This is a genomic window from Bifidobacterium sp. WK041_4_12, from assembly GCF_041080795.1.
GTDB classification, from domain to species: domain Bacteria; phylum Actinomycetota; class Actinomycetes; order Actinomycetales; family Bifidobacteriaceae; genus Bombiscardovia; species Bombiscardovia aquikefiricola.
In genome coordinates, this window is record NZ_CP129674.1 from 1,038,088 (window position 1) to 1,153,430 (window position 115,343).

General features: G+C 53.6%; 95 protein-coding genes, 4 tRNA genes and 5 pseudogenes (1 of these 104 running past the window's edge). 78 read left to right on the forward strand and 26 right to left on the reverse strand.

Annotated elements, in window-relative coordinates:
• The first annotated feature begins 30 nt into the window (after positions 1–30).
• The 22 genes and pseudogenes from QN215_RS04460 to purH all read left to right on the forward strand — a co-directional run bounded on the left by QN215_RS04460 (position 31) and on the right by purH (position 25,027).
• A complete protein-coding gene (locus QN215_RS04460) occupies positions 31–996 on the forward strand; it encodes a sugar ABC transporter substrate-binding protein (RefSeq protein WP_369344892.1) in 966 nt (321 codons plus the stop codon).
• Positions 997–1,049: 53 nt separating this feature from the next.
• Positions 1,050–2,582: an ATP-binding cassette domain-containing protein gene (locus QN215_RS04465; RefSeq protein ID WP_369344893.1), complete on the forward strand. Its 1,533-nt coding sequence runs from the start codon at positions 1,050–1,052 to the stop codon at positions 2,580–2,582.
• Complete coding sequence (locus QN215_RS04470; protein ID WP_369344894.1) at positions 2,579–3,709, forward strand: ABC transporter permease; 1,131 nt, start codon at positions 2,579–2,581, stop codon at positions 3,707–3,709. Before QN215_RS04465 ends, QN215_RS04470 begins: the two co-directional genes overlap by 4 nt.
• 131 nt (positions 3,710–3,840) lie before the next feature.
• On the forward strand, positions 3,841–5,445 hold the full coding sequence (locus tag QN215_RS04475; RefSeq protein ID WP_369344895.1) for an amidohydrolase: 1,605 nt from the start codon (positions 3,841–3,843) through the stop codon (positions 5,443–5,445).
• A 95-nt stretch (positions 5,446–5,540) separates the two neighbouring features.
• On the forward strand, positions 5,541–6,596 hold the full coding sequence (locus tag QN215_RS04480; protein WP_369344896.1) for an NAD(P)-dependent alcohol dehydrogenase: 1,056 nt from the start codon (positions 5,541–5,543) through the stop codon (positions 6,594–6,596).
• A gap of 98 nt (positions 6,597–6,694) precedes the next feature.
• The gene (locus tag QN215_RS04485; protein ID WP_369344897.1) at positions 6,695–8,020 is read left to right on the forward strand and encodes an aspartate aminotransferase family protein; all 1,326 of its coding nucleotides are present in this window, start codon (positions 6,695–6,697) and stop codon (positions 8,018–8,020) included.
• A 218-nt stretch (positions 8,021–8,238) separates the two neighbouring features.
• Positions 8,239–9,156: a phosphotransferase enzyme family protein gene (locus QN215_RS04490; RefSeq protein ID WP_369344898.1), complete on the forward strand. Its 918-nt coding sequence runs from the start codon at positions 8,239–8,241 to the stop codon at positions 9,154–9,156.
• Positions 9,157–9,443: 287 nt separating this feature from the next.
• Positions 9,444–11,462, forward strand: a pseudogene (gene thrS, locus QN215_RS04495) (threonine--tRNA ligase); the annotation flags it as partial.
• A 122-nt stretch (positions 11,463–11,584) separates the two neighbouring features.
• Positions 11,585–12,187, forward strand: a pseudogene (locus tag QN215_RS04500) (HIT family protein); the annotation flags it as partial.
• A 166-nt stretch (positions 12,188–12,353) separates the two neighbouring features.
• Positions 12,354–13,046: a phosphatidylinositol phosphate synthase gene (pgsA, locus tag QN215_RS04505; RefSeq protein ID WP_369344899.1), complete on the forward strand. Its 693-nt coding sequence runs from the start codon at positions 12,354–12,356 to the stop codon at positions 13,044–13,046.
• A gap of 10 nt (positions 13,047–13,056) precedes the next feature.
• Positions 13,057–14,046 (forward strand): phosphatidylinositol mannoside acyltransferase, encoded by a 990-nt coding sequence (locus QN215_RS04510; RefSeq protein ID WP_369344900.1) that lies wholly within the window; start codon positions 13,057–13,059, stop codon positions 14,044–14,046.
• 107 nt (positions 14,047–14,153) lie between these two features.
• Complete coding sequence (locus tag QN215_RS04515) at positions 14,154–15,356, forward strand: glycosyltransferase family 4 protein (RefSeq protein ID WP_369344901.1); 1,203 nt, start codon at positions 14,154–14,156, stop codon at positions 15,354–15,356.
• A gap of 101 nt (positions 15,357–15,457) precedes the next feature.
• A complete protein-coding gene (locus QN215_RS04520; RefSeq protein WP_369344902.1) occupies positions 15,458–16,213 on the forward strand; it encodes a YebC/PmpR family DNA-binding transcriptional regulator in 756 nt (251 codons plus the stop codon).
• Between the two features lie 6 nt (positions 16,214–16,219).
• A complete protein-coding gene (gene ruvC / locus QN215_RS04525; RefSeq protein ID WP_369344903.1) occupies positions 16,220–16,801 on the forward strand; it encodes a crossover junction endodeoxyribonuclease RuvC in 582 nt (193 codons plus the stop codon).
• 128 nt (positions 16,802–16,929) lie between these two features.
• Positions 16,930–17,541: a Holliday junction branch migration protein RuvA gene (gene ruvA, locus QN215_RS04530; RefSeq protein ID WP_369344904.1), complete on the forward strand. Its 612-nt coding sequence runs from the start codon at positions 16,930–16,932 to the stop codon at positions 17,539–17,541.
• A 1-nt stretch (position 17,542) separates the two neighbouring features.
• Positions 17,543–18,652 carry a Holliday junction branch migration DNA helicase RuvB gene (gene ruvB / locus QN215_RS04535; RefSeq protein ID WP_369344905.1) on the forward strand — a complete coding sequence of 370 codons (1,110 nt, stop codon included), beginning with the start codon at positions 17,543–17,545 and terminating at the stop codon, positions 18,650–18,652.
• Between the two features lie 71 nt (positions 18,653–18,723).
• Positions 18,724–19,191: a preprotein translocase subunit YajC gene (yajC, locus tag QN215_RS04540; protein ID WP_369344906.1), complete on the forward strand. Its 468-nt coding sequence runs from the start codon at positions 18,724–18,726 to the stop codon at positions 19,189–19,191.
• 33 nt (positions 19,192–19,224) lie between these two features.
• Entirely contained in the window at positions 19,225–19,806 is a 582-nt protein-coding gene (locus tag QN215_RS04545) for an adenine phosphoribosyltransferase (RefSeq protein WP_369344907.1), read from the forward strand.
• A gap of 22 nt (positions 19,807–19,828) precedes the next feature.
• Positions 19,829–21,046 (forward strand): ADP-forming succinate--CoA ligase subunit beta, encoded by a 1,218-nt coding sequence (gene sucC, locus QN215_RS04550; RefSeq protein WP_369344908.1) that lies wholly within the window; start codon positions 19,829–19,831, stop codon positions 21,044–21,046.
• Entirely contained in the window at positions 21,046–21,975 is a 930-nt protein-coding gene (sucD, locus tag QN215_RS04555; RefSeq protein WP_369344909.1) for a succinate--CoA ligase subunit alpha, read from the forward strand. The genes sucC and sucD overlap by 1 nt, the downstream gene beginning before the upstream one ends.
• Positions 21,976–22,046: 71 nt before the next feature.
• Positions 22,047–23,408 (forward strand): DUF6350 family protein, encoded by a 1,362-nt coding sequence (locus QN215_RS04560; protein WP_369344911.1) that lies wholly within the window; start codon positions 22,047–22,049, stop codon positions 23,406–23,408.
• A gap of 2 nt (positions 23,409–23,410) precedes the next feature.
• Entirely contained in the window at positions 23,411–25,027 is a 1,617-nt protein-coding gene (purH, locus tag QN215_RS04565) for a bifunctional phosphoribosylaminoimidazolecarboxamide formyltransferase/IMP cyclohydrolase (RefSeq protein WP_369344912.1), read from the forward strand.
• Positions 25,028–25,389: 362 nt separating this feature from the next.
• On the opposite strand, the gene QN215_RS04570 is transcribed toward purH, so the two are convergent.
• On the reverse strand, positions 25,390–26,508 hold the full coding sequence (locus QN215_RS04570) for an MIP/aquaporin family protein (RefSeq protein WP_369344913.1): 1,119 nt from the start codon (positions 26,506–26,508) through the stop codon (positions 25,390–25,392).
• A 140-nt stretch (positions 26,509–26,648) separates the two neighbouring features.
• Here QN215_RS04570 and QN215_RS04575 point away from each other — a divergent pair, with 140 nt between their 5' ends.
• From QN215_RS04575 to QN215_RS04620, 10 genes are all read left to right on the forward strand, one after another.
• Positions 26,649–27,422, forward strand: a complete 774-nt coding sequence (locus tag QN215_RS04575; RefSeq protein WP_369344914.1) for a pseudouridine synthase — start codon at positions 26,649–26,651, stop codon at positions 27,420–27,422.
• Complete coding sequence (gene der, locus QN215_RS04580) at positions 27,419–29,545, forward strand: bifunctional cytidylate kinase/GTPase Der (protein WP_369344915.1); 2,127 nt, start codon at positions 27,419–27,421, stop codon at positions 29,543–29,545. Before QN215_RS04575 ends, der begins: the two co-directional genes overlap by 4 nt.
• Before the next feature lie 575 nt (positions 29,546–30,120).
• Positions 30,121–31,287 carry an iron-containing alcohol dehydrogenase gene (locus QN215_RS04585; RefSeq protein ID WP_369344916.1) on the forward strand — a complete coding sequence of 389 codons (1,167 nt, stop codon included), beginning with the start codon at positions 30,121–30,123 and terminating at the stop codon, positions 31,285–31,287.
• A gap of 26 nt (positions 31,288–31,313) precedes the next feature.
• Complete coding sequence (locus QN215_RS04590) at positions 31,314–32,369, forward strand: methionine ABC transporter ATP-binding protein (protein ID WP_369344917.1); 1,056 nt, start codon at positions 31,314–31,316, stop codon at positions 32,367–32,369.
• Positions 32,353–33,033, forward strand: coding sequence for a methionine ABC transporter permease (locus QN215_RS04595; protein WP_369344918.1), 681 nt, complete (start codon positions 32,353–32,355; stop codon positions 33,031–33,033). Before QN215_RS04590 ends, QN215_RS04595 begins: the two co-directional genes overlap by 17 nt.
• Before the next feature lie 129 nt (positions 33,034–33,162).
• A complete protein-coding gene (locus tag QN215_RS04600; protein ID WP_369344919.1) occupies positions 33,163–34,032 on the forward strand; it encodes a MetQ/NlpA family ABC transporter substrate-binding protein in 870 nt (289 codons plus the stop codon).
• 60 nt (positions 34,033–34,092) lie between these two features.
• Positions 34,093–34,950, forward strand: a complete 858-nt coding sequence (locus tag QN215_RS04605; RefSeq protein ID WP_369344920.1) for a DUF1684 domain-containing protein — start codon at positions 34,093–34,095, stop codon at positions 34,948–34,950.
• A gap of 41 nt (positions 34,951–34,991) precedes the next feature.
• On the forward strand, positions 34,992–36,311 hold the full coding sequence (locus QN215_RS04610) for an aminotransferase class I/II-fold pyridoxal phosphate-dependent enzyme (protein ID WP_369344921.1): 1,320 nt from the start codon (positions 34,992–34,994) through the stop codon (positions 36,309–36,311).
• 6 nt (positions 36,312–36,317) lie between these two features.
• Complete coding sequence (locus tag QN215_RS04615; RefSeq protein WP_369344922.1) at positions 36,318–37,394, forward strand: iron-containing alcohol dehydrogenase family protein; 1,077 nt, start codon at positions 36,318–36,320, stop codon at positions 37,392–37,394.
• A 125-nt stretch (positions 37,395–37,519) separates the two neighbouring features.
• Entirely contained in the window at positions 37,520–37,873 is a 354-nt protein-coding gene (locus QN215_RS04620; RefSeq protein WP_369344923.1) for a hypothetical protein, read from the forward strand.
• 148 nt (positions 37,874–38,021) lie between these two features.
• Here the strand turns inward: QN215_RS04620 and QN215_RS04625 are convergent, their stop codons facing one another.
• The 3 genes and pseudogenes from QN215_RS04625 to QN215_RS04635 all read right to left on the reverse strand — a co-directional run bounded on the left by QN215_RS04625 (position 38,022) and on the right by QN215_RS04635 (position 39,730).
• The gene (locus QN215_RS04625; protein ID WP_369344924.1) at positions 38,022–38,219 is read right to left on the reverse strand and encodes a DNA-binding protein; all 198 of its coding nucleotides are present in this window, start codon (positions 38,217–38,219) and stop codon (positions 38,022–38,024) included.
• A gap of 116 nt (positions 38,220–38,335) precedes the next feature.
• Positions 38,336–38,605, reverse strand: a complete 270-nt coding sequence (locus QN215_RS04630; protein ID WP_369344925.1) for a hypothetical protein — start codon at positions 38,603–38,605, stop codon at positions 38,336–38,338.
• A gap of 163 nt (positions 38,606–38,768) precedes the next feature.
• Positions 38,769–39,730 (reverse strand): annotated as a pseudogene (locus QN215_RS04635) (IS30 family transposase).
• A 221-nt stretch (positions 39,731–39,951) separates the two neighbouring features.
• Between QN215_RS04635 and QN215_RS04640 the strand changes: the two are divergent.
• The gene (locus QN215_RS04640; protein WP_369344926.1) at positions 39,952–40,389 is read left to right on the forward strand and encodes a hypothetical protein; all 438 of its coding nucleotides are present in this window, start codon (positions 39,952–39,954) and stop codon (positions 40,387–40,389) included.
• Between the two features lie 368 nt (positions 40,390–40,757).
• Here the strand turns inward: QN215_RS04640 and QN215_RS04645 are convergent, their stop codons facing one another.
• Positions 40,758–44,213 (reverse strand): MMPL family transporter, encoded by a 3,456-nt coding sequence (locus tag QN215_RS04645; RefSeq protein WP_369344927.1) that lies wholly within the window; start codon positions 44,211–44,213, stop codon positions 40,758–40,760.
• Between the two features lie 222 nt (positions 44,214–44,435).
• On the opposite strand from QN215_RS04645, the gene QN215_RS04650 reads away from it, so the two are divergent.
• Positions 44,436–45,044, forward strand: coding sequence for a TetR/AcrR family transcriptional regulator (locus QN215_RS04650; RefSeq protein ID WP_369344928.1), 609 nt, complete (start codon positions 44,436–44,438; stop codon positions 45,042–45,044).
• 127 nt (positions 45,045–45,171) lie between these two features.
• On the opposite strand, the gene QN215_RS04655 is transcribed toward QN215_RS04650, so the two are convergent.
• Positions 45,172–45,543 (reverse strand): LPXTG cell wall anchor domain-containing protein, encoded by a 372-nt coding sequence (locus tag QN215_RS04655; RefSeq protein WP_369344929.1) that lies wholly within the window; start codon positions 45,541–45,543, stop codon positions 45,172–45,174.
• A gap of 252 nt (positions 45,544–45,795) precedes the next feature.
• Here QN215_RS04655 and QN215_RS04660 point away from each other — a divergent pair.
• Together QN215_RS04660 and QN215_RS04665 are read left to right on the forward strand one after the other, a co-directional pair.
• Positions 45,796–46,019: pseudogene (locus QN215_RS04660) on the forward strand (transposase); the annotation flags it as partial.
• Positions 46,020–46,084: 65 nt separating this feature from the next.
• A complete protein-coding gene (locus tag QN215_RS04665; RefSeq protein WP_369345065.1) occupies positions 46,085–46,456 on the forward strand; it encodes a tyrosine-type recombinase/integrase in 372 nt (123 codons plus the stop codon).
• A 26-nt stretch (positions 46,457–46,482) separates the two neighbouring features.
• Here the strand turns inward: QN215_RS04665 and QN215_RS04670 are convergent.
• Positions 46,483–46,556 (reverse strand) — tRNA-Pro (locus tag QN215_RS04670).
• Positions 46,557–46,665: 109 nt separating this feature from the next.
• Here QN215_RS04670 and QN215_RS04675 point away from each other — a divergent pair.
• The 3 genes from QN215_RS04675 (at position 46,666) to hisN (ending at position 50,588) form a co-directional block, all read left to right on the forward strand.
• Positions 46,666–47,844, forward strand: a complete 1,179-nt coding sequence (locus tag QN215_RS04675) for an ABC transporter permease (protein ID WP_369344930.1) — start codon at positions 46,666–46,668, stop codon at positions 47,842–47,844.
• A gap of 357 nt (positions 47,845–48,201) precedes the next feature.
• Positions 48,202–49,665 (forward strand): 3-phosphoshikimate 1-carboxyvinyltransferase, encoded by a 1,464-nt coding sequence (gene aroA, locus QN215_RS04680; protein ID WP_369344931.1) that lies wholly within the window; start codon positions 48,202–48,204, stop codon positions 49,663–49,665.
• Positions 49,666–49,718: 53 nt separating this feature from the next.
• On the forward strand, positions 49,719–50,588 hold the full coding sequence (gene hisN, locus QN215_RS04685) for a histidinol-phosphatase (protein WP_369344932.1): 870 nt from the start codon (positions 49,719–49,721) through the stop codon (positions 50,586–50,588).
• 11 nt (positions 50,589–50,599) lie between these two features.
• Here the strand turns inward: hisN and QN215_RS04690 are convergent, their stop codons facing one another.
• A complete protein-coding gene (locus tag QN215_RS04690; protein ID WP_369344933.1) occupies positions 50,600–51,574 on the reverse strand; it encodes a LysR family transcriptional regulator in 975 nt (324 codons plus the stop codon).
• Between the two features lie 168 nt (positions 51,575–51,742).
• Between QN215_RS04690 and QN215_RS04695 the strand changes: the two genes are divergently transcribed.
• On the forward strand, positions 51,743–52,807 hold the full coding sequence (locus QN215_RS04695; protein ID WP_369344934.1) for a TDT family transporter: 1,065 nt from the start codon (positions 51,743–51,745) through the stop codon (positions 52,805–52,807).
• Positions 52,808–52,907: 100 nt separating this feature from the next.
• Here QN215_RS04695 and QN215_RS04700 read toward each other — a convergent pair whose 3' ends face one another.
• A complete protein-coding gene (locus QN215_RS04700; RefSeq protein ID WP_369345066.1) occupies positions 52,908–54,329 on the reverse strand; it encodes an aspartate ammonia-lyase in 1,422 nt (473 codons plus the stop codon).
• Positions 54,330–54,573: 244 nt separating this feature from the next.
• Between QN215_RS04700 and QN215_RS04705 the strand changes: the two genes are divergently transcribed.
• Complete coding sequence (locus QN215_RS04705) at positions 54,574–55,530, forward strand: LysR family transcriptional regulator (RefSeq protein ID WP_369344936.1); 957 nt, start codon at positions 54,574–54,576, stop codon at positions 55,528–55,530.
• Between the two features lie 150 nt (positions 55,531–55,680).
• On the opposite strand, the gene QN215_RS04710 is transcribed toward QN215_RS04705, so the two are convergent.
• From QN215_RS04710 to QN215_RS04720, 3 genes are all read right to left on the reverse strand, one after another.
• The gene (locus tag QN215_RS04710) at positions 55,681–56,907 is read right to left on the reverse strand and encodes an acetate/propionate family kinase (RefSeq protein ID WP_369344937.1); all 1,227 of its coding nucleotides are present in this window, start codon (positions 56,905–56,907) and stop codon (positions 55,681–55,683) included.
• A 165-nt stretch (positions 56,908–57,072) separates the two neighbouring features.
• Positions 57,073–58,749, reverse strand: a complete 1,677-nt coding sequence (gene pta, locus QN215_RS04715; RefSeq protein ID WP_369344938.1) for a phosphate acetyltransferase — start codon at positions 58,747–58,749, stop codon at positions 57,073–57,075.
• 284 nt (positions 58,750–59,033) lie between these two features.
• Complete coding sequence (locus QN215_RS04720) at positions 59,034–61,511, reverse strand: phosphoketolase (RefSeq protein ID WP_369344939.1); 2,478 nt, start codon at positions 61,509–61,511, stop codon at positions 59,034–59,036.
• 556 nt (positions 61,512–62,067) lie between these two features.
• On the opposite strand from QN215_RS04720, the gene guaA reads away from it, so the two are divergent.
• The 3 genes from guaA to rpsD all read left to right on the forward strand — a co-directional run bounded on the left by guaA (position 62,068) and on the right by rpsD (position 67,337).
• The gene (gene guaA, locus QN215_RS04725; RefSeq protein WP_369344940.1) at positions 62,068–63,630 is read left to right on the forward strand and encodes a glutamine-hydrolyzing GMP synthase; all 1,563 of its coding nucleotides are present in this window, start codon (positions 62,068–62,070) and stop codon (positions 63,628–63,630) included.
• 41 nt (positions 63,631–63,671) lie between these two features.
• Positions 63,672–66,344 (forward strand): ATP-dependent helicase, encoded by a 2,673-nt coding sequence (locus tag QN215_RS04730; protein ID WP_369345067.1) that lies wholly within the window; start codon positions 63,672–63,674, stop codon positions 66,342–66,344.
• Positions 66,345–66,710: 366 nt separating this feature from the next.
• Positions 66,711–67,337 (forward strand): 30S ribosomal protein S4, encoded by a 627-nt coding sequence (gene rpsD / locus QN215_RS04735; RefSeq protein WP_369344941.1) that lies wholly within the window; start codon positions 66,711–66,713, stop codon positions 67,335–67,337.
• Positions 67,338–67,634: 297 nt separating this feature from the next.
• Here the strand turns inward: rpsD and QN215_RS04740 are convergent, their stop codons facing one another.
• Entirely contained in the window at positions 67,635–68,000 is a 366-nt protein-coding gene (locus QN215_RS04740; RefSeq protein ID WP_369344942.1) for a phage holin family protein, read from the reverse strand.
• Between the two features lie 92 nt (positions 68,001–68,092).
• Between QN215_RS04740 and QN215_RS04745 the strand changes: the two genes are divergently transcribed.
• The 6 genes from QN215_RS04745 (at position 68,093) to mltG (ending at position 74,226) form a co-directional block, all read left to right on the forward strand.
• Positions 68,093–68,764, forward strand: a complete 672-nt coding sequence (locus QN215_RS04745; RefSeq protein WP_369344943.1) for a histidine phosphatase family protein — start codon at positions 68,093–68,095, stop codon at positions 68,762–68,764.
• Between the two features lie 150 nt (positions 68,765–68,914).
• Positions 68,915–69,364 carry a DUF948 domain-containing protein gene (locus QN215_RS04750; protein WP_369344944.1) on the forward strand — a complete coding sequence of 150 codons (450 nt, stop codon included), beginning with the start codon at positions 68,915–68,917 and terminating at the stop codon, positions 69,362–69,364.
• A gap of 3 nt (positions 69,365–69,367) precedes the next feature.
• Entirely contained in the window at positions 69,368–69,607 is a 240-nt protein-coding gene (locus tag QN215_RS04755; RefSeq protein ID WP_369344945.1) for a hypothetical protein, read from the forward strand.
• An 88-nt stretch (positions 69,608–69,695) separates the two neighbouring features.
• Positions 69,696–72,386, forward strand: a complete 2,691-nt coding sequence (alaS, locus tag QN215_RS04760) for an alanine--tRNA ligase (RefSeq protein WP_369344946.1) — start codon at positions 69,696–69,698, stop codon at positions 72,384–72,386.
• Positions 72,387–72,389: 3 nt separating this feature from the next.
• Positions 72,390–72,890, forward strand: coding sequence for a Holliday junction resolvase RuvX (ruvX, locus tag QN215_RS04765; RefSeq protein ID WP_369344947.1), 501 nt, complete (start codon positions 72,390–72,392; stop codon positions 72,888–72,890).
• Positions 72,874–74,226 carry an endolytic transglycosylase MltG gene (gene mltG / locus QN215_RS04770; RefSeq protein WP_369344948.1) on the forward strand — a complete coding sequence of 451 codons (1,353 nt, stop codon included), beginning with the start codon at positions 72,874–72,876 and terminating at the stop codon, positions 74,224–74,226. Before ruvX ends, mltG begins: the two co-directional genes overlap by 17 nt.
• Before the next feature lie 36 nt (positions 74,227–74,262).
• On the opposite strand, the gene QN215_RS04775 is transcribed toward mltG, so the two are convergent.
• Positions 74,263–74,613, reverse strand: a complete 351-nt coding sequence (locus tag QN215_RS04775; RefSeq protein ID WP_369344949.1) for a peptidase A24 — start codon at positions 74,611–74,613, stop codon at positions 74,263–74,265.
• A gap of 139 nt (positions 74,614–74,752) precedes the next feature.
• Here QN215_RS04775 and aroC point away from each other — a divergent pair, with 139 nt between their 5' ends.
• From aroC to QN215_RS04825, 10 genes are all read left to right on the forward strand, one after another.
• The gene (gene aroC / locus QN215_RS04780; protein ID WP_369344950.1) at positions 74,753–75,943 is read left to right on the forward strand and encodes a chorismate synthase; all 1,191 of its coding nucleotides are present in this window, start codon (positions 74,753–74,755) and stop codon (positions 75,941–75,943) included.
• Positions 75,944–75,994: 51 nt separating this feature from the next.
• Positions 75,995–77,659 (forward strand): bifunctional shikimate kinase/3-dehydroquinate synthase, encoded by a 1,665-nt coding sequence (locus QN215_RS04785; protein WP_369344951.1) that lies wholly within the window; start codon positions 75,995–75,997, stop codon positions 77,657–77,659.
• 124 nt (positions 77,660–77,783) lie between these two features.
• A complete protein-coding gene (aroQ, locus tag QN215_RS04790) occupies positions 77,784–78,233 on the forward strand; it encodes a type II 3-dehydroquinate dehydratase (RefSeq protein ID WP_369344952.1) in 450 nt (149 codons plus the stop codon).
• Positions 78,234–78,289: 56 nt separating this feature from the next.
• The gene (locus QN215_RS04795) at positions 78,290–79,948 is read left to right on the forward strand and encodes a CTP synthase (RefSeq protein ID WP_369344953.1); all 1,659 of its coding nucleotides are present in this window, start codon (positions 78,290–78,292) and stop codon (positions 79,946–79,948) included.
• Between the two features lie 390 nt (positions 79,949–80,338).
• The gene (gene sufB, locus QN215_RS04800) at positions 80,339–81,793 is read left to right on the forward strand and encodes a Fe-S cluster assembly protein SufB (RefSeq protein ID WP_369345068.1); all 1,455 of its coding nucleotides are present in this window, start codon (positions 80,339–80,341) and stop codon (positions 81,791–81,793) included.
• Positions 81,793–83,073, forward strand: coding sequence for a Fe-S cluster assembly protein SufD (gene sufD, locus QN215_RS04805; RefSeq protein WP_369344954.1), 1,281 nt, complete (start codon positions 81,793–81,795; stop codon positions 83,071–83,073). Before sufB ends, sufD begins: the two co-directional genes overlap by 1 nt.
• Position 83,074: 1 nt before the next feature.
• Entirely contained in the window at positions 83,075–83,854 is a 780-nt protein-coding gene (gene sufC, locus QN215_RS04810; RefSeq protein ID WP_369344955.1) for a Fe-S cluster assembly ATPase SufC, read from the forward strand.
• A gap of 63 nt (positions 83,855–83,917) precedes the next feature.
• Positions 83,918–85,192: a SufS family cysteine desulfurase gene (locus QN215_RS04815; RefSeq protein WP_369344956.1), complete on the forward strand. Its 1,275-nt coding sequence runs from the start codon at positions 83,918–83,920 to the stop codon at positions 85,190–85,192.
• A gap of 109 nt (positions 85,193–85,301) precedes the next feature.
• Entirely contained in the window at positions 85,302–85,970 is a 669-nt protein-coding gene (gene sufU, locus QN215_RS04820; protein ID WP_369344957.1) for a Fe-S cluster assembly sulfur transfer protein SufU, read from the forward strand.
• 1 nt (position 85,971) lies between these two features.
• Positions 85,972–86,523: a metal-sulfur cluster assembly factor gene (locus QN215_RS04825; RefSeq protein WP_369344958.1), complete on the forward strand. Its 552-nt coding sequence runs from the start codon at positions 85,972–85,974 to the stop codon at positions 86,521–86,523.
• Positions 86,524–86,668: 145 nt separating this feature from the next.
• Here the strand turns inward: QN215_RS04825 and glgC are convergent, their stop codons facing one another.
• A complete protein-coding gene (gene glgC / locus QN215_RS04830) occupies positions 86,669–87,913 on the reverse strand; it encodes a glucose-1-phosphate adenylyltransferase (protein ID WP_369344959.1) in 1,245 nt (414 codons plus the stop codon).
• Positions 87,914–88,202: 289 nt separating this feature from the next.
• On the opposite strand from glgC, the gene QN215_RS04835 reads away from it, so the two are divergent.
• The gene (locus QN215_RS04835) at positions 88,203–89,477 is read left to right on the forward strand and encodes a uracil-xanthine permease family protein (RefSeq protein WP_369344960.1); all 1,275 of its coding nucleotides are present in this window, start codon (positions 88,203–88,205) and stop codon (positions 89,475–89,477) included.
• A 220-nt stretch (positions 89,478–89,697) separates the two neighbouring features.
• Here QN215_RS04835 and QN215_RS04840 read toward each other — a convergent pair whose 3' ends face one another.
• Positions 89,698–90,579, reverse strand: a complete 882-nt coding sequence (locus QN215_RS04840) for a TrmH family RNA methyltransferase (protein WP_369344961.1) — start codon at positions 90,577–90,579, stop codon at positions 89,698–89,700.
• A 163-nt stretch (positions 90,580–90,742) separates the two neighbouring features.
• Positions 90,743–90,830 (reverse strand) — tRNA-Leu (locus QN215_RS04845).
• A gap of 159 nt (positions 90,831–90,989) precedes the next feature.
• On the opposite strand from QN215_RS04845, the gene QN215_RS04850 reads away from it, so the two are divergent.
• The 6 genes and pseudogenes from QN215_RS04850 (at position 90,990) to era (ending at position 96,639) form a co-directional block, all read left to right on the forward strand.
• Positions 90,990–91,787 (forward strand): 16S rRNA (uracil(1498)-N(3))-methyltransferase, encoded by a 798-nt coding sequence (locus QN215_RS04850; RefSeq protein WP_369345069.1) that lies wholly within the window; start codon positions 90,990–90,992, stop codon positions 91,785–91,787.
• Between the two features lie 183 nt (positions 91,788–91,970).
• Positions 91,971–92,309, forward strand: a complete 339-nt coding sequence (locus tag QN215_RS04855; protein WP_369344962.1) for a histidine triad nucleotide-binding protein — start codon at positions 91,971–91,973, stop codon at positions 92,307–92,309.
• A gap of 36 nt (positions 92,310–92,345) precedes the next feature.
• Entirely contained in the window at positions 92,346–93,551 is a 1,206-nt protein-coding gene (locus QN215_RS04860; protein ID WP_369344963.1) for a PhoH family protein, read from the forward strand.
• Positions 93,541–94,020: pseudogene (gene ybeY / locus QN215_RS04865) on the forward strand (rRNA maturation RNase YbeY); the annotation flags it as partial. The gene QN215_RS04860 and the pseudogene ybeY, both read left to right, overlap by 11 nt.
• An 89-nt stretch (positions 94,021–94,109) precedes the next feature.
• Positions 94,110–95,612, forward strand: coding sequence for a hemolysin family protein (locus tag QN215_RS04870; RefSeq protein WP_369344965.1), 1,503 nt, complete (start codon positions 94,110–94,112; stop codon positions 95,610–95,612).
• A complete protein-coding gene (gene era, locus QN215_RS04875) occupies positions 95,590–96,639 on the forward strand; it encodes a GTPase Era (protein ID WP_369344966.1) in 1,050 nt (349 codons plus the stop codon). Before QN215_RS04870 ends, era begins: the two co-directional genes overlap by 23 nt.
• Before the next feature lie 125 nt (positions 96,640–96,764).
• On the opposite strand, the gene QN215_RS04880 is transcribed toward era, so the two are convergent.
• Positions 96,765–98,813, reverse strand: coding sequence for a long-chain fatty acid--CoA ligase (locus QN215_RS04880; RefSeq protein ID WP_369344967.1), 2,049 nt, complete (start codon positions 98,811–98,813; stop codon positions 96,765–96,767).
• Between the two features lie 147 nt (positions 98,814–98,960).
• Here QN215_RS04880 and QN215_RS04885 point away from each other — a divergent pair, with 147 nt between their 5' ends.
• The 8 genes from QN215_RS04885 to QN215_RS04920 all read left to right on the forward strand — a co-directional run bounded on the left by QN215_RS04885 (position 98,961) and on the right by QN215_RS04920 (position 105,498).
• Positions 98,961–100,103: an NAD(P) transhydrogenase subunit alpha gene (locus QN215_RS04885; RefSeq protein WP_369344969.1), complete on the forward strand. Its 1,143-nt coding sequence runs from the start codon at positions 98,961–98,963 to the stop codon at positions 100,101–100,103.
• Positions 100,096–100,458: an NAD(P) transhydrogenase subunit alpha gene (locus QN215_RS04890; protein WP_369344970.1), complete on the forward strand. Its 363-nt coding sequence runs from the start codon at positions 100,096–100,098 to the stop codon at positions 100,456–100,458. The genes QN215_RS04885 and QN215_RS04890 overlap by 8 nt, the downstream gene beginning before the upstream one ends.
• Positions 100,458–101,864 (forward strand): NAD(P)(+) transhydrogenase (Re/Si-specific) subunit beta, encoded by a 1,407-nt coding sequence (locus QN215_RS04895; protein ID WP_369344971.1) that lies wholly within the window; start codon positions 100,458–100,460, stop codon positions 101,862–101,864. The genes QN215_RS04890 and QN215_RS04895 overlap by 1 nt, the downstream gene beginning before the upstream one ends.
• 324 nt (positions 101,865–102,188) lie before the next feature.
• A complete protein-coding gene (locus QN215_RS04900) occupies positions 102,189–102,833 on the forward strand; it encodes a 50S ribosomal protein L25/general stress protein Ctc (RefSeq protein ID WP_369344972.1) in 645 nt (214 codons plus the stop codon).
• Between the two features lie 228 nt (positions 102,834–103,061).
• Positions 103,062–104,189: a branched-chain amino acid aminotransferase gene (locus QN215_RS04905; RefSeq protein WP_369344973.1), complete on the forward strand. Its 1,128-nt coding sequence runs from the start codon at positions 103,062–103,064 to the stop codon at positions 104,187–104,189.
• A gap of 169 nt (positions 104,190–104,358) precedes the next feature.
• Positions 104,359–104,431, forward strand: a tRNA-Ala gene (locus QN215_RS04910).
• Between the two features lie 585 nt (positions 104,432–105,016).
• Positions 105,017–105,235, forward strand: coding sequence for a type II toxin-antitoxin system RelB family antitoxin (gene relB, locus QN215_RS04915; RefSeq protein WP_369344974.1), 219 nt, complete (start codon positions 105,017–105,019; stop codon positions 105,233–105,235).
• Positions 105,232–105,498, forward strand: a complete 267-nt coding sequence (locus tag QN215_RS04920) for a type II toxin-antitoxin system RelE/ParE family toxin (RefSeq protein ID WP_369344975.1) — start codon at positions 105,232–105,234, stop codon at positions 105,496–105,498. The genes relB and QN215_RS04920 overlap by 4 nt, the downstream gene beginning before the upstream one ends.
• Before the next feature lie 110 nt (positions 105,499–105,608).
• Here QN215_RS04920 and QN215_RS04925 read toward each other — a convergent pair whose 3' ends face one another.
• The 6 genes from QN215_RS04925 to QN215_RS04950 all read right to left on the reverse strand — a co-directional run bounded on the left by QN215_RS04925 (position 105,609) and on the right by QN215_RS04950 (position 111,147).
• Complete coding sequence (locus tag QN215_RS04925; protein WP_369344976.1) at positions 105,609–106,634, reverse strand: Fic family protein; 1,026 nt, start codon at positions 106,632–106,634, stop codon at positions 105,609–105,611.
• Between the two features lie 98 nt (positions 106,635–106,732).
• Positions 106,733–107,281, reverse strand: coding sequence for an NADPH-dependent FMN reductase (locus QN215_RS04930; protein ID WP_369344977.1), 549 nt, complete (start codon positions 107,279–107,281; stop codon positions 106,733–106,735).
• Positions 107,282–107,556: 275 nt separating this feature from the next.
• Positions 107,557–107,916, reverse strand: coding sequence for a hypothetical protein (locus QN215_RS04935; RefSeq protein WP_369344978.1), 360 nt, complete (start codon positions 107,914–107,916; stop codon positions 107,557–107,559).
• Positions 107,913–109,976, reverse strand: coding sequence for a ferrous iron transport protein B (gene feoB, locus QN215_RS04940; protein ID WP_369345070.1), 2,064 nt, complete (start codon positions 109,974–109,976; stop codon positions 107,913–107,915). Before feoB ends, QN215_RS04935 begins: the two co-directional genes overlap by 4 nt.
• Positions 109,977–110,277: 301 nt before the next feature.
• Positions 110,278–110,505, reverse strand: a complete 228-nt coding sequence (locus QN215_RS04945; RefSeq protein ID WP_369344979.1) for a ferrous iron transport protein A — start codon at positions 110,503–110,505, stop codon at positions 110,278–110,280.
• Positions 110,506–111,073: 568 nt separating this feature from the next.
• A tRNA-Arg gene (locus QN215_RS04950) sits at positions 111,074–111,147 on the reverse strand.
• A 214-nt stretch (positions 111,148–111,361) separates the two neighbouring features.
• Here QN215_RS04950 and QN215_RS04955 point away from each other — a divergent pair.
• Positions 111,362–112,540: a MalY/PatB family protein gene (locus QN215_RS04955; protein WP_369344980.1), complete on the forward strand. Its 1,179-nt coding sequence runs from the start codon at positions 111,362–111,364 to the stop codon at positions 112,538–112,540.
• A 204-nt stretch (positions 112,541–112,744) separates the two neighbouring features.
• Entirely contained in the window at positions 112,745–113,575 is an 831-nt protein-coding gene (locus tag QN215_RS04960; RefSeq protein ID WP_369344981.1) for a TIGR00730 family Rossman fold protein, read from the forward strand.
• 51 nt (positions 113,576–113,626) lie between these two features.
• Here the strand turns inward: QN215_RS04960 and QN215_RS04965 are convergent, their stop codons facing one another.
• Complete coding sequence (locus tag QN215_RS04965; protein WP_369344982.1) at positions 113,627–114,304, reverse strand: O-methyltransferase; 678 nt, start codon at positions 114,302–114,304, stop codon at positions 113,627–113,629.
• Positions 114,305–114,405: 101 nt separating this feature from the next.
• Here QN215_RS04965 and QN215_RS04970 point away from each other — a divergent pair, with 101 nt between their 5' ends.
• Positions 114,406–114,756, forward strand: coding sequence for an MGMT family protein (locus QN215_RS04970; protein ID WP_369344983.1), 351 nt, complete (start codon positions 114,406–114,408; stop codon positions 114,754–114,756).
• Between the two features lie 52 nt (positions 114,757–114,808).
• Here the strand turns inward: QN215_RS04970 and QN215_RS04975 are convergent, their stop codons facing one another.
• Positions 114,809–115,343, reverse strand: the end of a protein-coding gene (locus QN215_RS04975; protein WP_369344984.1) for a DNA-processing protein DprA. Its footprint extends 1,025 nt past the window's final position; only the last 535 of its 1,560 coding nucleotides appear in the window; the start codon falls outside the window, past its right edge; its stop codon occupies positions 114,809–114,811.

The window sequence follows — 115,343 nt, forward strand, 5'->3', positions numbered from 1 at the left end:
AAGTCAGACAACACAAAAGAGAGGAAAATTATGAAGATCTCAACAATGCGCAAGGCGCTATCCATAGTGGCTGCAACGATGCTACTGATTCCCCTGGCTGCCTGTTCCAACGGCGAATCCTCCTCGGGAGGGTCAAGCTCCTCCAAGGGAGCTGTGGCTGTGAGCTTCCCCAGTCGGGAAGTCACCATATGGAATGACACGACTGATGTCATCAAAAAGAATGTGACCGCTCAAGGCTACGAATTCCTATCAGATAATCCCGAATGGGATATACAGACGCAGGTCGCCGACTGGCAGTCATGGATATCACGCGGTGATGTCAAGGCTATATTCGGTTTCCCGGCACAGGTGGATTCCTTCGTCTCTGTAACTGCGCAAGCCAAGGCAGCTGGAATACCCGTGCTTGGCTATTCAGTACCGTGGGAAGGCACTACACAATATTTGGCACTTGATCTCAAAGGCGCTGGAAAACAAGCCGGAGACGGCACTGTGGCTTGGATCAAGGAGACGTATCCAGATAAGAAAATCGGTGTCGGCGTTCTCGCTGATACGACCGAAGATCTTGGCAAACTACAGCAGGAAGGCATCATCGACTCGCTTAAAGCGTCGGGACTGGATATCGACGTGTATGAGCTTGAAGCCCAAAGCCGTGAGGATGCCTACAATAACGCCCAAAGCGCCCTCGTCGCACACCCTGAAATTCGGGCTTGGGTCAGCATCTCCGGTGATATGGCACTCGGCGCAAGACAAGCCACCTTGGATGCAGGGTTGCAGGAAAGTGAATTCTCAGACATTGCCACCGATGCAACCCAAGAGGGGTATCAGCTCATCAAAACCGGTACCAGCATGATTCGTGAAGCATACTGCTTTACCCCCGACACCATCGGTGATGCCATGTCCACCATGCTCATAGATGCTGCTGAGGGCAAGAAAGTCAGTAAAGCCGAGGTAAGTGTCACGAAGGTTGATGCCAGCAACGTGGATAAATATCTGTAGAGTTCGACGAGATTCTTCCGCTGGAACGCAGGAAAGAGCAAGGAGGCGGCATCATGCCACAGAGGTCTGGACGCATGATAGGACGATTTCAACTTGAGAATGTAGTTGTTGATTTTGGCATCAACAGGGCAATCGATCATGTCAGCATGGACATCCAGCCTGGACAGATTGTCGGCTTGCTTGGTCACAACGGCGCAGGCAAGTCCACAATCCTCAATCTTGCCAGCGGAGCCATAACCTGGACTTCAGGGCATTTCCGGATTGATAGCGAGGACATACCACCCGGTTCCACCCCAAAAAATCTCGCGGAACTGGGTGTCGCGGTTATTCACCAGGAACCCTCCCTGATCCCTTCCCTCAGCATATTTGCCAACATGTGTCTTGGCCGGCGCTTTTCGCTCGGTACACGAAGCTCTCGCAAACGCCAGCTGGCGGCCAAGGCTTTGCATGATTTGGGCGTAGAGGTGGATATAGATTCACCGGTCAGCACGCTGACGCTTGGTCAACGTCAGATGGTTGATCTTGCGCGCAGCACGATGTCCGCGGATATTCGAGTTCTGCTCCTCGACGAGCCAACAGCCGCATTGGGACCTTCGCAAACTGAGGAATTGCATGGTCTGATACGCAAGTTCGCCGCTCGGGGAACAAGCGTGCTGTACGTGTCACATAGGCTGCCCGACATTCTCGATATCTGCGAGCGGATAATCGTTCTCAATGCAGGGAGATTGATAATGGATGCGCCTTCGGAAGGGCTGTCATTGGCGGATCTTTCAAATGCGCTCGCACCAGGGTTGAAGAAAGAGACCAAAACAGCGAGCGCGTCATCGGGCAAAGCCATGCTTGATGTGCAATTAAGCCAAAGCAGCGTAAAGGCTTCGGAAGCTGAGGTTGTCGGGTTATACGGCATGGCTTCGGGAAGTCAGTTTGACATCGCTGCTGAATTGTTCGGACTGTCTGCCGATGCTCGGGATGTGATATCTCGAATAACTCTGGCAGGCAGTAACTACCGTGTTTCAGATCCACGCAAGGCGATGAAACGTGGCGTGTTTTATGTCCCGATGGACAGGGATGTCGAAGGATTGATAGGCGACGTTGCTGCAAGCACCAATATTCTGTTGCCTTGGTATCACCATATTGGAGGTCGGTGGCATATTGGCCCAAACTTTGGCAACGACCTGTACGAGCGTTGCCGCAAGGAACTGTCCGTGATAGGCCCTGATGGCAATACACCCATCTCTCAATTCAGCGGCGGCAATCGTCAGAAACACTTGCTGGCGCGGTGGATGTTCCCTGCGCAATCACGATTGCTCGTGCTTTCGCAGCCAACCCAGGGCGTTGACATTGGAGCCAAGCAGGACATCGTTCGTGCTGTCAGGAACAAAGCCAAACAGGGCACGTGCATTATCGTTGCCAGCTCTGAGGCAGACGAAATAGTCAGCATGTGCGATAGGGCATATGTGGTGGTTGGCGGTTCAGCATTGCAATATTCCGATAGTGATCTTAACGAAGAGCACCTTCTTCAGGGGCTTCTCACCTTATCGCAATCCGCATCCGTGCAGCGCAGTGAAGAAATGGAGCACCAATGAAGCACAGCAATATGGGGAAAGTGAAAATACTCCTCGCACAAAACGGCATTTTTTTGGCGATGATTGTCGTGGCACTTATTTTTGGTGCCATCAATCCCAGATTTCTGTCCGTCGGAAACCTTATGACCATTCTGCAACAGATTGCAGAACTCGGAGTAATCTCATTCCCCATTGCCTTCGTGGTGATGATGGGATGCGCCGACATGTCAGTTGGTTCGGTCGCCTCGTTGGCTGCCGTTCTGGGCGGCACGGTTATGGTCAGAACATCAAGCATCGGCCTCGGCATTCTTGCGGCCCTGGCATTCGGTCTTGTCGCCGGCCTGATCAATGGTTTTCTGGTCGCATACATGCGTTTGAACACTTTTGTTGTCACACTCGGTTTTCTGAGTGTCTGGGGTGGTTTGGCGATGTTCTTCACCAACGGCAAAACAGTGACGCAGCTTCCCACGCCATTTCTTCTGTTCGGATCGAGAAAAGTGCTTGGTGTTCCCGTTCAAATTCTTATACTTGCGGCCATGATTGTGGGTTCCTGGTACTTGCTGAATCGCATGGCTAAGGGTAAGGAAATTCTTGCCATAGGCGGTAATCGTAGAGCGTCCTACCTGATGGGCATTAGTGTTCGCCGCACACAAATGCTGGTTTTGGCATGCGCAGGCATGTTCGCTGGGCTTACTGGCATTCTCCTCACCGCAAAGTTGGGCGCTGCCGCTCCGAGCGTGGGTTCAGGGCTTGAACTATCTGCGCTTACCGTCGTGCTGCTTGGAGGTGTCGCCTTCGAAGGTGGTACCGGACGAATCAGCGGCGTGCTCGCAGGACTGCTGTTTGTGGGAGTCCTGCAGAATGGTCTGATAATTCTGGGGGTTTCCGCCTACCTGAAAACCGTTTTCACCGGCGCGGTCCTTGTTGTTGCGGTGATGCTTGACAAATCAATCCATCGCATCGTGACCTCAGCGTGGAAGGACATGACATCCGCAAAGAATGTCCCTTCACCATCGGATTCGCATGATCCTGCAACAGTTCCCGACACTTCGCAAAGCATAGTGGCACCGACACAGAATGCACTCCAGCAGACCCAGGGCAGGTCCTATCCCTTGCACACGGACCGCCCACAGGCAACGGAAGTGTAAGAGAGACATACGTCAACCAGATATCAACCAAGCTGGCATCGCTCGGCCGAACAGGAGATGAAAGAATGAACAACGCTGCACAATTGATCGTCAGAATGTCTTCCGAAGATGAATCTGCGTCGATTCACACCATGGATGAACAACAGCCGCATATTCGCGCATTTGCAGTCATCGATGGCATAATCACAGCAACGAGTCATGATGCAGACGGCTTGACCTCGCTGGAAGACATCAATACAAGGGTGCTCACGATTCCGTCAGGGCAGACGGTTCTGCCTGGATTTGGTGACGTGCATCTGCATCTGCTGCTTGCTGGACATCGGATAACGCATGAACTGGAAATTCAACTCGACTGGAACACGCAGCAGATTCTTGCCGCGGTGGAACAGTATGCAGCAACGGCTGATCCGCAACGTTGGATAGAGGGCGGGTGGTGGAGCATGCTGGAGATGGATGTGTTGAACAATCCTGACATGCTCGCACAATTTGATAAAGCCAGCAGGGGAATCCCCATGCTGCTGCGAGACGAGTCCGCACATAACCGGTATGTGAATACCAGCGCTCTGCGATTGATGGGCATCAATCCTGATAATGCATCCGAATATTCACCTGAGGTGATTGTGGATGCGCAGGGTCGTGCAACAGGCATGCTTGTTGAATCCGCCTCAAGATGGGCAGAGGAAACCATGGAGCGCACAACCAAGCGATACCCCGACGAGGTTGCCACTTCGTTGGAGGCAGCCATAGCCAGCATGAACGAGCGAGGCTTCACACTAGTTCAGGACTGTGGCACTGGTGAGAACATGATGGAGGCACTCCATGCCCTTGACGCTGAGCATAGGCTCAATTCGTGGGTAGTGACATCGGCGTCAATCAATGACAAAATTTTCGGTTTCACTCCCATCGGAGAAGAACTGATTCATCGTTCCAAAAATTATCAGGGCACAAGACTGTATACCACCTTCTCCAAAATTTTTGAGGATGGCATACCAACATCGCACACCGCATTTGTTCATGAAGCCTATCTGCCTGACGAAAACTTTGGTGAGGCTTGGCACGGCAGCGCTAATTTCTCTGCCGATGAACTGGTCTCATGGATGGCATTACTGAGCCAAGAGCACATGGGCGTGACCATTCACTGCACCGGCGATGCTTCGGTGACTCGTGTTCTTGATGCCGTGGAGCTTGCCGAGCAGCAGGGCATTCGAGTGCCGGTCCATATTGCCCACGGTGAATTCATTCAACAATCTGATTATCAACGTATGCGTGACCATGCAGTGACTTTGGACATCAGCCCGCAATTATGGTATCCCAGCTCATTCCAGGAAGGTGCCTTTGGGAACATGCGGGAAGATATCAGGAACAGTGCCTGCCTGTTTCGAGATCAGATTGATGCTGGCATTCTTCTGGCAGGAGGTTCGGACTGGCCATGCTCTCCCGACCCGAGCGCATGGTTTGGCATTCATGGTTTGGTCACGCGAAGCAATCCTCATGGAAATTATCCCGGGGCAGTGTATCGAGCGGATCAGGCGATCACCTTGGATGAAGCCATTGCTGCGTTCACCATCAATGTTGCCCGAGCCACGGGCCTTGAGCAACGCACCGGTTCCATCAGCGTCGGCAAATCGGCGGACTTCCAAATTGCTCCCAATCCTTATACCTGCCCAACTGACGAGATCAGAAACATTACAACAACTGCCACATATATCGCAGGTGAAGCTGTCTACCAGCGGTAGGCGAGTTTTTCCCAACAACTCATAACAACTCATAACAACTCATAACAACTCATTCCCAGCAACTTTTTCCCAACATACGGTGAGTAGGAGCAAGCATGCCATATGCATCGAAATCTTTGATCGTTCAGGCACCCGGAGAGCAATTCAAGCAGGGAAGCATCGATAGGCGTGATGTTGGCAGTGACGATGTGAGGATACGGATAGCATGCTGCGGCATATGTCATTCGGATCTCCATCAAGCCCACGGTGATTGGCCTGACACGATATTCCCTATGGTTCCCGGGCATGAAATAGTGGGCGTCATAGAAGAAATGGGCGCAGACGTTCCTGATGACTTCTTCTTAGGCCAGCGTGTGGGTGTCGGTTGCTTCGTGGACAGCTGTGGAGCATGTCGAGCCTGTCAACAAGGGTATGAGCAGTTCTGTCGCAAAGGTCAGGTTTCAACGTATAACGCTCGCGATTACGACGGTGAAATCACCTACGGTGGCTATAGTGCTTCGATGACCGTTAAGGCACGGTACGTGATAGCGATTCCTGATGCCCTCGACTCATTCGATGCTGCCCCACTCCTATGTGCAGGCGTAACGCTGTTTTCGCCGCTTGAACGTTGGCAGATAGGGCAAGGTTCAAACGTGGCCCTGATAGGAATGGGTGGTATCGGACATATTGGCGTTCAGCTGGCTCATAGCCTCGGCGCTCGGGTGACGGTCATCGGTAGAAATGCAGCTAAACGCGAGGATGCACTCAGATTCGGTGCCGACCGCTATCTGAGTATCGAGGAGATGCATGCAGATGACTCTCTGCTCGCTTCGTTTGGCATGATTCTGAACACTACCGCTGGCGTGAACGATCTTGAATGGTATTTGTCACTTCTTGATGTCAACGGGGTGTATGTGCCTCTGGGACTTGGGGATGCGAATCTGTCATTCTCGCCTCCATCACTGTTCTGGAACAACCGCACAGTTGCTGGATCGCTTATCGGCGGCATCGCAGCGAACCAGCGTTCCATCGATTATTGTGCAGCGAACGATGTCCGACCCGAAATAGAAGTCGTGAAGGCAACGCCTGAGGGATTGAATGCCGCATACGAACGGCTCGCCAAGTCTGATGTGCGCTACCGCTTTGTGCTTGACATGACACCTTTGCAGTAATGCAGAGCGCATCATCGCAGCGCATGTCATCATATGTAGTCTTCATCGCACAGTAAAGAAAGAGATGTCATTGCCGATGCATAGTCACAACGAAAACCATGAACCAACGGATATACCTTCAGCTGGAGTTCCGCACAAGGCTCAGGGGGAGTTCTTCAATCATCAGAAGAAGAATTGCAACGTTGGGGGCATATTCGCCACTGTTCTATCGTGAGCCACTGGAAATAGTCAGCGCTGAAGGCGTATGGATGCATGATGCCAAGGGAGATCGTTATCTCGACGCGTACAACAATGTACCTCATGTGGGGCACAGCAACGAACGTGTACGCCTTGCAGTGTCACAGGCACTGTCCTCGGTAAATGTGAATAGCAGATATATTACGAGAATGCCAATCGACTATGCAGAGCGCCTGCTGGCATTGTTTCCCAAACAGCTTGATCGCATGTTCTTCGTGAATTCAGGGTCGGAAGCCAATGAGCTCGCCCTACGAATCGCACGTCAGAAAACGGGAAACCGAGGAATCATAGTATCCGACTTCTCATACCATGGCAACACCACAGCACTGGCTGAAATGACCACCGGTCTCACCGTGCATGAGACCCTCGGCAGCCATGTTCGAGCAATCACCATTCCCGATCTCGGCACATGTGTCGAAGCGAAGGATCAGCGTGATCTCACGGCACACGCATTGGAATCAGTCGATCAAGCCATAGCATCCTTGCAAAGTGAGGGATATGGTGTTGCAGCGGTTATCATCGATCCCATATTTTCCACAGAAGGCATGCCAACTCCGGGACAGGAGTTCATCAGCGGACTTGTGGACAGAGTGCATAAGGCTGGCGGCATGTATATTGCCGATGAGGTGCAGTCAGGTTTTGGAAGAACAGGATTGCACATGTGGGGTTTCCAACATTTCCACAGACTCCCTGACATCGTCACTCTGGGCAAACCCATGGGCAACGGGTTACCTATCGGCGCTGTTATCGCCGAAGGCGAGATCATCAATCATTTTGCTGCAGAAAACCAATATTTCAATACCTTTGCAACCACCCCGGCATCATGTTCTGCGGCCATGGCGGTGTTGGACGAAATGGAAGACAAGACACTCATGGGCAATGCTGCGGTGGTGGGCGCATACCTCAAGCACAGGCTGGAAAGTTTGCGCACACACCATGATGAAATCCATAGCATCCGCGGAAGTGGATTATATATCGGCATCGAGCTGTCATATGAAGGGGAGGCGCTGGGGAAATATGCTGCCGATATAGTCGAAGGCATGAAATCCTTGAAAGTGCTGCACAGTCGGATAGGCAGATATGACAATATTCTGAAAATTCGACCGCCTCTCGTGTTCTCGCAGGAACACGCTGATATGTTCTGCACAAACCTTGACATCGCACTCCATCAGGGCCGCTGCCAATGACTTCCCATACGGAGCATATGTTGAGTGGTGAGAATCCTTCTGACAGCACAGCACCATGTGACAACACAGCACCATGTGACAGCACATCACCAAGTGACAGCACAGGGTCTGGGTATGCCGCCTTACAAGCAACAGCTCTGACATCACTATGTGAACGTGGCACTTGGTTGTTTGAGGCGGTATGCGCACAATGGGGATTTTCTCGCAGGCAAACGACCATGGCTTTGCTGTCCGTTTCTGAAAATGCCACATACATGCTTCGTGATGCCAACGACGAACGCTTCGTAATACGAGTGTCCCGCCCCGGATATGTTTCTGGAGCCTCCAGCATAGAGTCTGAAATGCTATGGGTTCAGGAGCTTGATCAGTGCTCTGGCATCAAAGTCATTCAGCCAGTGCCTAAACGTGACGGATCTCTTGTGGCAACCGTCGCTGATGACAGTCACCATGTCTGGTTCTGTGTCTGTACCCGTTGGATCCAAGGTGAAATTCTTGACATTGATCGTCAGCCCCTGAACAGTTTCTTCGCCCTCGGTTCCATAAGCGCACAATTGCATGAATATGCGAGAAGTTGGAAACCACCTGAGTGGTTCCAGCGCTTCAGTTGGGACATCCCAGACATGATAGGACCTCGCGCTCGCTGGGGTGACTGGTCGTGCTGGCCTATGAACAGTGCCACTGCGCAGCTGTTAGCGCTGGCTCAGCGCCATGCCTTGGATATACTCGCCGAATACCCAAGGTCCCGTGATCGTTGGGGGCTGATACACGCAGATTTGCGCCTATCAAACGTGATGTATACCGATGATTCCTACACGGTCATAGATTTTGATGATTGCGGATATGGATGGTTCATGTTTGATTTTGCATCGTCCCTGTCAATGCTTGAACACACCAAAGATGCCACACGGCTGGCTCGCGAATGGCTGAAGGGATACGAGAGTGTGCGACACCTGGACTCAGACGACATTGCCGCTGCAACAGCACTATCCATGCTCCGGCGGTTGCAGATATTGGGGTGGTCACAGACGCGCGGGACGCAGGCATTGCCAACTGAATTTGTAACAACACAGTTATCAGGAACGGTTGAGGTCGCCAAAAAGTATCTCAACGATCCCCTGTGGATTGTTCATCGTTGATGAGTCAATTGACTCATCAATTGACTAACATTGACACGTGTTCAGCAATACGTATCGGCACAAGGTATGCGTTTTCCACTCATGCAACTGATATGCGCATGCAGCCGTGATATTCCTCAGACTGCCTGGGCATATGGAGTCGGAACGATTTGATCGAATGCCATGTTCTTGTCTCCGTCACCTCATATGGTGTCGTTTGTCAAATATCGCACACCCGGGTATGGGTGTGCACACACAGTCCAGGCCTGCACCCTGTAACGCGGGCCCACGATAGCAAGGACGGCATCATGGCACAGTCGACCATCTCCATATCACTCAACGACGAAGCGAAGGAGGTGGACAGCACTCAGTCCGGCACTGATCTCTTTGCGGATGACAAGAACATCATCGCGGTAAGAATCAACGGCGAGCTCAAGGATTTGTATACACCCTTGCACAATGGTGACAGCGTTGAATCCGTTGCACTTGACAGTGTCGATGGCATCGCCATCATGCGTCACTCCTGCACGCATGTGATGGCTCAGGCAGTTCAGATCATTCGTCCTGACGCGAAGCTGGGGATAGGCCCCGTCATCGATGACGGATTCTATTACGACTTCGATGTCGACAAGCCTTTCACTCCAGACGATTTGAAGGCCATTGACAAGGAAATGCACCGCATCATCAAGTCGTCGCAACGTTTTGAGCGTCGCGTCGTCACCGAGGAAGAGGCTCGTGAGGAAGAGCACAATCAACCTTACAAACTTGAGCTTATCGGCGTCAAGGAAGCTGAAATCGACAGCGACATCGCCACGGAAGTTTCCACCGGCGAACTGAGCATGTATGACAATGTTGACCGCGATGGCAAGGTGGTATGGAAAGACCTGTGCAAGGGGCCTCATCTGCCGAACACACGTTTCATCAAGTCCTTCAAGTTGCTGCGTACGGCAGCGGCTTACTGGCGTGGTGATGCAAAGAATCCGATGCTGCAACGCATCTACGGCACTGCCTGGCCGAGCAAGGACGAGCTCAAGGCCTATATGAATCGCATGGAAGAGGCAGCCAAGCGCGACCATCGCAAGCTTGGCGCAGAGATGGATCTGTTCTCCTTCCCCGATGAAATCGGACCTGGTTTGCCTGTGTTCCACCCCAAGGGTGCCGCCGTCATCAACGCGATGGAGGACTACTCGCGTGAACAGCATCGCAAGCATCATTATTCATTCGTGCAGACACCGCATATCACCAAAGGGCATCTCTATGAGATTTCCGGCCATTTGCAGTGGTACAAGGATGGCATGTACCCGCCGATGCATCTGGATGAAGAGAAGGATGCCGACGGCAATGTGACCAAGCAGGGCTTCGACTATTATCTGAAGCCCATGAACTGCCCGATGCATAACCTGATCTTCAAGTCACGCCAGCGCTCATATCGTGAGCTGCCGCTCCGTCTCTTTGAATTCGGCACCGTCTATCGTTACGAAAAGTCTGGCGTGGTTCATGGCCTTACCCGTGTTCGCGGCTTGACTCAGGATGATTCCCATATTTATTGCACGCGAGATCAGATGAAGGACGAGCTGAAGAGTCTGCTGAACTTCGTGCTGGGTCTGCTGAAGGACTTCGGCCTGAATGACTTCTATCTGGAGCTTTCCACCAAGGATCCGCACAAGTTCGTGGGTTCGGACGAAGTGTGGGAAGAGGCAACCGCAACCTTGGCCGACGTGGCCAAGGATTCAGGCCTCGAACTGGTTGACGATCCGGGCGGCGCAGCATTCTATGGGCCGAAGATTTCGGTTCAGGCGCGCGACGCTATCGGAAGGACCTGGCAGGTCTCCACGATTCAGCTTGACTTCAACCTTCCAGAACGATTCAAGCTTGAATATGTTGCTGCGGATGGAACCCATCAACGTCCTGTGATGATTCACCGTGCATTGTTCGGCTCCATCGAGCGGTTCTTCGCCATTCTGCTTGAGCACTATGCTGGCGCTTTCCCTGCATGGCTTGCGCCTGTTCAGGTCGAAGCCATACCAGTCGCCGAGGAATTCGACGGCTATGTGCAGCAGATCGTCGACCGTCTGAGCGACAAGCTCGTTCGCTGCGAGGTGGACCGCTCCGATGATCGCTTTGGCAAGAAGATTCGTAACGCTTCGAAGTCGAAGGTGCCTTTCATTCTCATAGCCGGTGGAGAGGATGCGAACAACGATGCCGTGAGCTTCAGATTCAGGGATGGAAGCCAGCTCAACGGCATTCCCGTAGAGGATGCGATAGCCGACATTGAGCGAATCATCGCGTCCCGTGCACAGGTGAACACAGCCGATGACTTTACAAGAAGCCTGGCGAAGGCTGTGGATTCTGCATCGTCGAACATTTCGGATGCAGCACAGAAAGACGCAGCACAGAACGATGCAGCACAGATAGACGCAACGAAGATTGCAGAGTAGTGAGCACCCTTATGGTTGCAGACAATGATCGCAGCGAGCAATCGCAATCGCGGTCCAATCCAGGGCCTGAGGTGGAAAGTCCCAGCGATTTTCCACCTCAGGAGGATGGGGTTGAACGTTTGTGGACTCCGCAGCGAATGTCGTATGTGCTGTCCCACGGCAAGCATGAACCGCCGAAAAGCAACGAGTGCCCTTTCTGCATCGCTCCGACACGAAGCGACGAGGATGGTCTGATTGTCTGGCGTGGCAGCTCGGTGTTCGTGATCATGAATCTGTATCCTTACAATGTTGGGCATGTGATGGTCTGCCCGTATCGCCATGTGAGCCTGCTGACCGATCTGCACGATGATGAATTATTCGAATTTGAGAAGACCGCTGCCGTCGCGATGCGGGTTATGAAGCAGGTTTCCAAGCCCGATGGTTGGAATCTGGGAATCAATCAGGGTGAAGTTGCGGGAGCGGGAATTGCCTCACATCTTCATCAGCACATCGTTCCGCGCTGGAATGGGGATGCAAATTTCATGCCCATCGTTGCGCAGACCCGAACGATGCCCATATTGCTCGCGAACCAGAGAGCAGCGTATGCGCCGGTGTTCGCACAGCTGGCTGACGAGGCAGGATTGAAGTCACGCATTGCCGACAGCACTGACACCAACACTCACGGGGCAAGCGCAGACGGTGCAGGCGCTGACGGGGCAAGCACCGAAGATTCCGAAGACAAGGCGCAGACACCGGGAACGCATGTGGGACGTGCGACCACAGATACGCAGGAGGAATAGGATGTTTGAACAGTTGCGACGCCCTTGGAAGCGTATTATCGCCCCCATTGCCAGAGCATTGGTTGCGGCGGGGGTTTCTGCGAATGCGGTTACCGTGATCGGTGCCGCTGGAACGGTCGTCATCGCCATTATCACGGGAATCACTGGCTGGCTGCTTGCTGGTGCCGCTCTGATGGCACTTCTTGTGGCTTTCGACTCTTTGGACGGTTCCGTCGCCGCGCTCACCGGTGGTGGTACGCAATTCGGCGCATTTCTCGATTCGACGCTCGATCGCATAGCTGATTGGGCAGTGCTGACTGGCGTGATCATCTATTACTTCCGTCTGCTGCTGCAAGGCGGCAACAGTGGCCTTTCCACCACGATGTCATCATTGTGGTCGCATCAATTCTGGGCGATGCTTGGCATCAGTTCGGCGCTGTTCTCGATCATGACCTCATTCGTGACCTCATATGCTCGTGCCCGCGCAGAGGCTGAAGGTTTCGAAGCCAAGAATGGCATAGCCACTCGTTCCGATCGACTGGTCATCATACTGGTTGGCATGGCTTTGACCGGTGCAGGACTACCCGTGGCGGTCATGTCATGCTTCCTGCTGCTGTTGGCGCTGCTTGGAATCGTGACTGTCTATCAACGTATTCACGTGGTGTCTACAAACATGAGCCGCAAACCTCGACCCATGAATCCTGCTCATGAATAGGTGAGGACAGATGCTCAACACAGCTCTCAATCTCACATTTCGATACGCGTCTCATATCCCGGAATCTTTGCTGCGTCTGCTTTTCAGCTTCGCTGCTTCTCTCGCCTGGTTCTTCCATATTGGAGGCACAGCTCAGCTCGAAAAGAATCTCAAGCGCGTGCTGCTCCACCGAGACGGCAAGGCAGATCACATCGAGATTCGGCGTCTGTCATTGTTGGCCATGCGCTCCTACTTTGCCTATTTCGCAGAGGCAATGACCGTAGGAGCTCGCACCGCAGAACAGCTCCATGCCAGAATTCGTGGGACGGGCGAAGGCTTTGCACCGATACGCCGGGAGTGCATGAAAGGTTCCGCCCTGCTTGCGATGGGGCATCAAGGCAACTGGGACTATGCAGGTTTCTGGGCGCATGATGCCATAGCGCCGGTAACCACTGTCGCCGAACGGCTGTCCGATGAACAACTGCTGCAATCCTTCGTGGACATACGCGAATCTCTGGGCATGTCGATCCTTCTGACGGGCGAGAAGAATCTCACTGAACGATTGGAGGCGGTTCTGGACGAACCGCACAGCATCGTTCCCCTTCTTGCAGATCGCGATCTCGGCAGGCATGGTGAATTTGTAGAGGCTTTCGGTTCGGTTATCAGAGTGGCTCCTGGTCCTGCGGTCATTGCGTTGAAACGACAGAAGCCACTGTATGTGGTGAACATGCACCGCGAAATGCTCAGTGGCGCTCGCAGGAAGAAGGCAGGAGTGCGGTTTGGCTATGTATGCCAGATCAGTGCTCCGATTGACATCCAGCCATTTGCCAACATGCCCGAAAGTCAGGCGATACATGCGCTTTCGCAACGCTGGGTTGATGTCTGGGCGCAGGGAATCGCCGAACATCCAGAAGATTGGCATATGCTGCAGCCGATTTTCCTTGAGGATCTCGATATGTCGCGAATGCATGATGTTCCTGAAAGCATTCAGGCAATGAGCGCAGCATCACATAGGATGTAGCCGCATAGGATTCGGTCGGATAGGATTCATGAATAGCGCCACGGGACATAAGCTTTCAATTCGTAATGCGGCTTTCAATTCGTAATGCAATGAGCAAAGGGGAATGCATGGCAATCAGGCAGGTGGACGATGCGGTATTGAAAGAGAATATCGATCGCGATCCATTGCAGGGCCGCAAGCTTCGCATTGGCATCATTTCACCATATTCCTTTGAAACGCCTGGAGGGGTGCAATTCCACATTCGTGATTTCGCCCAGGAATTGATATCGCGCGGGCATGACGTCGAGGTGCTCGCTCCGGGTAGGCGGACGACCGACATGCCACTGTGGGTGCAGACGACCGGCAATTCCTTTTCCATTCCCTACAACGGTTCCGTTGCGCATCTGAGTTATTTTGGCATGGCGGGCGTGCTTGCCCGAAAATGGGTCAGGCAAGGGCATTTCGATATAGTCCATCTGCACGAGCCGGAAGTTCCCAGCCTCAGTCACAAGCCCTTGGTCATGGGCTTTGAACCGTGCCCGTATGTAGCGACCTTCCATGCGGCATTCGACACTTATCCGCTGGCATTGCGCATAAGCCAGTCATATCTTCGCGCATATCTGGCGAATGTGCGGGCGGCAATCTGCGTGAGCGATTCGGCGCTGGATACGGCAAGGCACTATCTACGGCCTTCGACGCCTATGCACATTATTCCCAACGGCATCAACGTGCAGTATTTTGCTTCGGCAACGATCAACCCAGACTGGCTGGGCTATCAAGACCATCCAACCATTGGCTTCCTAGGCAGAATGGGTGAGGAACGCAAAGGATTCGACGTGTTCGTCAGGGCGTGCAGCCTTATTCTGCAGCACTATCCACATGCCCGCTTCCTGTGCGCAGGGGACGGTGAATCGGAAGGTAGAAAGATCATTGCCGCAATAGCGCCCGACATGATCGATCACGTCGAATTCCTGGGCAGAATCTCCGATGAAGACAAGGCGCGGTTCTATCGAAGTCTCAGCGTCTATGTCGCACCCCAGCTCGGAGGTGAAAGCTTCGGCATCGTTCTGGCCGAAGCCATGGCCGCAGGATGCCCCGTCGTGGCATCGGATCTGAAAGCCTTCGTCGACATTTCGAAGGATGGCAAGGCGGCTTCATTATTCCACACGGGCGAATTTGAGGACTGTGCCCACGCGGTGGAGACCATTCTTGATGATGCCGCACGCTCTCACGAACTGTCCACCGAAGGAATCTGTGCCGCCTTCGATTACGACTGGTCAAGCGTTGCAGATCAGGTACTCAAGGTCTATGCAGACGTTCTTGCTCAGTGACCGCTTCACTCAAGCACTCAGCGCAGAGCGTCAAGGATATGAAATGTCGCTGAGAATGTCTAGAATCGTTACGTTTATACCATCGAATCGTCAGGAGCAATATGTCAGGGCATTCCAAGTGGGCGACCACGAAGCACAAAAAGGCTGCCATCGACGCCAAAAGAGGCAAGCTCTTCGCCAAGCTCATCAAGAACATTGAAATAGCAGCACGCACGGGCGGCGGTGATCCTGACGGCAATCCAACTTTGTACGATGCCATCGTCAAGGCCAAGAAGTCGTCAGTTCCCGCAGACAACATCACCAGAGCCGTCAAGCGTGGTTCCGGTGAAGAGGCTGGCGCTGCCAACTATGAGGATATCGTCTACGAGGGCTATGCGCCTGGGGGAGTCGGACTCATCATCGAATGTCTGACGGATAACCGAAACCGAGCTGCAGCCGAAGTGCGTTCAACACTCACCAAGAATGGTGGGTCGCTTGCGCAGAACGGTTCCGTCAGCTTCAACTTCGAGCGCAAGGGGCAGATCGAAGTTCCTGGAGATGGCACCGATTACGACACCGTTTTCGAAACTGCGGCAGATGCCGGTGCCGAGGACGTGTCCGATAACGGCGACAGCTTCACCGTCGTCACCGATCCAAGCGATATGGTCACTGTCCGCAAGGCATTGCAGGCGGCCAACATCGACTATGATTCCGCAGATCTGGTCTTGAATCCCAAGACGGAAATCGATCTGGACGAGGACGCTGCTCGCAAGGCCGTCAGAATGACAGATGCTCTGGATGATCTTGACGACGTGCAGAACGTATATAGCAACTGGACCGCTTCGGACGAGGTTCTCGCGGCACTGGATGAGGAGTAGTCAGCAGTGATTATCTTCGGCGTTGACCCTGGGCTGACACGCTGCGGGGTCGGCGTCATCGAAGCCGGCAAAGGACGCCGGCTTTCTTTTATTCATGTCGATGTGATTCGTTCTGATCCGCACACTTCGCAGGATTTGCGATTGTTGACCATCTTCAATGGGCTTACAGCCAAGCTGGATCGATTCAAACCCGATGCGGTTTCCATTGAACGCGTGTTTGCCCAATCCAATAGAAATACCGTTCTGGGAACCGCTCAGGCCGCAGGCTTGGCGATGCTTGCAGCAGCCCAGAGAGGCGTTCCGGTGGCGTTACACACCCCTACCGAGGCAAAGCTTGCAATCTCGGGCAATGGGAAAGCCGATAAGCCCCAGGTCGAACGCATGGTTGCTGCGGTTCTGGGACTCAACGCTCTGCCGACGCCCGCAGATGCTGCAGATGCACTGTCGATAGCCATCTGCCATGCCCTGCGTCCGCAAGGTGCTTTGCAAGGTGGAGAGCGCGAGCAGCATCTGACCACAGCGCAACGGGAGTGGGCAATCGCGACGCAGCGGGCAGCGAAACGTGGAGGAGTCCGCGGCGGCATGTAGTCTTTCGAACAGATGTTCGATTTTCTTGCGTCTGTGTGGATAGGTACTGAGATAGATACTGAGACAGATATCGAGCTAGTTAGATACCGAGCAATCCAGTCAACTCTTTGCGGGAAGGAACTGACCTTATGATTGGCATGTTACGAGGTAATGTGTTGGCCGTCGAGTCAGATTCGATGCTGTTGGATGTCAACGGCATAGGCTTTGACATCCGCATGCCCAAGTCCGATCTATCGACATTGCGCGCAAACCAATCCTGCAGCGTGCATACCGTCATGAACGTCTCACAGGATGCCGTGACCTTGTTCGGTTTTTCGGCATCGGGGTCCAAGGAACTGTTCTTGCAGCTTCAGAAGGCAAGCGGCATTGGCCCCAAGGTGGCCCTCTCCATTCTGTCCACGCTCAATCCCAAACAATTGATCAAGGCCATAGCCGATGGCGATTCAGCCGCACTGGCGCGCGCCCCGGGACTGGGCAAGAAGGGCGCGCAGAAGATAATCCTCGAACTATCCGGCAAGGTGGAACTGCCCAGTGCAACGTCTTCGGAGCAGGCCGAGCATCGAGACGCGGGATCTGAACAGGTGGTGCAGGGGCTCATATCACTCGGATGGCAGGAGAAAGAGGCTCGTCAGGCTGTGCGCAATGTCTGTGAGCGCGAGCATATCGAAGAACCCATCGGAGAGCAGGACATATCGAATATCTTGAGAATGGCATTGACCTCCCTCGATAAAGGACGCTGACATGACCAGGAAAACATCGAACACACCAGCGGGCACTCCAGCAAGCGTTCCAGCGAGTACAGAGGACACTCGAGCGAATGTCGGAGCGCGCGAGGATTCACTCAAGGTTGTTTCAGCGACACCCTTGGATGACGAGAACCTCAGTGACGAGGAATTACGCCCTTCCACCCTGGATGGCTTCATTGGACAGCCCAGACTCAAGGCGCAGCTCGGTCTCTTCCTCAATGCCGCCAGAAAACGTGATGTGGCACCGGACCACATACTGCTTGCAGGACCTCCAGGACTCGGCAAAACCACGCTGGCAATGATCGTGGCCAAGGAGCTTGAGGTTCCCATCCGCATCACTTCGGGACCGGCAATCCAGCATGCCGGCGATCTAGCTTCGATTCTGAGCTCGCTTGAAGCGGGCGAGGTCCTGTTCATCGATGAAATTCATCGCATGCCCCGTGCCGCGGAGGAACTGCTCTACATTGCCATGGAAGATTTTCGCGTGGACGTCATGGTGGGCAAGGGGCCTGGAGCATCCTCGATTCCCTTGACACTCCCACGCTTCACGGTTATCGGAGCCACAACGCGAGAAGGCATGTTGCCATCACCGTTGCGCGCACGTTTCGGATTCACCGCACATCTGGATTTCTACCCGCACGAGGAATTGGAAAAACTGGTGGATCGTTCCGCAGGCGTGCTCCGCATCAGCCTCGGTGATGGGGCGGCCGAAGAGCTCTCTCTGCGCTCGCGCGGAACACCTCGCATTGCGAACCGTCTGTTGCGAAGAGTCAGGGATTGGGCGATTGTCCATGATCTTGACACTGCGGGTGCTGACGACGTCAAGGCAGCCCTTGCCCTGTATCAGATTGATTCCGAGGGTTTGGACAGGCTTGATATCGCGGTCTTGAAGGCGATTGTCACCAATTTCAATGGTGGACCGGTTGGGCTCAACAATCTGGCTGCCATGGTTGGTGAAGAATCTGAAACGGTAGAGACCGTATGCGAGCCATATTTGGTTCGTGAAGGCTTTATGATGCGAACGCCAAAGGGCCGTGTCGCAACGGATAAGGCATGGCGGCATCTGGGTCTTCAACCGGACAGCAATGTCAGAGAGTTATTCTAATATCATTAATTTGGATGTATTGGATGCCCTGACTTCCAAGCTCACATACAGCACACTTAAGGAGTGGCACAATGCAGTATCTTTTCCTCATTATCCTCGTAGTCGCGATGGCAGCAATGATGTGGTGGCAGTCGCGCAAGGCCAAGCAGCAGCAGGGCAAGGCTAAGGACTTTCGTGAATCCTTGCAGCCAGGCAAGGAAGTCTCGACCTATTCAGGTCTGCTCGGCACCATCGTTTCCGTCGATCTTGAAAAGGAACAGGTAGTTATCGATTCCGAGGGTTCGCAGTCAAAGTGGCGCATTCAGGCCATAACTGAGCCACCAGTCGTACCTGCATACGTCCACGACGATGAAGTGGACGAGAACGGCAATCCTCTCCCTCAGGTTGAGGATGGAACCGTTGCGCAGCCTGCAGATGGGACGATTGATACCACTGCCGTCGACGATGCTCAGATTCCCGTCGAGGCACAGGCCGATGCCAGCATTCCCGATGCAGCGGCAGACGCACAGTCCACAGAACCAACGTCCAAGAATAACTGAATATTTACGCGGTTAACCGCGAGGAAGTAGTTTATGTCTAACACGGACATCACCATAGGTGAGCTCAATACGGTTGGTGAGGCGAACGCGCAGTACGTGGTTTCTCTCATTCGCTCGATTCCGGATTTTCCGAAGCAGGGTATTCTTTTCCGAGATTTCATGCCGGTACTCTCAGACCCACGAGCGAACCATCTGCTCAATGAAGCGCTGATCAAGGCGCTACCCGTGCAACCGGACGAGTTCGATACCATTGCGGGATTGGAGGCACGAGGATTTCTTATCGGACCTGCAATGGCTGAGCTTACAGGAAAAGGCTTTGTTGCCGTTCGCAAGGCTGGGAAGCTGCCTCCTGACACCCTTGCAGAGGATTATTCCCTTGAATACGGTTCTGCGAGCATCGAAATCGAGCGCGATGCCATCCACAAGGGGGAACGCATCCTGCTCGTTGACGACTTGATTGCAACGGGAGGGTCTGCATGTGCTGCACGCCGTCTGATCGAACAGGCTGGCGGCATCGTCGTTGGGTGTAGCTTTGTTATGGAGTTGAATGGCCTTCACGGACGTGAGGCGCTGGGATTGGACGCCGTCAGTTCACTGATGACGATGCCTGCATAACTTCACCGGAGGATTGGTTTTCATGGACTTATACGAATATCAGGCGCGAGAGTTGCTCCAAGAAGAGGGGATTGCGGTCCCCAAAGCCATATTCGCTCAGAACTCTCATGAGGTTGCTCGTGCTGCACAAGAAATTGGCTTCCCTTGCATGATCAAAGGTCAAGTCAAGATCGGTCATCGTGGTCAGGCTGGCGGCATCAAGATGGCAGAGGATCTTGACAGCGCAATCCTTACCTCTGAGCAGATTCTTCCCATGAGCATCCATGGGCATAAGTGCAGTGGTGTCTTGGTTGCAGAGGCAAAGAACATCCTTCACGAATACTATGTCTCCATATCGCTCGACAGAGACTCACGCGATTTCGACGTGCTGGCAACCGCACACGGTGGCACGGAGGTCGAGGACATTGCGAAAAACCACCCCGAAGCGGTTAAGCGTCTGCATATCAGTGCCCTTGAGGACTTTGACATCACGGCGGCAACGGACATGGCGAAAGCCATCGGCTTCTATCATGCCGATGTTGATCAAGCTGCTGAGATTCTGTTGAAGATGTGGCGAACCTTCACCAAGAACGATGCAACGCTTGTGGAGATCAACCCACTTGCCAAGATCGGCGATCCAGACGACGAATCCTCGAAGTCCTTGAGCGCCCTGGATGCAAAAATCTCGTTGGATGACAATGCGGCTTTTAGACACGATGGCTGGAAGCGTTTTGCCGATCCGATTCTCGTTGACCCATTTGAACAGCAGGCGCAGGAGCACGGCCTGCATTATGTACATCTCAATGGTCAGGTTGGCGTCATAGGCAACGGAGCGGGATTGGTCATGAGTTCGCTCGATGCCGTGTCAGGAGCGGGCGAACAGCAGAACAGCGATGTGAAGCCTGCAAACTTCCTTGATATAGGCGGTGGTGCTTCGGCGGAGGTTATGAGCAAGAGCCTTTCCATCGTGCTTTCAGACCCACAGGTCGTTTCGGTTCTCGTCAACGTCTATGGCGGCATCACATCCTGCAAGCAGGTTGCCGAGGGCATCATTCTCGCATTGAACGAGATTGTTTCACCCAAGCCCGTGGTCGTTCGGTTCGATGGCAACGAGGCGGCAGAAGGATTGCAGATACTCTCTCTATCCGGCAATCCACGAATTCATGTGGCCAAGACGATGGAGGAGGCTGCATCCACGGCAGCCAGACTGGCGGCTCAGCAGTCGACAACGGTATCTCTTGCTGGAAGGGAAGGTCTGTGATGTCACTCTTCGTTGAACATGGTGCTCCCGTCATAGTGCAAGGCATGACAGGTCATCAGGGCATGACCCATACCGAAAGAATGCTGAAGGCGGGGACGCATATTGTCGGGGGAGTCAATCCTCGCAAGGCTGGAATGAGTGTCAGCTTCCGTCTGAATGCTGAATCCAGCGTCGATGTTCCTGTCTACGCCGATTGCGCCGCGGCCAAAAACGCAACCGGAGCGAGCGCAAGCGTTATCTTCGTTCCACCTAGATTTGCCAAAAGTGCGATGCTTGAGGCCATAGATGCTGGAATCTCACTGATTGTAGTCATCACCGAAGGTGTTCCAGTCTTCGATACCGCATACTGCGTAGCCAAGGCAGCCGAAAAAGGAGCTCGCATCATCGGTCCCAACTGCCCCGGTCTGATGACGCTGCCCGATCCTGACGAGGCACAGTCGAAGGGCGCCAATCTGGGTATCATTCCAGACGGCATCGTTGGGCCTGGACCGTTGGGGCTGATCTCCAAGTCGGGAACGTTGACATACCAGCTTATGGGCGAGCTTTCCGACATTGGCTTTACCGCGTGCATCGGTATCGGCGGCGATCCCATCGTTGGCACGACCCTGCTCGAAGCTCTGCAGACTTTCAACGACGATGCACGTACCAAGGCTTGCGTACTGATTGGAGAGATCGGCGGCGATGCTGAGCAGCAGGCTGCGCTGTGGGCTCATGAGCATATGAGCAAACCCATCGTTGCATACATTGCCGGTTTCACCGCCCCGGAAGGCAAACAGATGGGGCATGCCGGTGCAATTGTCTCCGGTCACAAGGGAACAGCTCAGGCCAAGAAGGAAACACTCGAAAGCGTAGGCATTCGCGTCGGCCATACCCCTGGCGAAACGGCGAATATCATGCGTCAGGTACTGAAGACGCAGAAGCTCATATGACGAAACGAATACACATATGGGCGCGGGGAATAGGCGTTGCTGTAGCAGCAATGGCCATATTCGCCGTAACCATGGTGTCATTTATTTCTCTGACCCTGCTTGTCATCTCGATGGAAGAGGGCGGAGCCAATCTTTCGGATAGCACCGTGTCGCTTACCGGCGCAGTGGTATTACTCTCCCAAGGCATAGGGTTCAACTCGGGCAGCTTTACGCTTGGGGTAGTACCGCTGCTGCTGACACTGTTGCTGATCGCTCTGATACGGCAGCTGGCACAGCGCTTTGGTACATCCCTGCCGGGATACTGCGCTGGATTGCTGACATGGATAGTGTTGAATCTGCTGTTGGTTCAGAACACTGCCGTGAACTTGAGCGGCTCGACGATATCGCATGTTATACGTACAGCATTGGTCTTTTCCCTTGGCTATCTGCTTGCAGACATTTCGAATTGGAAAGAGATACAAGCTCTTCTCTCGTTCTATCGCGAGCATGTTCCAAGCCAGATTCGTCTGATCATTCGTATCGGTGTCATCACCTGGTTGGCGGTAACCGCGCTCTTCATAGCCATAGCGCTAGGTACCTGCATCTACTGGATGGTGGTGAATCACCAGGTGATGGCGCGCCTTTTCGCGCTGCTCAATATGGGCATGGGATCGCGCATACTGACGAGCATCGCGTCACTGATGTGGATTCCCAATCTGTGCATGTGGGCTCTTGCGTGGGTGAGCGGATCGAATTTTCAGATCGGAGATGCTGGATACTTCAGCATGTGGCTGGGAAAGTCGACTGATCTACCACCAATTCCAGCATTCGGTCTGCTTCCCGATCAGGTCAGCAATGATGTGATTCGCACGATGCTGCTTACGCTTCCGATGACCTTGGGCTTTGTCGCTGCGCTCGTCGTGATTGTTCATCCACGAAGCTGCGACGCATGGACACTGATCACCGGCAAATGCGATGACATCACTTGGAAACAGGCGATTATCAGACTGAGCTATCCGATAGGTGCCCTGTGCATCACCGCTACGCTCATGGTCTTGAGCTTTCTGAGCCTTTTTGGCGTGACCAATGGGCCCTTGGGCAAGGATCGTCTGGCGCACGTTGGAGTGAATACGCTCGAAGCGACTCGCAGCGTCGCTCAACCTACCTTTTTGGGATTCACAGTGGCGTGGATTCTCGTCGTCGTCATCATTTCGTTCAAATTTGGCATACATATCGTGCTGATGAGCATTCAACGTCGTGCCGAAGCATCGAAAGAGATTGATGTCGAAAGTCTGCATGACACTAATAACGTGTCAGCATCCATCGGGGACCATTCCAGAGTTATCAGCAGCAAGGATTATGGCAGCAGTGAAACGTCCACGACGGTTCTTGTACATGCAGAGAATTTGGGTAGCAGCAAGAAGGAAGCTGATACCAACGCCAAGGAGGATTAATAATGCCAGACAGTTATCGTCCAATTCACCGAGCTTTGGTCTCAGTCTTCCACAAGGAAGGCATCGAAGTTCTTGCACAGGCCTTCAAGGAAGCCGAAACAGAGGTGGTCTCCACCGGTTCAACGGCCAAGAAGCTTGCTGAACTTGGTGTCAACGTCACCCCCGTCGAACAGGTCACAGGATTCCCTGAAAGCCTTGACGGTCGTGTGAAAACACTCGATCCACATATTCACTCAGGCATTCTTGCCGACATGACCAACCCTGAACACCGCAGTCAGCTGGCACAGCTCGGCATCAAACCATTCGATATGGTTGTGGTCAACCTGTACCCATTCGCCGACACGGTGCGATCCGGTGCGGACGAAGCCCATGATATCGAGAAGATCGATATCGGCGGGCCATCCATGATTCGTGGTGCAGCCAAGAACCACGGCTCCGTCGCCGTCATCACCGACCCTGAGGATTACGCTCTTGCTGCGGACCGCGTGCAGCATGGCAAGGGCTTCAGTCTTGAGGAACGCGAATGGCTTGCTGCAAAGGCCTTCGCGCAGACAGCTTCCTACGACGCGACCATAGCCGAATGGACATCATCGCGCTGGACAAAGCCAGAGACGCTGAAATCCGATGCTGGCGAAGGCCATGCAATCGCGGAATTTGCCCCGACCATCTCTCGTACCTGGGATTTGGCGCATACCCTGAGATATGGGGAGAACCCGCATCAGCAAGCCGCATTGTATGTTGACCCTCTCGATCAGATTGGCTTTGCACACGCCGAACAGCTTGGCGGCAAGCCCATGAGCTACAACAACTATGTCGATGCTGATTCTGCATGGCGCAGCGTATGGGACTTTGCCCCAGCAATCGCCGTTGCCGTCGTCAAGCATTCCAACCCCTGCGGTCTCGCAATCGGCGCAACGGTTGCAGAGGCACACCGCAAAGCCCACGCCTGCGATCCCATGAGCGCCTACGGTGGCGTCATCGCTGCGAATGCCCGCGTATCGCTGGAGATGGCACAGCAGATCAAACCGATTTTCACAGAAGTCATCGTTGCGCCTGCATACGACGAAGAAGCGTTGGCACTGTTGCAGACCAAGAAGAATCTTCGTATTCTCAAGGTCGCCAACCCGCCGAAGGTCCAACACCAGCTCCGTCAAATCGACGGGGGATTGCTGGTTCAAAGCAAGGATATGAGCGATGCCCCTGGTGATAGCGCAGACTCGTGGCAGCTTGTCGCCGGAAAAGCGGCAGACGATGCCACGATGCGTGATCTAGAATTTGCTTGGCGCGCCATTCGTTCAGTCAAGTCCAACGCCATTCTGATCGCCAGCGATCAGGCCACGGTCGGCATTGGCATGGGACAGGTCAATCGTGTGGATTCGAGCCAATTGGCCGTGACACGAGCCAACACGCTTGCTGATGGAGCCAACCGCACAAAGAATGCGGTTGCGGCATCCGACGCCTACTTCCCATTCCCCGATGGCTTCGAAATTCTGGCCGATGCCGGTGTCAAGGCTGTCGTTCAGCCAGGTGGATCCATACGAGACGCACTTGTGTTCGAATCTGCCAAGAAGGCAGGAGTCACGATGTATGTGACAGGAACTCGTCATTTCTTCCACTGACCATCAATGAGGGACCAACCTTCAATATGAGGAAACGAGAGATTATGAGTGCTTTCCAATCACAGGATGATGCCAAGATACGCGATGATTCCCACGATGGATCTCGCAATGGATTTCGCGATGAATCTCAAGATGATTCTCATGGCAATCAACCGGTGTCGCTGCATGAGCACCCATTCGTTTCCGAAAGTCACGAAGGAAAGCCATTTTTTGAATGGATTGTGGCTGCAATCGTAGCGATGTGCATGATTGCAGCTGTTTTGCGATATCAAATGGCCGCAACGATAATCATATCGGTTGCGGCCATCATGCTTGGGCTGATGAGAATCACGCTACGTCAGCGCAGCCCCTGGAAAGTGCGTTCAGTTGGATTTGACGCCTTTATCAGTATCTTCTGGGGAATCGGACTCCTCGTTACCTTCTTCAGCGTCTGGCTCATGCTCTGACTCCTGCGCTGTTTCCTCAGCCTCGGCAGACTCTGTCTCTGCACTGTTAGTGTTCTCCGAGACTGTGCTGTCTGAGACTGAGTCGTCTGAAACTGAGTCGTCTGAAACTGTGCTGTCTGAAACAGTATCTTCTGCAGGGGCTTCGTCTTCATCTGCATAGTCTTCCGCTGTTTCTGAGGCTGTATCATCATCGACCACGTCATCATCGGCAACGCCATCAGCAATCGACTCGCTGGTCTGAGCAGCATTCAACATGTTGAGCAAAATGATGACAAGGGATACGATGGCAGCCGCAAGCAGTGGGCATACCCAGAAAATCCAAAGCTGCTGCAATGGATACTGTGTCAGACCCTTGTTCTGTGCAATCAGCGCAATGCCGGTTGAACGAGCAGGATTCATGCTTGCACCGGTTATGGGGAAGGTCACTGCAGCGCCAATGCCGTATGCGATGCCCATGACGAGTGAATGGTTGGCCTTTGGCTCGCCATCGGCATGAAGCGTTCGTATGGCAGCGGCAATGACGACAATGCTTGCGATCAGTTCAACGACGATTGCCATCGTGATGTTGAATGAGATTTCTGTCTGGGCAAGAATGCTGTTGGACGCTGAACCCTTGTCGAAGCCATTGACCACGTAAGTCAGCCATGTCTTGTCGGGAATCGACGACGATGATGGCAGAATGCTCACGACAGTTGCAGCTGCAGCGATTGCGCCAACAAGCTGTGCCACCACATAGAGCAGCGCATCAAGCCAGGTGATCTTCGCAGTGAACAGTGCCGCCACGGTGACTGCCGGGTTGAAGTGAGCGCCGGAAAGCTTGCCCAGAATCGCACTGACAATGCCGTACGAAGCGGCTGTGGCAACGGCGATGAGTAGTGTGTTTGCGCCGTAGAGAACCTGACCGAGAGTGCCAACGATGAAAAGCATGGCGCATACGAAGTATGTGCCGACGAATTCAGCACCAGCGCGAACGGCTATATGGGTCTTGGGCGCAGGAGTGCTTGTGGAATAAACCTGATTGAGGTTTTCTGACATTACATTTCCTTAATGCTGTATAAATTCATAGAAAGGTACGCTTGTCATGATAGCAGTCTCAACTTGTACTGCTCTATCGGTATTGTTGACAAGTCAATGATGCTTGTCGAGCATCACCAAGTGGCCACGTTGGGAGAACGATGCCTCACTCATATGAACATGCCTTCAAGGCAAACGATCAAAACGAAGACGGGATTCGTCTGCAAAAGGTTCTGGCGCAAGCCGGGTTCGGTTCGCGCAGGAAATGCGAACAGATCATCACCGAAGGTCGCGTGGAAGTCGATGGAGAACTCATAACCGAGCTCGGTTCTCGCGTTGATCCCAAGCACCAGCAGATTCGAGTCGATGGTTCAAGAATTCACTTGAATGACCGTCACATCACGCTCATTCTGAACAAGCCCAAAAAAGTACTGTCAACCATGGATGACCCCAAGGGACGCTTTACCTTGCGCGATATCATAGGCGACAAATACGAGCGCGTATTCCACATGGGCAGGCTGGACTACGATTCCGAAGGTCTGATACTGATGACCGATGACGGGGAACTCGCACAGCATGTGATGCACCCGAAATATCAGGTCAAGAAAACTTATATTGCCACGATTGAGGGCAAAATCGGCGGCAATATCTGCCGTCGACTCGTCACTCAGGGCGTGCGGTTGAAAGATGGCGTGATTTCCTTCGACCACTGCGCGATTATCGATCAGAATCGCGAGCATACGATTATCAAGGTTATTCTGCATTCAGGGAAGAACCGCATCGTTCGCAGGGTGTTCGCCGCCATCGGTTTCCCAGTAAAGCGACTCGTGCGCGTGCAGATTGGACCCATCAAGTTGGGCGATGTCAAACCAGGATCCTTCAGAGTCATGTCACAGGTTGAGCTGAAGTCTTTGGAAAAGGCGGTTGAGTTATGATTCGCGTAGCAATCGATGGCCCTGCAGGAGTCGGCAAGTCATCGACTTCCAAGGCGTTGGCGAAGCATTTTGGCTTTGCATACCTCGATACCGGTGCCATGTATCGTGCAAGCGCCTGGTGGTGCATGGATCAAGGTCTTGATCTGGACAGCCCGGAACTCGATGAACAGCAGGTGACCGAGACCGTGGCTGCACTGTTCGCAGACAGCCATATCGACATCAGTCTCGACCCTGACAATCCCGGAATCCATTGCGATGGGCAGGATATTTCAGAGGCGATTCGCTCCTCGGAAGTGTCATCCCGTGTGTCCAAGGTGTCCGGCATCATACCAGTCCGACATGTGCTTATTGCAGCTCAGAAAGCATATATCGCGGGTGAAGCCGATGAGGAATCCTTCTCTCATGGCGCGGGAATTGTGGCCGAAGGTCGTGACATCACCACCGTTGTTGCTCCACACGCCGAAGTGCGCGTTCTGCTCACCGCCCGTGAAGATGTTCGCGAAGCCCGTAGACTCGGACAGGCAGTTCAGGGCGTTGGCAATGATGACGTTCTAGCGCGCGACAAGGCGGATTCCAAGGTCACAAGCTTCCTGAAGGCTTCCGATGGCGTGACAACCGTCGATAATTCCGACATGGACTTCGAACAGACCTTGCAGGTGCTGATCAAGCTTGTCGAAGATGCCGAGGAAGCACGCTCATATGAGGATTACGCGTCGAATCTTGAAGGCTACGACCTTGAAGATGCTGACCGTGATCTGATTGCATCCTCGGGGACTGGCGAAGCTCCTGCAAGCCAGACGCGTCAGCAGGTTGGGGTGCTTGCCATCGTCGGACGACCGAATGTCGGCAAGTCAACGCTGGTCAATCGAATACTCGGCCGTCGTGTCGCCGTGGTTGAAGATACGCCAGGCGTTACCCGTGACCGAGTCAGCTACGATGCAGAATGGGCGGGCACGAATTTCAAGATTGTCGACACCGGGGGATGGGAAACCGGCGTTGAGGGCATTGACTCGGCTGTTGCCTCTCAGGCCGAGATAGCGGTTCACCTCGCAGATGCCGTCGTGCTTGTCGTGGATGGCCAGGTCGGTCTGACTGCAAGCGATGAACGAATCGTCACGATGCTGCGGGCTTCAGGCAAGCCAATCGTGCTGGCAGTCAATAAGATCGACGGTGGCGATTCAGAATATCTTGCCGCTGAGTTCTGGAAACTTGGCATGGGGGAGCCGTACTCGATTTCAGCCATGCATGGGCGTGGCATCGGCGAACTGCTCGACGTTGCCATGGATACGCTGGCCAAGACCAAGCACACTTCGGGATTGCTCACTCCAACCCATCTGCGACGTGTGGCTCTTGTCGGTCGTCCCAACGTGGGGAAGTCATCGCTTCTGAATCAGCTTGCCCAGGAAGAGCGGGCAGTTGTCAACGATTTGGCGGGGACGACGCGAGACCCCATCGATGAAGTCGTGAACATCGATGACGAGGATTGGCTCTTCATCGATACGGCTGGAATCAAGCGGCGCATGCATAAGGTTTCTGGTGCTGACTACTATTCAAGTCTGCGCACTCAGGCTGCTCTTGAACGAAGCGAACTTGCGCTTGTCCTCTTCGACGTCTCGCAGCCAATCTCCGATCAGGATCTGAAGATCATGAGTCAGGCAGTTGATGCCGGCAGAGCAATCGTACTCGTGTTCAATAAGTGGGACCTGCTAGATGAATTTGGCAGAAAACGACTGGAACGCTTGTGGGAGACTGAATTTGAGCGTGTTACCTGGGCTCAGCGTGTGAATCTTTCCGCCTTGACCGGATGGCATACGAATCGCCTGACCAATGCGATGAACACTGCTTTGGAATCGTGGGACAAGCGTATTCCAACCGGTAAGCTCAATGCATTTCTGGGTAAGATTCAGGCCGCGCACCCTCACCCGTTGCGAGGCGGAAAGCAGCCTAGGATTCTTTTTGCCACGCAGGCTTCGACCCGGCCTCCTCGTTTCGTTATTTTCGCAACAGGATTCCTCGAGCATGGATATCGCCGCTACATTGAGCGCTGCCTGCGTGAAGAATTTGGATTCGAAGGTTCGCCGATGCAAATTTCGGTCAATATTCGTGAAAAGCATCGAAAATGATCTGATTCTTGCCATCTGACGAGGCAAAAGTCGGCAGTTTGGGATGAGGATTTGAGTTTTGTTGCCTTTTTGAAGTATGAGTGCCTGAATTCGGTTTATTCGCGTCAGCAGTAGGCGGTTTTTGCACTCTGATACTTGAAAAAGGCAACAAAACTCGATACCCAACGTCGCGTCGGGGCGTGTGTAGCTCCTTTGCGCATAGGTGAGTGCTTTTTTGCACGGCCACACCAGCAGCAGTCGTCTCAGCAAGCTGGTTCCGCAATTAATTTCAGTGATTTATGTCGGCAATCTACACCACCGATCTATCACAACGATTTGTCCCAACGGTCTGTCCCAGCGCCCTGTCACAACGATGTGTGGGTCACTATGTCTCACAAATATGTCCGAATAGTGAGATAATTTGCTGTTTCCGTATACGATTTCCCTCGAGTTCTGAGCCATCCTTCGGCTATGGAACTTGGCATGATAACCCTCTATCGATTGTGAGTATAACGCTGAGCTTGTAGTGCAACTTACGCCCCGAATACACTCAGGCACCAATACAAAGCTTGTCGGTTTCAAGGGGGTTTCGTTCCATGGCGTTCACATTCTCAAGCAAGGCAGAACTGGTGTTCGGAGTTGGTGCTGAGTCCAATCTGGAACGTTTGTTGAGAGCCAATCAGGCACATTCGATTCTTTTTGTGTACAGCGGTGACTATGTGTTTGATCTGGGCATTCGCCAGCTCGTCGTCGAAGCAGCGTCTCGCATCGGTGCCGAGCTCATTGAATCCGGCAGCGTCGTTCCGAATCCGCGCATAGAGCTGGTGCGTGAATTGATTCAGACTTCCCGCGAACACCATGTCGATTTCGTTCTTGCTGCAGGTGGGGCCAGTTCCTTCGATACGGCAAAGGCCGTTGGGGTCGGCGCTCTCTATGACCATGACGTTTGGGATTTCTTCGTTGGAAAAGCGCAGCCACACGACACCTTGCCCGTTGGAGTCATATCCACGATCCCAGGCAGCGGCTCCGAACTGTCCGACTGTGCCGTATTGCAACTGGGACATGATAAGCGTGCTCTCGAAACGAACGTGATAGTGCCAAAGTTCGCCATCGTCAACCCCGCATATTCCCGCAGCGCACCGTATCGCTCTCAGGCAGCAGCCGTCGCTGATCTTGCCGTGGGATTCCTCGAACCCTATTTCACCGACAAGGCGCATATAGAATCTGCTGACCGCCTGCTGGAAGGCGGATTCGTTGCAGCGCTCAATGCCGGCAGACGATTCGCAAGCAATCCGGAAGACCTGCAGACCAGAACCGAACTGCATTGGCTCTCTGCCGTCATGTACAACCATTGCTTCCTCGCCACGGGGTCTGAAAACGATTGGACCACGCATCGCCTGGAACATGAGATCGGCGGTCAGTTCGACGTCATTCATGGAGAAGGCATCGCAGCCATTCTGCCCTCCATCATCCGATATGTCTCCAACCGAAAGCCGCAACGATACGCGCAACTCGCCGTTCGGGCACTGCATGCGGACCCTTACGATGCGAACGAGAAACAGCTGGCGGAACTTCTGGCAAACACCTTGGAAGAGTATTTCAGCTCACTCGGCCTCGCTACCAGACTTTCGCAACTCGGCATTGAACCGGACGACTTTGCAGGCATCGCAGAACATCTGACACATGGCAATACCAAAACCGTCGGCAATTATTCGCCGCTCGACGGGGATGATGTGCTCAACGTTCTAGAACTTGCCCGCTGATTTCCGAGAGCACAATGAAGGAGGATATGGCAGTGCCACCAGCAATAGCCATCAGCAATCTCACCAAAACCTTTTCCAGTGAAGAAGGGGAGAAGACAGCGCTCCAATCAGTCAACCTCAGGGTTGAACAGGGCGACATCTATGGAATCATGGGGCTATCGGGCGCTGGCAAAAGCACCTTGGTCCGCTGCATCAACGGCCTTGAACACTATGACTCCGGCACGGTTACCGTGAATTCGCAAGAGGTCGGCAGCTTGAACCGCAGCGATCTACGTCTGCTCAGACGAGACATTGGCATGATCTTCCAATCATTCAATCTCATGCCGTCAAGAACCGTTGCAGGCAACGTCGAGCTTGCGTTTCGCGACCGCAAGGACAAGACCACGCGCGAGAGCCGAGTCGCTGAACTCCTTGATCTCGTCGGTCTGGCCGACAAAACACACAGCTACCCCAGCGAACTGTCAGGTGGGCAGAAGCAGCGAGTCGCCATAGCCCGCGCCTTGGTGAATAATCCCAGCATTCTGCTCAGCGATGAGGCAACAAGCGCACTCGATCCCAATACGACACAGTCGATACTCGATCTGCTGCGCAAGCTGCACGACAGTCTCGGACTCACGATTGTGGTCATCACCCATCAGATGGCCGTGATCAAGCAGATCTGCAATAAAGTCGCCGTAATCGCCGACGGTTCCATCGTCGAAGAGGGCAAGGTATTTGACCTGTTCGTGAATCCACAGGCAAGCTTGACGAAATCCTTCATCGAAACGACATCGAATCTGGAGAAGATAAGCTCGCTTATCGAGCATGATTCCCCGCTGGTCGCCCTGCATCCCGGAGAGATGCTGCTGCGCATGCAATATGTTTCGAAACAGGTGTCCTTCGCGCTTATTTCAACCATTTCTCGCCAATTCAACATTGATGCGAACATCATTTTTGGAGATATCGACGTGGTTGACAATGCTCCCTTGGGAGGACTCGTCGTCATTCTCAAAGGCGAACAGGCTGACATACGCGAAGCCATCACATTCTTGAAAAACCGCGATATAAGAATTGAGGTGCTGAAACATGCTGAGCTGGCTTGATTACCTGTTTCCCAATGTCATGGCGCGATTGCCGGAATTCTTCGACAGCTTCGTGCAGACACTCGTCATGGTTGGCGTGGCCGGGATCATCTCATTCGTTCTGGCCTGCGGGTTTGCCGTGATACTGATTCTTACGCAGCCACATGGGCTTACGCCTCACGCCGTGGTGTTCAATGTTCTGGATAAGATCGTCAACACATTCCGCTCCATCCCGTTCATCATTCTGGCCGCAGCGCTCGTTCCAATCACCAGAGCGATTGTGGGCACTGCAATCGGCACGCAGGGTGCCATATTTCCATTGGTCGTCGGCATCACGCCATTCTTCACCCGACAGATACAGTCGGCGCTCGCTGGCGTAGACGCAGGATTCATCGAAGCTGCAGAAGCCATGGGAATGGGAACGGGTGAGATCGTTTTCCGCATCTATTTGCGCGAAGCAATCCCTTCGATTATCCGAGTGAGCGTCATCACGCTGGTCAGTCTGATAGGTCTGACGGCAATAGTGGGCATCGTTGGCGGCGGCGGTCTCGGAGATTTCGCCATCCGATACGGGTATCAGCGATACATGTTGGATGCAACCTATGCCACCATCATCGTCCTTGTCCTGCTTATCGGACTTATCGAATGGGTTGGAAGGCTGCTGGTCGAAATTTCGCAGCACTAGCAGCGAGCATGCAGACAGCCAGCAGCGCCATCTCATCATCAAGCAGCTATTCAGTACCGAGGCATTTTTTCATAATCTAAGTAACCATTCATAACCACAAGCAATACAGAAGAGAAGAAAGAGACAATCATGGCAACAACAACGAAAGATCGCAGCAAAGTGCGTGCGAAACGAACCCTGTACGTGATTCTTGCGGCAGTAGTAGTGGTCATTGCAATAATCGGCAGTGCCTTTGCCTATCAGAATTCACAGGCGAGCGGAGAAACGGTCGTCAAGGTCGGACTGGTGGGCAATTCGGACGACAACGTCTGGAAGGCAGTGCAAGCGCAGCTCGACAAGGAGCATGCCAATATCAAGCTGGAATACAAGACCTTCCAGGATGGCATCTACACCAATCAGGCATTGTCAAACAAAGAGCTCGATATCACGGCTTTCCAGCACTATGCCTTCCTGAATCAGGAGATCAAAGACAAGGGCTATAAGTTCACGGTCATTGGCAACACCTACATTTCTCCCTTCAATCTCTATTCGGACAAATACTCAAGCCTGAAGGACTTCAAAGCAGGGGACAAGGTTGCCATACCCAATAATGCAACGAACCTAGGGAGAGCGCTCAAAGTGCTTGACTCAGCAGGGCTCATCAAGCTACAAGACAGCTCAGCCGACAACCCAACCGTCGATGACGTTGCAAGCAATCCCAGCGGCATCGTGATCGTGCCGAATGATCCGGCATCGATTCTGAACCTGCTCCCTGATTATGCAGCGGGCATCACCAACACCAACTTCGTGTTGGACGCAGGCAAAAAACCAAGCGACGCACTGTACGCACCGAAGATATCAGCCACTTCGAAAAGCTTCAAACCCTACGTGAATGTGATCGTTGCGAACACGGACCAGAAGAACAATGCAACATATAAGAAAATCGTGGATGCATACCACACTTCAGCGGTGGCTGAGCAAATCAAGAAGAACAGCAACATTCCGTTCTTCAGCAAGTAGCGTCTTCGTGAAAAAGCGTCCAGTCAAGCAATCGTAAATCAACAAGAGGAGCAGATCATCATGAGTCTCGATATTCATAGCGCAGTGCTGGCAGACAACTATGTTCAGCAATGGAACATGTGGCACGATCAGCGAATCGAGGAACTGACATCCCCACATGGTTATCTCGCACCGACCTCGATCACATGGGTTGCCGAAGGAGAGAACAAAACAATCGAAGGCATACCGGGCCGATGGTCGGCTCATGATGATGTGCTCCGATACGAACCCGATCTTGCAGCCTCCGTTCCCGTCATCAATGCCGGCACAACAATCCGCGAGGCGATTGCCTTCACACCGGAGAATTTCGGCGAACAGGCGCTTGCCTATCTCCACTATCGTGATCTTCGAATCGAAGTGAACTCACAGACTGATCTGGTGCACCAGGACGCTCACCGTTTCTGGATTCGCGTGAAGGATCCTGCAAGCCCCAGTCGGCGTGACTTTCGAGGAATACCCCAGTTCCCTCTGGATCGAAAATGGCGTATCGAAGCATCGTTTACGAGAAACCACAACAGGGATCTTGACATTCATGATTCGGTCGTCACCACGGTGCTGCAATCATATCCGATTCTCGGCTACGTGAACTTCAGCCATGAAGGCCAGCAGCATTCCCTGGTCGTGTCCAACGTCTTCGGACATGCCAGCATATTCTTTTCCGACGAAACCAGCGGAAATGAAAGCTACGCGATAGGGCGCGTCCTTCAGCTTGACGCGCTCAGCCTGGATGATCTGGAAGCCATCGATTTCAACTATGCAATCAACTATCCCTGCGCCTTTTCGATATTCTGCACATGCCCGATCCCATCCAAAAGAAACCATCTGCCATTCGCGGTAACAGCAGGCGAGCAGTCGCCTGAGGATGAAGCACAGTACTAGGTTCGCAGCATGAACAGCAAGGCGAAAGGGAGAAGTTTTCGATGACTTACGATGAGCACATTCTCACGCAACAACAGGGAAAGCCGGCGTTGCGTGAGACTTACGATGATTCCACGACGGATTCTCCATTAGACTTCACGCTGGGTTCCTCGTCGAATCTTCCGGCCAATCCCTTCTCGGTGATGGACGCTCAGATTGAGCGATACCAATCGCAAGGCATCGATGTCATTGACTTGAGCAAGGCGAACCCTGATCTGCCAACACCTGCATTCATTGTGAAAGCAGGTCAGGAAGCGTTGCATTTGCTTGAAAACAACAGGTATTCAGCGTTTGACGGCAAACCGGTTCTGCTCCAAGCGGCACAGCAATGGTACAAGAGTCAGCATGGCGTAAGCGTGCAATGGGACACGCAGCTTCTTGCCACCTGTGGAGCTGGGGTAGCGCTGACGGCTGTGACGCAATGCCTGTTGAAGCGTGGCGACGTGATGCTTGCGGTCGGGCCATACTATCCGCCGTATCAGGCTTTGGCTGATGCTGCAGGTGCTCGGATGGTCACCATCGCGAGTACTGCTGAAACTGATTTTCTTCCTGATATCGACAGCGTTGACGAAGAAACCTGGAATGCTGCGACCTTGCTGCTGCTGAACTATCCGAATAATCCCACGGGCGCGCTCGCAACCCGAGACCTGTTCCGACGATTGGTTGATATCGCACATCGGCATCATGTCATCATTGCCAACGATTTCGCCTATGCGGGACTTGAATCAGAAGGCAATCGTCCTATCAGTCTGCTGGCTACGCCCGGTGCATCGGACTGTGCGATTGAAATCGTGAGCATGTCAAAAATGTATGCCATGGCTGGATGGCGCTTAGGATTCTGTGCAGGTCCTGCAGAGCTGATGCGAGAGATACGGGAATATCATCATCAACTCTGTTCGAGTCCAACGGGAGCAGTGCAGGATGCTGGCGCTGTAGCCCTGCTCAGTGACCAGCATTCGGTTCATGAACTTTCGCTGATATATGCGAGAAGGCGCAAGCTGTTTATGCAAGGGCTCGAAGCTGCTGGATTATCGGTGTTCGATTCCAAAGGATCGGTGTTTGTATGGGTGCGAGTTCCTGAGAATCAGTCAAGCAGCCAATTTGCCCAGGAGTTGCTTTCGCATGCGCATGTTGCGGCGATGTCTGGGGAATGCTTCGGCCAATATGGCGAGGGATATGTTCGTCTGAGCCTGCTCACGGACGAGCGAAGGCTTCAGGAAGCTGCTGCACGAATCGGCAAAATCGGTAAAATCAGCAAACTAGACAAACTAGGCAGAATCAGCGAAATTGACAGACCATGCCTGAACAATGAGACAAGGTGAGAAACAGTGGCTTTTGGCGTTCATGATGGCGATATCCGTTCCGGCCCAGACCGATATGTCAACATCGCGGGGGAGGTTCGCAACCTTGACGAATATCTTCAGCAGTATCATCATCCGGCAATCATCACCGGCGAACGATCATGGCAAGCCTTCAGAAGGTATGCTGATACCTTCGAACCGCATTACCCGGTGTTTCATTACGACGGCAGCGCCACCTTGCGTAACGCTCATCAGCTGGCTCAGCAGGTTGAAGGCGCAGACGTCGTTGTTGCCATCGGTGCTGGCAAGCTTTCAGACACGGTCAAGAACGTTGCCGCTCTCTTGCATTGCAGCATCGTCATGGTCCCCACAATGGCGGCAACATGTGCCGCATATTCTGCGTTCTCGGTCAACTATGACGAAGAGCACCGGTATGTGAATGCACCCATGCACGCCAGCAACAGCGACATTCTGATAGTCGACCCGCAGTTGATTGCGACGAGTCCGGTTGAATATTTCATAGGTGGAATAGGCGATACTCTGGCCAAATGGTATGAATCTGCGCCTATTTTTGCTCGTTGCGAGCAGCTGAGTACTTTCGATCGGCTCGCACAGCAAGCTGCCTCCATCGTTCGCTCCGTCATCATTGAGGAAAGCAAGGATGCCGTATCTTCTCTGCAGACGGGCTTAATCAATGAGCATGTGAACAACGTCATCGATGCCATCATCGGTCTCGGGGGAACTGTCGGAGGCTTCGGAGGAGTGCGTGCCCGAGCCTCTGGAGCTCATGCGATGCACGATGCGCTCACTCTGCTTCCAGAATCATCGCCTGTGGTGCATGGTGCCAAAGTCGCCTATGGGATAATCGTGCAGCTGCTGGTCGAAGACAAGACCGGTGAAGCTAGAAGACTCCTACCATTCTATGATTCGATCGGGCTACCGCATTCATTCGCAGACATGGGCATGACACCCTCTGCTGAGAAATGGCGGACTGTGGCGGAAGCTGCTGCAGATCCGTCCTTCTCGTTCTGCAGAGCAGTGCCCAACATAACCCCGCAGAGAATCCTCAGCGCCATGAATCAGGCAGAGTATAGCCTCTCCTGACAGTTTCTGCAGCTCAGTGGGGTCTGCTGGTTCGAATATGTGGATATGCGTGGCAGACATACGGTACCATGTCGGGTGTCTAGACATTGCACCGCTCTTGTGGCGGCAGCATGGAGCACAGGGTTATGAAAGTCAGTGATCGTTACCGAGCTATTCCTGACAAAGAGATGGTCGATGCGACTCACACCCCGATATGTGTCCATCAAGAGTTCGTGTTGTTGGAAGAGCGTTACGGAAAAATTGGGATGCAGAACGAATTGAGAGCAAGTATTCTTCGAGTTCTTCGACCAGCAAGGACATCTGCCGCCAGTGCCCCAAACCCACTGCCAGAAGCACACTACGTTGGCACCGCAACCATACGGGCAAGCCAACAATGTCAAGAAATATCTAAGACATCATATCGCTTTGAACTTGCTCTTGTGCATGGTGAGCAGCGGAAAGTGTCGATGTTCTTGGCCTGGCAGTCATATAATTCTTGAGCTTCACGTTTGATATTGCGCCAAAAATCGTCGTTCTGCTGGGCTTGTTGCGTGTCTGGTCAGTGGTGTGAGTGGACGAATCTGATGTCCATTCCCAGACTTTTGGCTATGCTGACAATGTTTTCGTATGAGGGATTGCCGTTTTCTGTCAATGCCTTGTATAGTCCGCTTCTGCTGTGCCGGTGTCATTGGATGTCTGGCTGATTCGTCTGCGCGCCTTGGTGACATTGCCGAGAGCGGCCTGCACGAGGCGCGTGCCTCCCTCGTCCGTGGCGGCGTTGAGATAGTCCGCGATGTCCTTTTCGCTATGCAGGTGCTCGCTGATGTCGAATCTATGAGTGTCCATTGTCGGGCGGTTCCTTCCATCGTGAAGCCTGTCTGGGAAGTCTCTTGATGTCCCTGCTCTGCGTGGATTTGCAGCCTCTGCCGACGAGCTGAATTGAGTCTTCGATGTGTGAGACATCAATGTGGGTGAGTCTGGCATAGATGGCTGTTCCGGCTCTGGCGCTGCTCGGAAAGGTAGCCGTTGTGCGTGGTGATGCAGCGTGCGAGCGTATGCTCCTCGTTGTAGACGGGAATCACGATATCGGCATCAACGTGACGTGAATATCCGCATCGCTGTGCGATTTCGCTGCCGACACCGTGCGGTGTGACGTCTACCGGCCTGCTATGTGTCTCATTGTTGTTGTCCATACTGGTATAGAACAACCACGCTCTTGTTGTTTGCTTCACTCATCATCATTGTTCCATTCAATCCTACGTAAAGGTCCCTGTATGTTTTCTGAGAGTTATCTGTATCGCGTGGATTTATGCTGCTTGTTTTGTTTCGGCTGTGTTTCGTTGGTTCGTTCGTTGGTAATGGTCGAAATATTTACACTATATACGATGCTGCTCGTCATGTTCGTTGCATGATTTTCTCGCTGGGTTTCATATATTCGAGGGTTTTTCTGGGTCGGTCGTTGAGTTCTTCGGCGACGGCGTCTAGGTAGTCCTCGGGGTAGATGCTCAGGTCTGTGTCTTTGGAAAAGTATTGGCGTAGAGTTCGCTGCCTTGGTCCCAGGGCAGGGCGTTGCGCAGGAGTTTGGGCAGGTGGCGCATCTTGGCGATGATGGCGTGCTGCACGCTCTGGGCGTCGTGGTGGTCGGGCAGGTGCAGCAGGATGGTGAACCGGGTGGCGCGTTCGACCAGGGTGCCGATGGCGGAACGGTCGCCGGTGCCGCAGATCAGGTCGCCTTCCCAGTGGCCGGGCACGGCCCGGTCCTCGATGCTGGCGGGCCGCTCGCTGATCATGATCATGGGTTCGCGGAATCGTGGGGTGCGCGCGTTGGTGTTCTCCTGGGGTTTGCGTGTGGTGCGTCCCGATCGCAGTGCCTGTTGCAGGTCGAGTTTCAAAGTGCCTTTGGCTTGCACGTAGATGGCCTGGTAGATGGTTTCATGGCATGCTTGCATGTTCCTGTTATCCCCGTGCTCGCGTTTGAGCCGACCGTCGGTCTGCTCGCGACTGATGCTCGAGGCGCTGCGTTGCAGCAGCAGGGCTATCATGCGTATCGAGTCTCCATTGTGGAGTCGGTCGGCGATGCTGATGCGTTCGGATTGGCTCAGATAGCGTGTGCTGATGGGCTTGGGCTGGTCCATGTCATGACGATACCAGTCAACCAAGGGCCGTTCGTTCCTGCCCGTGCTTCTGGTTCGCTCGTTGCGCCATGTTTTCCCCGTGCGTTTGGATACCCCGACCATGCGGGCAGCCTGGGTGAAGTTCATGCCTTGGTTCAACAGCTCAACATAGTGGACGCGTCTCGCCCGGCACATCGCACGCCGGGTCGCATAGACCACGCCCCGATACTCGTATTGCGACATCCACACCTCCCAGAAGGACAGATGTTGCAACGATCACCAGAACCTAACCTATGCCATGGTGGTCGACGAGTGGGGGAGTATTCGAGACAACATCTCTGTTGGAATTAAAAACTATGGTTTGCGTCCTGCTACGCGCGTGAATCTGAAGCCTCTGGTGCTGTCGGCATCGCATGTGGATCAGACGCAGAACAATGCTCATGATTTGCGCCTTACCTTTGTGGATGGACGAGGAAACGCTGTCAAACCCGTCGGGAGCACTTGCTGACTACAGGGTTGTCATATCCGGCACGCACAGTCTGGGCGGCAATGAATATGGCTGGAAGCTGGTCAATGCCTCGAACACGGTGGTGGCTTTGGGCAGTTCCTCTGCCGGGACCATGACCGTTCCCGACGATGTGCGTAACGGTGAATATACGCTCTGGTATTGGGGGCAGCAGGATGGAACCGCTGCGAAAGGCTGGTCGAACAAGGCCACGGTGCCTCACCAGCAGTCGGTGACATTGCAAGGTTCGCTCACCAGCCTGCCATATACAGGCAGTGCTCACTTCTGGTGGCTGATAGCCTTGCTTGCAGGAGGAATATTGCTTCTTGCCGGCTACCTGTATACGCGTGCCGGGTCGTGGCGTTCTCTGAGTCGGAGTGCAAGCTCATCCCAATGACCGTGATATTGAAAGGCCCGTAGTGTTGAAACGCTCATGTTTCGGCAATGCAGTGTTGTTGAGATGCTCATATTGCAGAAATGCGGCTTTTCATGTTGCGATGTGGGTTTTGGGTGGTGAAATTGGGGGTTTATGCCTTCATATTTCGCGGCATGTCGAGTTTTGTTGCCTTTTTTGGGGATTCTCTGAGTATGACCCTGCTGCCGTGTTGTTATGCGGCCGTTCTGAACGGTTTGATGGCTTGTTTTTCGAAGATATTTGAAAAAGGCAACAAAACTCGTATCCTGTGGTGAATTGGCGTCTGTCCGCCCGGTGTTCGAACCCGGACGGACAGATACCGGCTCATTGCGGTGGTATTACCGACTGTTTCAGACGGCGGGGAGTTCCTCGGTCGTGTCGGGTTCCAGAGATGTGCCCTCAGCGTCGATGTGCGGCAGTATCCGGTCAAGGAATGAGGGGAACCACCATGCTGCATGACCCAAGAGGTGCATGGAAGCGGGAACAATCAGCATGCGCACCACGAAGGCATCCACAAGAACACCAAAGGCCAGGCCGAAACCAATGGATTTAATCATGATGGAAATGCTTCCCGCGAATCCCATGAACACGGCGACCATGATGATGGCAGCCGCAATAACAACCGTCCTGCCGGCTTTCAGCCCGTGGGTGACCGCGCTTCGAGGGTCTGCGCCCTTCACATAGGCTTCGCGCATGCCAGATACCAGGAAGAGCTGATAATCCATAGCCAGGCCGAAGAGAATGCCGATGAGCAGGACAGGGAGGAAGCTGAGGACCGGACCGGGATCGTGCACGCCGCTCAGACTGGAGAACCAGCCCCATTGGAAGAGCGCGGTCAACCCTCCGAAGGTGGAGAGCACAGACAGCGCGAAACCGCCTGCTGCAATCAGCGGCACCAGAATGGAGCGGAACACCACCATGAGAATCAGGAACGACAAGCCAATCACAATGATCAGATAGGTGGGAAGCACGCTGGCGATCTTCTCCGACATGTCGATATTCATGCTCGCATTGCCCGATACGCCGAGCGTTACTGTGCCCGAGAATGCCTGGCGTGCGCTGCCCGTGTCACTATGCCCGGTGACGGTGAGATGCGTGGGTGAAATATTACGCAGGTCATGGACGAGCTGTTCGGTCTGTGCACTGGTCGGCCCGGTCTTGGGATACACCTGGAAGGCAAGATAGTCACGATTTGCAGACACGCCAACCGGCGCGACCGCCTTGACATCGTTCACCGATGCGATGCGCTGCGCGATGGCGAGTTTTGTGGCGTTCACATCGTCCTGCGCAACCGATTTCGGAAGGGTTGCCGTCACTACCAGCGGACCATTCGAACCTTCGCCAAACTGTGAGGCCATCGTTTTGTATGCCTTGTATTGGGTGGATGTAACAGGTTCGGAAGACCCGTCCGGTATGCCCAGTCGCATGGAAGCCGCAGGCAGCGCAATCACGATAAGGGCGACCAGACCAGCCACCAGCGTTATTGCGGCGCGGACCGTGCTCATGGGCTTGACAGCCTGTGCCGTCTGGGATGCGCCATTGCGCAGCTCGGTCACGGCACGACGCTTGCGTCTTGGCAGGATCTTCATACCCAGCAGGGAGAGCAGCGCCGGTACAAGGGTAACCGACAGCAGCATGGCCATGACGATGCAGATGGCGGCCACATCACCCATAAGACCCAGGAATCCTATGCCCGTCACGTTCAACGCCAGCAAGGCTATGACCACGGTGCTTGCCGCAAAGACGACCGCACTGCCTGAGGTTCCTGTCGCCAAGGCGATGGACTCCTTGGTGGGCATGCCGTTCAACAACTGCCGGCGATGACGGTTGAGAATGAACAGTGAATAGTCGATGCCCACGGCAAGGCCAAGCATGAGACCAAGAACAGGCGTGACTGACATCATGGACACCATGCCCGAGAAGGAGAGCGAAGCCAAGGTGCCCACGCCCACGCCCACGATTGCTGAAATAAGCGGCAGACCCGCGGCCACCAAGGTGCCGAGCATGATGAACAGCACGACGGCTGCTGCAATGACGCCAATGATTTCCGTGGAACCCATTTCTGGGACGGAACGTGAAATGTCCGAAGCGTATTCCACCGCAACGCCCGCAGGTAGGTTCTTGGAAATATGAGTCATGACGGCCTGTTTCACCGACGGTTGAACGTTCAGCGTGTCATCGTTGAAGATAACCGTTCCCAAGGCCGTACTGCGGTCGGCCGAAACCACCGAAATACCCTTGGCCAGATCAACGAGTTTGGTGGCATCCGCCAGCTCAGCCTTCTTGGCAGGCAATTCCTTTTCCGCAGTGTTGATCGTTGCCAGACCATCGGTGATTTGCTGTTGATGGGTTGCGATCTGCTTCTCATTATCGGCAATGGTCTGCGATGCCTTGTTGAGACTCTGCTGCCCGGTTTGCAACTGTGCCAGACCTGTGTCGATCTGTTCCTGCGCGGCGGCCAGCTTTTGCAGGCCCAAGGTGATTTCCGACTGCTTGCCCTGCATCGTGGTTTTGGCCGCGTTGAGCTGCTGTTGGCCGGAAGTCAACTGGGTGCTGGCTGCGTTAAGCTGCTGCTGACCCGCAATCAAGGCTGCGATGGTGCTGTCATAGTTGAGTTCGGAACGGTGCTGTGCAATCTCCCGCGAGACCGCATCATAGTTGAGTTTTGCACGTCCTGATGAAATCTGCTGCTGAGCGGCGTCAAGACTGTTGCGCACATTCGTGAGATAGGCAGTGAGCGTGCGCTCGTCAGTGATGCCGCCATTCTTGACATGGAACCCTGCCACAATGCTGTCAATTCTCGACGTTGCCTGCGTGTGACTGGTCTGAGCGGCGGTTAACTGTTGTTGCAGCGCCGCACATTCCTGAGAGGAGTCCGCCGTGGAGGATGCGGGGCAGCCGAGTTGCGAAAGCTGCTGCTGCACGTCAGTGATGGTGTTCTGCGCCTTGTCTCGCTGCTCCTGCATGAGGGTGAGCTGCTGTTGCGCCTGAGCAATCTGTGCGCTGGCGGAATCATGCTGTATCTGCGCGCTGTCCAGCTTAGCCTTGGCCTGATTGATGGTGGCGCTCGCAGCATCAAGCTGCTGTTTTGCGCTGACAACCTTCTGCCTGTTGGCATCAAGCATCTTCTGCTTGGCGGAGACCTGGGCAAGGCCGTCGCTGATCTGCTGTGATTTGCTGTCAATCAGAGTGTTGGCATCCGAAAGCTGCGACTGTCCTAAGAGGATTTTCTCCCTGTTGGTGTTGATCTGCTGCTGTCCGTTGGCAAGTTTCTGCTCACCGGTGATGAGGGCGAGCTGTCCGCTGGCGAGCTGCTTTTTACCGTCGGCAAGCTTCTTCTTGCCATCGTCAAGCTGCTGCTGCGCATCATTGAGTTTCTGCCGGTTCGTTGCCAGCGTGGTTTCCGCGTTGGCTATGGAACTTACCCCGTCGTTTACCTTGGCGACGCCATCATCCTTCTCCTGCTGTGCGGTGAAGGGGTCGACTGTTTTCTTCACCCCGTTGAGGGTGGCGACCTGGCGCAGCTCCTGCTGTATCGCCTTTTTCTGCGCTGGGGTGAACGCCTTGCCGTCGGTGGTGGTGAATACTGCGGTTCCGCTGCCGCCACTCAAGGACGGTATGCGCGTCGACAGTTCGTCGGCCACACGCATCGTTTCGGTGCCTGGTATTGATATGACGTCAGACAGTGCGCCATGCCCAAACCCGTATCCGACGCCTGCCATAATAAGTACCAAAAACCACGCAATAATCACCACAAAGGGTTTGCGTGCACTGAACCCCCCGATTCTGTGCAACAGTTTGGCCATGAATTCCTCCTCGTATTGGTATGCGCCGCAAATGTTGGGCAGCGGCACCGGTCGTGCAGTCCGCATACGATTCTTATCCAACAGCGTGTAGTGTTCAATGAACATCAGCACCGCATGTTGTTGGGCAAACCCACGGATGCAGGAGGTAATGTGCGTATCGGCAACATCACGGGTGTGATGTGACGGTAACATTGTGTGAAGATTCAATGACACAAGGAGATCATGACGAATTCGGCGACAGGTGATCCGCGAAAACTCTATACAGAAACCATGATTCGTGACAGTCTTATCGCATTGCTTGAAGACCGCCCACTCCACGAGATAACGATCACGGCATTATGCCAGCGCGCAGGAATCAACCGTTCCACCTTCTACGCGCATTACAAGAACGTGATGGAACTCATGGAACATATTGAGGGCGAAACCCTTGAATGGATTCGTGGCGTGATCGTTTCAACGGCCAACCAGGGCGGCAACGAGGAGAAGCTGCGCAGAATCGAGCTGACGTGCCAATACATTGCGAGCAACAGCAGCTATCTCGGCGTATTGATGAATTCAAACGCGAACGTTGACTTTCAATACCGCTTCATGAGTCTTATCTATGAGGAGCCGACATTGCAGGATATTGTCGACACCGAGGAAAAACGGCTGAAAGTGCAGTTCGCCGTGAACGGAGCCATTGGACTCATCCGGCACTGGCTGAAAACAGGGTTGAGAACCCCATACACGAAGATTGCGCAAATCATATATTCCATGAGCATTGTTCCCATGGAATTTCTCAACGACCGACCAGAACAGGGTGTCGCAATCGGCCAGGAACACAAGGCATAGGAAATGGGTGTCCGAATCACATCGCATGCAGCATGTTGATTCCGACACTCATTGGTAGAGGTCATTGGTAGAGAACATCGGTGAGCTCAGATGTGTGTTCTATCTGAGCTCACCGAATGTGAACCGTCTATCTGAACCATCGTTGAAGAAGCTCATGAATTTCATCAACGATTCTTGTGACGGTTGGACGGATACGATCAATGTGCGCGTTGATCATCGTTCCGAACGCAGCGCTGAGGCTTGTTGCTCCAACGGCCCCCGCCATTCGCAGTGGCAGATCCTTTCTTTTTCGATCCACATACCAGGCAAACATCATCACCGATGCCATGATCAAAGCCGGAAGCCAAACGAACGACTTAGCCCCTCCAGTGTAGGGAAGTGCCATTCTTGCCGAATCCGGCCACGCAACTTTGAGCATGAAATGACCATCTGTATCCGTATTCGACTTGAACTCCTTGAATCGTGTCACCGCAAAAGCAAATTGATACGCGGGTATCATGCCCGAATCTGTTCCTTCGATGCCTCCTGGAAGACCCTGATTGAACTTTGTGGCACGGTCGTAATACTTGCTGGAACCAGCCGTCAGATAACCGTCTCTCTAGGACCGTCTGGGACTGTCTTGAAATGTGCGTAACTGGCTTTGATCGCTGATTCTTTGGATTGGCGGGAAGGAGCCGGTGAACATGCCGACTGAGACAATGGCTGTCATGGCAGCCAAGAGAATGAATCCAAGAACGAGTGTTCCGCCGAGATGGACGCCGCCGTCGAGCTGGTGCGTTTGGCCAAGCAACAGGGACTGGCGTTGACCGGGCCGGGCGGTCTGCTCAAGCAGTTCACCAAGACGGTGCTCGAGACCGCGCTGGACGAGGAGATGAGCGAGCACCTCGGACGCGCCAAGCATGAGAAGACCCGGGACGGCAGGCGATGAACGCGCGCAGCGGCACGGTGAGCAAGACAGTAACTACCGACGCGGTCGCATCGGCCTTGAACTCGTCACTATACGTGGTTGCCATCATTGGCTTCTTCCCGGTCAGACCATCATATCCGACCAGACCCAAAGTCAACCAACATTGCAGCAAACCCCACGGCTCAGCTTGGACACATGGCGCAACCGCATATGGTCGGTCGCGTTGCAGGCATCCGGCTACGCGGACATCCCCGGTGTCAGCATCCACAGTCTGCGCCACTCGTACGCGTCCATCGCCATCGCCCACGGAGCCGACGTGACGACCTTGCAGGCCGCGATGGGGCACGCATCGGCCGCCATGACGCTCGACATCTACGCGAACCTGTGGCCGCACAGACTCGACGATGTCACCCAGGCCATCGACCTTGCCCTGAAACCGACCTTGTCCCAGCCATTCCTACTGAGTCCTACTGAAAAAAAACAAGGGCGGAATCCAACACCTTGAAACCGTTGGAATTCCGCCATTTTTTGTCGGGCCGACAGGATTTGAACCTGCGACATCCTGCTCCCAAAGCAGGCGCGCTACCAAGCTGCGCTACGGCCCGATGCTCAAGCGAGCACAATTGAACAGTATAACCCATCATCGGACATAATGCATAGTAGTGTCCTTTGGCTAGAATCGACGGGTACTGATGATGAACTGAGGAGGGGGTTATGGGTCGGCATCAACACGCTGAAAATTCTGGACTCATATCCTTCATAATCTGCGCCATTGCAGCAGCAATCATGGTCAAGATATATGTCGAGGTAGCGCCGCCAATCTGGCAAGTCACCCGAAGAATGTTTACGGTGGCTGCCGGTATCGTCACTTTCTGCGGCGTGTCGTCATTCATTGTCGGATACGCGCGAAACTCGAATTCGCTCAATCTTCGTCGTGGCTGGTGGATGCCTGTGCGCCGCAGCATAGAGATTGTCGCACTTTCGGTTGTGTACGCGGCGACAATCTTTCTCGCGGTATTTGCCATCTTCGGCATCATCACCGATATGATGGGCGTGCGAATCTTCCTCGGATACCTTCCCTGGGTGAGTGCAGCCTTTGCCGGGATCGTCGGCTACATAACCTTCGTGCAGGCCGACCTCATGGATGCGAAAACCATCGCATCGCTGCTACCGCTATTCGTGGTCTCAGGTGTTACCACGGCAGGTTTGACGACGGACGATCCGAACTGGTGGCATAACAATTTCTCTCAGCTTGGAGATAGAACGACATTCGCTGCCACCATGTTCAATGCAACGCTGATTCTCGCTGGAATTTGCATTATCATCATCAGCTATTTTGCGGTTTCGGAATTGCTGACCACGCACCGCATGAGAGCAGATTGGAGTAGGGCGCATCTACCGGCACCGCAAGTTGGTGATTCCAATGATCATGTGGACAGTATTCAACGTTTCAGATTACGTGCGGGAATCCTTTTGACCTTGCTTGTTTTGCTTGGCGTGGCATTCATGGGAATCGGAACCTTCAGATATTCTCCTCACCCGATATTGCACAATGTGTTTTCGCGAGGTCTTCCGGGGATCATGTGTGTGCTGCTTATCGGGCTTCCGTGGATTGCACCGCAACTGTCTAAGGCGATCTACATCGTATCCGATCTAGGCATTGTCACCTGTGCGATAGCTGGGGGATTCTGGCTGGAGGGCGATAACACCCTGACCAATGTTGAAGCTCTAGCCGGTCTCATTTTTCTGGGCTGGTTCATCGTATTCTCTCGCCATATCGCAGCGATCGAAGCCGACAGAGTCCAAGCCCAGATCATCTACCTGCAATCCATTGACACCTCTGCCATTCAGCCAGCCCGTGCGCCGGAATCACGTCTGGCATCCGACAAATAATTCCACTGCATGCGATGTAGCTCGACAGTGGCAACGCTACCCAGACTCTGCCTTTCGCGTCAATTTTCAGAGCAAGCTACGAGTTTTGTTGCCTTTTCTGGGAAACTTCGAACCGAGAGTCAAAAAAACAGGAAGAAATGGCTGCATGGCAGTCAGAGAGCAGGGCAAAATTCCAAGTATTCTCAAAAAGGCAACAAAACTCGCAATGTCATGCAGCATGAAGGCCACAACCACGGTTTCACCACCACAAATCCGCTTATCTCGAATGCAAAATACTTCCGATCTCCAATATCACCCCGTTGTACGGCACACCGGTGCCGTAAAACAAAATCTCCATTGTCGATTACGATGACATTCATGACCGAGCACTCGCATGAAACCCAGCAACACGCCAATCCCGTCAATCAACAGCAGACGCTCTGGCCGGCTCCCACAGCCTTGCACCCGTTACATGCGACCGTTTCCATTCCGGGCAGCAAATCCCTGTCAAACCGATATCTCATTTTGGCAGCGTTGAGTTCCCAACCCATCACCATTCACGGTCTGCTGCGCTCACGAGACACCAATCTCATGATCGAAGCGCTGCAACAGCTTGGCGTGCGTATAGAACAGGAGTCGGCATCGTCAACGACCGTTCGCATCATTCCGCCGAAGTTCGGCAATCATCAACAGACAACTGGCACTCTTGAGAGTAGGAATGGTCTTCATCCTCGCTTTCATGGCAACACCACCATATTCTGCGGTCTGGCGGGAACGGTGATGAGATTCCTCCCTGCGCTCGCATTGTTCGCAGACGGCCCCATTTCCTTCGATGGTGATAGTCAAGCGTATGCAAGGCCTATGCAACCTCTGCTTGATGGCCTGAAGCAGCTTGGAGCCAAAATCGAGTACACAGGCAAGCCAGGTTTTCTGCCATTCATCGTGACCGCCCCAGATAAGCCCTCCGAACACAAGGTACGCATAGATTCATCCTCATCATCGCAGTTCATATCCGGCTTATTACTTGCCGCATCCTGCCTTCCTGACGGCTTGAAGCTGCAACACACCGGCGCGACGCTGCCAAGTTTGCCCCATATCAGGATGACCATGACAGATATCGTCAACGCAGGCGGTCACGTTTCGTTTGACGCTCAGACAAACACATGGACTGTCTCACCGGCCAAGCTGAAACTGCCCGAGACAGTCACTGTGGAACCGGACCTGTCCAATGCTGCCCCGTTTCTGGGAGCCGCTCTGCTGGCGACCGGCACTGTGCAGGTTCCATTCTGGCCTGAAACAACAACGCAACCTGGCGGGCTTCTGCCGGACTTTCTCAGCCGCATGGGGGCCACCGTTGATTTTCCGGAAGCAGCAGGCATCAGATATTGCCGCGTTGTCTCACATGGCGACATACACGGTTTGGGCGATTTCGATCTTGAAGCGGCAGGGGAGTTGGCACCCTCTCTTGCAGCTCTGCTGACTTTTGCAGATTCCAAAACCACGATGCTTGGCATTGCACATCTAAGAGGACATGAAACCAATCGTCTCGCCGCCATGGTCGCTGAAATTCGAAGAGTTGGTGGCGATGCGGAAGAGGTCGAAGACGGCATCATCATTCGTCCGGTCGAGCCACAACGTCTCCACAACGCGGTCATTCGAAGCTACCACGATCATCGCATGGCGACATTTGGCGCTATGCTTGGGCTTCGCATCAGTGGAACACAGGTCGAAAACATTGAAACCACGCGCAAAACACTGCCTGATTTCGTTGGAATGTGGGAGAACATGCTCTCTTGCGATTCAGCCGACACGATATCCGACTCAGTGCACTATCGTAGCTAGTGCATGCAGCGTAAACCGTATATATCGTCCCAACCTCTGGAGATAAAGCGAATATGTCACAGACCTCACCAAACAGCGCATCCATTGACGATGAATACTTTAGGCCTCATTATCATCACGAATCCTTCGTGAACGAACTCTCAAAGAATGCGCACTACGATGATTTGACTCTTGCTCTTTCCATGGCAGACGCGGCAGACAGGGTAAGCTCCACCCGTTTCGGCGCGCTGGATCTTCATGTCGAAGACAAGCCGGACCACACGCCGGTCACCGATGCTGACCGTGAAACAGAACGAACATTGCGCAGCATCATCGCCGAGCATAGACCAGGAGACAGCGTCTATGGCGAGGAACTTGGCAAGGCTGAATCAACGGGCCGTCGCTGGATCCTCGATCCCATCGATGGGACGAAGAATTTCGTTCGTGGCGTCCCTGTCTGGGCAACGCTGATCGGGCTTGAAGTCAACCATGAGCTGATCGTCGGGGTCGTGTCGTCGCCATTCTTGCATAACCGCTGGTTTGCGGTTCGGGGTGGGGGTGCCTATATGGGAATGGATGTCGACCATGCTTCGAGGATTCACGTTTCGGATGTAAGCCAGCTGCAACATGCGTCAATGTCCTTGTCGTCTCTCTCTGGATGGAAGGAACGCGGCGACAGGGACAAACTGATCGACCTTACCGACAAGCTCTGGAGACTGCGCGGATTTGGCGATTTCTGGCAATACATGCTCGTAGCCCAGGGAGCTATCGATATTGCGGCAGAGCCAGAACTCGACCTGTACGACATGGCGGCTCTCGTCCCCATCGTCACGGAAGCTGGCGGTCAGTTCACCGATCTCGAAGGCAATCCCGGTCCTTGGGGGGGCTGCGGCTTGGCAACGAACGGTCGTCTGCATGCAAAGGTTCTCGACTATCTGCGGTAGTGTTTCGAAAGTTATGGCAGCCGCGTCTGCAATATGGAAATAATCGAATCTGCTATGTCGTGCTGTGCCGGGTTCAGCCCGCTTTTTGGTGTGACAGCATAAAAATTGCGTATGAACGGTGCACCGAGCCTACGCACGGCAACACCTGCCGGGACTGAGTTCTGCGACATCACCGTGCATCCTATGCCAGCGGACAGCACCGCTCTGATTTTCTCGTTGCTGTCGAGCTCCACGATGTTCCGCGGCGATATTCCTGCTGACTGAAGGAACAGGTCGGTGAAGTATCTGACTCCCGATCCCGGCTCTCGCACCAGCCAGATATCGCTCTTTTCGGAATCGCTACTGTCCAGCGTTTCCATGCCAAGCGACGCGCGCCTCTGCTGTTGCAGTGATTCAGTGGTGTTGAGGACATTCTTGGCGTTCACGTCTCCATGCTCTGTCTGGGAAACGCTGGAGATGTCACCGGCCAGCACCAGCTGATCCTCGCAGAGCACGTTCAGATTCACCAGATCGGTGGTTACCGGCTTTTCGATGATGCCCATATGAGCGCTTTTGTTCAGTATGGCATTGATGATGTGATCGGAATTCATGGTGCGTATGGAAAAACTTGTCGTATCCAGCCGGGATTTCAGCCCGAGCATGAGTCGTGGCAGCAGTGTGCTTGATGCGGTGTGCGACATCAGGAGAGTGAATGGAGTCTTCTGAGCGTTCTTTTCTGTCATGCGGTATACGGTCGCATTCCACATCTGAATCAGATGCGTCGCATCATCATACAGAGAGCGGCCAGCTTCGGTAGCTTGCAGTTCGCCTTTGGTGCGGCGAATGAACAGCGCCTTGCCGAACACAGCCTCCAATCCAGCGATGCGCTTGGAAACGGTGGATTGCGAGACTTGCAATTCATCTGCTGCTGCAGTAAATTCACGCGTCTCGAACACGGCAATCAGCGTATTTAACACGGTGAAACTCAGATCGTTCGCCTGAATCATAGGGGGCCTTTCCTGCAATCGAATTTGGACTGCAATCGAATCTAACCAGCAATCGAGCTGGCCTGCAATCAAGCCAGACTGCAATCACATCATGATATTCAAATATCGAATATATTATATCTTTATTAGTAATTTGAAGAATATCAACATGTGATGCACAGTATCACTATGTCCAGTTCAACACATGCCATTCAATCCGCAGGCCCAACAAGCCATCAACCCCTCTCAACGCTTGTCGAGGAAATTCGCAAGGAATCACGCATCATTGCATATCATCGCAGCATTCCGTTGCCACAGGGCGGGCTCACCCTTGCGGTGCTTGCACTGGGCAATCTACTTGCCGTGATGATTCCCGGGCAGAGTATAGCCATCCACATCATCTTTGGGATTCTGCCGCTTCCGCTCTTCATGGCGATTCTTGTAAAATTCCTCGTGCATCCTGCTGTGATTCTGACGAAAGACATGTCGAATCCGGTCGTTGCACCCGTTTCCGCGACTATCCTCATGTCGCTCATGCAGTATGCTTCGTACATTGCTCCGATTGGAGGCATCTTCAAGACGCTTGCTGTGGCGCTGTGGTATTTTGCGGTCAGCTGCAATATCGTGCTCATGGTTCATGTTGCAAGCCGATTCGTGATCAAGAACCGTAGCCTCGCGAAGGTCTTTCCAACCTGGTTCGTAGGTTTTGTCGGCATCGTCGTGGCATCGGCGACATCGCAGCCCGTTGGACAACAAGCCTTTGGTCTGATCATTTTCTGGTGCGGTTTTGTGCTGTATGCGTTCACCTTCGTTGCGGTGACAGCCCGTATGCTCACCATTCCCTTGGCACCGGCCACTCGCCCCACCATAGCCATCTATGCGGCCCCTATGAGCCTCTCGATTGCCGGATACACGGCGGCTGAAGCGCATCCAAACGCTCTGTTCGTGCTCATCATGGTTATCGCTGCGCAACTGCTTTTCGCCTTTGTGCTGACACAGATGCCCGGCCTGTTGCGCCTGCCATTCGCGCCATCATATGCCGCGATGACATTCCCCTTCGTCATAACCGCGACCGCCTTGCTGAAGGCGTTGGTACTCTTCCAAAGTGCCGGATGGAAGGTTCCTGCATGGCTGTTCACCGCGCAGAAGCTGGAAACTCTGCTTGCAGCAGTCATAGTGTGCTACGTCTTCGTTCTGTTCCTCAAATTCGGCATCAAGCAATGGCGCAAGACGAGCGATTCGCTGCTTGCATGAAGCAGTTGTTATGTAGCGCTTATGGTGTAGCTGATTTGGACTGGGTTATGGCGTTGTACCCTACGCTAAGAAGGCAACAGAGTGTGAAGACAATCGACTCTTACGCCTTGCTCTGCACTCGAGCCAGCTCAAGAGGGTTTAGGATATCCTCAAGTATTTCCGGTCTGATGCTACCTTCGCGTTCGGCGGCTTCATGGACGGTGATGTTCTCTGCCATGGCACTTTTGGCAATTTCCACCGCGCGCTCGTAGCCAATGTGTCCGATAAGCGATGTTGCCAACGATGCGCAGCGCTGTGCCTTCTCCTTGGCTGCTTTTGAGTTGACGGTGATGCCTTCGACGCAGTTCTCGCGCAAAGTGTCCATCGCCTTGCTCAAGATGCTGATTGACTCAAGAATGGCATGCAGAATAACCGGTTCAAAGGCGTTCAGTTGCAACTGCCCTGCCTCGGCAGCGAAGGAAACCGTGGAGTCCATGCCCATCACCATGAACACACTCTGGTTGACGCACTCTGGAATGACTGGATTTACCTTTCCCGGCATAATCGAGGAACCTGCCTGACGCGCAGGGATGTTGATTTCAGCGAGGCCTGCACGTGGACCGCTACATAGCAAACGTAAATCGTTGGCAATTTTGCCAAGGTGCGTGGCGTTGCGTTTCAACAACGATGAGGTCATGACAAAATCGGACACATCGGAGGTTGCCGCTATCGGCTCAGGCGCAGCCGTCACCGGTAATCCGGTGAGTTTGGCCAGATGATCTATTGCATAGCCGCGGAAGCGCGCATCCGAGCATATGCCTGTTCCTATGGCCGTTCCTCCGAGATTCATCGTAGACAGTGGCTTTCTGTAATCTGTAAACGCGGTGATGTCGGATTCAAGAATGTTGGCAAAAGCCATGAATTCCTGACCAAAAGTCATGGGGACGGCATCTTGCAGTTGTGTGCGTCCGATGGTCACATCGTGCATGGTGCGTTGTGCAAGCGCACGGAATGACCTGCTCAATCTTCTGGCACTGTCGATAATGGTGTCCAATGCTTCGATGATTGCCAATCTTGCAGCGGCAGGATAGGTGTCATTGGTGGACTGGGACTTGTTGACGTGGTCGTTTGGATGTATGTGCGTGTAATCTCCCTTGGCGCGGCCGGACAGTTCCAAGGCGCGGTTGGCGATGACCTCGTTGGTGTTCATATTGGTCGAGGTGCCTGCGCCTCCTTGAAGTACATCGATAGGAAACTGGTCATCAAAATCTCCTGATGCGACGTCTGCACATGCTGCGTCGATAGCGGACCATTGCTCTTTGCTGATGCCGCCAAGATCGCGGTTGGCAAGGGCACAGGCCCGCTTGACTATTGCAAAGGAATGGATGAGCTCGGGGTGATGGCTGACTGGCATGCAGCTTGCAGGAAAATTCTTGAGTGCGCGAGCTGTGTGAATACCCCAGTATGCTTCCGCTGGCACAGGCAGTGCACCTATGCAGTCATGCTCGATTCGGGTTGCGTCTGACTGTTGGATTCCATGCATCGATTGTTCAGATTGCTCAGATTGCTCAGATTGCTCAGCTACGTGTTCTGAGTCGTCAAGGGTTGTTGTGCTTCCTAATGCTGGTTGCGGTACGCTGTGCGCCATTGATATTCCTTCTCATCTCGAGGATTGGCAGTGTTGGCCTGTGTATTATGTGACCGATCCTGTCGCCACGAGTAAGACTATGCAGATGTCTTCCATTGCACAAGGCGGGGATATCCTTTGTATCGTATAGGTTTAACCTATGACAATAACGCAAGTACGAGCTTTCTATCTTGCTGCGACCTTGGGCTCCTTTACCGCAGCTGCAGAATACATGGGGTTGACTCAGCCAACCGTTTCTGAATTGGTAAAGAAAATCGAAGAGGCCTATTCGGTGACACTTTTCGTGCGAGGAGGACGACGCTTGGTGCTCACCACGGCTGGACAGACCTTGCTGCCTTGGGCGAGACGTCTGCTTGACGCCGAACTGGGAGCTGACAGTGCTCTTACCGCATTGAACACAGGTGAAGGCGGAACGGTCTCCTTCGGCATTCTTCAGAATGCAAGCTATTACCTGCTGTCCGACTTGGCCACGGTGTTTCACAGGTCATACCCCAATGTTCGTGTGCGTCTGGTGGGTCAGAATTCATTTGAGGTGGCCGACGCGGTGCGCAACGGGGAACTGGAAGCTGGGCTGCTATGTCTGCCTATTCCTGCTGAAGGTCTGCAAATACGGCCACTCATGCGCCATGAGATTGTCTGGGCAAGTGCCAACCCCGAACGTTGTACCAAAGCAATGGCTATTGCCGATATCCCCAAGGCACCACTGATACTGTATGACGCACATCACGGCTGGAATGATCCAACCAGACATCAGCTTGCGCAGTTGGCACAGTTGCATGGAGTCACGCTTGAACCGAAAATGGAGGTTGAATCGGTGGATGCAGCGGTTTCTCTGGTTGCCAGTGGACTGGGGGATACCATTGTGCCCAAAGCCGTTGCCGAATCAGACACCTTCCCGGCAGGTGTATACACTACGCGACTCGAGGAACCAATCTACGATACTTTCGCGCTTGTCCAGCGAAGCAATTGGGAGCTGTCTCCCATCGCAAGTGATCTGGCTGAACTCGCAGTGAATATGCTTACCTCAAATGACGCAGGGTTAGGCGAAGTGCTTCATTCTCCGATGAAGTCACCAATCGCAGATGCAAAGGCGTAGCCCGTAGGGATACATACGTCCCAGTCCCTCGTAGTTTTTACTCGGCGGCTTCAGGGTAATGGCGGCGTAGAACTTCGTGCAGCATGCAAAACCCGTTTCCGCGCTTGTACAATGCACGGAAACGGGTTGCTATATGACTTGCTGGCTAGCTTACTTGGTGAAAGTGTTGCCGTAGGAGTCGCCTTGATCTGCAATCGTTGCGGACTGGCGGGCGATGGAAAGCTCTTCATTGGTTGGAATGATGCAGAGCGTGATCGTGCTGTCTGGTTCAGAAATGATTCGAGCTTCCTTGGAACGGGTATCATTCTTCTTCTCGTCAAGCTTCACGCCGAATGGGGCGAGCTTGTGAGCAACCATGCGACGCACGATTTCGTCATTCTCGCCAACGCCGGCAGTGAAGGTTATGACATCCAAGCCACCCATCTGTGCGGCGTAATTGCCGATGTAGCCAACGATGCGATGCACGTAGACATCAAGAGCCAGCTTGGCGTTTTCGTCGCCTGCAGCGATCATCTTGTGAATCTCACGCATGTCGCCGTGACCGGTCATGCCCATCAAGCCCGAGTGCTTGTTGAAGAGAGTGTCGAGCTCGTCGACGTTCATATGAGCGTTACGAATGAGGTGGAAGACGACTGCAGGATCGATGTCGCCTGTGCGTCCACCCATGACGAGTCCTTCGAGTGGGGTCAGACCCATGGATGTTTCGACTGGCTTTCCGGAAATCTGAGCGGATGCCGAAGCGCCGTTGCCGATGTGAAGCACGATCTGCTTCAATCCTTCGGCAGGCTTGCCAATCAAATCTGGAACCTGTGAACCGACATATTCGTGGCTGGTGCCGTGGGCTCCATAGCGACGAATGTGGTACTGGTCAGCGATGTCCTTGTTCAGCGCATAGGTGCTGGCATACTTTGGCAGCTGGAAGAAGAAGGAGCTATCGAATACGAATACCTGTGGGGTATCAGGCAGAAGAGCACGCATCACTTCGGCGCCTGTTGCCTCGGGACCATTGTGCAAGGGTGCAAGAACGGCAAGGTTCTTGACCTGGGCGATGGTCTTGTCGGTGACCAATGCTGGCTTTGGAAATACGGATCCGCCCTGAACCACACGGTGACCTACTGCAACAATCCCTGAGTTCTGCAAGCTTGGGCCATACTCTTCGAAGAAGCCAAGAACGCGCTTCAGACCGACTTCGTGATCTGGAATCGGCTCTTCGAGCTCGTGCTTTTCTCCATTGTATTCATGCTTATAATGACCATCTGACGGTTCGCCAATCTTCTCGACGAGGCCAGAGGCAAGTCCCTCTCCGCTTTCAAGGTCAACGAGCTGATATTTGATGGAACTCGAACCTGAATTGATAACAAGGACGGTTTTTGCCATTGTGGCATCCTCCTGATGTGATGAGATGGAGCTACTGCTCCCTGCTGTTTCAGGTTACTCGCTGGGGGTAACAAGTCGAGTCGCTGTGACTAAAGTTCACACTTGCTGTGACAGCGGGGAACGCTTTGCTGCCACGATTTGAGTGCTTGCAGTGTGAACGCTGATTCATGCGGAAATTGCTGTGATGGCGACCGTGTTGATGATGTCTTCCACCGAAGCGCCGCGGGAAAGGTCGTTGACTGGTTTGTTGAGACCTTGCAGAATCGGTCCTACAGCAACGGCTCCAGAAGAGCGCTGCACTGCCTTGTATGCAATGTTGCCGGCACTTAGATTCGGGAAGATGAATACATTCACATGACCGGCCACGGAATTGCCTTTGGCCTTTGATGCAGCGACTTCAGGTGACCATGCAGCATCGAACTGAATCGGGCCGACGACTGGCAGGTCCGGCTCCTTCTCGTGAAGGATCGCCGTGGCTTCCTCGACCAGATCGACATCGGGTCCCTTGCCTGAACCAAGGGTTGAATACGAGAGCATGCCAATCTTGGGATCGATGCCGAATGCTCGGGCCGTCTCGGCGGATTGAGCGGCAATGTCGGCCAACTGTTCGGGATTTGGATTGAGGTTGATGGCACAGTCGGAGAATACGGCAACGTGATCTTTGAAGCACATCAGGAATGCTCCGGAAACCATTGAGACCTTTGGCTTTGTCTTAATGAGCTGTAGAGCAGGACGTACCGTATTAGCCGTTGAATTGACGGCACCTGAGACAAGGCCATCTGCAAGTCCAAGAATGACAAGCATGGTGCCGAAATATGAGGCATCCTTCAATGCTTGCCGAGCCTTCTCTTCGGTCATGCCCTTGCTTGCGCGAAGCTTGCACAGTGTTGATGTCATGGTTTCGAGCATGGATTCATCGTTCATGGACTGGAATTTCGCACGGTCAAGATTCATCAGTCCCAGTTTCTTGCCTCGAGCAAGAATGTCGTCTCGTTCGCCGACAATGATCAGATCGACGATGGAGCGTGATAGCAGCAAATCAGCTGATCGGATTATTCTGTCATCTTCGCCCTCTGGCAAGACTATTGTTTTACGGGCTGCCTGAGCCTTGGTCAGGAGACTGAACTGGAATGAACGTGGAGTTTCGCAAAGCGCTGCCGGTTGTGCAAGGGCTGAAAGAATCGCGTCGCTATCGACATTGCTGTTGAATGCTTGGAGCGCCTTGCTTAGATCCTCGCTGTTGCCCGCTTCGAGAGAAACGGCAGGAATGGACCATGTGGGAATACCGAGGGGGAGTACGGCCTCCTTCATGTCGTCGAGATTCTCTTCGGTGCAGCCGGTGATGAACAATGCCACAACCGAGCTGCCCGCTTGCCGCACAGCCTTGACATGTGCCTTGACCGTCTCAAGTAGTTGCTTGGCGGTTCTGTCGATGGAACAGACGGCCAGTACCACAGGGGATTTCAAATCAGCCGCTATCTCTGCATTGAAGCTGAACAGCGTCGGATCGGCGATCTTTGATTTGTCTGTGCCCACGATAACGGTAATTTCTGGAGCGAAGGTGCTCATGAGATGAAAATAGGCCGATACGATGGTTGTTCTTGCCTTGTCTCTGTCTTCTCGCGCTTCTCTCGGGCAGGTAGCACGAACGATGTCAAGCGGTATATCGTTCCCTGTGGCCGCAATCAGATCGTTGGTGAACAGTTCATGACGGCAGGCTATCGGGCGGAAAACAGCAGTTCTTCTATGTTGTGACAACAGATTGACCAAACCATAAGCAACAACATTGCGACCGTTTGCCGACTCAGGACTCAGTATGGTGAAACTGGTTGTAAGACTCAATGGTCTCTCCTCTTCGAGATTAGGTTAAGCCATGACTACCACGTGCATGGTTCCACAGCACATTGTAATCGAATAATCTCAATTGACGTATTCAAGCGTTGCGTTTCAAGCGTTACGATTCATCCCAGTCTATCTTGGGTGCTGCACGGCTGTACCTTTTTACTGATATGTCGAGATTGAATACGGATTGCGTTTTCTGCTGATGGATGGGATTTGGTAGGAAATACATACGGGAAAGCCCCGAATCGTAGGACTCGGGGCTTTCTGGTGAGTGGTTGGTAAAACTACTCGTTGTCTCCGGCAGTTGCCGCCGTAGCGGTGACAGCTCCTGGAACTTCGGTCTTAACATCTGGCCATACCCAATCGGTGTAGTCAGGGTGGTCATAACCCTCGTCAACGGCAAACTGGAAGGCATCCTGACGGAATTTCTCGAGCTTGTCGATCTCGTTGGCGTACTTGTCAGCGTCGACTGCACGCAGTGCTTCGGCGGTGAGTTCGTAACGATCGATGTTGTTGACGCGAACCATGTCGTAAGGAGTGGTTGTCGAACCTTGCTCCTCGTAACCATGAACGTTGAAGTTGTCGTGGTTTGGACGATCCCAGATGAGGCTTCGTACCTCACGCGCATAGGCGTGATAGGCGAACAGAACAGGCTTGTCGGCGGTGAAGAGCTCGGTGAACTCTGCATCGGAGAGGGCCTGATCGTTCTCGGAAGCGTTCTGAATCTTCAGGAGATCTACGACGTTGACAACCTTGAACTTGACGCCAAGCTTGTTGAGCTTGTCGGCAGCGGCCATGATTTCCTGGGTTGGAACATCGCCTGCGCAACCAAGAACGACCTGAACGTCATCATTGTTATCGACGTTGGAAGCCCACTTCCACTCAGCGGCACCCTTTTCAAGCTCTGCACGAGCCTCATCGAGTGACACCCATGTGGCGGCTGGCTGCTTGCCGGAGATAATGGCGTTGATCTTGTTCGTTGACTTGTATGCGCGCTCCGAAACGGCGAGCAGGAGGTTGGAATCTGCAGGGAAGTAGATTTCAACGACATGGTCGTTGTTGAAGTTCTTGTTGAGCAGAATATCGACAACGCCTGGATCCTGATGGCTGAAGCCGTTGTGATCCTGACGCCATACATGGGAGCTGACGAGCAGATTCACGGATGCGATTGGCTTGCGCCAAGGAATCTCACGAACGGTTGCTTCAAGCCACTTGGCGTGCTGGTTCAGCATCGAGTCGATGACGTGCACGAAGGACTCGTATGAGCTCCAGATGCCATGACGGCCTGTGAGCAGGTAACCTTCGAGGAAGCCCTCCATCTGATGCTCGGAGAGCTGCTCGGTAACCTGTCCGCTTACGGCCATATGTTCATCGGTCAGCTTGGAGAGGTAGCCTGCATCCCACTGCTTGTCGGTCACCTCATAGGCGGCGGACAAACGGTTGGAAGCGGTTTCATCAGGGCCGAAGATGCGGAATGAATCCGGGTTCAGCTTGATGATGTCGCGGGTGTAGACACCGAGACGACGTGTCGCCTCAAGCTGTCCCCAGCCGTGACCATACTTCTCGACCTCGCGAACTGCATAGTCGTCAAGGTTAGGAAGCTTCAGGTCCTCGCGGATGCGACCACCGTTGGCATTCGGGTTCTGGCCAAGACGCAGCTCGCCTTCAGGCATGAAGCTGGTGACCTCTGGACGCAAGGAACCGTTCTCGTCGAAGAGCTCCTCAGGCTTGTAGCTTTCGAGCCAGTTCTTGAGGACTTCGAAGTGAGCTTCGGTGTCGCGTGCTGATGCCAGTGGAACCTGGTGTGCGCGCCATGAACCTTCGGTCTTCTTGCCGTCGATGTACTTCGGGCAGGTCCAGCCCTTTGGCGTGCGGAAGATGATCATTGGGTAGAACGGACGAGTCATGTCGTCGGTCTGCGCGGTGGCCTTGATCTCGCAAATCTCGTCGAAGACGGTTTCGAACAGATCAGCGAAGCGGCGGTGAATCGACAGATGATCTTCATCGTCGAAGCCTGCGACGAACTCGTATGGTTCATATCCCATGCCGTGGAAGAAGTCGTGAAGCTCTTCATCCGAGATGCGGGACAGGATGGAAGGGTTGGCGATCTTGTAGCCGTTGAGGTGCAAGATCGGGAGCACGATGCCGTCGGTACGTGGGTTGACGAGCTTGTTGGACTGCCAACCGGTCGCCAGAGGGCCAGTCTCTGCCTCGCCGTCGCCGACGATTGCCGGGACGAACAGGCTTGGGTTGTTCATCACTGCGCCGTAGGCGTGTGAGAGAGCGTAACCGAGTTCGCCACCTTCGTGGATCGAGCCTGGTGTCTCAGGTGCGAAGTGGGAAGGAATGCCGCCAGGATAAGAGAACTGGCGGAAGAACTTCTGCAAGCCTGGTTCATCGTTCGTGATCTTCGGGTAGTACTCGGTGTACGTTCCATCAAGATACGACTGGGCAGTTCCTGCAGGGCCGCCGTGGCCCGGTCCCATGATCATTACAGTGTTCTGCTGGTGTTCAGCAATAAGTCTGTTGATGTGCGCTGTAAGGAAGTTAAGACCTGGCGTCGTACCCCAGTGCCCAACGAGACGGTACTTCACGTCGTCCCGAGTGAAAGGCTCCTTCATAAGCGGGTTGCTGCGAAGGTAAATCTGGCCAATGGAGAGGTAATTGGCTGCGCGCCAATACTTATCTATGGCTTCCAAAGTCCCCTCGGACACTGGATTTTCCAGCTTCTTCCAAGGGGTGCCAATAACAGGATTCGTCATATGTACTCCTGTACTCCTGCACTGTGTTGTGCGATTGATTATTTATCTGTGGGCATTGATTGCGGCCTCACTCATGAGCAAGGAAGCTCTCATTCCCATTGCCAACAATGCTACGAGGTAGAGAAGACTTCTGGACGTTTTTTATCGCGAATGTTAGATATTGTTCGCAAAACGCTAACTTCTGTTATATTTCTTCAGTTCAAATAATGGCGGCAAATGACCAAAACTCGTTGGATATCGCACATTTTTACTGTGCGAGAAACCTGAAACTCCAGAGGTTATTCCATGTGAAGACGGCGTGTTGAGTTCATTGTTCGGAGGAGTGAACACTTTCGAACAAAAATGTTGCGATTGTCGAACAAGCTTGTCGTATGTCCCAAATGATTAGCATAATACGTAAGCACTGGTGCATGGATTTCGGGCTGATTTCGACACGGTTGTGTCTGTGGATTCGCATGCAGCTAAGGTTTTTACGGTATGGCTGCCCGACATTGGGTATGGGTAGTTTGTGCAAGGGACACCTGTATATATAACAGTTAACGGTTTGGAGTGGTTTATGGCTAAGGGCCCAGTTCTGGTTGTGGATTTCGGAGCACAGTACGCTCAACTCATCGCACGCCGGGTGCGTGAGGCACATGTGTATTCCGAGTTGGTGCCACATTCAATGCCGGTAAGCGAGATGCTGGCCAAGGATCCGCAGGCGATCATTCTTTCTGGGGGGCCGGCCTCGGTGTATGAACCAGGCGCTCCTGACATCGACTCCTCTATATTCAATGCAGGAATACCAGTGCTGGGCATTTGCTACGGATTTCAGGTCATGGCGCATGAACTCGGCGGCAGCGTTGATCGCGCCGCTTCGGGCGAATATGGCAAGACAGAGGTCAGCGTGGACTCTTCCAAGGGTCTGCTGCATGACTCGCCAGCAGTGCAGACGACATGGATGAGCCACGGCGTGGCAGTCGAGAAGGCCCCAGAGGGCTTTGAGGTACTAGCTCGGACAGCCTCTGCACCTGTGGCTGCAATGGAAGACACGTCGCGCAAGCTCTATGGAGTGCAATGGCATCCTGAGGTGAAGCACACGGTTCATGGTCAGGAATTGATCAACGTGTTCCTGCACGACTGCGCCAATCTTCCATCGAACTGGAACGCATCCAACATCATTGACGAGCAGATTGCCAAGATCAAGGCCGAGGTTGGAAAGCACCAGGTAATCTGCGGTCTTTCCGGTGGAGTCGATTCTGCGGTTGCGGCCGCGCTCGTGCATCGCGCCATAGGCGACCAGCTGACCTGCGTGTTCGTGGATCATGGTCTGCTGCGCAAGGGAGAGGTCGAAGAGGTCAAGCACGATTTCGTCGAGGCCACGGGAATAAAGCTCATAGCCGTCGACGCTTCCGAAGACTTCCTTTCGGCCTTGAAAGGCGTAAGCGAGCCTGAGCGCAAGCGCAAGATCATTGGAGAACGCTTCATCCGTACCTTTGAAAGGGCAGCACGAGACATCGTTGCCAAGGCCGGTGAGAAAGGCGAAAAGGTCAAGTTCCTCGTGCAAGGTACGCTCTATCCCGATGTCGTCGAGTCGGGTGGCGGCGATGGTGCGGCAAACATCAAGTCACACCATAATGTCGGAGGTCTTCCCAAGGACCTCGACTTTAAGCTCATCGAGCCACTTCGTACACTCTTCAAGGACGAAGTGCGTGCCATCGGCACCGAATTGGGCTTGCCTGATGACATCGTCTGGCGTCAGCCGTTCCCAGGGCCAGGTCTAGGCATTCGCATCATCGGCGACATCACGCGCGAAAGGCTTGAGACCTTGCGCGAGGCGGATGCAATTGCTCGCGAGGAGTTGACCAAGGCTGGCCTTGACAAGACCATCTGGCAATGCCCCGTAGTGCTTCTTGCCAACGTTCATTCCGTGGGCGTCCAAGGTGATGAACGAACCTATGGCTCACCAATCGTACTGCGACCGGTGAGTTCCGAAGACGCTATGACAGCCGACTGGTCTCGCGTCCCCTATGACGTGCTGGGGGAAATCTCCAACCGCATCACGAATGAATGCAGAGGCATCAACCGCGTTGCTCTCGATGTGACATCCAAGCCGCCGGCAACCATTGAATGGGAATAGTTGAAGACTGGACTGAACTGTTTGTTTGGAAGGAATATGTTGTGATTTCTGACCCCGATGTAATTCAACGCCAGGCCGAGGAACTCGTTGGAGACCTCAACCCTCAGCAGGCGCAGGCGGTGCAGTATCGCGGTGGAGCGCTGCTGATCGGCGCTGGTGCAGGATCGGGCAAGACGCGTGTGCTTACGCGCAGAATAGCCTGGATACTGAGCCAGATAGGAGCATGGCCAAGCCAGATACTGGCCATAACCTTCACCAACAAGGCCGCCGCAGAAATGCGCGAACGTCTGCAGAAGCTGATAGGCCCCGTCGCGCAACGCATGTGGGTTTCGACATTCCATTCGGCGTGCGTGCGAATCTTGCGTCGTGATGGCAAGTCAATCGGCTTAAAATCAGGGTTCTCCATCTACGATTCTGCAGATTCTGAACGATTGATCAAGATGATCGAGACCGAGTTCAATGTGGATGTGAAGCGCTACACGCCGCGTGCAGTGCTCAGTAGAATTTCGGACTACAAGAACAACCTGCAGGACTGGAAGACTCAGCTCAAGGAATACGCTCCAGACTTTCATCCGGGGGAGCGCGCACATTCCATCGGTCGTTTCGGCAATGTCGAAGAACTCTATTCCGTGCTGTATGCGGAATATGAGCATCGTCTTGCCATGGCCAACGCCGTGGATTTCGACGATCTGATTGTCAGAACCGTAGAATTGCTGCGAAACGATCCCATGGTCGCTGAATACTATCGGCATAAGTTCCGCTATATTCTCGTGGACGAGTATCAGGACACCAACCACGCCCAATATGTGTTGATCCGCGAACTTGCAGGCATTAATGGCAATGAGCAGGCATCTTCCACCGCAATCGGAGCAGGAAAGACCGGCCCCGCGTGGGTGACGGTCGTTGGAGATTCCGATCAGTCCATCTACGCGTTTCGCGGTGCAGATATCAGTAATATCCGTGATTTCGAGAAGGATTTTCCCCAAGCCAAAACCATCATGCTCGAACAGAACTATCGTTCGACACAGACGATTCTTGACGCGGCGAATGCCGTCATCAGCAAGAATGATGATCGCAAACCCAAGAAGCTCTGGACGGCTCTAGGCAAGGGCGACCAGATAGTTGGCTATGCTGCCGACAATGCTCAGCAGGAGGCTGCTTGGATCGCCTCTGAAATAGCGCAACTGGCAGGTGAACAGGGAATTTCCTATTCGAATGTGGCAATCATGTATCGTGCCAATGCACAATCCCGCTCCCTTGAGGAAGCACTGATCAATGCGGGTATTCCGTATCAGCTGGTGGGCGGAACGCGCTTCTATGAACGCCGCGAGATCAAGGATGCGCTTGCATATCTGCAGGCTATCGAGAACCCGGACGACGATGTGAACATGCGGCGCATACTGAATGTTCCCAAGCGAGGACTTGGGCCGAGAGCCGAAGGCATCGTCACGGAATACGCTGGGCTGCATGGTACGAGTTTCTGGTCAGGCGTGGCTCATATCGAAGAGATCGCGGATGTGCCGAAACGGACCGGCACCAAGCTGCGCGAGTTCCGTGACTTGATGACTGCTTTGCAGACAATGGCCCAGGCTTCACGAAAGCCCTCTGAAATCGTTGGTGAGATGCTGGATCAATCGGGTCTGCTGAGTTCCCTGAAGCAATCCGAAGATCCGCAGGATGCCTCGCGAGTCGAGAATCTGTCTCAGTTGCAGTCAGTTGCCGCGGAATTCGAACAGAACACCCCCGATGCCACCCTGCAGTCCTTCTTGGAAACGACCGCGCTGGTAGCCGATTCGGATCAGCTTCCCTCGGAATCTGAGGATTCTGGCAAGGTTACGCTGATGACCTTGCATACCGCCAAAGGCCTTGAATATCCCGTGGTGTTCCTGACGGGCATGGAACAGGGCACCTTCCCTCATTCGCGAAGTCTTGAGGATTCTTCCGAGCTGGCTGAGGAACGACGACTCGCATACGTGGGCATAACCCGAGCCAGAAGACGCCTGTATCTCACGCGTGCTTCAGTCCGTTCGCAATGGGGCCAGTCGAATGACATGCTGCCGAGCCAATTCCTGGACGAGATTCCCGACAAGCTCATTGACTGGAAGCGTCGTGAGTCAAGCATGGAGAGAATGCAAAGCTCCTGGAATCATGGCGACAGCGATGATGAGTTCGGTGGTTTCGAGGACGACGACTTCTCTCCAGCCTTTGGATCTTCGAATGCGTTCGGATCTTCATCACGCCGGGAGGCTTCTCGTAGCGGCGGTTCCACCTTCGGATCATCCTATGGGTCGCGTTCGAGTGCTTCGTATGGTTCTGCACACGGCTCGGCATATGGCTCAGGCTCTGGGTCGCGATCTGGATCGTACGGTTCATATGGTTCATATGGTTCGTATGGTCATGCGTCTTCAGGGTCTGCGTCAGGTCATTCTTCCGGTGTGAAGACAAGACGTCGTTCCTCGTCGCAGTCGTCACAATCTTCGCAATCGAAGCCTCTCGGCGTGCACTCGAGCGTTGCAAATCCAGCGTTGGCCAATAAGTCTGGTTTGAATGTGGCTGACTTTGCTGTGGGTGACAGGGTCGTGCACGACAAGTATGGGCTGGGAACGGTCACTGAGATTCATGACAAGGGACCAAAATCCATCATCACCGTTGATTTCGGCAGCGAAGGAGTCAAGCGTCTGCTTCTGAGAATGGCACCAATCGAAAAGCTCTGAGCTTCAAGCACTGCGAAGCTTTCGGGCTGCGAATGCTCGCGGTTGCCAATGCTCATAGCTGTGAACGTTCCCGCCTGTGAACAATCCCAGCTGTGAATGTTCACAACGCAGAACCTTGCATGCCGCAGAACGTTGCATGCCGCACATGCCGCGTGCTTGATCGACATGTGAGAAGTTATACATGCATTCGTGTATGCTGTTCTCTCGGTGTCCGCATCAGCGGAAACTTATCTGGAGTCATAGCCCATCAATGGGTCGGCGGCGTTTCGCGCCGTTCGTGCTTGTCACGGTGAAGCATTGGAGAGGCCGACTCGGGGGAGTGATCCTCCTTTCGTTCAGATAACGACAGAAGTTATAAGGAATAACATGACAAAAGTACAGCGTTCACGCCGTCAGGTTCGCCTGTCGCGCGCACTGGGCATTGCACTGACGCCAAAGGCTCAGCGCATTTTTGAGAAGCGTCCGTATGCTCCAGGTGAGCATGGTCGTACACGTCGTCGCACCGAATCGGATTATGCCGTTCGTCTGCGCGAGAAGCAGCGTCTGCGCGCCCAGTATGGCGTGTCGGAGAAGCAGCTTCGTGCAGTGTACGAGAAGGGTACTCACGAGGCAGGTCAGACTGGTAACGCCATGATGCGTGACCTCGAATGCCGCCTCGATGCTCTTGTACTGCGTGCAGGCATCGCCCGCACCACAGCTCAGGCTCGTCAGTACGTCGTTCACCGTCACATTCTCGTTGACGGCAACATCGTTGACCGTCCTAGCTACCACGTTCGTCCTGGCCAGACCATTCAGGTCAAGCCAAAGAGCCAGACCACCGTTCCATTCCAGATCGCTGCCGAAGGCGTCCACCGCGATGTGCTTCCTGCGGTCCCAGGATACCTTGACGTCGATCTCGCTTCATTGAAGGCAACGTTGACTCGTCAGCCAGAACCGGAAGAGATTCCAGTTCAGGTCAACATCCAGTACGTCGTCGAGTACTACGCTCGCTGATTGCTGCGATCAATCAAGGCGTTGGTGTTGGGGCCCTGCTCCATGCCAACGCCTTTGTTGTATGCGGCAGTTTCAGCGATGATTCAACCCAATGCTGAGCTCTTTTGCCCCTCTGTAGTCTCTTTTGCCCCTCAGATGCCTATTGCGTTTGAGAGTCTGCGAGTTTTGCGGCAATGTGAATGTATCAGAGCCATGTATTGGCTAAATTCGTCCGTCATATCAAGCTTTTGGGGCGTTTATACTTGGAAAAGGCAACAAAACTCGAACTACTGCAGTAGTAGTACAGTATATGTGCTGTTAATCGTGGATGATGGCACCAACGATGCCGTTGACGATCATCATGATGAAGCCCCCGAAGACTGCCCACCAGAAACCTTCGATGTACACGCCAGTCTGGAAGATTGCCAGAGAAAGCCAAGAAGCCAGTTCCATAAAGATGACGTTGATCACCAGTGCAGCGAGACCGAGAGTCAGAATTGTAATGGGAAGGGCAAGAACATGCACAATCGGCTTGATTGAAGCGTTGATGAGTGCCATGAACAAGGCAAAGCTCAGCAAGGCCAGCACTTTGCTCGATCCGATGATGACGATTCCAGGCAACAGCCAAGCCATAACACCAGCAGCAACGGTAAGAGCGAACCAACGTCCTATGAAATGTCCCATATCTGTCATTGTGCACGATGACGTCTCGCGATAACAGCCACTTCGGCATGACTTCACCAAATAAACAGGTCCTACGGTGCAATAATGGACGTATGATTCTTCATTTACATCTCGTTCGACATGGCCAAACATATTTCAACAGATACAACCGTCTTCAGGGCTGGTCTAATTCTCCGCTGACTGACCACGGCTATCAGGACGCAGAAAAAGCTGCGGAAAAACTGAAGCACGTGAACTTCGCCGCTGCATTCTGTTCGGATACGACACGAGCCGTAGTGACCGCATCAACGATTCTCGAGAGAAACACGGCTCAGGCCAATCAGCCCCAAGTAGTTCAGGACATGCATTTCCGTGAGCAGTTCTACGGCTATTTTGAAGGTCAGGACATGGCAACGGCATGGTGGGCAGCGGGCGCTCCTCATGGGGCAGGCACATACAATGCGATTGTCGAACAGTTCGGGCTTGCGGCAACGAAGGACTTTCTCAAGCAGGCAGATCCATTTCATGATGCAGAATCCGATGTCGAGTACTGGAAGCGCATTGAAGACGGATTTTCTCTTATTGCTGACCATCCCGGTCTGCACGACGGCAACCATGTGCTGTTGATCTCTCATGGCAACACCCTGCTGAGCATCATGCACCGCTTTGCCCCAGAAGGCTACGACCTTAGCGAAAGACCGCTTAACGGCAGCGTGACCCAGTTGGACTTCGACACATCCAAGAACATTGAACACGCATTGTCGATCATTTCATACAATCGGTGAACCAAGCGAGTGGGACAGTTCGCCATCCACCCGCATGCACGGCCAACATATCTCGCTCAGGCATGAAATGGACAAGTCAAAGCGGGCTACTTCGATTCATGGTGGTAGCCTTGAGCGAGTACGAGGAATAGCTGAGAAAGAGGTAGGGGTATGGGTGTTGGTGAAATCGCCGGTCTTATTGCTGCCATCGCTTTTGCGGTTTTGGCAGGTTTTTTGATTTATCCGCTCATTCGGCTGGGGAGATTGTTGGATCAAATAGCTGACACCGTGAAGCAGGCTGGTGATCATGTCATGCCGACCATCGATGAGACGACGACAACCGTGAAACAGGTGAATGATACGCTCCAAGACGTGAACAAGATTTCATCGGCTGCATCAACGACAGTGAACAATGTTGGCGCTTTAACCGATCTTTACACGTCCATGCTTGGAAAGCCGGTTATCAAGCTTGCGTCAGCCTTCTACGCTCTTAAGACGACGGCTGCATCGTTCATGTCCCGCAACAAGCACAGCAAGTCTTCCGCATCGCAGCCGACGTTTTCTACACCAGATGTCGCTGCCGATGCACCCGCAGCAGCAACACACGTTACCGAGGAGTAAGACATGGTCAAACGATTATTCTGGATCGGCGTAGGCGTCGCAATAGGGGTCGTGGCTGTGAGCAAGGCCCAGTCCTATGTGAAGGCGAATACGCCAAAAGCTGCCAGAGAATTCATTCTCGGCCCTGACCAGAACAATGTCACGGCTCGCACGCTCAACGGTTTGTTCCATGAATTTCAGCAGACTCGCATTCAGCGGGAGAATCAGTTGAATGCGCAGTATGCAGAGCGTTTCCGCGCATAGCAAGGAGTTAACAGCGGACGCGCGTGAGTGCAAAGCCGCCCTGTTACAGGCGGCTTTAACCATGTATTTATAAGGAGTCAACAGCAGTATGCGCACTTCAGTCATAGCGAAGCGCTATTTGGATTATTTCGCCAATCATGGTCATATGGTGGTGCCATCGGCATCATTGATATCGCCAAACCCAACAACACTTTTCACGATAGCTGGAATGGTTCCTTTCATTCCTTATCTTCTTGGTGAACAGACTCCTCCGAGCCACAGAATGGCCAGCAATCAGAAGTGCGTCCGAACCCTTGACATCGACGAGGTCGGCAAGACCACTCGTCACGGCACCTTCTTCCAGATGCTAGGCAACTTCTCCTTCGGTGATTATTTCAAGGCAGAAGCCATCCACTATGCATGGGAACTGCTCACGACCCCTCAGGACAAGGGCGGTTACGGCTTCGACCCGGAAACGCTGTGGGTGACCACCTACACCGATGATGAAGAGGCGCGATCCCTGTGGCGCAACGAGGGCATGGATCCTGCACACATGCAGATCATGGGCATGGAAGACAACTTCTGGACTACCGGTGGTCCTGGCCCGGGCGGACCGTGCTCTGAGATCTATGTGGATCGTGGACCGCAATATGGCATCGAGGGCGGGCCGGCTGCTGATGAAAGTCGCTACATAGAGATTTGGGATCTCGTGTTCGAAAATTACGAGGTCGACAACGTCAAGTCCAAAACCGATCTCCACATCGTCGGTGAGCTGCAGCATAAGAACATCGATACCGGTGCTGGTCTCGAACGCCTGGCATATCTGATGCAGGGCAAGAACAACATCTATGAAACCGACGAGGTCTATCCTGTCATCGAGGCAGCCGAGCGTGTTTCAGGGCGCAGCTATGGCGACAGTGAAGAGGATGACGTTCGTTTCCGAGTGGTGGCCGATCATGTCCGCAGCGCGTTGATGATCATGAGCGATGGCGTGCGTCCGAGTAACGAGGGTCGCGGCTATGTGCTTCGCCGTCTGCTGCGCCGCTCCGTTCGTTCCATGCGCACGCTCGGTGTGCAGACTGAGGTTCTGCCTGATCTGCTGCCCGTGTCCAAGGATGCCATGGCTCCGAGCTATCCAGAGCTCAACGACCGCTTCAAGGAAATCTCCGAAGTGGCCTATGGCGAGGAAGACGCATTCCGTCGCACCTTGGATAATGGCACGTCCATTCTCGATGTTGCGGTCAAGAAGGCCAAGCAATCCGTGAACTCTGCCGATGGTGGCGTGGTAAGCGGCCAGGACGCGTTCACGCTGCATGATACCTACGGGTTCCCCATCGAGCTGACCTTGGAAATGGCTGCCGAGCAGGGCGTCAAGGTCGACGAGCCCAAGTTCCGTGAGCTTATGGCCGAGCAGAAATCTCGTGCACGCGCCGATGCGCTGAAGAAGCGTCACAACGTCGACTTGAGCGTATACGACGACTTCAAAAAGACCTTGACTCAGCCCATTGCATTCCTCGGCTATACCGATTTTTCAAGCCGCTCGCGCGTCATCGGCCTTATCGAGGAAGGTAAGGGAGGTGTCCCGGTCGTCAAGGCTCCCGCAACGGTTGAAGTGATCCTGGACCGTACGCCGTTCTATGCGGAGGCCGGTGGACAGCTGGCCGATCAAGGCGAGATTCTTGCCGATGATGGTGCTGTGCTCGAAGTTGATGACGTCCAGCATCCCGTCAAGGGGCTGACCGTGCATCAGTGCCGTCTGACAGAAGGCACGCTGAGTGTCGGAGCTGAAGTCACCGCAACCATCGATGTCGAACGCCGTGGCGCCATCGCCCGATCCCATACCGCTACGCATATGGTTCACAAGGCTTTGAGAGAAGAGCTGGGGCCACGCGCAACTCAGCGTGGTTCGGAGGATGCTCCGAATAGGCTTCGCTTCGATTTCCAGTGGTCGGCTGCTCCAAGCAGGAATGCCATGGAGGAAGTCGAGGCGCGTGTGAACGAACGCATGCGTGAGAATCTTGCCGTGACCACCACAGAGATGAAGTTCGACGATGCCATCGCTCTCGGGGCTATGCACTTGTTCGGTGAAAAGTACGGCGATGTGGTCAGGGTCGTGTCCATCGGCCAAGACGGGTGGAGCCGTGAGCTGTGCGGCGGCACGCACGTCGATCATGTGGGCAAGATTGGTTCGCTTTCCATCATTTCCGAAGCCTCAGTAGGAACGGGCGTTCGCCGCGTCGATGCTCTGGTTGCGCAGGGCGCATACCAGTACAATGCACGCGAACATGCCCTTGTTTCGCAGCTTTCCGATAAGTTGAACGCACGTCCGGACGAGCTTCAGGAGCGCATCGGCACGCTGCTTGCCAAGCTGAAGGAATCCGATCGCAGACTTACGGCGATGTATGAGGCCCAGCTGGCACAGGCTGTTCCTGAACTCGTGTCCTCAGTGAAGCAATCACCACTTTCCGTGCAGCTGGCGCTGAAGAACGTAGGCCATTTCGGCACCGTCGAAACACTGCGCAAGACAGCGACGGACATTCGCGCCAGACTCGGTGATGACAAGGCTTCAGTCGTCGCACTTGCCGGTGTGAATGATGCAGGTCGACCAATCATCGTGGTGGCCACCAACCAGGCGGCCCGAGATTTGGGAATCAAGGCCGGTGATCTTGTGCGCAGCGCCTCGAAGGTTCTTGGCGGCGGCGGCGGTGGCAAGCCAGACTTTGCTCAAGGTGGCGGCCAGGATGCCACTGCGATAGACAACGCCCTTGTCCAGTTGCAAAACGAGGCAACGAGAGCCTGATTCATGACGAATACCGTATGGTTAGGCGTCGATTTGGGCAATGCCCGCGTAGGGCTCGCGTTATCCGATCCGGAAGTGAGCTTCGCTCACCCGGCGGGTAACGTTGAGGTCCAAGGTGACAGCTTTGAAGCCATTGAGCAGATCATCCAGATCATAGAAGACCACCACGTTGCGCGTGTTATCGTCGGATATCCGCTGCTGCTCGATGGCAAGGCTGGAAAAAGTGCGAAGAAGGCCATGCGCTGGGTCAAGTCAATCCGTGCAAGAATAGAGTCATTGATGCATGATGACGACTTTGCTTTGGATGAGGCGCCGATGATCACGCTTTCTGACGAGCGGCTGACAACCGTAACCGCGCATGCGATGCTCTTGGATGCGCATGTGAGCAGTCGTGCCCATCGTCCAAAAGTAGATCAGCAGTCAGCAGTAGTGATCCTGCAGGCAGCGATCGATGCGAATTCTGCCCTCCGTCAACAAGGAGAAACGCGTGAATCAGAAATTTGAGGACTTGTTCTCTGACGATGCTGACAGACAACCAGCGCAGGACAACAAAGATCGCCTTTCTCAGGATGAAACGGCTTCAGCAGACGGTCGAGCTTCTGGGAGCAGTGAACGGTCAGGCAACGCTGAAGAATCTAGAGGTAGACAATCGCTGCCGGGCAGCAATCAACCCCAAGAGGACGATGATCTCGACGAAAGCGACGTCTTTGAGAATTCGCTGTTCATCGCTCAACCGCCAAAGCCACCGAAATCTCGCAAGGATATGCGTCGCAAACGCAGTCGCGTCAAACAGCGCAGACTTATTTCCATCATCCTCGCCATCTCAATAGTCGTTGTCATAGTCGTAGCCGCAGTCTTCGTGACGATGAAAGTCAGGAATCTGGCTCCGCAGATCGAAAACTCGCGTCAATACGCTGCCGATTACCCCGGACCGGGGAGGGTTGTCGTCGATTTCACCGTCAACGACGGCGATAGTGCAGAAAAGGTCGCAGCGGGACTGGTCAAGGCAGGAATCATCAAGTCGCAGGCTGCCTTCACTCAGGCAGTGGCTGCAAAGGGTGCAGAGAGTACGTTGTATCCCGGCACCTTCACATTGAGGCTTCGCATGAAGGCAGCAGATGTGCTGACCATTCTCACCGACCAGACGAAGGCTGGCGGATTCCTTGAGATCAAGGCTGGAGACAAAGCATCCGATACCTTCAAGAAGGCCTCAAACATGTCCGGCCTGCCATTATCGGACTTCACCGCGCTGGTCAACGACAAGGGAGCCGGAATCCTGCCCGCCGAGGCTAACGGAAGCTTCGAAGGCTGGCTCGAACCGGGAAGCTACAACGTCAAGAACGCAGGCTCGGCGAAGGACATCGTCACGAACCTCGTCAACAAGCGCATCAGCCATCTCGATGAACTCGGAGTTCCCACAGGAAGCCAGCGCGAGAATATACTGGAAGTCGCCTCCATAGCGGAAGCCGAAGTCAATCAGGAACAATACTATGGCAAAGTCTCCCGGGTCATAGACAACAGATTGGCTCAGGACATGCCATTAGGCATGGATTCGACGATTGCATACGGCAAGGGAGTCTCTGCTTCCGAACTGACCAACGCCATGCTCCAGGATGCTTCGAATCCCTACAATTCGCGCATCCATAAGGGACTACCTCCAACGCCTATCTCAATTCCCGGCGATAGCGCAATCAAGGCGGCTCTGAACCCCGAGGCAGGAGACTGGCTTTACTTCGTTACCGTAAATCTTGATACCGGAGAAACGAAATTCACCAACGATGCCGCACAATTCCAGCAATATGTCAGCGAATACAAGGATTGGGAAGCAAAGAACGGCTGACGGGGAAGATTCCCAGCGGCCACGGAGCTTCCGCAATCAACCATGCAGCACCGTGGCAATAAACCCTGATGACACGATGACCGGCGCATAGGCAATGGAATCCGCTCCACGCCAATGCGCCCAGGCAAGGCAGCAGCATCCGAACAATCCCATAATCAGCCACCAGAAGGCAAATGGGAAGAATCCCTGCGAACCCACTGCCAGTCCAACCAGCAGCGTGCACGTCACATCGCCGAGACCAAGCGTTCCTGGACGCAGTATGGCGAGCACCAGCTGAATCAGCGCACTCAGCAGGGCAATAAACAGTGCCTGCACGATCACACCCACACTGCCACCTTGCATCGCCCACACCGCATAGGCCAACAGTTGCGCAAGAAACCCGCACACGACCCACAGTCTCGGTATTCGCCGAAACCGAACATCATGCACGCTCAGGGCAAGGCCTACTATGAGACAGGGAAGCATCACGAGGTAGGGCATTCCGTAAGATATACCGCAGTACCTCACGAACATCAAAGGAGCAAGCATGTTGCGTTGGCAAACGGCAGGAGAGTCGCACGGAGAAGCCTTGGTTGCGATGATTGAAGGTCTTCCAGCCGGAGTACGGATCACCTCGGATGAAATATCCGACGCATTGGCTCGACGTCGTCTTGGCTATGGCCGTGGCGCTCGCATGAGGTTCGAGCGTGACCGTGTTCGCATGCTTACCGGCGTTCGGCACGGAAGCACGCTGGGATCGCCAATTTCAATCGAGATTGCCAACACGGAATGGCCCAAGTGGGTTGAAGTCATGAGTGCAGACCCCTTGCCAGAAGGTACCCAGATTCGTAATTCCAGTAGAAGTGCACCGCTGAGCAGACCTCGTCCTGGTCATGCTGACCTTACAGGCATGCGCAAGTATGGTTTTACCGATGCACGTCAGGTTCTCGAGCGTTCCAGTGCCCGCGAAACGGCATCGCGTGTAGCGTTGGGCGCGGTCGCTGGAAACTTCCTGAAACAGGTGCTTGGCATCGAAGTCGTATCTCAGGTCGTTGTGTTGGGCGGTGTCAGCGTTGACGAAGATGCGCCACTGCCAAAACCGGAAGATGGAGAGCGCATCGACGAATCTCCCGTCCGCACACTTGACAAGCAGGCGGAGCAGCGCATGATTGAGCGCATCGATGAGGCGCACAGGCAGGGGGACACCCTCGGCGGTGTCATTGAAGTCGTCGCGTATAACGTTCCAGCAGGACTCGGCACCTATGTCGAATCCGATAGAAGACTTGATGCCGCGCTCGCGTCTGCCTTCATGGGCATTCAGGCCATCAAGGGCGTAGAAATTGGTGACGGTTTCCAAGAGGCGATGCGTTTCGGCTCTGAGGCCCATGATGAAATCGTTGAGAAGGAAGGCCATATCAGCAGGCTTTCCAACCGTGCAGGAGGAGTTGAGGGCAGCATGTCGAATGGTGAACCCATTCGCGTTCGTGCGGTCATGAAGCCAATTTCATCCCTGCCACGAGCGCTGCGTACCGTCGATGTCTCGACCGGCGAAGAGGCCACAGCGATTCATCAGCGTTCGGACACAACGGCGGTTCCCGCGGCTGCGGTGGTCGGAGAAGCCATGATGAGGCTCACTCTGGCTCGATTCGTGATCGAGAAGTTCGGTGGTGATTCACTGGAAGAGACGAAGCGCAATGCGCAGCAGTACCTCAAATCGTGGCCTGAACACCTGCAGTAACAGGTAGCGCATTACGTAAAGTCGAAGGGCAGCGGGAAGAGAACACATCACATGAACCACAACAAGGTGAACGGTAGCGTGACACCGAAGAAACAATACCGGGGGCCGCTCGTCGTAATCATCGGCATGCCGGGGGCAGGAAAAACCCGTATTGGCAAGGAAGTTTCGAATATGTTGAAACTTTCCTTCATGGACTCCGATGTCGCAATCGAACGGCAGGAAGGTGCCAGCATCCCCTCGATCTTCAAGGATCGCGGCGAGGACGAGTTCAGAAGCATAGAGAGCGATCTGATCACCAAGGCCCTGCTCGATCACCAAGGGGTGCTCTCGCTTGGAGGTGGCGCACCCATGCAGAGGCGTACCAGACAGGCGTTGGAACGATATCGTGACCAGGGCGGGCTGATCGCCTATCTGGATGCTGATCCCGAAGAGATGATGGAGCGTGCCTTACGATCGCAGAACAGGCCGCTATTGTCGGGCGATGCGCGTGGTGAATGGCTCAGGCTTTATGATGAACGTAGACCCGTTTTCGAACAGTTGGCAAACATTGTGATTAGCACTCACAGAGCGGCGCCTTCAGTGGGAGCACATAAATTGATCAATGCCATCCAAGAGCGAGTAGTGCATGTTTCCGGCGCGGATCCATACGATGTTCGCATTGGCGACGGTGTGCTGGATCATGTACGAGAATTGCTGGGCAGCAAGCCGGTGAGGGTTGCGTTGATTCATACGGCACCGGTGCAGCGCCACAGCGATGCCGCCCGAGCACAGTTGAGAACCTGGGGCTATCAGGTGCTCGACATCAGCATTCGCGATGCTGAGGCTGGCAAAACAGTCCAGGTCGCCAGCGGCATCTGGAAGCGACTCGCTGATGAGGGATTTACCCGTTCGGACGCCGTGGTCGGTCTTGGGGGAGGTGCCGCCACTGATGTTGCTGGATTCGTTGCAGCAACCTGGATGCGGGGAATTGCCTATGTGAATTGCCCGACTTCGCTGCTCGCCATGGTAGACGCCTCCACAGGAGGCAAGACCGGGGTCAATATTCCTGAAGGCAAGAATCTGGTCGGCAGCTTCTACACGCCACTGGGCGTTGTGGCGGACACACGATTCCTTGCCACGCTTCCGAATGATATTTTCATCGAAGGTCTGGGCGAAGTCGTCAAGTCAGGATTCATCATGGACACGCATATTCTCGACATTGTCGAAGAGCATGCAAAGGAGCTGCGAAGCATTGACTGCGCCAACATTACCCCTCAGATGCATGATGTCATTGCCGAACTCATAGAACGCACGGTGAGCGTCAAATCCAAGCATGTTTCAGCGGATTTAAAGGAATCCGGCATGCGAGAGTTCCTCAATTACGGTCATACCCTAGCCCATGCAATCGAGCAGATTGAGCACTTCCGCTGGCGGCATGGCCAGGCCGTTGCCGTAGGCATGGTGTACGCAGCCGAGCTTGCGAACATTCTTGGATACCTAGATGACAATACGGTTGAATTCCATCGTTCGATTCTCGCTTCGGTAGGTCTCGCAACCAGTTGGGACGGAGGGGACTTCGATTCGGTGCTCGCACTCATGCATCGAGACAAGAAGGCTCGTGGCAATACCTTGCGATTTGTCATCTTGGATCGCATAGGCCATCCAATCCATCTCGATAATCCACCCGAATCGGCAGTCAAAGAAGCGTTCGAAAGAATTCGCAGCAATGGTCGGTAACGGGTTGTGAGGGATTGTTCCTCACTGGCAGGGATGCCTGTGAGATGGCATGCGACTGTATGCGATTGAATTGATTGACTTGATTGACGTGATAAGAATGGCTGATTGAAACGATGGGAACGATATGGCAACAATGAAAGTACTCGTGTTGAACGGACCTAACCTAGGTCGTCTCGGTGTTCGAGAACCCGATGTCTACGGGCATCAGGACCTTCACCAGCTTGCTGAGCAGTGCGCGCGTTGGGCGAGCGAACTCGGTCTCGATGTCGAAGTGCGCCAGAGCGACGACGAGGCCGAGGTGATCCATTGGATCCACGAAGCCGTTGACCATCACCATCCTGTGATACTCAATCCTGCCGCCTTCACCCATTACAGCTATGGCCTGGCCGATGCCGCAGCGCAGCTTCACACGGCGAAGCTTCCTCTGATCGAGGTGCATATCTCCAATCCAGCTTCACGCGAAGCTTTCCGGCGACACTCCGTCATTTCGCCGGTAGCGACTTCAACAATCACCGGTTTGGGCTTTTTCGGCTACAAACTTGCGCTTGAGGCAGTCAGCGAACTCCAGCAATAGTCGAAGACGAGTCTCGTAATGCAACGCGTCATTCGGTGATGATAGACTGAAGTTCCATGGTTAGACAACATGGAACATCACAGGAACACATCACAAAACATATTTTCGTCACCGGCGGTGTTGTATCTTCTTTAGGCAAGGGACTTACCGCTTCTTCTTTGGGAAGACTACTTCGAAGCCGTGGCATCCACGTGCTTCAGCAGAAGCTCGACCCCTATATCAACGTTGATCCAGGAACGATGAATCCCTTCCAGCACGGTGAAGTCTACGTGACTGAAGACGGTGCAGAAACGGATCTCGACATTGGACACTACGAGAGATTCCTGGACGTTTTCCTGTCCCAGAAGGCAAATGTCACCACAGGCCAGATTTATCAGAGCGTGCTTCGCAAGGAGCGTGCCGGTGAATATCTTGGCCAATGCGTTCAGGTGATTCCCCACATCACCAATGAGATCAAGAGCAGAATGCGCGCTCAGGCATCCGATGATGTCGATGTCATCATCACTGAAATAGGTGGAACCGTTGGTGACATTGAATCCCAGCCATTCCTTGAGGCAGCGCGTGAGGTTCGTCGTGACATCGGCCCGGAGAACTGCATATTCGTGCACGTTTCCCTGGTGCCGTACATCGCTGCGGCACATGAGCTCAAGACAAAGCCAACGCAACATTCCGTCATGATGCTTCGACAGCTGGGCATCACACCCGATGCGCTGGTGCTTCGTTCGGACAGGCCACTCAACCAGTCCATCAAGGACAAGATTTCGCTGATGTGCGATGTCGATGAAGAGGGAGTCGTGAACTGCGTCGATGCGCCCAGCATCTACGACGTTCCGAAGATTCTCTTCTCCGAAGGTCTTGACGCATATGTCGTTCGTGAGCTTGGACTGCCTTTCCACGATGTGGATTGGAACGAGTGGGAAGACCTGCTCGAACGCGTGCACCATCCACGCAACGAGGTCAATATCGCGATAGTTGGCAAATACATCGATCTTCCCGATGCGTATCTCTCCGTCACCGAGGCGATCAAGGCCGGCGGCTTTGCCAACTGGTCAAAGGCCAATGTCAAATGGGTGACCGCTGACGTGTGCGAAACCAACGAGGGCGCGCAGGCTGCACTCGGACAGATGGATGGCATCGTGATTCCTGGAGGTTTCGGCATTCGAGGCATCGAAGGCAAGATAGGAGCGCTACGCTGGGCCAGAGAGAACAAGATACCTGCCCTGGGACTGTGCCTGGGATTGCAATCGATGGTTATCGAATACTCGCGTCACGTTCTTGGGCTTGAAGATGCCAACTCGTCTGAATTCGAGCCAGATTGCGAAAATCCCGTCATTGCAACGATGGAAGAGCAGAAGTCAATCGTTGAAGGCAATGGGGATATGGGACACACCATGCGACTTGGCTCGTATCCGGCAGTGCTTGAACCGAAGTCCCTTGTCGCGCAGCTCTATGGCACCACGAACGTTACCGAGCGTCATCGTCACCGTTATGAAGTCAACGTTGCCTATAAGGATCGGCTGAATGAAGCCGGTTTGCATATCTCGGGAACCAGTCCGAACGGCGAACTCACTGAATTCATCGAGCTGCCGCAGTCCGTCCACCCGTTCTACGTCGGTACTCAAGCCCATCCTGAGTTCAAGTCACGCCCAACCAAGCCCCACCCACTGTTCGCAGGACTTGTCAAGGCTGCCATCGATCATCGCGAAGCCAAATAATGAGCCAAAGCTCATCTTTCGAAGTGCATTAAGCTAGCTTCGAATTCTGGGTCGAGGTTCAGAAAAAGGCATGTTCTCATTCAAGCGCCAGCAGGTTTTCTAGGATTGACGCATATTCGTGAGCAACATCACGGATATGTCAACCCTCGTTTCGCTCTTTACGAAGCATGAAGACTTGTCTGGCGCTTCGTGGCACGCTTGGTTATTGTCGGAACTTGTATACGAAATGAGCGAACATTGAGAGGAGGGACATCAATGGCCGATGACACTGTGACAGAGAATGCCGCAACTGATAAGAGGGCAGCTGACACAACAGCTGCTGGCAAAGCTGGAGGCAATGCAGCAGCGGGAGCATCCGCGAATGCTGCGCAGTCATCTCAAGATGTTGAGATGAGCCAGTATGTGGCCGACCGTGAGCGGGTCAACGAAGAGAAAATCAAGAAGGATGACGACATCATCTCTCAGTTCGGTGACTACGAATATGGCTGGCATGACAAGGATTCCTTTGGCGAAAGCGCCAAGAAGGGCATCAGCGAGCAGGTGGTCCGCGATATCTCTGCTGACAAGCATGAGCCTGACTGGATGCTGCAATATCGCCTGCGTGGGTACAAGGCCTTCCTTGAGAAGCCGATGCCCAACTGGGGCGTGGATTTAAGCGGATTCAAAGCTCAGGACTTCAAATATTACGTGAAGCCGTTGAAGGAGCAGGCGAAGCGGTGGGAGGATCTTCCCGACAGCATTCGCAACACCTATGACCGCCTTGGCATTCCAGAGGCTGAGAAGAAGCGTCTGGTTTCAGGCGTTGCCGCCCAGTATGAATCAGAGGTCATCTACAATTCCATTCGAGACGATCTGAAGGAACAGGGCGTTATCTTCGTCGATACTGATACCGCAGTTCGTGATTACCCAGATCTGGTCAAGAAATATTTCGCAACCGTCGTTTCTCCTGAAGACAATAAGTTTGCAGCGCTCAATACTGCCGCCTGGTCGGGCGGATCCTTCGTATACGTGCCGAAGGGCGTGCATGTAGACATACCGTTGCAGGCCTACTTCCGTATCAACACGCCGAACATGGGACAGTTCGAACGTACCTTGATCATTGCCGACGAAGGCTCATACGTGCATTACGTTGAAGGATGCACGGCACCAATCTACTCAACGGATTCGCTGCATGCCGCAATCGTGGAGATCGTCGTCGAGCCTCATGCTCGCGTACGCTACACCACGGTTCAGAACTGGTCCAACAACGTCTACAACCTGGTCACCCAGCGTGCATATGTGCGCGAAGGCGGCACGATGGAATGGGTCGATGGCAACATCGGTTCAAAGGCCACCATGAAATACCCGGCATGCATTCTTGCCGAACCGTATGCAAAGGGTGAGACGCTGTCTCTTGGATTCGCAGGCAAGGGTCAGTATCAGGATACCGGTGCGAAGATGATTCATCTTGCGCCGCACACCAGCTCGACCATCGTCGCCAAGTCAATTTCCCGTTCTGGTGGAAGGTCAGCATATCGAGGTCTCGTGAAGATTCTCAAGGGAGCGGAGGGTTCCAGTTCGTCCGTGGTCTGCGATGCGTTGCTTGTCGACGACTATTCTCGCTCCGATACCTATCCACATGTCGATGTGCGTGAAGATGACGTTTCAATGGCGCATGAAGCCACGGTTTCCAAGGTCTCCGAGGATCAGCTCTTCTATCTGATGAGTCGTGGCCTTGAAGAGAAGGAAGCCATGGGCATGATCGTCCGAGGCTTCGTAGAGCCTATTTCGCGTCAGCTGCCCATGGAATACGCCTTGGAATTGAACAGACTCGTTGAGCTTCAGATGGAAGGTTCGGTCGGGTGATGAGCGACAACACAGAACAAACAGCACAGGATTCACGCACGGTTCCACAGGCTCCCATCGAGGAGAGGGAAGTCAACATTCCTCACCGCGATCCGAACAACCCTTACGCCTTCCCGGCCCTGATGCCTTCGAGCGCCGACAAGGCCGTTCGATCCTTCTCGCCTGATGCGTTCCAGATTCCTACGCGAGCACAGGATGATTGGCGCTTCACGCCGATTGATCGCATAGAGGAGTTCTTCCAGGTTTTTGAACCCAGCGGAAAGACCAAGATCGAAGTCAGTGGCATTGACGGTTCTGAAATCGATCCAAAACTCGTTGAAGTCAGCGAAATTCCGAAGACGCAGATGCCTAGCGGCTCTGTGCTCAAGCCGAACGACCGTGTGTCAGCGGTTGAATGGGCCAGCCAGAACACCGCTCATGTCGTGCATGTCAAGGGAGAGAATCCCGTTCCAACCCTCGTGAAGATTATTGGTGGAGGAATGGACTTGGATGCCCTGCATCTCGTCATTGTCGCCGACGATCGAACGCATGCCGATATCGTTGTCGAGCACGAGGGACAGGCTCGCATAGCCGAAGGCGTTGAAATCACCACTGGCAAGGATTCGCATGTCAGCACCACCTTCATTCAGGAGTGGAGTTCTGATTCGAAGCATGTCGGCAATCATCGCATTCATGTGGGTGAGGGAGCCAGCCTTCGTCATTCCATGGTGACACTCGGTGGAAGCTTCGTCCGCGTTCGCATGGATCAGGAATTCGGCGGCAACAAGGGTGACCTGAATATGCTCGGCATCTATTTCGTCGATCCTGGCGAACATGTCGAACATCGCACGATGGTTGTTCACAACTATCCGGAATGCAAGTCGCGTGTGGTCTATAAAGGTGCCCTCGACGGCAAGGGAGCGCATTCGACATGGGTTGGCAACGCGCTGATTCTGCCATCGGCTCCCGTTACCGACTCCTACGAGCTTAACCGCAATCTGGTGCTTACGCCCGGTGCGATTGCTGATTCTGAGCCAAACCTTGAGATCGAAAACGGCAACATCATAGGAGCCGGTCACGCAAGCTCCGTCGGTCGTTTCGATGACGAGGAACTCTTCTATCTGGAATCACGAGGCGTTTCCGAACGAGAGGCACGCAAGCTTGTGGTTCGCGGATTCTTCGGAGAGCTTGTTGAGGAGATTGGAATCACGGCCATCCGTGACCATCTGATGGGAGTCATCGACCGGCGTCTCTCCCGTGGAGAAGACGAACAAATGCGACATGTGTTGGAGGAAAACTGATATGGCAACCCTGGAAATCAAAGATCTGTGCGCTTCCGTGGAAACGAAGGAAGGCAAGAAACAGATTCTGAAAGGTGTGAACCTGACAGTTCACTCCGGTGAAACCCATGCAATCATGGGGCCCAACGGTTCGGGAAAGTCAACCTTGGCCTATACGCTTGCCGGTCACCCCAAGTATGAGGTCGACTCGGGCGAGGCTTTGCTCGACGGTCAGAACATTCTTAAGATGACGCCCGATGAACGAGCCAAGGCCGGTCTCTTCCTTGCCATGCAGTATCCGGTTGAGGTTCCAGGCGTATCCATGACCAACTTCCTGCGTACCGCGAAAACCGAGATCGATGGCAAGGCTCCTGCCATCCGTCAGTGGACCAAGGATCTCAGCTCATCCATGAAGCGTCTGCGCATGGATGCCAAATTTGCCCAGCGTTCCGTCAACGAAGGCTTCTCCGGCGGCGAGAAGAAGCGTGCAGAGGTATTGCAACTTGAATTGCTTAAGCCAAAGTTCGCGATTATGGATGAAACCGATTCAGGCCTCGATGTCGACGCTCTGCGAATCGTCTCCGAAGGTGTGAATCGCGCCAAGGAGAATACCAATCTTGGCATTCTCATGGTCACCCACTACACCCGAATTCTGCGCTATATCAAACCTGATATCGTGCACGTTTTCTCTGATGGACACTTCGTCAAAACAGGTGGCCCGGAACTGGCGGATGAGCTTGAAGAGACGGGTTACGACCGTTATCTTCCCCAGGGAGCCGACTCAGAATCGGCTCTGGCCTAGTTTCGCAAAGGTAAAGCTCCTCGAAGCATGTGCAAATGTCAATGAAGGTAAGGTCCGTGCAGCATGGTTGATTTCGCCGCTATCCGTAGTCAGTTCCCGATTCTGAATCAGCAGATTCACGGCCATCCATTGGTCTATCTTGACTCTGCAGCCACCGCGCAGAAGCCTGAATGCGTGATCGATGCAGAAGCTGAGTTCTATCGCACCATCAACGCTGGCGTACATCGAGGAGCACATGAGCTGGCAGCGAGAAGCACGGTTGCCTTCGAGGATGCGCGTGCCAAGGTGGCGAGACTCGTTGGTGCCGACAGCGAAGAGGGACGCGAAGAAGTGGTGGTGACGGCGGGCGCAACGGCTGCGTTGAATCTGTTGGCGACCGCTTTCTCCAACGCGTCTCTTGGCCGTGGGGGAGCGGCGGCCAAACGATTCGCACTCAAAGCTGGCGATGAAATCGTCGTCAGCAAGGCCGATCACCATTCAGTGCTACTGCCATTCCAGGAACTTGCATACCGGACCGGGGCAACCTTGCGCTGGTTCGACCTTGATCCGGAGGGTCGCGTTCGTGCAGACACGGCAGAAACGGTGATTACTGAACACACCAAGGTCGTAGCCCTCGCACACATTGCGAACGTGACAGGCGCAATCACCGATATTGCGCCGATTGTAAAGCGTGCGCATGAGGTCGGTGCCGTGATGATTCTTGACGCATGCCAATCCGTGCCCCACATTCCCGTGGACTTTCATGCCCTTGACGTTGATTTCGCAGCCTGGAGTGCCCATAAGATGTATGGTCCGACCGGCGTTGGGTTCCTCTATGGCAAGCGTGAACTGCTTGAGGCATTGCCGCCAGCAAGTTTTGGCGGCTCAATGGTTGATCTGGCGTATCTCGATAAGCCTGCTGAATACAGTATGCCCCCTGCGCGATTCGAGGCGGGCACTCAGCCCGTTGCCCAGGTAGTTGCTGCAGGTACTGCGGCGGATTGGCTCAGGTCGCTGGGCATGGAACATGTTGCCGAACATGAGCGTTCCATCACTCAGGAACTGTTGAAAATCGGTGATATAGAAGGCGTAAGAATCCTCGGTCCAACAGATGGCGATCAGAGAATCGGAACGGTGGCATTCGACGTCGCGGGCGTTCATCCGCACGATGTCGGCCAATTCATCGATGCTCAGGGCATCGCAATACGCGTTGGCCATCATTGCGCTCAACCCGTGCACCGTCACTTTGGTCTCTTCGCTTCGAACAGAGCATCCACAGGCGTGTACAACACCGCAAACGAGGCTCGGCTACTGGTTGAGGCGGTCAAGAAGGTTCGTCCTTTCTTTCAGGCTCAATAATGCAGTCGCTCGACCGTGAGCTCCCCGCGATTGCAACGTTCGATTTCGATACCAGAGAAAATAGAAACCAGAGAGGTAAGCAGGTAGGCTAAGCACCATGGTGATGGATATGAGTGACGACGATCTTCAACAGATGTATCAGGAGGTCATCCTTGACGCTGCAAGGGCCCCACATGGCAGGGAGCATTTCTTAGAAGGTGCCACAATTCAGGCTGCGCGTGCTGACATTACCAATGGCATTGACAGTGACAGTGGCAAGGATGGTGATAGCGAATCGCATCAGATATCCGGAGATGCGTCGATGCTCGCTGAGCATGAGGCCTGTCTTGCCGCGCAATCGCATCAGTTCAATCCAACCTGCGGTGATGAAGTCACCGTTCATGTCGAAGTGTCGGAGCAAGAACCTCACAGGCTGGAACGGGTGGTCTGGGATGGTCAGGGTTGTTCGATTTCCCAGGCGAGCCTCTCGATTATGGTAGATCTCGTCGAACATCAGACCGTGGAGACGGCAATGAAACTGAGCGATGATTTTCATGTCTTGATGGAATCTCGCGGGGCAGGCATAGCCGATGAATCCGTCGAGGAGAAGCTCGGTGATGCCATAGTTTTTCAGGGTGTTTCGCGCTATCCCATGCGCATCAAATGTGCGCTGCTTGGTTGGGCTGGGTTGAAGGCTTCGATAGCCCAGGCATTGGCCAGCATGGGCGGATCCGAAGCTCAGGGCACCGATTCCCCTGCTTTGCTACGGCAACCAGCGTTCTCACAGGCAAAGGAGTGAGATGACAGATCAGTCACAGTTGGTCCCTCCCGCAGATTCTATTTTCGATGCGGTGGAGGAAGCCGTTGGTAGCAAAGAGACGGCTCAACAGGTTCTCGCTCATCCTGAACGGGCAGCATTGCTGAACAAGGCGAGCATGGATGACGCTGATGGTTCATCCACTGCGGAGCAAGATGAACGCGAGGAACATGACATTCCCTTGGTTGCGACGAATGACATTGGTCTCTCTACAGCCAAGGACATTCAGGAAGCGCTGCATCAGGTGATCGATCCCGAACTGGGCATCGATGTGATAGATCTGGGACTCGTTTACAAGATTGAAATTGACGAACAGCAACGTGCGATCATCACGATGACCCTTACGACGCCCGCATGCCCGCTGACCGATCTGCTCGAAGACGAGTGCGCCAGTATGCTGGCTGGGTTGGTGGAAGAGTTTAGAATCGACTGGACCTGGACCCCAAGGTGGACGATGGAGATGATCACACCAGACGGAAGAGACCAGTTGGCTGCAATCGGCTTCAATTTCAACGCTCCTATGCCCAACACATAGTCGCCGTTTGCTCATTGTGAACTCGTTCAAGTATACAGGCCAGTTTTGCACCGATTTCGGGTCCAAATTGGCTCATTTGCGGTTCATGTACTTGAACGAGTTCACAATGAATGGAAATGTTGCCAGTGAAGCGGGGTCAGCGGGGTTAGTCTTCGACAATTGTGCCTTTGGGAACGACTGTGATGCCTTCCGGGGATACGGTGAAGCCGCGTTCCAAGTCATGCTGCGTGTCAATGCCGACGGTCGCGTTCTCGGTGAGCACCACGTTCTTGTCAAGAATGGCCTTGTACACCCGCGCTCTACGGTTGATGGTCACATTGTTGAACAGCACCGAATCAATCACCTGTGCCCACGAGTGGATGCGCACATTGGGTGATATCACGGAATGATGCACTTCGCCGCCTGACACGATGACTCCGGGCGAAACGATGGAGTCAGTCGCATGTCCAAGTCTGTCCTGTCCGGAATGAACGAACTTAGCAGGTGGCAGCGAACCAGAATCGGTGTAAATCGGCCAGTCGGTGTTATACAGATTGAAATCTGGCACATATGCTATCAAGTCCATGTGTGCATCATAGAACTGCTTGATGGTTCCCACGTCACGCCAGTAGGCATGATCCTGCTGCGTTGCCCCGGGCACATCGTTTTCGTTGAAGTCATAGACGCCGGCCTGATGTTTTGCGGCGAAGAATGGTGCGATGTCGCCACCCATGTCATGCTTGGTGTCTTCGTTCTTCTCGTCGATGGCCAACGCGTCGAACAGCGCATCGGTGTTTGCTACATAGTTGCCCATCGAAGCAAGAATCGTCTGCGGATCATTGGGCAGTCCATCGGTGTGTTCGGGCTTTTCCTGGAAACTCCTGATCATATTATGCTGATTCGGATCCACCTGGATGACGCCGAACTGATTGGAAGAGCTTGCAGGCTGGCGTATTCCTGCAACGGTAAACTCCGCTCCTGATTCAATGTGCTGACGAACCATCTGCTCGAAGTCCATGCGGTAGACGTGGTCTGCGCCAAGAATCACCACGATGTCAGGCTTCACGTCTTCGATGATGTTGATCGTCTGATAGATGGCATCAGCCGAACCAAGATACCAATGCTTTCCCAGTCGTTGCTGCGCAGGAACAGGGGAGACGTAGCTGCCCAGCATTGGCGAGAATCGCCACATTCTCGAAATGTGACGATCAAGGGAGTGTGATTTGTACTGTGTCAAAACCACGATCTGACGGTAGTCGGAATTTACCAGATTGCTCAGAGGAAAGTCGATGAGGCGGAACACTCCGCCAAAAGGAACCGCTGGCTTGGCACGATCTCTGGTGAGGGGCATCAGGCGCGTTCCCTCGCCACCTGCCAAAACAATGGATAGTATCTTAGGATTCTTAGACATGGTTGCCATCCTTTCCTCAGCTATAATGCATTGAGACTTCTGTCGCATTGCATTGAGCGCGCCATCACGCTTCGAGTCACATCACCATCATCGCATAGAGTTCAGGAATTGGGTGACTATTATTTCCGGCGAGTCATAATTGTTCACTGATGTAACTTCTGGTCGATCTGCGTTCATTTTTTGTGGGGTTCGTCTCAGTCGGCCTCTCGTCACATTAGGTGTTACAAACGGCGGCTACCCTAAGCTGAGCGCATTGTGATTGGCACATGCACGGGAGAAAGAGAAGACAATGGCATTGTTGGTCAATTGGAAATTACATGGGGATGGTAAGACCCTTGCACCGGGCGAGGTGGTTGAGCCCGATGAACGACTAACGTGGGGCAGAACCGTTGGCATCGGAGCCCAGCACGTCATAGCAATGTTTGGGGCTACATTCCTCGTTCCAATTCTCACAGGGTTCGATCCCTCTACAACACTGTTCTTTACTGCTATTGCAACGGCTTTGTTCCTGCTCATCAATCAAAATCGGCTGCCAAGTTACTTGGGCAGCTCTTTTGGTTTTATAGCCCCAATAGCGGCGGTGACATCGGCCCACAAGGGTTTGGCTGTTGCCAGCTTCGGCATTCTTATCACCGGCATTCTGCTGGCGCTCGTTGGCGTCATTGTCCACTTTGCGGGGGCAAAGTGGATTGACATGCTGATGCCTCCAGTCGTCAATGGTGCGGTTGTCGCCATCATTGGATTCAATCTTGCTCCATCGGCTTGGGCTAACTTCAAGACCTTCCCCGTCACGGCGTGCGTGACGCTGCTTGCCGTGGTACTGATCGCGGTGCTGTTCAAAGGCATGATTGGAAGACTCAACATTCTTCTTGGCGTGATCGTCGGCTATGCCTTCGCTGCCTCTCAAGGTCAGATCAAGTGGGACAGCATCAGGGATGCGGCCTGGATTGGTCTTCCCCAATTCCATACGCCCAAGCCAGATATGAGCATTGTAGCCATGTTTCTGCCCGTCGTCTTGATTCTTATTGCAGAGAACATTGGCCATGTAAAGTCCGTTGCGTTGATGACCGGCCGAAACTATGACGGTCAGATTGGTTCGGCTCTTTTCTCAGACGGTATCGGAACCATCCTTGCCGGCATAGGCGGAGGTTCAGGTACGACAACATACGCTGAGAACATTGGCGTCATGGCTGCGACCAAAGTCTATTCGACTGCCGCCTACTGGTGTGCCGCAATCTTTGCCTTCATCCTCTCACTGTGCCCAAAGTTTGGAGCTGTGATCAATTCCATTCCCACTGGTGTGCTTGGGGGAGTGACCACCTTGCTCTACGGCATGATCGGCATGCTGGGCGTGCGCATCTGGGTTGAGAACAAGGTCGAGTTCAGTAAGCCAATCAACGTCATGGTAGCTGCAATAACGATGATCGTTGGCATCGCGAACTTCTCCTTCACCTTCTCAGGTATCAGCTTCAACGGCATCGCGATTGGCTCCATTGCCGTGCTGGTGCTGTATCACGGTCTCACCGCCATTGGAAAGGCCACAGGAACCACCTACGACAAGTGACGGCTGATGCCACACTCATGATGTCACACTCATTCAGTGTGCGCCTGAAAAAACTCAAGTCCACTGCCTACGACATATCGCTGCCGTGCAGTGGACTTTCTCATTGCTTGCAGTAACCGGTTGCACGCATGGGGTAGTTGCATGGGGGGTATTCGCATAGTGCCTTCGCATACCCGCCTGTGAACTAGTGCTTCGCGGTGAACTAGTGCTTCGCTGTGAACTAATGCTTCGCGGTGGACTGGTGCCTTGTAGCCCAGAATGCGACAGCGCTGGAAGCGGCAACGTTCAGGCTATCCACGCCTGCACTCATCGGAATCTTCACCGTGAGATCGCTGTCCGCAATCGTTCTGTGAGAGAGCCCGTCACCTTCAGTGCCGAAGATCAGCGCCAGCTTGTCGATATGGTCGGATTTCTCGGCAGGGCTGTCGAGTCGTGCAACAAGCTCGTCGAGGGATATCGAATCATCGGACAGTGCCATGGACGCGGTGACGAAACCGAGCCGATGCAATGCCTTGATGCCATCAGTCGGCCAGCGTTCGTCATCGTCATCGCAGATGCGAGTCCACGGCACCTGAAAGACAGTTCCCATGGAAACACGAGCTGCACGACGGTAGAGCGGATCGCCGCATGAGGGAGTGACCAGAACCGCGTCAACGCTCAGCGCAGCGGCAGAACGCATCAGGGCACCGACGTTGGTGTGGTCCACAATGTTCTCCATGACTGCAATGCGGGTGGCATTGGCACAGATGCTCTCCACGCTTGGCAAAGCCCATCGGTGCATGGCACTCAACGCTCCTCGATGAAGCCTGTATCCGGTGATGGTCTTAAGCAGTTCAGGTTTGGCAACAAACACGGGCACCTCATTGCCCCAATGTGCGTCGACGTCAGCGAAGGTGTCAGCCATGCCATCGATCCATGACTCCTCAACGAGGAAGGATAACGGCTTTACCCCGGCATGCAAAGCCCGGACGATGACCTTGGGAGATTCGGCTATGAACAGTCCTTGTGCAGGCTCAAGCCTATTTCTGAGCTGTAATTCCGTCAGATGGGTGTAGGCCGCCACGCGCGTATCGTTGAGATCCTCAAGACCGATGAATTTCAATCGCGCAGCCCTCCAGCCTTGCCTGCAATCGTTCAGTGTTCGCTGATCTGTCGGTATCCGAGAGCGTGAATAGGTCACCACGGCGGGCATCATCAGCGTCTGATTGCAAAAAAATAAAAGGGAGAACGTGACTCATGAAACCATGAGTACGACTCCCTGATAGTGTCCGGAGCGGGACTTGAACCCGCACGCCCGTTTAAAATAGGCACTAGCACCTCAAGCTAGCGCGTCTACCATTCCGCCACCCGGACAATGCTGCAAAAAGACAACGGATAAAACTATAACACCATTTGAGGATTTCAGTGTTCCTCTCCCGTGTTTTTGACGCGAAAGCCTGTCTTTCAAGGAAAAATCAACTTCAGCACGTTGCACGCAGGGTGTGTCGCATGCCTCGCGGTAGTCTTGTCCGCATGACCGATCCACTCTTTCTTTTCGATTCCAACAGCGATGACACCCCGTTGAACTGTGACGAGGTGCATACGGGATGGAAAATTACGCTGCCGCAGGGGATGAGGCGACACGCATTGCAGGCGATGCGATTGAAGACCGGAGACACGCTTCAGCTTTCCGATGGGCAGGGGCTGCGGATATATGCCGCAATCGACGACGCCAATGCCGGACTGGTCGAGGTTCTTTCGGTCGGCAAGGAGCCGAAGCCTGTGACGCGACTTGCCTTGATTCAGGCTCTCGCAAAAACGGGACATGATGAACAGGCCATTGACATGGCAACGCAGCTGGGAGTAGACACCGTCATTCCTTGGCAGGCCCACCGTTCGATTGCCAAGTGGAAGCAGGGGAGAACCGACAGAAAATGGCATAACGTGCTCGCTGGAGCACTGGAACAATCACGCAGGGCATGGCTTCCCGAACTTGGCGAACTGGCTGATGATGACGATGTCATCGCCATATGTCGAAGGGCCTCGGTTCACGGAGATCTCGTCATTGTGCTCCATCAGGATGCGACCGCCACCTGGACTCAGATACGAGAATCGATGGACAGGCTTGGCGACGCAAGTCTTGAAGATGGCAAGGCAAGAACCGTGTATGTCATCGTCGGACCTGAAGGGGGCATCGCGGAAGACGAGGTCGGGTCCTTTGTCGATGCTGGCGCAGTCTCATGCGTGCTGGGGCACAATATTCTGAGGGCTTCTTTGGCGGGACCAGCCGCGATCTCCCTGTTGAGCGAAATGCTCGGACGATTTGCATAGCGGCGTTCTGTCGTTGCTGGAGACAAGACATTTTCCTGGAAGACACACCTGTTTTCAACAAGGCAAGCCAGATCATGGAAATCTCAGCATTTCGGCTGCTGCCAGCTCAGGGCCATTTATCCAAATGAGGCAATACGATGGCCATAGCAACGGTAGGTATCAGTCATGGTTGGAGGAGATCCGATGAGCGAAGCAAACGAGTGTCTATTCTGTAAGATCATTGCCGGAGAAATTCCAAGCAACACGGTGTACGAAGACGATTCCACGATAGCCTTTTCCGATATTCATCCAAAGGCGAAGGTACATGTGCTTATCGTCCCGAAAAAGCATTATGCCAATGTTGCAGAATTGGCAGAACAGGATTCCCACGAGCTTTCCCATATGGTTGGCATCGCGAAATCGATTGCCGACAAGGAATTTCATGGCGCATATCGCCTGATATTCAATACGGGTGAGGATGCGGGCCAAAGCGTGTTCCATGTCCATGCGCATGTGCTTACCGGCGAGGTCATGGCGGAGTAGAATCTTCGTTAGTCAATGTCTAGAAGAAAGGGTTCTGTGGCTACCACTACTCGCACCATCACGATTCCTACGGAGTTGAATCCCGTCAATGTCCTTGGACCGGTCGATGAGGTTATCAGAGAGGTGGAGCGTGCCTTCCCTGATTTGACGATCATTGTCCGAGGCAATCGCATAGCAATCATGGCCACGACGCGCGGAACCGAACGCGATGCGCAACAGGCTCAGGACGTTATCGAAACCATTATCAGAGCAGCCTATACGGCACCCATGGATGCCGACACGGTTCGCAGGATGCTCGAAAGGGACGGCTTGCGAAGGCAGGGAACATTGAGATTCGGCGACCACGAGGAATCGAAGAACGACAATAGAACCCATGGAAATGTTTCTTCACTCGCCAGGGATACCGCGGCGAGAGCTGCCGCACTGCATGAGCGAGAAGGCCACAGGAACGATGTACCGGGAGTGATCACATTCGCTCTTGGCGTCCCTGTGCGAGCAAAGACAGCGGGGCAAATCGCCTATGTCAATGCCATCAGCACGCATACCATCACCTTCGCCATCGGTCCGGCAGGCACAGGCAAAACCTATCTCGCGGTTGCCAAGGCGGTGCGAGCATTCCAGAACAAGGAAATACGCAAGATAATCCTGACCCGTCCGGCAGTCGAGGCAGGCGAAAATCTTGGCTTTCTCCCGGGAACGCTGAACGAGAAGGTCGATCCCTATCTTCGCCCCCTCTATGATGCCCTTTCGGACATGCTCGGTGTAGACCAGATGAAGCATTATATGGATGATGGAACCATCGAAGTCGCTCCGCTTGCGTACATGCGTGGCCGAACCCTGAACGATGCCTTCGTGATACTTGACGAGGCGCAGAATACGACCGCACAGCAGATGAAAATGTTTCTGACTCGTCTGGGATTCAACACGACCATGGTCATCACCGGAGACATCACGCAGATAGATCTCACGGTTCCCAACTCGGGATTGGCTGGCATTGAGCGCATTCTCAAAGGAGTTGAGGACATAGCCTTCATCAAGTTGGAAGCATCCGACGTGGTGAGGCACAAACTGGTGGCAAAGATCGTCGAAGCCTATGAAAAAGCCGATGAAGCCAGTTCCAGGAAGCGCAGGGACCATGCGGGTTCGCACGATGGCGCGAACGCGCGCGGAACACAGAATCATGAACAGAATCATGAGCGGAATCATGAGATAACGGTTCAGGGGACTACGAATGAGCGTTGAAGTCACGAATGAAAGCTCGTGGGGAATCGAGCCGAAGGTATTCTCTGATCTGGGGATCTGGGTCCTCAGCCAGATGCGCGTCAGCACCGATTGCGATGTGGCGATGCTATTCTGCGAGCCAGCAGCCATAGCGGACCTGCATGAGCGCTGGATGGATTTAAAGGGACCAACCGACGTCATGAGCTTCCCGATGGACGAGTTGCGTCCAGGGGATGGAAAGTCTGCCGCAGAAGGGATTCTCGGAGACATCGTTATCTGCCCGGATGTTGCCAGCCAGCAGGCATCCGCGGCCGGTCATTCCACCATGCAGGAGATGATGCTGCTCGCCATTCACGGTATGCTGCATCTTCTGGGATATGACCATATCGGCCCTGAGCAGGAACATGAGATGTTCGGACTTCAACGGCAGCTGCTGTTGACGTTTCTGGCTCAGCGTCAGGGAGCGGAACCGCCTGCAATTGCGCCATCACGTAACGAGATGCGCGCGTCCAAGCATCTCTCGGAGCTGAGCAATCGCAAGAATGACTCGAATTCCCACGATTCTGGGAGTGTGGAGTGATGACAATAAACGTAGATTCGATACTGCTGATATTGGCCATGGTCATCATGGCGGTGATTTTCGTCTGGATTTCACTGGTGATGGCTTCAACGGAAGGTGCAATGTCGCGGGTGACTCGTGCCAGCCTGAACAATCTGATGCTCGAAATCCAGACCGATGCCGAGTTGAGTCAGTTCTCACGCATGAAGAAAATCGACCGCATCCAACGAGTGCAGCGGCTTCTTGCCGACAGATTTGCAACGGCGGGTGCCTGCGCATTCTTCAGAATAACCTGTAACGTCCTTGATGGCGTGCTGGTAGCCATGATTGCGGGCGTTCTCGACTCTCCTCTCTGGCTCGTGCTCGTCTCAGGAATCATCGCCGCATTGATCATCGCAACGCTTTCAGTGCTGCTGCGCCCTCGTGTCGCAGGAGCCAAGAAACCTCTCGACATCATGCTCAAGCATGCGACCATCACCACCATCGCATCACTGGTGACGCCATTCGCACACGCCAGCGGCTTCGCACAGGGCAAGCGCAGACATCGTGATCTGACACTCTCGGATGAAGAGGAACTCGACAAGATCCAGCTTGAGCAGGGTCGTGCAATGATCGACCGCATGGTCGAAGCCAACGATTTCGACCCCGAAGTATCAGAGATGCTGAGAAACGTGCTGATGCTTTCCGACACCCTCACCCGTGAAATCATGGTTCCTAGAACTGACATGATATGCATCGAGAAGGATGCGAGCCTCGGGACGGCGATGAAACTCTTCTCACGCTCGGGATTCTCACGAATTCCCGTGATTGGTGAGGATGTCGATGATCTCGTGGGCATGGCCTATCTCAAGGATGTCGTGCGAGCCGTCGCCTTCAACCCAGCAGCGCAATCACGTGACATCGCCTCAATATGCCGCACGCCCATGCTGGTACCCGAATCCAAGGCGGTGGACGATCTCTTCCACCACATGCAGCAGACCCGACAGCACATTGCGGTGGTCATTGACGAATATGGTGGCATAGCAGGTCTGGTCACGATAGAAGATGCCATCGAACAGATCGTTGGCGAGCTTGAGGACGAGCATGACCGCACGCAGCACTCGCAGCCCGAGCAGATCGATGAACACACATGGAAGCTTCCTGCGAGAACTACCATTGCCGAGTTGGAGGAGCTTTTCGAGATAGATATCGACGAGGATGACGTGGACACTGTCTATGGTCTGCTGACCAAGATTCTTGGTCGCGTACCTATCGTCGGTGCCACGGGCGTGACCAGAGGGTTGCGCTTGACGGCCGTGGATTCTGCAGGCCGTCGCAAGAAGGTATCGACAATCCTCGTAGAGCCGGCGACGCAGACGAGTCGAGCGGATCAGGACAGTGAAGAATCGGATGTGGCATCGCAGTCTCGAGCAACACAGTCTCGAGCATCGCAGTCTGGTGCATCACATGACAGTCCAAGCCAACATGAAACATCGTATGAAAATCAGACCAGGAGAACCGATGACACAGCAACAGACGAATGATCGTTCAGCCAGCAAGGGGAGTGCTTCGCAACCGTATCGTTCGGGGTTCGTGGCGGTTGTTGGACGGCCGAATGTTGGCAAATCGACGCTGATTAATGCTCTTATCGGCAAACAGGTGGCTATAGCATCATCACGACCTGAAACCACGCGCAAGGCGATTCGGGGGATCCTTACGCTCGATCACGCACAGTTGGTGCTGGTCGATACCCCCGGCATTCACAAGCCACGAACCTTGCTGGGGCAGCGCTTGAATGACGTTGTCGATGAATCGTTAGGCGAGGTGGATGTCATAGCATTCGTTCTTCCTGCAGATCAGGAAATAGGCCCTGGAGACAGGCGCATCCTTGCTCGGCTCGAAGAGCAGTATGCGTCAAAGAAGCATGATGACAAGCATGACGACAAGCATGATGACAAGTCCTCCTTGCAGTGGAAGATTCCTGTGATCGCCGTCATCACCAAGATTGACATGCTTGACAGGGAACAGCTTGTTGCAAAACTGGTTGAGATCCAGCAATTTGCGAATTTTGCGGAATTGGTGCCCATCAGTGCGCAGGATGGCGACAATGTTGACGAACTGCGCGATGTTTTGGTCAACGTCACTCCCGAAGGCCCTCAGATGTACCCGGAGGACCAGATCAGCGAAGAATCGCCTGAAGATACCATCGCAGAGCTTATTCGTGGAGCGTTCCTTGAGGAGCTTAACGATGAACTGCCGCACTCCTTGGCTGTCACCGTCGATTCAATAATCTATCCAGAAGATGATTTCAACCTTGGTGCAGATGGCGATGCAGAGGCGACACAGCCAGCGACCGGCAAGGTGACCGTTCATGTGTCACTCTATGTGGAGAGAAATTCGCAGAAACCAATCATCATCGGGCATCGTGCCGAGCATCTGGTGCATGTCAAGAAGCGATTGCGAACTCCGTTGAACCGCATCATAGGAGCCAAATCACAGCTCGATATGCATGTCAAGGTCGCAAAGGATTGGCAGTCGAATCCCAAGCAGCTCCAGAGACTCGGATTCTGATCACTCGCCGCGAGCCAGCTCGCCGTATCCAACTCACGCCTGACTGTCGGCGAAGGTAAACTGCGGGCGGGAAAAACTGTGGTCGGAACACTGTAAACTGCGAAAACGGTGGCAGTGAGGAACGACTAGCGACGAGGAACGTACATCTGAGTATTCAGCAGGGATGCGTAACGTGCGATGACCTTCGGACGAATGACCTTCATCGATGCTGTCAACAGACCATTGTCCTGAGTGAATGATTCCGGCAGTATGATGAATTTACGGACTGATTCTGCTCGTGAAACGCCCTCATTGGCCTCGTCCACATACTGCTGGATTTCAGCCCTTACAATGGCATTGTTCGCAGCTTCTCTCGGCGTCATGGGGTGCAAGCCCTTGGATTCAAGCCAGGGTCCGAGAGTCTCAGCGTCCAGGGTGATCAAAGCTGAGATGAAAGGCCGCTTATCTTCCAAGACCAGAGCATTCTCAACGATTTCTGAGCGCTGAATCACTTCTTCGATGGGCCCAGGGGAAACGTTCTTGCCACCGGCGGTGATGATGAGATCTTTCTTGCGGCCGGTGATGAACAGGAAACCATCCTCAGAGAGCCTGCCCAAATCGCCTGTGGCATACCAGCCATCTTCGGTGAAGGACTCGGCAGTTGCCTTGTCATTTTTGTGATATTTGGCAAACACGCTGGTGCCCTTGATCTGTATTTCGCCATCCTGTGAGATTCGAAGCGAGAATCCAGGGAATGCGATGCCTACCGAACCTTCATGGAAGGGCGTGCCCAATGGGCTGAAGGCGCAAGGTGCTGTGGTTTCGGTCAAGCCATAGCCTTCATATACCGGCACCTTGGCACCCCTGAAGAAGCTTAGCAGTGAGGGATCCAGTGGCGCTCCACCCGATACGATCCACTTCGCGCGACCTCCCAGAGCCTGACGCAGTGAGCTATAGACGAGCGTGTCGAAAGCCTGACGTTTGGCAGCAACGAGATGACCTGCCTTGCCCTTCTCGGAGACCTCAGCCATATAATCCTGCGCTGCAACGACTGCCGAGGCGAATACCATGCCCTTCATGCCGTGGCCTGCCTTTTGAGAGGCTGCGTTGTATACCTTTTCGAAAACGCGGGGCACGCCAATCATGACGGTAGGTCGAGCTACCTGCAGGTCGGCGATGAGGCTCTTGATGCCTTCGGCAATGTAAATCTGAATTGAACTGTATGCGCACGCATAGTTGATGGCGCGTGCAAATGAGTGGGCCTGCGGAAGGAAGAGAAGCACCGAACCTTTCGGGTCTTGAAGCAGATCGGGAATGTATTCACGAAGATTGTGCGCGAGCGTGCAATAATGCTCATGCGTCATCTCGACACCCTTCGGTGCAGCCGTCGAACCAGACGTATAGACGACCGAACAGAGATCCTTGCTTGAAATCGAAGCGATGCGGGCATCGAGCTCTTCATCGCTGACGACCTTGCCATAAGCCTGCAACTCCTCAAGAGCGCCATTTTCCAAGCATGAGATGCGTTTGAGGGAAGGACAGTCGTCAATGGCACCATCAGCCTTCTCACGCATGTCACGGGTTTCGACGATAAGGCTTGTGGCATCCGAGTTATTGACGATATAACGAATCTGTTCAGCGGAATCGGTGTCATACACCGTAGCGACCACTCCACCTATAGACACCACTGCAGCGTCGACAACGTTCCACTGGTAACTCGTATGACACATGAAGGCAACGGCATCGCCCTTCTTCAGTCCTGCATGAAGCAGGCCCTTCGCAGCCGCACGTATGTCCTGCAGCATCTCGTCGGCCGTTCTCATAACCCATTCGCCATTGGATTTGAAGTGATACATCGGTTCGTTGCCCAAGCGCTCTGCACGTTCGCGATAAATGTCGTACAAGGTCATGCTTTCAGGAACTTTGCCGGCATCGGCGGTCGATGTGGTCAACAGTCCCGAAGCATCGTCAATGAAGGTCGTTGTGGGATAGCCTTCTGACCATTCATGGATGACGGGGAACCGGTCGGATGCGTCGTGCTGGTTTTCATCGGATTCAGGACCGGCTTCCTCAGGTGACTTGACATCGTCGTCAAGACCATCGTCGTCAAGACCGTTGTCGTGGTAACGACCCAGGGTTGCTGCACGTTTTGCAGTGGAAACCAGATATGATTTCGCTGAATTGAACAAGCCCAATTTTTCTCCTTTAATGCGTACCAATACACAATATCCTGTGGATGGGAGAATGAGAACTTGGTTGGGATGACTGTCGCCAAGGGACTATACACTCTATCTAGATTCGAAAGTGTTGAATTCTCAACCAAGCAGTGAGAAGGGAAGCAAATGGTTCAACAAGAGCATGGCTCAGTGACGTATGGAGTCATCACAGAATCCAATCAGCAGGAGTCCAGAGTTGCATTAACGCCAGAAATCGTGACCAGACTGAAAAAATCGAACATTGCCTGTGTTATCCAGCAAGGTGCGGGGGAGGCATCGCAATTTTCCGACGATCAGTATGAGAAGGCTGGTGCCACAGTTGTTTCGCGCGATGAGGTTTTCCGTAGAGCGAATGTTTTCGGGTTCATCAATCGTCCTCAGGATGCTGATCTGGCAGCTTTGCCTCATGGTTCATGGGTCGTTGGCATGCTTGGTTCCTTCACCGATCAGCAGTATGTGAAGAAGCTCGATCAGGCTGGTCTGACGGCTCTGGCGATGGAGAGGCTTCCTCGGCAGCTGAGTTCAGCACAGTCGATGGATGAGATGACATCTCAAAATTCAGTCATGGGGTATAAGGCTGCTCTGTTGGCAGCTGACAGCTACGGCTCGTTCTTCCCCATGATGACCACCGCTGCAGGAACGATTCGTCCTGCCAAGGTTCTTGTTCTCGGAGCTGGCATTGCAGGTCTGCAAGCCATCGGTACGGCCAAGCGACTGGGTGCAATCGTTACGGGATACGATGTGCGTCCCGCTTCCCGACAAGAGGTCGAATCGTTGGGAGCCAGGTTCCTTGATCTTGGCCTTGACTTCTCACAGGGACAGGGCGAAGGCGGATATGCTCGACAGCTCACGCAGGAGGAACAGGCGCAGCAGCAGGCTGCCGTCGATTCCAAGGCAGCGGCATTCGATGTCGTCATCACCACAGCCAAGGTTCCCGGTCGTCGTCCTCCGCTGCTGCTGACCAAGGCAGGCGTTGAGGGTCTTCATCGTGGTGCGGTCATCATCGACTGTGCTGCCAGTGATCTCGGTGGCAATGTTGAGGGTTCAAAGCCAGGAAAGACGGTCACCGACAATGGTGTGATCATCTTTGGCACTCCAGATTTGGCCAGTGGAGTCGCTACCACGGCATCGAATCTTGCTGCGAGAAATCTTGCGGATGTCGTTTCTCATTTCGCAACTGCAGAGGGCATGAAGTTTGACCTTTCCGAGGCACTTGACGATGCCCTTGTTGTGTCCGGTCGTACAGAAGGAGATGGTGGCAATGAGTGAGCTCGTTACACCGATTACCCTATTCGTTCTTGCTCTGCTCATCGGCGTGGAGGTTATCGGCAAGGTGCCAGCCACCCTGCACACGCCCCTCATGAGCGGCGCGAATTCCATACATGGCATCGTCATCGTTGGTGTCATCATCGTCGCATCGCAGGCACACACGCCACTGGCCTATGTCTTCATTTTCCTTGCAGCGGTGCTGGGAACGATGAACGTTGTGGGTGGCTATGTGGTCACCGACCGGATGCTTGAGATGTTCAAGTCATCGAAAACTTCCAAGAAGACGAAATCGGGAAGCGCCGAGTCAGCATCCGATGCCGCTCAGGCGAACAAGACCCAAGAGGGGACAAAGTGATGAGCACGATTGACGTCATCGCCTCATACGTATATCTGCTTTCTGCAGTGCTGTTCGTAGTAGGTCTGCATTTCATGAACTCGCCGAAGACTGCTCGCCGAGGCAATCAGATCTCTGCAATCGGCATGGTTATCGCCGTGGTCATGGCATTCGTACGATTCTTCGTCACCGGATACCTTTCGACGACGGCGCTTATTGTGCTGATCGCAGGCATTGTCATCGGTGCGATTGCTGGTCTGTATTCCGCGAAAAAGGTGAAGATGACCGACATGCCGCAACTGGTTTCCGTGTTCAACACGGTCGGTGGTGGCGCTGCTGCGCTCGTTGCCTTGAACGATATTCTGACATCGGAAAAGAATCCGACCCTTGTCGTTTTGATAACTGCAGGATTGGGCATCCTTATCGGATCCGTCACCTTTACTGGCTCTCTCGTTGCCGCTGGCAAGCTGCAAGGCATCCTTCCAGGAAAACCGATTGCACTGCCGTTGAAAGACATATGGATGGTGCTTTCCATAATCCTGACCGTTGTCTCCTTCGTCCTGCTGATCGTTGATCCGCAGCATAGAGAGTTGTGGAGCTTGCTCACCACGCTGTTCGCACTGCTCTACGGCTTGCTGTTTGTTCTTCCTATCGGTGGTGCAGACATGCCGGTTGTCATTTCTGTTTTGAATGCTTGCACTGGTACGGCAGTCGCCATGAGCGGTCTTGCCATTGACAACGTGGCGCTGATCGTAGCCGGGGCGCTGGTCGGTGCCGCAGGTGTGACACTTTCGGTGCTGATGGCGCAGGCCATGAATCGTCCGCTCTCCAGCGTGCTTGTCGGAGGATTCGGCGGTGTGGACGCGGCAACGGCCGCAGAGGGTCCTGAAGGCGTTATGAAGGAGACCTCGGCGGATGATGTTGCCGTTCAGCTGGTTTACGCCCAGAAGGTCATCTTCGTGCCGGGCTTCGGTCTTGCTCAGGCACAGGCTCAGCGAGAACTGGCCGATCTCGGCGATCTGCTGAAGCAGCGGGGCATCGATGTGAGCTATGCAATTCACCCGGTTGCCGGTCGTATGCCTGGTCATATGAATGTGCTTCTGGCAGAGGCGAACGTCCCCTATGAGGAACTCGTGGACCTTGACGACATCAACCCACAATTCCCAACGGCTTCGATTTCTCTGGTGGTTGGTGCGAACGATGTCACCAATCCTGCAGCCCGCAAACCGGGAACGCCTGTTTCTGGAATGCCCATTCTCGATGTCGATAAGTCCGAGCATGTGGTCGTCATCAAGCGTGGTCGAGGCAAGGGATATGCAGGCATCGAAAACGAACTCTACTTCGATGACAACACCCAGATGCTCTTCGGTGATGCAAAGAAGGAACTGCAGGCGATCATAGCCTCGGTCAAGGAACTCATTCAGTAGTTTCTTTAGCGCGTACAGGTGTAATTGCTTCGGTGCTGTGAACTTGTCATATTTCACAGCACCGAAGCAATTGTGTCTATGCGAGGTTTATGCGAGGTCTATGCGAGGATTCCCAGACAAATCGCAGCACAAGGCCAGATCTGCTGCCAAATCGTATGCCGAATCCGTTAAGTTCCAAGGGTGTGCTACAGTATTGCACGTTGCTTTGGCGAGGGACGCGCACGACGCGTGTCCGTGATCGACTCGGCGTATGATGGCCATTTTTCCGGCTTGTCTTGCGGTGCGTTGATGCGCCGAGCGAAAGACACGATTAGGAGAAATAACATGGCTAACACAGTTAAGCTTGAAGGTGCAGTCCGTGACCAGTTTGGCAAGGGCGCTGCACGTCGTATGCGCGTTGCGAACCTCATACCTGCAACCATTTACGCAGGTGGAGTTGAGCCAACATTCATCAAGCTTCCTCTGAAAGAAACGACGAACGCACTGCGTCGAACCAATGCTCTGTTCGAGATTGCCTATGGCACAGGCAAGAAGATGGCCGTTGTCAAGGACGTGCAGCGTAACCCAGTGAAGCGTCGCATTGAACACATCGATTTCTTCGAGGTTCGTGCAGGCGAAAAGGTTGTCGTCGAGGTTCCCGTCTTCGTTGAGGGCGAGACCAAGGGTGCTTCCGTCGCATTCGTCGACATGCAGAATTTGCAGGTCCGTGCGGATGTCACCAACCTTCCAGAGCGCATCACGATCAGTGTCGAGGGCCTCGGCGAGGGCGACAAGGTGCTTGCCAAGGACGTTGCCCTTCCCGAAGGTTCAGAACTCGTTATCGACGATGCTGAGGATTCGGTCGTCACCGTTGAAATTCCTAAGGAAGAGTCGCTTGAGCCGCAGCTTGACCAGACCACTCCTGAGGCGACTGCAACGACCGATGAAACTGACGCTGCCCCAGATCAGGCTGCACCGACTGCCGCCTGAGTCATCAGGTACGCAGGTTTTTGAAACATGTGCGGTTGTATGCATCGTAGCGATGCATACAGCCGCTTTTTCTGTATGCGGCCATAATGTGATATAGGGAACACAACGGTCGCAGCACTGTGACATAGTGCTCTGTAAGGCGAGAGGCCTCTGGTTTCTTGTTTCGAATACGAAAAGCTGCTCGGATGGGAACATGCCCGCAGCATAAGTCAAGAAGAAGCATACAGTATGACACAGCAATCACATCATGATCGACAAGCGTTGAATAAACTCGCCGAGCCATTCACTGTTTTGCAGAATCCAAATCCTGCAACAGATGCCAAGCGTCAGGAAATGATTGACAAGCCTGCCTTTGGACAGGTCTTTTCTGACAACATGACGCATATGGCTTGGACTAAAGGGGAGGGATGGTCAGATCGTCGAATTGAACCTTACGCGCCCCTGAAGCTGGAACCTGGCGCTTCCGTTCTGCACTATGCTCAGGAGGTTTTCGAAGGCCTTAAGGCATATCATCATGATGACGATTCCGTGTGGCTGTTCCGTCCGGATGCCAATGCCGAGCGTTTCCAGAACTCAGCCAAGCGTCTCTATCTTCCTGAACTTTCTAAGGATGATTTCCTTGGATCGGTTGCTGCTCTGGTCAAGAAGGATTACCAGTGGGTTCCAACCCGCCGTGAATACACGCTGTATATGCGCCCATTCATGTTTGCATCCGAGGCTTTCCTCGGTGTGCGAGCTCCAGAAGAGGTGGATTACTGCGTGATCGCGTCGCCTTCAGGCCCGTACTTCCCAGGTGGAGTCAAGCCTGTCAGCATCTGGGTTGAAGACAAGTGGTTCCGCACAGGTCCTGGCGGCACCGGATTCGCCAAGTGTGGCGGCAACTACGCAGCATCGTTGCTTGGAGAATATCGCGGACTTGAGAACGGATGCGAGCAGGTCTGCTTCGTCGATGCGGCAACCAAGACATACCTTGAGGAACTTGGCGGAATGAACATGTTCGCCGTGCACAAGGATGGCCATATGGAAACGCCAAGCCTTACCGGCAGCATTCTCCCGGGCATCACCCGTAAGTCCATCATCCAGCTGGCACAGGATCACGGCCGCGACGTTGTCGAGACCATGATCAAGCTTGACGACCTGCTTGAGGACATCAAGTCGGGTGAGGTTACCGAGGTCTTTGCTTGTGGTACTGCAGCAATCATCACCCCCATCGGTCGCTTCAAGTCTGAGAAATTCGACGTGGAGGTCGGTGCCGGTGAAACAGGCAAGACCACTCTGGATCTACGCAACGAGCTTCTGGGCATTCAGCTCGGCGAGGTCGAGGACAAGCATAACTGGATGTGGCGCGTCAAGTAACGTCGCTACCGTTGTCATTTCGAGGCGGTACATGTCATATTGACATATTGAGCATAGAGAGGCTGCAAACTGTGTGTGAATCATGACGTTGCACTCGTGATTCATCGATTCAACACGCAGTTTGCAAGTCCTTTAGGCTTGGTGTAATATATCAAAGGTTCGTTTTTTTGGGGCTATGGCGCAGCTGGTAGCGCATCTCCATGGCATGGAGAGGGTCGGGAGTTCGAATCTCCCTAGCTCCACTTTCAACCTCAAATCGTTGCAATTCCAACGGTTTGAGGTTTTTCTTTGCCTTTGAATCTGTGGGGAAATCGGGTTAATAGGCTTAATGGGCAACATGTGGGTCTTATACCCGCGTGTTAAGTGTGTTCTGCCCAGCCTTTTCTGATGCCGACTCCGTGTTTGTGGACGTTGATGCCACAAGCTCCCGCCAGGCCATGTCGCAGAAACGCAAACAGCAGTCTCGCGATGCAGTCGCACCAGACGAAAACACGCACGACACAGCCGTTCATGGGCCCACCAGCACATCCTGCCGGCATTGGTTCTTGCGCATGAGGCCGGCACGGATCACACACAGCCTCACCCACACCGATTCGCTGCTGCTCATGCCCCCAGCAAACAGGAACAGCAAACACCGGCAGAGTCAAGCCAGCCAACACATTAACGCCACACAGGGTAAACACCCACAACCAACAACCAACAACCAACAACCACACAATAAGACCCACATTTCTTTACTTAGCGGGTCTATGAATATCCACTTCGTTTGCGGACAGGCATATTGCTACACCTATACAGGTGTAATACAATGTATTCAAGGGGTGGTGATGATGACAACACTGACCATGAGAATCAATGACCAGGACGCCAAGCTCATCAAGGAATATGCAGGCTTTCATGGCATGAGCGTGAGTGAGTTCGCCCGCAATGCCATGCTTGAAACAATCGATGACGCTGACGATCTTGTCGCCTTGCGCAAGGCCATAGCCAAGGATGACGGCACCAGATATACGCTCGACCAGGCAAAGGCGGAACTTGGCCTGTGAGTTACCACGTTCACTTGAGCTCCTCGGCATTGAAGCAGCTGAAGAAGATGAATCGTTTCGATGCACAAATCATCATCGACTGGCTTACAGACCGACTTGAAGGCTGCGAGAATCCTCGCGCTTATGGCAAGCCGTTGAGTGTTAACAGGGCAGGTGAGTGGCGCTACCGCATCGGCAAGTACCGAGTGTCATGCACGATTGAGGACAATGAGCTCACGGTGCAGGTATTCAGCATTGAACACCGCAGCACCGTCTACCGTTGACATCCCCAAACAAACCCTGCACAGCAGGAACACGATCATCGCACAGCAGCATCCAACAAGAACTTCCTACGCAATCGGACGTGCGAATCTTGAATACAAGCACATAATCCCTATTTGCCCATCGTGGGACCGGAGTCAAGGGATGTCTCGCTACCATTGAGATGAACATCCCAAGAGACATGCCTTGGAGAAATACCGGAATCGCTGGCAATATCCCTGGGCACATGGTCATCATTCTGACCAGCCTCGAACAAGGGAGCAGAGTCCGCAGAGCGATCCGGACTTGAATCGATATCCTGATCGTCCCAGAACCGTTTCAAATGAGCATTAACGATCGGACGGACAGCTATACGTTTCGCGACGGAATCCGCATCCCAGTGATCCACATACGAATACCGAATTTTTCCGGGGGCAAGATCCTCGACAAGGGTCTGATAAGCATCACGCTCCGCAAGCAGCAGATCGATGAGAAACCCGGGATGCTCAGGAAAGCGATGCAACCCTCGTGTATACAGGTTGCGATGCTTGTCCTGCAATAGTGGAGGAATACTGTCAAGACGAAGCAATTCCTTGAACATCACCAGACGACCGACACGACCATTACCATCAGAGAACGGGTGAGTGGTCTCAAACATCCAATGAGCCTTGGCGATCTCGAACGGATCATCACGCAACTGCGCGTATAACGTCGACACCTCATTCATCGCTTTCGGCACATCACCGGGAAGCACTGTGTGAATACCCTCCAACTGGCTGATCACATTCGGCAATCTCTTATACCCACCGACATTCCTGTTGGGGTCTCGCTCCTGGCTCGTACCGCGCTTGAGCAGTCCATGTAGAGAGAACAGCAACGCATCATCCACGAGATCGTCCACGTGATCCAGCAGCCAATCAAACACTCGGAAATGATTCGTGGTCTCCACCACATCATCGGCACGAATCTCATCATCGACGTTGGAAGGCAGCACGGCGCCGGTTGTGAACAACTGAGCGGTCTGCTCGGGAGAAAGCGTTGACCCTTCCATATGATTGGAATTCCAAGCAAACATAATCTGAGTATTGTAATACAAGCCGTGATCCACCCGCTGGTCGCGTTCCGCACGCAACCAGTCAACCAACCTCACCTCATCCATCCAATACCTCCGAATTCGTTCCGGGTATCCGCACGAATAAAGGCAACCAGTTCAGTAGTGTCCATAGTAAACGCCCGCATATTCGGTATGCCTGTGTGTCAGGAGTTGAGGGCTAGAAATTCTTGTGCCACATTGCTGAATGCCGTTTCATAGGGCTTCATCATGCGGTCGACATCGGTGAGATTGCCCTCAGTATCACGATCTATGTCATCATGGATGGTGATCTGAGGATTTGTTGCAAGTGTACGCATGCGTAATCCTCGTAATACCAATCCCAGTGCAAGGGCTGCTTGGAATCCTCCGTGTCCGCCATAGGTGACGACTGAAACGGGCTTTCCTCGCCATTCGTCGTACAAGGTATCAAGCGCGTTCTTCAACACTCCTGGATAGCCCCAGTTGTACTGGGCAGAGAGCAGAACGAAACCATCGTACTGGGTAACCATGCTACTCCAGCGTTGCGTGCTTTCATTGCGATAGTGATGCAGCGAGGGCACTTCTGGCTCATTGAGGAACGGCAGGTCAACCTTGGCCAAATCGACGATGTCGACTTCCAATCCATGATGTCGTAAAGCATCGGCAATCCAAGTACCAAGCTGCGGACTGATTCGGGTAGGTCTGGTACTGCCCAAGATAATAGCGATTTTCATTGTGTCCCCTTTACCAGATGACGTTTGGCTGGATGCGTTGTCGCGAATTCAAGTTTTATGATACTGCCTTGAAATGAATGTTCGCTGCTACATGATTGAGATAATAAATACCTGCAAACCTGCTGAGCGCTGACTCATGCGATCACTTTCAGTCATTGAGCGCAGTTAGTTATTGAGTGCAACTGAACGGGGGAAGCCATTCAGCAAGGTCTGTGTGGAAAGTATAGCCTCAGCGCAGACATGAGCGAACGCGAACTCATAACGCAAATCATCGTCTAGACATGTACTGATGAAGAGTTAAATCTTGCAGTATTCGTTGGTTTCTTGGCCTGCCGCTCTTTCCTTCCGACGAGCATCGGGCATCCGGCGCATACGAAGGACTCAGGATCGGGCTGGCAACCCAAGCTGCCGCATTGATGTTCAGCCATATTCAATACGACGAGTTTGCCTGAGGATTTGGCCTGATCCATCACCATGTCAACGAAATCAAGAGGAAGATTCAACGTTCGGGCGACCATTGCAGCAGTCATTCCGTTCTTCAAGGCTTCAATAATCTGTGCCGGAATCTGTGCTGGACTTTTTGTCGGACTCAGCGTTTTCGAGCTTGTTGACCTTGTATGTCTGAAGGACTTCATAATAGACTACCCACTTGGAAAATAATCACTGCGAGGATATACGCAACGGTCAAGCCCATCAGAACCGACTGCAGTGCCGTTTTCCCTCCAAACTGTCGTTTCATCTCCGCAACGGTGGCAAGGCACGGCGTGTAGGCAAGCACGAAGACCATGAATGCTGCAGCTGCTGCGGCACCGTGACCGTCGCTGGACTGTTCAAAGCTGGCACGAACCGCATCTCCCAGTCTTCCCTGACCTTCCGAAGCGCCTGAATCGTTATTGGGTTCGTCGATTGAATAGCTTTGTGTCATGGAACCGACAACGACCTCTTTTGCAACGAATCCGGTGATAAGTGCAGCGGACGCATGCCAATCATTGAACCCTGCAGGCTCAAACACCATCGCGCTTTTGGAGGCTATCACGCCGTACAGGGAATGTTCCACAGTATCAACATGCCCAAAGCTGTTATTTCCGGCAATTCCCGCACTGACCGGAACCGCTGCAAGAAGCCACATGATAACGGTCATTGAAATAATTATTGAGCTTGCGCCTGTGATGAAGGCCCACAGTCTCACAGCAACGGATTTGAGCAGCCGCAAGACTTGTGGCATTTGGTAAGGCGGTAGCTCCATCGCGAAAGGCTGAGTATGCAAATCGGAGAATTGCGTTTTTCGTAAAACGAAGCCGACAGCGAGAATAATCAGGATTGAAAATACATACATCAGGAATATTGCCAGTCCTGCATACTTACCGAAGAAGGCATAAGCCAGAACAATATACACACTCAGCCTTGCAGAGCATGAGGTGAATGGTATCAAAAGGCCGGTGAGCAGGCGTTGTCTGGAATCCGGCAGAGTTCTGGTTGAGGCGAGCGCTGGCAGATTGCAACCGAAACCTACAACGAGAGGAAGAAAGGCACGTCCGTCAAGTCCGATGGCTCTCATCGCCTTGTCCATGACGAAGGCCGCGCGCGCCAGATAACCTGAATCCTCCAGCATCGAGAGGATGATGAACATGATGCCCATAGGAGGCACAAAGGTCAATACCGTCACGGCACCATTGAGCACACCGTCAATCATCAACGAGTGGAACCAGCTGTTAGTGGCTCCAACGCCGCCAACAGCGTTGAATACCCAGTCAATACCCGTGGTCAGCCATCCTCTGACGGATACATCGAACCAATCAATCAAGGGACTCGCCAGTGTGGTGATTGATTCAAACACGGCGTACATCACTATAAGAAAGGTGATAATGCCGAATACTGGATGCAGCAGCACGCGATCTATGCGATCAGACACGGTGGTGTGGTTGCTCAAGGCCGTGCCACCACCAAGTGCACGCAGCGTTTCGGCAACCCAGGTGAACCGTTCATCGGCTGTGTCCCTGACCCACTGTGAGACGGCCAGCGGTGATGTGGCATCCTTCGGGGCAGGTATGTCTGTGATTGCTTCGGTAGCGTGTGATGAGGTCTGCAATGCTGTTGATTGGGCTGCAGCATCGGTGTGACGAGTCAGCGCGTACGTGGCGATCTGGCTGATTGTTGTATCTATGGCGTGTAACAGATCTTCCTGCCCTTTCCCGCTTCGGCCGTCCACTTCAATGAAGGGAAGATGGGGGATGGCCTGTGACAACTCACTGATCGTTACGGGCGATTCCTCTTTGCTTGCCAAATCCAGCATGGTGACGGCAACTACGATAGGCCGACCCAAATCGATAAGTTGGCTGAGCAGATACAGGGATTTGGACGGTGACGTGGCATTGAATACCGCCACAATCACATCAGGGGGATTGACGCCGGCTGTGCCCATCGCTGCCTCGCACGCCACTCGTTCGTCTGGGCTTATCGCATCCAATGATGCAGTTCCGGGAGTATCTATGAATTCCCACTGTCTACCGTTATGATTCAGCTCGCCTGACTGGATAAGTACCGTAGTGCCGGGCGCATTCATGACTTTGGCGCCCGCTCCCAGAAGACTGTTGAATAGTGTGGACTTGCCTACATTCGGATTACCCATGCAAACGATGCGTGGTCGGGTGGGTCCTCTTGTTATCGGTGTTTCATGTGCGGACCCCGGAATAATTGCAGCGAGGCCGCGTCGAGTGTGATGCGTTGCAGGACTGCAGCGGGGACAAGATACCGCTGCGGGTTGAGATGGTGATGCTTCGACATGGGTGCACTCGCATGTGCCGACAGTGTCTCGCCCACTGTCTGCCATCAATTCGCTGTGTTGTTGTGCTGACATATATTTCCCAAGTATTCGGTTCTTCGAGGCCATGGCAAATGGCTGTTGTACAATCTCTCATGGCGTGCGCAAGCTCGGCCTCGATTAATTCTCTGTGTGCAAGCACATATCTCGAATATGTGAAGCGAAATCACTAGTGTTAGCTGGGTTTTACCAAGATGCGTCTGGCGGTGGTTCCATCAATCGCGATACGCTCTGAGCCGTGTGAAACTACGCATCCTCCAAAATTAGCTTTTTGAATGACGGTCAAACGCTCATGCTCGCGAAATCCGAGTTCGTTCAGACGGAAGCGGTAGCGTTCAGCGAGATCTATTGCGCATACCTCTATTTCCATGCCTAGTGGGCAGGTACGCAACGATTGTGTCATGGTGCTGACATTAGTGGAGACCAAGGGGTGTGTAAAGAGTGTTGCGCGACTTCTACAAGGTATATGATCGGCGGTTTTTTATATCGCATGTTTCAGCAGCTGGCCTCATTCTTCGAACACAACCTATGCCATGTAGATGAAGGAGCTGCTGATGGGTTCCGCGAGCTCTACCATCTGAAATATGGAAGATTCATGCATGAGTATCGAGTTTTGTTGCCTTTATCCTGTATAACCGGAGTTTTTGCTTGTTCTGGTCTTAGAACTTCAATGATTTTCAACGGTATATTCGAATAAAGGCAACAAAACTCGACTTGGCTGAATGATTATGGAACAACCGGTGTATGCAGCAGCTTTCCATCTTGTTCTCTCTGAGGCCAGCCAACAGGATGCTGCCGCGTGGCTTGGCATATCGCTAATGGGAACAGGAGCATCGGGAGTTCCTATAGCCCCTTTAACCCCATTGTTGCCTATAACCCGGCATATTTATGAAATATCTAGGCATGTCTAGAGAAGTGAAAGAAGAGGCGGAATCCAAGGTCTTGAAACCGTTAGAATTCCGCCATTCTTGTGCGCCAGACAGGATTCGAACCTGCAACCTGCTGATCCGTAGTCAGCTGCTCTAATCCGTTGGGCTACTGGCGCAGACTGCTTAAATCACTTGATTTAGGCAACTCAATTAGGATAACCCGGGATTATGTTTTTGGCAAACCAGTGTGTCTCATGGCATGTCGTCTCACTGAGCAGGCAGGATATGACCATGGTTATCATCGCGAGGTAGGCTGGATAGATTCATATCTAGACTAAGGTTCTCAAAGATCGCTGGGCTGAGATGGAAAAGGGGCATGACATAGATACCATGGTTGATTTCGATACGCTGGTGGAACGTCGCAAAGATACATCCGCAAAATGGCAGGTCATACACGATGAGATGGGCGATGGTTGCGATGATGTGCTGGCACTGTCGGTTGCAGACATGGAATTTCCCACCTGCCCCGCAGTGACTGAAGCCATCATCAACTCTGCCAAGCATGACATTCTGGGCTATGACCATATTCCCGACGAGTATTATGATGCGCTTGGTTCCTGGATGGGCAAGCACCACCATCTTGAAGTCAAGCCTGAGCAAGTCACCACCACGGCAGGAGTGATGCCAGCGGTGCTCGCGGCGCTTCGAGCAATCACACACCCCGGCGACAAGGTCATCCTGCAACGCCCGGTCTATTACCCTTTCACTCATGCCGCCGAATATGCCGGATTAACCATTCTCGACAACGAACTCGTGCGAGATTCGAACGGACATTATTCGATTGACTTCGAAGATCTGACAAGCAAGGCAGCAGATCCTCGATGCAAGGCGATGCTCGTTTGCAATCCGCATAATCCAGTGGGTCGTGTCTGGACCAGAGATGAACTGACGAGGATGGCCGATATCTGTCTGAGCAATGATGTGACCATTCTTGCTGATGAAATTCATGCCGATTTTAGCTATGACGGTCATGAAGTCACGATGATGTCAAATCTGAGTGACGAAGTTGCTCAGCATTGCATGGAATTTACTGCTCCGACGAAGACCTTTAATCTTGCTGGCCTCGCTTGCTCGAATGCCATAATCAAGAACACTTCATTGAAGAGGGACTTTGACATCGCGGTTGCCAACGCTGGTGGTCTCACGGTCAATCACTTCGGCTACGTTGCCTGTCAGGCTGCGTACGAGCATGGAGAGGCATGGTTGGACGATTTGCGCAAGTATCTGGCAAAGAATCTGAGCATTGTGAGGGATTTTGCCGATTCGCAGCATGACATTTCCTTGATTGAGCCGGAGGGCACCTATCTCGCATGGCTCGATTGCAACGGACTGGGCATGAACAACGAAGAACTGAAGAACTTCATGCGAACCAAGGCAAGAATCTTCATGGACGAAGGTTGTATGTTTGGAGCATCGGGGAGTGGATTTGAACGTGTGAACATGGCATGCCCAGCATCATTCCTGAGTGAGGCCATGGAGCGTATCGCTGTCGCCGTTGCGGTACGCTGAACGGTCCGGCCCTTTCCCGAGCAAAGCGATTCCATACCAGCATGAAGCTTGCGATGCATGCAGACAATCCGCAAAGCTTATGAAGTGTGCTCTAGGCTGTGCACCCTAACTTGCGTGCCCTATCTTGCGTGCTCAGCGCAATCGTCTGCATTGACGATAGGATTACTGTGGTAAGACTCGTTTCGACATGGTGAAGGGTCCGGTATGATAAAAAAATTCAGCAATTCAGGAAATAATCAACGCAGTGAAGCAACGGCGCAGCAAGAATCACCATTCAGTGACTCTGAGGGTGACTTGAATCCTTCGGTGCTTGGTGAAACGTACTATCGCGGCCCTGTCATGATGCGCGGACCGATGATTCCGAAAGATAACACAACCGGAAATCTTCTCGCGCCCGGTGATTCCACTGACTGGCTGCACATGGATCCATGGCGTGTCCTAAGAATCCAAGCCGAGTTCGTTGACGGTTTTGGAGCATTGGCTGAGATAGGTCCTGCGGTTTCCATTTTTGGCTCAGCACGCACGAAACACGACGATCCCACGTATAAGGCCGCTGAAACGATGGGAGCGGAAGTAGCCAAGCAAGGTCTCGCCGTGATTACCGGCGGAGGTCCCGGCGTGATGGAAGCAGCCAACAAGGGAGCGTCCACGGCCGGAGGAACCTCGATAGGACTTGGGATTGAGCTGCCACATGAGCAGGGTTTGAACGAGTGGATCAACCTCGGCATGAGTTTCCGTTATTTCTTCGTTCGCAAAACCATGTTCGTCAAATACTCCTCAGGTGTCATTATCTGCCCTGGAGGATTCGGAACGCTTGACGAAATGTTCGAACTGCTCACTCTGGTGCAGACACATAAGGTGACTACGATTCCTGTCGTCCTCTTTGACACTGAATATTGGAAGGGACTGTTCGAATGGGTGACGACCACCCTGAAGGATCGAGGCATGATTTCCGATCTTGACCCTGATCTGGTGGTGATGACCGACGATCCTCACGAGGCTGTAAGGGTCGCTACGAGTGCTGCACGCGCTTGATACTGAACAATCCCATGCTGCTTTCCGAGTGAGCCAGCTGGTGCTTAACGCTTATCGCTGGTTCATCGTGATGATGAGCAGTCCTGTGCCTATTGGCAGCAGCGTCTGATCGAGCGTTTGGTCGTGGCTGATGGAATCGAGCAGCCCGCGCAGCCGCACCGTTCGTTCGGAACGATCGACAGGGTTGAGCATGCCTCCGTTGGAATTGTCGGCGGAAAATCCAAACATGTCAGTGAAAATGAGGAGACCTTGGGGCTTCAGCAGTCTTGGAGCCTCCGTCAGACTCGCTTCATAATTGCCGATATCACCATTGACGACGATAAGATCATAGTCATCAGCGTTGAGTCGTGGAAGGAAAATCCCGGCTGGAGCATTCACCGCTCGCAGCGTGGTATCGGTAACTTCATCAAGATCAGTGAAGGCTTTCTTAATGAGTTTGCCGCCCTGCAGCGATGAATCCACCTCCGTCAACTGGCCTGAACCCTGAAGACCGGAAACAAGCTCGCAGCTTTCGACTACAGCACCAGTGCCAGCAACGATAATCGAAGACGAATGGGTCAGCTGCACGAGCAATTTCAGGAAACGAGCCTGAGCCGCTGAACCTTGTGGAAAGCCAGCCTGTTCGGCATCTCTTCGAGCCTCAACAAGTATGGAATCCTGTTGCGAAAAAGCAACATCCTCGGCAAATTCCCATGCTTTGGCGAGATTCGTATATGATGTCTTATTCATAAGTCACCACTGTAGCGTTCATGGCGGAATTCAAGCAGATTCGATGATCCGCTGACTTGTGCTGCAAGCTTCTTGTCGATTAGTTGGCTCAGAATGAATGCATGACAGAGTCAAGTTTTTCTGAACGGGTCTACGAGCTGGTGTGCCGAATCCCGCAAGGATCGGTTGCCACATACGGCCAGATAGCAGCTTTGGCTGGTAACCCTCGCAATGCGAGAGTCGTTGGCTATGCTCTGCACAGCAATCCAAAACCTGGGGTTATACCGTGCCATCGTGTGGTCTTCCGCGATGGATCCCTGGCTCCCGGCTTTGCCTTTGGCGGGCCAGAAAGACAACGGGAGCTGTTGGAAGACGAAGGCATTAGATTCATTCCTCCCAAAGATGGTGAATCGAAGCCTGCAGGTGCCGACGGATGGCTGGTCGATTTGTCTCGCTGTCAGTGGAAAGCGTAGAACAACCGCATCGGACGCATACGCCGTCACACTCAATCTTGCGCATAGTTGTCTATGAGTCTCTGATTCTCAAGCTCCCCGAAATGCTTTGGTCGATGAACCCTAGAATTTCCAGTGATCCCAATATTCTTGCGATGTCTGCCGACGTGAGCTTGGCATCCTTAAGTTTTGCATTGAGCTGATTCATCACACTGTCTGCGGTGGAATCCTTCGATTCAAGCGCATTGCGGCGAATGCACTCCAGCACATATTCCTGTTCCTGGCTCAACCCTGAAGTCTTCCGATTCGCAGGGGAGTGCGACCGGCGCCGACTTGATTTCGATGGAGCTTGTTGTACATGGTGTGAGACCGCTTCCGCTTTCCTTGACGTTGCACTTCTGGAGTTGGCAATGATGCCATGTGATGAGGCATGAGCATGCGCGTTCATGTGGCTGCTGCCTGATTCGTTCGAAGGAAGTGCTGATGCTTCCAGAAACTCTGCTGCTGAGACTGCTGTAGGGGTATGAGATGGGGAACAGATCTGTGCGATATCTTCCAGCGAGGTTATTATGCTCGCCTTGGCGTCGCGAATCAGCGCGTTGCAGCCG

Excerpts from the sequence above, each read along its gene's own strand:
- aroA (WP_369344931.1), top strand. The coding sequence starts at position 48,202 with ATGACCGAGCACTCGCATGAAACCCAGCAACACGCCAATCCCGTCAAT.
- QN215_RS04835 (WP_369344960.1), top strand. The coding sequence starts at position 88,203 with ATGGCATTGTTGGTCAATTGGAAATTACATGGGGATGGTAAGACCCTT.
- ruvX (WP_369344947.1), top strand. The coding sequence starts at position 72,390 with ATGACGAATACCGTATGGTTAGGCGTCGATTTGGGCAATGCCCGCGTA.
- QN215_RS04750 (WP_369344944.1), top strand. The coding sequence starts at position 68,915 with ATGGGTGTTGGTGAAATCGCCGGTCTTATTGCTGCCATCGCTTTTGCG.
- QN215_RS04855 (WP_369344962.1), top strand. The coding sequence starts at position 91,971 with ATGAGCGAAGCAAACGAGTGTCTATTCTGTAAGATCATTGCCGGAGAA.
- relB (WP_369344974.1), top strand. The coding sequence starts at position 105,017 with ATGATGACAACACTGACCATGAGAATCAATGACCAGGACGCCAAGCTC.
- sufD (WP_369344954.1), top strand. The coding sequence starts at position 81,793 with ATGAGCGACAACACAGAACAAACAGCACAGGATTCACGCACGGTTCCA.
- hisN (WP_369344932.1), top strand. The coding sequence starts at position 49,719 with ATGTCACAGACCTCACCAAACAGCGCATCCATTGACGATGAATACTTT.
- QN215_RS04900 (WP_369344972.1), top strand. The coding sequence starts at position 102,189 with ATGGCTAACACAGTTAAGCTTGAAGGTGCAGTCCGTGACCAGTTTGGC.
- QN215_RS04945 (WP_369344979.1), bottom strand. The coding sequence starts at position 110,505 with ATGACACAATCGTTGCGTACCTGCCCACTAGGCATGGAAATAGAGGTA.
- QN215_RS04650 (WP_369344928.1), top strand. The coding sequence starts at position 44,436 with ATGACGAATTCGGCGACAGGTGATCCGCGAAAACTCTATACAGAAACC.
- QN215_RS04925 (WP_369344976.1), bottom strand. The coding sequence starts at position 106,634 with ATGGATGAGGTGAGGTTGGTTGACTGGTTGCGTGCGGAACGCGACCAG.
- sucC (WP_369344908.1), top strand. The coding sequence starts at position 19,829 with ATGGACTTATACGAATATCAGGCGCGAGAGTTGCTCCAAGAAGAGGGG.
- QN215_RS04825 (WP_369344958.1), top strand. The coding sequence starts at position 85,972 with ATGACAGATCAGTCACAGTTGGTCCCTCCCGCAGATTCTATTTTCGAT.
- aroC (WP_369344950.1), top strand. The coding sequence starts at position 74,753 with ATGTTGCGTTGGCAAACGGCAGGAGAGTCGCACGGAGAAGCCTTGGTT.
- QN215_RS04815 (WP_369344956.1), top strand. The coding sequence starts at position 83,918 with ATGGTTGATTTCGCCGCTATCCGTAGTCAGTTCCCGATTCTGAATCAG.
- QN215_RS04485 (WP_369344897.1), top strand. The coding sequence starts at position 6,695 with ATGAACCAACGGATATACCTTCAGCTGGAGTTCCGCACAAGGCTCAGG.
- pgsA (WP_369344899.1), top strand. The coding sequence starts at position 12,354 with ATGTTTGAACAGTTGCGACGCCCTTGGAAGCGTATTATCGCCCCCATT.
- QN215_RS04620 (WP_369344923.1), top strand. The coding sequence starts at position 37,520 with ATGAAAGTCAGTGATCGTTACCGAGCTATTCCTGACAAAGAGATGGTC.
- QN215_RS04890 (WP_369344970.1), top strand. The coding sequence starts at position 100,096 with ATGAGTGAGCTCGTTACACCGATTACCCTATTCGTTCTTGCTCTGCTC.
- rpsD (WP_369344941.1), top strand. The coding sequence starts at position 66,711 with ATGACAAAAGTACAGCGTTCACGCCGTCAGGTTCGCCTGTCGCGCGCA.
- QN215_RS04740 (WP_369344942.1), bottom strand. The coding sequence starts at position 68,000 with ATGGGACATTTCATAGGACGTTGGTTCGCTCTTACCGTTGCTGCTGGT.
- QN215_RS04625 (WP_369344924.1), bottom strand. The coding sequence starts at position 38,219 with ATGGACACTCATAGATTCGACATCAGCGAGCACCTGCATAGCGAAAAG.
- ruvA (WP_369344904.1), top strand. The coding sequence starts at position 16,930 with ATGATTGGCATGTTACGAGGTAATGTGTTGGCCGTCGAGTCAGATTCG.
- QN215_RS04695 (WP_369344934.1), top strand. The coding sequence starts at position 51,743 with ATGTCCAGTTCAACACATGCCATTCAATCCGCAGGCCCAACAAGCCAT.
- QN215_RS04645 (WP_369344927.1), bottom strand. The coding sequence starts at position 44,213 with ATGGCCAAACTGTTGCACAGAATCGGGGGGTTCAGTGCACGCAAACCC.
- der (WP_369344915.1), top strand. The coding sequence starts at position 27,419 with ATGATTCGCGTAGCAATCGATGGCCCTGCAGGAGTCGGCAAGTCATCG.
- QN215_RS04585 (WP_369344916.1), top strand. The coding sequence starts at position 30,121 with ATGGCGTTCACATTCTCAAGCAAGGCAGAACTGGTGTTCGGAGTTGGT.
- QN215_RS04710 (WP_369344937.1), bottom strand. The coding sequence starts at position 56,907 with ATGGCAAAAACCGTCCTTGTTATCAATTCAGGTTCGAGTTCCATCAAA.
- QN215_RS04785 (WP_369344951.1), top strand. The coding sequence starts at position 75,995 with ATGAACCACAACAAGGTGAACGGTAGCGTGACACCGAAGAAACAATAC.
- QN215_RS04560 (WP_369344911.1), top strand. The coding sequence starts at position 22,047 with ATGGTGTCATTTATTTCTCTGACCCTGCTTGTCATCTCGATGGAAGAG.
- QN215_RS04905 (WP_369344973.1), top strand. The coding sequence starts at position 103,062 with ATGACACAGCAATCACATCATGATCGACAAGCGTTGAATAAACTCGCC.
- QN215_RS04605 (WP_369344920.1), top strand. The coding sequence starts at position 34,093 with ATGAGTCTCGATATTCATAGCGCAGTGCTGGCAGACAACTATGTTCAG.
- sufB (WP_369345068.1), top strand. The coding sequence starts at position 80,339 with ATGAGCCAGTATGTGGCCGACCGTGAGCGGGTCAACGAAGAGAAAATC.
- QN215_RS04935 (WP_369344978.1), bottom strand. The coding sequence starts at position 107,916 with ATGAAGTCCTTCAGACATACAAGGTCAACAAGCTCGAAAACGCTGAGT.
- QN215_RS04705 (WP_369344936.1), top strand. The coding sequence starts at position 54,574 with ATGACAATAACGCAAGTACGAGCTTTCTATCTTGCTGCGACCTTGGGC.
- aroQ (WP_369344952.1), top strand. The coding sequence starts at position 77,784 with ATGGCAACAATGAAAGTACTCGTGTTGAACGGACCTAACCTAGGTCGT.
- QN215_RS04870 (WP_369344965.1), top strand. The coding sequence starts at position 94,110 with ATGACAATAAACGTAGATTCGATACTGCTGATATTGGCCATGGTCATC.
- QN215_RS04885 (WP_369344969.1), top strand. The coding sequence starts at position 98,961 with ATGGTTCAACAAGAGCATGGCTCAGTGACGTATGGAGTCATCACAGAA.
- QN215_RS04595 (WP_369344918.1), top strand. The coding sequence starts at position 32,353 with ATGCTGAGCTGGCTTGATTACCTGTTTCCCAATGTCATGGCGCGATTG.
- QN215_RS04675 (WP_369344930.1), top strand. The coding sequence starts at position 46,666 with ATGGGTCGGCATCAACACGCTGAAAATTCTGGACTCATATCCTTCATA.
- QN215_RS04460 (WP_369344892.1), top strand. The coding sequence starts at position 31 with ATGAAGATCTCAACAATGCGCAAGGCGCTATCCATAGTGGCTGCAACG.
- QN215_RS04700 (WP_369345066.1), bottom strand. The coding sequence starts at position 54,329 with ATGCATGGAATCCAACAGTCAGACGCAACCCGAATCGAGCATGACTGC.
- guaA (WP_369344940.1), top strand. The coding sequence starts at position 62,068 with ATGGCTAAGGGCCCAGTTCTGGTTGTGGATTTCGGAGCACAGTACGCT.
- QN215_RS04545 (WP_369344907.1), top strand. The coding sequence starts at position 19,225 with ATGTCTAACACGGACATCACCATAGGTGAGCTCAATACGGTTGGTGAG.
- sufU (WP_369344957.1), top strand. The coding sequence starts at position 85,302 with ATGAGTGACGACGATCTTCAACAGATGTATCAGGAGGTCATCCTTGAC.
- QN215_RS04475 (WP_369344895.1), top strand. The coding sequence starts at position 3,841 with ATGGATGAACAACAGCCGCATATTCGCGCATTTGCAGTCATCGATGGC.
- glgC (WP_369344959.1), bottom strand. The coding sequence starts at position 87,913 with ATGTCTAAGAATCCTAAGATACTATCCATTGTTTTGGCAGGTGGCGAG.
- QN215_RS04755 (WP_369344945.1), top strand. The coding sequence starts at position 69,368 with ATGGTCAAACGATTATTCTGGATCGGCGTAGGCGTCGCAATAGGGGTC.
- QN215_RS04490 (WP_369344898.1), top strand. The coding sequence starts at position 8,239 with ATGGCTTTGCTGTCCGTTTCTGAAAATGCCACATACATGCTTCGTGAT.
- QN215_RS04745 (WP_369344943.1), top strand. The coding sequence starts at position 68,093 with ATGATTCTTCATTTACATCTCGTTCGACATGGCCAAACATATTTCAAC.
- QN215_RS04510 (WP_369344900.1), top strand. The coding sequence starts at position 13,057 with ATGCTCAACACAGCTCTCAATCTCACATTTCGATACGCGTCTCATATC.
- QN215_RS04965 (WP_369344982.1), bottom strand. The coding sequence starts at position 114,304 with ATGAATAAGACATCATATACGAATCTCGCCAAAGCATGGGAATTTGCC.
- QN215_RS04850 (WP_369345069.1), top strand. The coding sequence starts at position 90,990 with ATGACCGATCCACTCTTTCTTTTCGATTCCAACAGCGATGACACCCCG.
- QN215_RS04610 (WP_369344921.1), top strand. The coding sequence starts at position 34,992 with ATGACTTACGATGAGCACATTCTCACGCAACAACAGGGAAAGCCGGCG.
- alaS (WP_369344946.1), top strand. The coding sequence starts at position 69,696 with ATGCGCACTTCAGTCATAGCGAAGCGCTATTTGGATTATTTCGCCAAT.
- QN215_RS04590 (WP_369344917.1), top strand. The coding sequence starts at position 31,314 with ATGGCAGTGCCACCAGCAATAGCCATCAGCAATCTCACCAAAACCTTT.
- ruvB (WP_369344905.1), top strand. The coding sequence starts at position 17,543 with ATGACCAGGAAAACATCGAACACACCAGCGGGCACTCCAGCAAGCGTT.
- QN215_RS04640 (WP_369344926.1), top strand. The coding sequence starts at position 39,952 with ATGGACGAGGAAACGCTGTCAAACCCGTCGGGAGCACTTGCTGACTAC.
- QN215_RS04795 (WP_369344953.1), top strand. The coding sequence starts at position 78,290 with ATGGTTAGACAACATGGAACATCACAGGAACACATCACAAAACATATT.
- sucD (WP_369344909.1), top strand. The coding sequence starts at position 21,046 with ATGTCACTCTTCGTTGAACATGGTGCTCCCGTCATAGTGCAAGGCATG.
- QN215_RS04570 (WP_369344913.1), bottom strand. The coding sequence starts at position 26,508 with ATGTCAGAAAACCTCAATCAGGTTTATTCCACAAGCACTCCTGCGCCC.
- QN215_RS04955 (WP_369344980.1), top strand. The coding sequence starts at position 111,362 with ATGGTTGATTTCGATACGCTGGTGGAACGTCGCAAAGATACATCCGCA.
- yajC (WP_369344906.1), top strand. The coding sequence starts at position 18,724 with ATGCAGTATCTTTTCCTCATTATCCTCGTAGTCGCGATGGCAGCAATG.
- QN215_RS04895 (WP_369344971.1), top strand. The coding sequence starts at position 100,458 with ATGAGCACGATTGACGTCATCGCCTCATACGTATATCTGCTTTCTGCA.
- sufC (WP_369344955.1), top strand. The coding sequence starts at position 83,075 with ATGGCAACCCTGGAAATCAAAGATCTGTGCGCTTCCGTGGAAACGAAG.
- QN215_RS04970 (WP_369344983.1), top strand. The coding sequence starts at position 114,406 with ATGACAGAGTCAAGTTTTTCTGAACGGGTCTACGAGCTGGTGTGCCGA.
- QN215_RS04930 (WP_369344977.1), bottom strand. The coding sequence starts at position 107,281 with ATGAAAATCGCTATTATCTTGGGCAGTACCAGACCTACCCGAATCAGT.
- QN215_RS04655 (WP_369344929.1), bottom strand. The coding sequence starts at position 45,543 with ATGATACCCGCGTATCAATTTGCTTTTGCGGTGACACGATTCAAGGAG.
- QN215_RS04960 (WP_369344981.1), top strand. The coding sequence starts at position 112,745 with ATGATAAAAAAATTCAGCAATTCAGGAAATAATCAACGCAGTGAAGCA.
- purH (WP_369344912.1), top strand. The coding sequence starts at position 23,411 with ATGCCAGACAGTTATCGTCCAATTCACCGAGCTTTGGTCTCAGTCTTC.
- QN215_RS04470 (WP_369344894.1), top strand. The coding sequence starts at position 2,579 with ATGAAGCACAGCAATATGGGGAAAGTGAAAATACTCCTCGCACAAAAC.
- QN215_RS04575 (WP_369344914.1), top strand. The coding sequence starts at position 26,649 with ATGCCTCACTCATATGAACATGCCTTCAAGGCAAACGATCAAAACGAA.
- QN215_RS04465 (WP_369344893.1), top strand. The coding sequence starts at position 1,050 with ATGCCACAGAGGTCTGGACGCATGATAGGACGATTTCAACTTGAGAAT.
- QN215_RS04690 (WP_369344933.1), bottom strand. The coding sequence starts at position 51,574 with ATGATTCAGGCGAACGATCTGAGTTTCACCGTGTTAAATACGCTGATT.
- QN215_RS04480 (WP_369344896.1), top strand. The coding sequence starts at position 5,541 with ATGCCATATGCATCGAAATCTTTGATCGTTCAGGCACCCGGAGAGCAA.
- era (WP_369344966.1), top strand. The coding sequence starts at position 95,590 with ATGACACAGCAACAGACGAATGATCGTTCAGCCAGCAAGGGGAGTGCT.
- QN215_RS04520 (WP_369344902.1), top strand. The coding sequence starts at position 15,458 with ATGTCAGGGCATTCCAAGTGGGCGACCACGAAGCACAAAAAGGCTGCC.
- QN215_RS04600 (WP_369344919.1), top strand. The coding sequence starts at position 33,163 with ATGGCAACAACAACGAAAGATCGCAGCAAAGTGCGTGCGAAACGAACC.
- QN215_RS04720 (WP_369344939.1), bottom strand. The coding sequence starts at position 61,511 with ATGACGAATCCTGTTATTGGCACCCCTTGGAAGAAGCTGGAAAATCCA.
- QN215_RS04515 (WP_369344901.1), top strand. The coding sequence starts at position 14,154 with ATGGCAATCAGGCAGGTGGACGATGCGGTATTGAAAGAGAATATCGAT.